At 48.2% G+C, this 93,169-nt stretch carries 79 protein-coding genes and 1 tRNA gene; 24 read left to right on the top strand and 56 right to left on the bottom strand.

All coding sequences use genetic code 11. The features are described from left to right. Positions 1 to 268 precede the first annotated feature (268 nt). Positions 269 to 1,660: an FAD-dependent oxidoreductase gene (locus BM101_RS09230; protein ID WP_256212211.1), complete on the bottom strand. Its 1,392-nt coding sequence runs from the start codon at positions 1,658 to 1,660 to the stop codon at positions 269 to 271. 156 nt (positions 1,661 to 1,816) lie between these two features. Between BM101_RS09230 and BM101_RS09225 the strand changes: the two genes are divergently transcribed. Next, complete coding sequence (locus BM101_RS09225) at positions 1,817 to 2,200, top strand: MmcQ/YjbR family DNA-binding protein (RefSeq protein ID WP_177194466.1); 384 nt, start codon at positions 1,817 to 1,819, stop codon at positions 2,198 to 2,200. Between the two features lie 58 nt (positions 2,201 to 2,258). Here the strand turns inward: BM101_RS09225 and BM101_RS09220 are convergent, their stop codons facing one another. Then, the gene (locus BM101_RS09220) at positions 2,259 to 2,978 is read right to left on the bottom strand and encodes a pseudouridine synthase (protein WP_087032570.1); all 720 of its coding nucleotides are present in this window, start codon (positions 2,976 to 2,978) and stop codon (positions 2,259 to 2,261) included. Between the two features lie 247 nt (positions 2,979 to 3,225). On the opposite strand from BM101_RS09220, the gene BM101_RS09215 reads away from it, so the two are divergent. Beyond that, positions 3,226 to 4,089: a glycerophosphodiester phosphodiesterase family protein gene (locus BM101_RS09215; RefSeq protein WP_177194465.1), complete on the top strand. Its 864-nt coding sequence runs from the start codon at positions 3,226 to 3,228 to the stop codon at positions 4,087 to 4,089. 159 nt (positions 4,090 to 4,248) lie between these two features. Here the strand turns inward: BM101_RS09215 and BM101_RS09210 are convergent, their stop codons facing one another. Both BM101_RS09210 and BM101_RS09205 read right to left on the bottom strand, forming a co-directional pair. Next, positions 4,249 to 4,599, bottom strand: coding sequence for a DUF1622 domain-containing protein (locus BM101_RS09210; RefSeq protein ID WP_087032567.1), 351 nt, complete (start codon positions 4,597 to 4,599; stop codon positions 4,249 to 4,251). Between the two features lie 273 nt (positions 4,600 to 4,872). Next, positions 4,873 to 5,259, bottom strand: a complete 387-nt coding sequence (locus tag BM101_RS09205; RefSeq protein ID WP_087032565.1) for an iron chaperone — start codon at positions 5,257 to 5,259, stop codon at positions 4,873 to 4,875. Positions 5,260 to 5,521: 262 nt separating this feature from the next. Between BM101_RS09205 and rlmN the strand changes: the two genes are divergently transcribed. After that, positions 5,522 to 6,577 (top strand): 23S rRNA (adenine(2503)-C(2))-methyltransferase RlmN, encoded by a 1,056-nt coding sequence (rlmN, locus tag BM101_RS09200; RefSeq protein WP_087032563.1) that lies wholly within the window; start codon positions 5,522 to 5,524, stop codon positions 6,575 to 6,577. A gap of 287 nt (positions 6,578 to 6,864) precedes the next feature. Beyond that, on the top strand, positions 6,865 to 7,722 hold the full coding sequence (locus BM101_RS09195) for a DegV family protein (protein WP_087032562.1): 858 nt from the start codon (positions 6,865 to 6,867) through the stop codon (positions 7,720 to 7,722). A 364-nt stretch (positions 7,723 to 8,086) separates the two neighbouring features. Here BM101_RS09195 and BM101_RS09190 read toward each other — a convergent pair whose 3' ends face one another. The 6 genes from BM101_RS09190 to BM101_RS09165 all read right to left on the bottom strand — a co-directional run bounded on the left by BM101_RS09190 (position 8,087) and on the right by BM101_RS09165 (position 17,642). After that, entirely contained in the window at positions 8,087 to 8,956 is an 870-nt protein-coding gene (locus BM101_RS09190; RefSeq protein ID WP_218149916.1) for a DUF6544 family protein, read from the bottom strand. A gap of 226 nt (positions 8,957 to 9,182) precedes the next feature. After that, entirely contained in the window at positions 9,183 to 11,573 is a 2,391-nt protein-coding gene (locus BM101_RS09185; protein WP_177194464.1) for an AAA family ATPase, read from the bottom strand. A 261-nt stretch (positions 11,574 to 11,834) separates the two neighbouring features. Continuing rightward, complete coding sequence (locus tag BM101_RS09180) at positions 11,835 to 13,256, bottom strand: PTS transporter subunit EIIC (protein ID WP_087032558.1); 1,422 nt, start codon at positions 13,254 to 13,256, stop codon at positions 11,835 to 11,837. After that, entirely contained in the window at positions 13,249 to 14,973 is a 1,725-nt protein-coding gene (locus tag BM101_RS09175; protein WP_245825692.1) for an alpha-glucosidase, read from the bottom strand. The genes BM101_RS09180 and BM101_RS09175 overlap by 8 nt, the downstream gene beginning before the upstream one ends. 54 nt (positions 14,974 to 15,027) lie before the next feature. Then, positions 15,028 to 16,026, bottom strand: coding sequence for a LacI family DNA-binding transcriptional regulator (locus tag BM101_RS09170; RefSeq protein ID WP_087032556.1), 999 nt, complete (start codon positions 16,024 to 16,026; stop codon positions 15,028 to 15,030). 533 nt (positions 16,027 to 16,559) lie between these two features. Next, positions 16,560 to 17,642: a hypothetical protein gene (locus BM101_RS09165; protein ID WP_143084449.1), complete on the bottom strand. Its 1,083-nt coding sequence runs from the start codon at positions 17,640 to 17,642 to the stop codon at positions 16,560 to 16,562. A 168-nt stretch (positions 17,643 to 17,810) separates the two neighbouring features. On the opposite strand from BM101_RS09165, the gene BM101_RS09160 reads away from it, so the two are divergent. Beyond that, complete coding sequence (locus tag BM101_RS09160; protein ID WP_087032553.1) at positions 17,811 to 18,431, top strand: hypothetical protein; 621 nt, start codon at positions 17,811 to 17,813, stop codon at positions 18,429 to 18,431. A 680-nt stretch (positions 18,432 to 19,111) separates the two neighbouring features. Here the strand turns inward: BM101_RS09160 and BM101_RS14255 are convergent. The 3 genes from BM101_RS14255 to BM101_RS09150 all read right to left on the bottom strand — a co-directional run bounded on the left by BM101_RS14255 (position 19,112) and on the right by BM101_RS09150 (position 20,432). After that, on the bottom strand, positions 19,112 to 19,261 hold the full coding sequence (locus tag BM101_RS14255) for a hypothetical protein (protein ID WP_179193087.1): 150 nt from the start codon (positions 19,259 to 19,261) through the stop codon (positions 19,112 to 19,114). Between the two features lie 98 nt (positions 19,262 to 19,359). Continuing rightward, on the bottom strand, positions 19,360 to 19,998 hold the full coding sequence (locus BM101_RS09155) for a nitroreductase family protein (protein ID WP_087032551.1): 639 nt from the start codon (positions 19,996 to 19,998) through the stop codon (positions 19,360 to 19,362). A gap of 20 nt (positions 19,999 to 20,018) precedes the next feature. Beyond that, a complete protein-coding gene (locus BM101_RS09150; RefSeq protein ID WP_087032549.1) occupies positions 20,019 to 20,432 on the bottom strand; it encodes a MarR family winged helix-turn-helix transcriptional regulator in 414 nt (137 codons plus the stop codon). 403 nt (positions 20,433 to 20,835) lie between these two features. Here BM101_RS09150 and BM101_RS09145 point away from each other — a divergent pair, with 403 nt between their 5' ends. The 5 genes from BM101_RS09145 (at position 20,836) to BM101_RS09125 (ending at position 25,469) form a co-directional block, all read left to right on the top strand. After that, a complete protein-coding gene (locus tag BM101_RS09145; RefSeq protein WP_087032547.1) occupies positions 20,836 to 21,714 on the top strand; it encodes a helix-turn-helix domain-containing protein in 879 nt (292 codons plus the stop codon). Between the two features lie 26 nt (positions 21,715 to 21,740). Further along, on the top strand, positions 21,741 to 22,685 hold the full coding sequence (locus BM101_RS09140; RefSeq protein WP_087033030.1) for an FAD:protein FMN transferase: 945 nt from the start codon (positions 21,741 to 21,743) through the stop codon (positions 22,683 to 22,685). 49 nt (positions 22,686 to 22,734) lie between these two features. Beyond that, positions 22,735 to 23,343 (top strand): NADPH-dependent FMN reductase, encoded by a 609-nt coding sequence (locus BM101_RS09135; protein ID WP_087032545.1) that lies wholly within the window; start codon positions 22,735 to 22,737, stop codon positions 23,341 to 23,343. 18 nt (positions 23,344 to 23,361) lie between these two features. Beyond that, complete coding sequence (locus BM101_RS09130) at positions 23,362 to 24,558, top strand: NAD(P)H-dependent oxidoreductase (protein ID WP_087032543.1); 1,197 nt, start codon at positions 23,362 to 23,364, stop codon at positions 24,556 to 24,558. A 341-nt stretch (positions 24,559 to 24,899) separates the two neighbouring features. After that, positions 24,900 to 25,469 (top strand): DUF6512 family protein, encoded by a 570-nt coding sequence (locus BM101_RS09125; RefSeq protein WP_087032541.1) that lies wholly within the window; start codon positions 24,900 to 24,902, stop codon positions 25,467 to 25,469. A 111-nt stretch (positions 25,470 to 25,580) separates the two neighbouring features. Here BM101_RS09125 and nadC read toward each other — a convergent pair whose 3' ends face one another. Genes nadC through nadA form a run of 3 tightly spaced genes read right to left on the bottom strand, consistent with a single transcriptional unit; the run spans position 25,581 to position 28,625 of the window. Continuing rightward, positions 25,581 to 26,435, bottom strand: coding sequence for a carboxylating nicotinate-nucleotide diphosphorylase (nadC, locus tag BM101_RS09120; RefSeq protein ID WP_087032540.1), 855 nt, complete (start codon positions 26,433 to 26,435; stop codon positions 25,581 to 25,583). Further along, entirely contained in the window at positions 26,401 to 27,711 is a 1,311-nt protein-coding gene (locus BM101_RS09115) for an L-aspartate oxidase (protein WP_087032538.1), read from the bottom strand. Before BM101_RS09115 ends, nadC begins: the two co-directional genes overlap by 35 nt. Then, a complete protein-coding gene (nadA, locus tag BM101_RS09110; protein WP_177194462.1) occupies positions 27,708 to 28,625 on the bottom strand; it encodes a quinolinate synthase NadA in 918 nt (305 codons plus the stop codon). The genes BM101_RS09115 and nadA overlap by 4 nt, the downstream gene beginning before the upstream one ends. A 356-nt stretch (positions 28,626 to 28,981) precedes the next feature. Here nadA and BM101_RS09105 point away from each other — a divergent pair, with 356 nt between their 5' ends. After that, the gene (locus tag BM101_RS09105) at positions 28,982 to 29,608 is read left to right on the top strand and encodes a carbonic anhydrase (protein WP_087032534.1); all 627 of its coding nucleotides are present in this window, start codon (positions 28,982 to 28,984) and stop codon (positions 29,606 to 29,608) included. 113 nt (positions 29,609 to 29,721) lie between these two features. Here BM101_RS09105 and budA read toward each other — a convergent pair whose 3' ends face one another. The 6 genes from budA to BM101_RS09075 form a co-directional block, all read right to left on the bottom strand. Continuing rightward, entirely contained in the window at positions 29,722 to 30,435 is a 714-nt protein-coding gene (budA, locus tag BM101_RS09100) for an acetolactate decarboxylase (protein ID WP_087032533.1), read from the bottom strand. A 75-nt stretch (positions 30,436 to 30,510) separates the two neighbouring features. Then, positions 30,511 to 31,764, bottom strand: a complete 1,254-nt coding sequence (locus BM101_RS09095; RefSeq protein WP_087032531.1) for a coproporphyrinogen-III oxidase family protein — start codon at positions 31,762 to 31,764, stop codon at positions 30,511 to 30,513. Positions 31,765 to 31,775: 11 nt separating this feature from the next. Beyond that, entirely contained in the window at positions 31,776 to 32,678 is a 903-nt protein-coding gene (locus BM101_RS09090) for a radical SAM protein (protein WP_087032530.1), read from the bottom strand. Between the two features lie 36 nt (positions 32,679 to 32,714). Beyond that, positions 32,715 to 32,975, bottom strand: a complete 261-nt coding sequence (locus tag BM101_RS09085; protein ID WP_218149915.1) for an SHOCT domain-containing protein — start codon at positions 32,973 to 32,975, stop codon at positions 32,715 to 32,717. 146 nt (positions 32,976 to 33,121) lie between these two features. Then, positions 33,122 to 33,556 (bottom strand): nitroreductase family protein, encoded by a 435-nt coding sequence (locus tag BM101_RS09080; RefSeq protein WP_087032528.1) that lies wholly within the window; start codon positions 33,554 to 33,556, stop codon positions 33,122 to 33,124. After that, a complete protein-coding gene (locus tag BM101_RS09075; RefSeq protein ID WP_087032526.1) occupies positions 33,553 to 33,903 on the bottom strand; it encodes a nitroreductase family protein in 351 nt (116 codons plus the stop codon). The genes BM101_RS09080 and BM101_RS09075 overlap by 4 nt, the downstream gene beginning before the upstream one ends. A 207-nt stretch (positions 33,904 to 34,110) precedes the next feature. Between BM101_RS09075 and BM101_RS09070 the strand changes: the two genes are divergently transcribed. After that, the gene (locus BM101_RS09070; RefSeq protein ID WP_087032525.1) at positions 34,111 to 34,857 is read left to right on the top strand and encodes a YwaF family protein; all 747 of its coding nucleotides are present in this window, start codon (positions 34,111 to 34,113) and stop codon (positions 34,855 to 34,857) included. Positions 34,858 to 34,932: 75 nt separating this feature from the next. On the opposite strand, the gene BM101_RS09065 is transcribed toward BM101_RS09070, so the two are convergent. From BM101_RS09065 to BM101_RS09035, 7 genes are all read right to left on the bottom strand, one after another. Then, entirely contained in the window at positions 34,933 to 35,409 is a 477-nt protein-coding gene (locus tag BM101_RS09065; protein WP_087032523.1) for an SRPBCC family protein, read from the bottom strand. Positions 35,410 to 35,602: 193 nt separating this feature from the next. Further along, a complete protein-coding gene (locus BM101_RS09060) occupies positions 35,603 to 37,984 on the bottom strand; it encodes a homocysteine S-methyltransferase family protein (protein ID WP_087032521.1) in 2,382 nt (793 codons plus the stop codon). Positions 37,985 to 38,002: 18 nt separating this feature from the next. Next, complete coding sequence (locus tag BM101_RS09055; protein WP_087032519.1) at positions 38,003 to 38,668, bottom strand: vitamin B12 dependent-methionine synthase activation domain-containing protein; 666 nt, start codon at positions 38,666 to 38,668, stop codon at positions 38,003 to 38,005. 1 nt (position 38,669) lies between these two features. Further along, positions 38,670 to 39,563, bottom strand: coding sequence for a methylenetetrahydrofolate reductase [NAD(P)H] (metF, locus tag BM101_RS09050; RefSeq protein ID WP_087032517.1), 894 nt, complete (start codon positions 39,561 to 39,563; stop codon positions 38,670 to 38,672). Positions 39,564 to 39,742: 179 nt separating this feature from the next. Further along, positions 39,743 to 40,696, bottom strand: coding sequence for a LysR family transcriptional regulator (locus tag BM101_RS09045; protein ID WP_256212206.1), 954 nt, complete (start codon positions 40,694 to 40,696; stop codon positions 39,743 to 39,745). 262 nt (positions 40,697 to 40,958) lie between these two features. Further along, positions 40,959 to 42,050, bottom strand: a complete 1,092-nt coding sequence (locus BM101_RS09040) for a winged helix DNA-binding domain-containing protein (RefSeq protein WP_087032515.1) — start codon at positions 42,048 to 42,050, stop codon at positions 40,959 to 40,961. A 143-nt stretch (positions 42,051 to 42,193) separates the two neighbouring features. Next, complete coding sequence (locus tag BM101_RS09035; RefSeq protein ID WP_087032513.1) at positions 42,194 to 43,075, bottom strand: VOC family protein; 882 nt, start codon at positions 43,073 to 43,075, stop codon at positions 42,194 to 42,196. Positions 43,076 to 43,534: 459 nt separating this feature from the next. Between BM101_RS09035 and uraA the strand changes: the two genes are divergently transcribed. From uraA to BM101_RS09010, 5 genes are all read left to right on the top strand, one after another. Beyond that, complete coding sequence (gene uraA / locus BM101_RS09030) at positions 43,535 to 44,821, top strand: uracil permease (protein WP_087032511.1); 1,287 nt, start codon at positions 43,535 to 43,537, stop codon at positions 44,819 to 44,821. 712 nt (positions 44,822 to 45,533) lie between these two features. After that, positions 45,534 to 46,565 (top strand): selenide, water dikinase SelD, encoded by a 1,032-nt coding sequence (gene selD, locus BM101_RS09025; RefSeq protein WP_087032509.1) that lies wholly within the window; start codon positions 45,534 to 45,536, stop codon positions 46,563 to 46,565. A gap of 25 nt (positions 46,566 to 46,590) precedes the next feature. Beyond that, positions 46,591 to 47,235 (top strand): sulfurtransferase-like selenium metabolism protein YedF, encoded by a 645-nt coding sequence (gene yedF / locus BM101_RS09020; RefSeq protein WP_087032506.1) that lies wholly within the window; start codon positions 46,591 to 46,593, stop codon positions 47,233 to 47,235. Further along, positions 47,232 to 47,504: a putative Se/S carrier-like protein gene (locus BM101_RS09015; protein ID WP_087032503.1), complete on the top strand. Its 273-nt coding sequence runs from the start codon at positions 47,232 to 47,234 to the stop codon at positions 47,502 to 47,504. The genes yedF and BM101_RS09015 overlap by 4 nt, the downstream gene beginning before the upstream one ends. A 6-nt stretch (positions 47,505 to 47,510) precedes the next feature. Beyond that, positions 47,511 to 48,650 (top strand): aminotransferase class V-fold PLP-dependent enzyme, encoded by a 1,140-nt coding sequence (locus tag BM101_RS09010; protein WP_087032501.1) that lies wholly within the window; start codon positions 47,511 to 47,513, stop codon positions 48,648 to 48,650. Between the two features lie 93 nt (positions 48,651 to 48,743). Here BM101_RS09010 and BM101_RS09005 read toward each other — a convergent pair whose 3' ends face one another. From BM101_RS09005 to BM101_RS08990, 4 genes are all read right to left on the bottom strand, one after another. Further along, positions 48,744 to 50,534 (bottom strand): ABC transporter ATP-binding protein, encoded by a 1,791-nt coding sequence (locus BM101_RS09005; RefSeq protein ID WP_087032499.1) that lies wholly within the window; start codon positions 50,532 to 50,534, stop codon positions 48,744 to 48,746. Continuing rightward, complete coding sequence (locus BM101_RS09000) at positions 50,534 to 52,288, bottom strand: ABC transporter ATP-binding protein (protein WP_087032497.1); 1,755 nt, start codon at positions 52,286 to 52,288, stop codon at positions 50,534 to 50,536. The genes BM101_RS09005 and BM101_RS09000 overlap by 1 nt, the downstream gene beginning before the upstream one ends. A gap of 469 nt (positions 52,289 to 52,757) precedes the next feature. Further along, a complete protein-coding gene (gene mnmH / locus BM101_RS08995; RefSeq protein ID WP_087032495.1) occupies positions 52,758 to 53,849 on the bottom strand; it encodes a tRNA 2-selenouridine(34) synthase MnmH in 1,092 nt (363 codons plus the stop codon). Between the two features lie 84 nt (positions 53,850 to 53,933). Next, on the bottom strand, positions 53,934 to 55,301 hold the full coding sequence (locus BM101_RS08990; RefSeq protein WP_087032493.1) for a deoxyribodipyrimidine photo-lyase: 1,368 nt from the start codon (positions 55,299 to 55,301) through the stop codon (positions 53,934 to 53,936). Between the two features lie 230 nt (positions 55,302 to 55,531). Between BM101_RS08990 and BM101_RS08985 the strand changes: the two genes are divergently transcribed. Further along, the gene (locus tag BM101_RS08985) at positions 55,532 to 55,807 is read left to right on the top strand and encodes a GNAT family N-acetyltransferase (RefSeq protein ID WP_087032492.1); all 276 of its coding nucleotides are present in this window, start codon (positions 55,532 to 55,534) and stop codon (positions 55,805 to 55,807) included. 429 nt (positions 55,808 to 56,236) lie between these two features. Here BM101_RS08985 and BM101_RS08975 read toward each other — a convergent pair whose 3' ends face one another. The 7 genes from BM101_RS08975 to BM101_RS08945 form a co-directional block, all read right to left on the bottom strand. Beyond that, on the bottom strand, positions 56,237 to 57,688 hold the full coding sequence (locus BM101_RS08975; protein WP_087032488.1) for a DEAD/DEAH box helicase: 1,452 nt from the start codon (positions 57,686 to 57,688) through the stop codon (positions 56,237 to 56,239). A 134-nt stretch (positions 57,689 to 57,822) separates the two neighbouring features. Next, on the bottom strand, positions 57,823 to 59,556 hold the full coding sequence (locus tag BM101_RS08970) for a L,D-transpeptidase family protein (protein WP_087032486.1): 1,734 nt from the start codon (positions 59,554 to 59,556) through the stop codon (positions 57,823 to 57,825). A 218-nt stretch (positions 59,557 to 59,774) separates the two neighbouring features. Continuing rightward, positions 59,775 to 61,964 (bottom strand): DNA helicase RecQ, encoded by a 2,190-nt coding sequence (recQ, locus tag BM101_RS08965; protein ID WP_087032484.1) that lies wholly within the window; start codon positions 61,962 to 61,964, stop codon positions 59,775 to 59,777. A gap of 307 nt (positions 61,965 to 62,271) precedes the next feature. Further along, positions 62,272 to 63,195, bottom strand: coding sequence for a cation diffusion facilitator family transporter (locus tag BM101_RS08960; protein WP_087032481.1), 924 nt, complete (start codon positions 63,193 to 63,195; stop codon positions 62,272 to 62,274). A 280-nt stretch (positions 63,196 to 63,475) separates the two neighbouring features. Then, complete coding sequence (locus tag BM101_RS08955; RefSeq protein ID WP_087032479.1) at positions 63,476 to 66,244, bottom strand: YfhO family protein; 2,769 nt, start codon at positions 66,242 to 66,244, stop codon at positions 63,476 to 63,478. Positions 66,245 to 66,250: 6 nt separating this feature from the next. Beyond that, complete coding sequence (locus BM101_RS08950; RefSeq protein WP_177194461.1) at positions 66,251 to 66,658, bottom strand: GtrA family protein; 408 nt, start codon at positions 66,656 to 66,658, stop codon at positions 66,251 to 66,253. A 15-nt stretch (positions 66,659 to 66,673) separates the two neighbouring features. Further along, the gene (locus tag BM101_RS08945; protein ID WP_087032476.1) at positions 66,674 to 67,660 is read right to left on the bottom strand and encodes a glycosyltransferase family 2 protein; all 987 of its coding nucleotides are present in this window, start codon (positions 67,658 to 67,660) and stop codon (positions 66,674 to 66,676) included. 339 nt (positions 67,661 to 67,999) lie between these two features. Between BM101_RS08945 and BM101_RS08940 the strand changes: the two genes are divergently transcribed. Continuing rightward, on the top strand, positions 68,000 to 68,992 hold the full coding sequence (locus tag BM101_RS08940) for a hypothetical protein (RefSeq protein WP_087032475.1): 993 nt from the start codon (positions 68,000 to 68,002) through the stop codon (positions 68,990 to 68,992). A 171-nt stretch (positions 68,993 to 69,163) separates the two neighbouring features. Here the strand turns inward: BM101_RS08940 and BM101_RS08935 are convergent, their stop codons facing one another. The 4 genes from BM101_RS08935 to BM101_RS08920 all read right to left on the bottom strand — a co-directional run bounded on the left by BM101_RS08935 (position 69,164) and on the right by BM101_RS08920 (position 77,004). Then, positions 69,164 to 69,625, bottom strand: coding sequence for a hypothetical protein (locus BM101_RS08935; RefSeq protein WP_245825688.1), 462 nt, complete (start codon positions 69,623 to 69,625; stop codon positions 69,164 to 69,166). A 112-nt stretch (positions 69,626 to 69,737) separates the two neighbouring features. After that, positions 69,738 to 72,596 (bottom strand): glycosyltransferase, encoded by a 2,859-nt coding sequence (locus BM101_RS08930; protein WP_177194460.1) that lies wholly within the window; start codon positions 72,594 to 72,596, stop codon positions 69,738 to 69,740. A 7-nt stretch (positions 72,597 to 72,603) separates the two neighbouring features. After that, positions 72,604 to 74,568, bottom strand: a complete 1,965-nt coding sequence (locus BM101_RS08925; protein ID WP_087032469.1) for an oxygen-binding di-iron domain-containing protein — start codon at positions 74,566 to 74,568, stop codon at positions 72,604 to 72,606. A 261-nt stretch (positions 74,569 to 74,829) separates the two neighbouring features. Beyond that, positions 74,830 to 77,004 carry a family 2 glycosyl transferase gene (locus BM101_RS08920; protein ID WP_218149913.1) on the bottom strand — a complete coding sequence of 725 codons (2,175 nt, stop codon included), beginning with the start codon at positions 77,002 to 77,004 and terminating at the stop codon, positions 74,830 to 74,832. Between the two features lie 347 nt (positions 77,005 to 77,351). Here BM101_RS08920 and BM101_RS08915 point away from each other — a divergent pair, with 347 nt between their 5' ends. Next, positions 77,352 to 78,278, top strand: coding sequence for a hypothetical protein (locus tag BM101_RS08915; RefSeq protein WP_087032467.1), 927 nt, complete (start codon positions 77,352 to 77,354; stop codon positions 78,276 to 78,278). Positions 78,279 to 78,396: 118 nt separating this feature from the next. On the opposite strand, the gene BM101_RS08910 is transcribed toward BM101_RS08915, so the two are convergent. Next, positions 78,397 to 78,921: a YehS family protein gene (locus BM101_RS08910; protein WP_087032465.1), complete on the bottom strand. Its 525-nt coding sequence runs from the start codon at positions 78,919 to 78,921 to the stop codon at positions 78,397 to 78,399. Positions 78,922 to 79,193: 272 nt separating this feature from the next. On the opposite strand from BM101_RS08910, the gene BM101_RS08905 reads away from it, so the two are divergent. Then, positions 79,194 to 79,265 (top strand) — tRNA-Val (locus tag BM101_RS08905). Positions 79,266 to 79,421: 156 nt separating this feature from the next. Here the strand turns inward: BM101_RS08905 and BM101_RS08900 are convergent. The 4 genes from BM101_RS08900 to BM101_RS08885 form a co-directional block, all read right to left on the bottom strand. Beyond that, positions 79,422 to 79,775, bottom strand: a complete 354-nt coding sequence (locus BM101_RS08900) for a cyclophilin-like fold protein (protein ID WP_087032463.1) — start codon at positions 79,773 to 79,775, stop codon at positions 79,422 to 79,424. Between the two features lie 60 nt (positions 79,776 to 79,835). Further along, positions 79,836 to 81,011, bottom strand: coding sequence for a MalY/PatB family protein (locus tag BM101_RS08895; protein ID WP_087032461.1), 1,176 nt, complete (start codon positions 81,009 to 81,011; stop codon positions 79,836 to 79,838). Further along, entirely contained in the window at positions 80,995 to 81,858 is an 864-nt protein-coding gene (locus BM101_RS08890; protein ID WP_087032459.1) for a DUF3737 family protein, read from the bottom strand. Before BM101_RS08890 ends, BM101_RS08895 begins: the two co-directional genes overlap by 17 nt. A gap of 90 nt (positions 81,859 to 81,948) precedes the next feature. Beyond that, positions 81,949 to 82,362 carry a MerR family transcriptional regulator gene (locus tag BM101_RS08885; protein ID WP_087032457.1) on the bottom strand — a complete coding sequence of 138 codons (414 nt, stop codon included), beginning with the start codon at positions 82,360 to 82,362 and terminating at the stop codon, positions 81,949 to 81,951. A 140-nt stretch (positions 82,363 to 82,502) separates the two neighbouring features. On the opposite strand from BM101_RS08885, the gene BM101_RS08880 reads away from it, so the two are divergent. Continuing rightward, on the top strand, positions 82,503 to 82,820 hold the full coding sequence (locus BM101_RS08880) for a carboxymuconolactone decarboxylase family protein (RefSeq protein ID WP_087032455.1): 318 nt from the start codon (positions 82,503 to 82,505) through the stop codon (positions 82,818 to 82,820). A gap of 19 nt (positions 82,821 to 82,839) precedes the next feature. Then, on the top strand, positions 82,840 to 83,253 hold the full coding sequence (locus BM101_RS08875; protein ID WP_087032453.1) for a cupin domain-containing protein: 414 nt from the start codon (positions 82,840 to 82,842) through the stop codon (positions 83,251 to 83,253). A 110-nt stretch (positions 83,254 to 83,363) separates the two neighbouring features. On the opposite strand, the gene BM101_RS08870 is transcribed toward BM101_RS08875, so the two are convergent. The 5 genes from BM101_RS08870 to BM101_RS08850 form a co-directional block, all read right to left on the bottom strand. After that, complete coding sequence (locus tag BM101_RS08870; protein ID WP_087032451.1) at positions 83,364 to 84,266, bottom strand: Gfo/Idh/MocA family protein; 903 nt, start codon at positions 84,264 to 84,266, stop codon at positions 83,364 to 83,366. A 52-nt stretch (positions 84,267 to 84,318) separates the two neighbouring features. Then, positions 84,319 to 84,762, bottom strand: coding sequence for a heme-binding protein (locus BM101_RS08865; RefSeq protein ID WP_087032449.1), 444 nt, complete (start codon positions 84,760 to 84,762; stop codon positions 84,319 to 84,321). Positions 84,763 to 84,926: 164 nt separating this feature from the next. Beyond that, entirely contained in the window at positions 84,927 to 85,904 is a 978-nt protein-coding gene (locus BM101_RS08860) for a Gfo/Idh/MocA family protein (RefSeq protein ID WP_087032447.1), read from the bottom strand. A 44-nt stretch (positions 85,905 to 85,948) separates the two neighbouring features. Continuing rightward, positions 85,949 to 87,271 (bottom strand): PTS sugar transporter subunit IIC, encoded by a 1,323-nt coding sequence (locus BM101_RS08855; RefSeq protein ID WP_087032445.1) that lies wholly within the window; start codon positions 87,269 to 87,271, stop codon positions 85,949 to 85,951. Positions 87,272 to 87,289: 18 nt separating this feature from the next. Next, positions 87,290 to 88,306 carry a Gfo/Idh/MocA family oxidoreductase gene (locus BM101_RS08850; protein WP_087032443.1) on the bottom strand — a complete coding sequence of 339 codons (1,017 nt, stop codon included), beginning with the start codon at positions 88,304 to 88,306 and terminating at the stop codon, positions 87,290 to 87,292. A gap of 290 nt (positions 88,307 to 88,596) precedes the next feature. Between BM101_RS08850 and BM101_RS08845 the strand changes: the two genes are divergently transcribed. Beyond that, positions 88,597 to 89,454: a MurR/RpiR family transcriptional regulator gene (locus BM101_RS08845; RefSeq protein ID WP_087032441.1), complete on the top strand. Its 858-nt coding sequence runs from the start codon at positions 88,597 to 88,599 to the stop codon at positions 89,452 to 89,454. 135 nt (positions 89,455 to 89,589) lie between these two features. Here the strand turns inward: BM101_RS08845 and metF (BM101_RS08840) are convergent, their stop codons facing one another. Further along, the gene (metF, locus tag BM101_RS08840; RefSeq protein WP_087032440.1) at positions 89,590 to 90,450 is read right to left on the bottom strand and encodes a methylenetetrahydrofolate reductase [NAD(P)H]; all 861 of its coding nucleotides are present in this window, start codon (positions 90,448 to 90,450) and stop codon (positions 89,590 to 89,592) included. A 16-nt stretch (positions 90,451 to 90,466) separates the two neighbouring features. Further along, positions 90,467 to 92,743 carry a 5-methyltetrahydropteroyltriglutamate--homocysteine S-methyltransferase gene (gene metE, locus BM101_RS08835; protein WP_087032438.1) on the bottom strand — a complete coding sequence of 759 codons (2,277 nt, stop codon included), beginning with the start codon at positions 92,741 to 92,743 and terminating at the stop codon, positions 90,467 to 90,469. Positions 92,744 to 93,169: the final 426 nt, after the last annotated feature.

Here is a 93,169-nt window from a genome sequence, read left to right as displayed (position 1 = left end):
CGCAATTGCTGAGAGACTTCCAAAAATAAAGGAATCAACGTGACCGTACCGGTCAGTTACTCAAACGTCACAGTGCGACGTTTGAGGTGCTTCTTTGAAGCTTCTTTAGATAGCGGAGATGACAAGAACCATGACAAGTCGAAAACAGTATGTCTTGGCTCGCCAGAGCCAAGAGGACCCTTCATCTTTCTTCCGAGAGGCAGGCTTGGACAGCTGGACATCATCAAAAAAAGGGCGGCGTGTTTGCCGTCCTTTTCCAAATACTCATTCACAGGCTCAACAAATCATTCAGCGCCTCCGACATGATCGGATGCGTATAGATTTGATCGCGCAGTTCCGTGTAGGGAATCTTCGCATTGATGGCAAGCGTCAACAGGTTGATCATCTCGTGGGATTCGTAGCAGAAGAGCGTCGCACCGACGATGGTTTGGTCCTCCGTATTGATCAACACCTTCAGGAAGCCTTCCGTCTCGCGTAGGACCTGGGCTTTCGGGACGGCTGCAGCCGGCATCTTCACGACCCGATACGGGATTCCCGACGCTGTCGCTTCTTTTTCATTCATCCCAGTCCTGGAAAAAGGCGGATCGATGAAGACGCTGTTCGGCACGGTGCGGCGGCTAGCCATCGTATAGCTGGATGGTTCTTCCAACAGCTGCGGCAACACGATGCGGTAATCATCCAAGGAAATATAAGTGAACTGCGGGCCGCCTTTCACATCCCCGACCGCCCAAATATTCGGCGCGGAAGTCCGAAGCTTTTCGTCGACCGCGACTTCTCCTCTTGCCCCCAAAGTGACGTTGGCCTTTTCCGCATCCAGATTGTCCGTGTTCGGTACCCGGCCTGTCGCAATCAAAATTTCATCAAACGTTTCTGTCCGCAATTCGCCTTTTTGTTCGATGGTTAACGCTACCCCGTCTGCGGTATCGGCAATCTTTTTGGCATTCGCTTCGAACGCAAAGACCACGCCGGCTTTTTCCAATACCAAACGGATCGCTTCGGCATCCTCAGCATCTTCGCGCGGCAAGAAACTATCATCATTCTGATAGATGGTGACTTGGGTTCCGAATTGCGTAAAATAGCCGGCGAATTCGAGGCCGATATAGCCCGCTCCGATGATGGCCAGCCGTTTCGGCAAGTTTTCCAGCTCCAGGATGCCATCGCTTATATGGACGTGTTTGCTCTCATGGACACCCGGTATATCCGGAATGAACGCCTTTGCCCCGGTGTTGATGATGAAGCGGTCGCCGGCTATGAAGATCTCTTCATTCAGAGACGTGATCTTTACCGTGTTCCCATCCACGAAGCTCGCTAGTCCGTCGAAAATGGTCACCGTCTCAAAGTTGGCAAGCTTCACATAGTTCTTTTCGCGCAGCATCGCTGTGAGTTTTTCTTTGTTCGCCATCGCTTTTTTGAACAGGGCGTTTCGCTTTTCATAAGGCTGTTCGGATTCCGTTTCAAGAATATGGCTCGCTATTTTTGCGCTGTGGACAAGTGACTTCGTCGGCAGACAGCCGACATTGATGCAGGTCCCCCCGTACATCTGATTCGACTTTTCAATCACAGCCACTTTCTTGCCGGCTTTCGCCAAATCATTCGCCAGCGTCTTCCCGGCTTTGCCGAATCCGATCACCACGACATCATACTTGTTAGTTTCCATCATTGTTGCCCCTTTTCGATTCTATATATCTGTCATTATAAGGAATACAAGTATATTTGTACAAATATCTGCCTACACTCGAAGCAAACTACCTATCCTTACCCATAGCGATGCGGTTGCCGTATAATGGATAAAAAAGGAACGAAAGGAGCGGATGATATGGAAAAAGTAAACAACTATGCGCTGCGCCGGCGGATGATCGCCCTTTGCCTGGAACACCCGCATGTCATTGAGGATTACCCTTTCGGCGACTCCAATTGGGCCGTCATGCGCCATGAAGACAACAGGAAATCCTTCGCCTTCATCTATGAGCATCAGGGCGAGCTTTGGCTGAATCTGAAGAACACCCCTGAGCGGAACGATTTCCTGCGGGAAAGCATGCCCGAAATCATCCCGGCCTACCACATGAACAAAACCCATTGGATCACGCTGCGCATGACATCCGAAAGCCTTTATCCGGTTGCGGAAAAGCTGATAGCTGAGAGCTTCCAACTGACCAAGCCGAAACCAAAGAGACGGGCAAAGAATCAGCCCCTACTGTAGGGACGCAAAAAGGGAAACGGTCGGCATCCTGCCGAGCGCTTCCCTTTTTAAATATATATTATTTGAAATAAGGCTTCAGCAGTTCCATCTCTTCCGGGCGCAAAGGACGGTAGCTGCCTGCGGGCAAGGTTGTATCCAGTTCGAGCGGCCCCATCGAGAGCCTCTTCAGGTAGGTCACTTTCTTGCCAACGGACAGGAACATCTTCTTCACTTGATGGAATTTCCCCTCGCTGATGTCCAGCAGGACCCGGCTCTCTGCTTCCCCTTGGCTCAGTATCGTCAGTTTGGCCGGTTTGCACCGCTCGCCGCCATGAAAAACGATGCCCTCAGCGAAGGCTTCCTGGTCGGCGCCGGTAACCCGTTCGTTGACGAGCGCCTCGTAACGCTTCATGACTTTCTTATGGGGAAGCAGCAGTTGATAGCCCAATTGCCCATTATCCGTGATGAGCAACAGTCCTTCCGTATCCTTATCCAATCGTCCGACGGGATAGAGGCCCTGCATCCGGTCCGCCGGGTCGATCAAATCGATGACCGTCCGATTAGCCGCATCGGAGACGGCGGTCACCACCCCCGCAGGCTTATGCAGCATATAGTATACATGGGATTGGACGCTCACCGTTTTGCCGGCGACGACCACCAGCTGCAGCTGGGGATCGACATTATAATTGTCCGTCAATACAACCTTGCCGTCGATGCGGACCTGTTTGCTCCTGATTAGCCGCTTCACATCTTTGCGAGAACCATAACCGGTCTCGGATAATAGTTTATCTAAACGCATGCTTGCTTCCCCCTCTTCGTAGACCATCCCGTCGTTTCTTACCAGTTCTGTGTATCCAACGATTTACATTGTACGTCGCTTGCCGATTGGTTGCAATAGTCGGCTGACATCGAGCGTTCAAAAAGCTTTACTGTCCTCCAATATAAAAAAACATAATTTTGTCACTGAATATCGCGGTCTAATCTGCTATGATGGAAATATATTTTGTTTACGCTTACTTTAGCGAACAAAGAAAGGGGTGGGGGCAGTGAAGGCAAAGCGGTTATTTGTTATTTTCATAGGATTACTGATCGTTTTTGGTCTGGGACACTCTTCCCAGCCTAAATCAGCTACTGCAGCTGTGATCCTCGATAAGGATTTCTTGGTGTTCGGGCATCGCGGCGCCAGCGGATACGCGCCCGAACACACCTTGCTTTCCTACCAGCTGGCAAAAGAGCTGGGTGCGGATTACCTGGAAATCGATCTGCAGCAAACCAAAGACGGGGAACTCGTCGCCCTGCACGATCCCGACGTCAACCGGACAACAGACGGAACAGGAAACGCAGCGGACTTCACCTTAGCGGAACTGCAGCAACTGGATGCAGGCTCCTGGTTCAACAAAAAATATCCCGCAAAAGCGAAGCCGGAGTATGCAGGCCTCACCATCCCTTCTTTGCGGCAAGTCTTTCAGACATTCGGCAATGAAGTCAATTATTGCCTTGAAATTAAAACCCCAGATGCGGGCATCGAAGGCAAGCTGCTGTCTTTGCTGGATGAATTTAATCTGTTAGAAGATCCTAAATCAGCTAACGTCATCATCCAATCCTTCAGCGCAGAGAGTCTGCAATCCGTCCACCGAGTACAACCTGATATCCCCTTGATAAAATTGATGGACTGGTATAGTCCCTTGGTCACTTCCGAAAAGGAACTGAAGGAGATCAAACAGTATGCGATGGGCATCGGTGTTTCGCAACTATGGTCAACGCCAGCATTCGAGAAAAAGGTCCGTTCTGCAGATTTGGCGCTCTATCCTTTTTCCGTCAATGATGCCGCAAGCCTCTTCAAAGTGGCGCACACCGGGACGCTCGGCGTGTATACAGATTACATAGACACCATCTCCGCCTACAAATAAGAATATTTTAGAGATGGCTATAAGCTATCACAAGAGCTTTTAACGGCGCTCAAGGATACAAAAAAAGACTCTCTCCCTCGTCAAAAAAACTGATGAGGAAGGGAGTCTTTCTCTAGCGTTTGCAGTCTGAAAAGCAAAGAACATGTCGGCTAGTTTCATTCAGCTTTTTGCTTTGTCCTTGCTGCCATCCGTCTCGCTGCTTTTGATCTCCCAATGGATGACGAACGTCAAAACCACACGCAACACAACGATGGCAGCCAGCACAATGAACTCGTCTATCGTTTGGATCACGACCGTCTTCAGTATTTCCGCGGCCAGCTTGAATTCCAGGCTGAAGGCTAGCGCCTTCGCCAATTCCAGTTTTGGGTTCGAATTATTCAAATCAAACCCATCCTTCGCGAACATATACAGGGCTTTGATGCAGCCGTAAACAATGATGATGACCCCCACACTCTCAATCAGGCTGGCCAAAATGGGGATGAGGATTGCCAACAGATGATGCAGATTCATGCGTTTGCCTCCATTCCGGCGGATGATTTTTTAGACAACGGGCTGGGACAAATTCCTAGCCCCTTTCGTATTTCCAAATAACTAATCGTAAATATGTTCTGAATCCCAAGTAAAAGTGCAGCATTTTCCTTGGTACATAAATTGCGAAAGACCTCAAACGTCGCACTGTGACGTTTGAGTGCCTAAGCTGACTACCTTTCGCGGACAAAAAGCGTCCGCTTCGTGGTAGTCCTCTTAGTACTCGATTTCTAAACGGGATTCATCTCACTCCCCTTATTTTTTTGATTTCTTCTGTTCCGCTGCCCGCGCAGATTCCTCCACCCGATAGCGAACCATTCTGCGGACCAGATCATAAGGAATAGGTTTATCCAACGGAAACTGGACGGCCCCTTTGGAAGTCTTGTAGGAGGACAATTCTTCCTTGAAGGCTTCAATGGCTCTCGGCGTAGGATAAAAGCCGAGATGATGCTTTTGCGCGGCGAAGTGTACCAAATTTCCGTTCAAATAGAAGGTCGGCATCTGATAACTGATTTTCTCGGTCGCTTCGGGTGCCTCTTCCCTTATCACACGCCGCATTTCTTGAAGAATTCCCTGGATATCTTCCGATTGCAGGCTTATGTATGCATCAATCGTTTCAACTTTGTCATTCGATCCGTCCATTTCCATTTCCCTTCTGGTCCCTGTTGGTGGTAGCCGATTATTCTTTTTTGACTATTTCTATGTTGCCTTCATTATAACATGCGGAACAGCAGTTGGATAAATACAAGCTTCCTTGATTTACTAGGCTCTTTTTGATGGATGCGATTGCCCGATACGGAAGCAATAATCCTGCCATTTCAAACCACTAACTTTTTGTTCCCTTTCACAAATTTTGTGTTATGATATGTGATGAGAAAATGAACGGAGAAGAAAGGAAAGTAAAATGAACACAGCATCTATATATGGCTTAACACTGGACGACCTGCAAGAATGGCTCTTGCTGCACGGTCAAAAAAAATTCCGAGCTCCACAGATTTGGGACTGGTTATATGTGAAAAGAGTTCAAGAGTTCGCTGACATGACGAACCTATCGAAGGAATTGATTGCTTCATTGGAGGCAAACTTTGTTCTTGAACCCCTGAACCAGGTGGTTGTCCAAGAATCCGCTGACGGCACTACCAAGTATCTCTTCCAATTGGCAGACAAGTTGATGATCGAAACCGTCTTGATGTATCACGAATATGGTTTGTCCGTCTGTGTTACGACACAGGTAGGCTGCGACATCGGCTGTACCTTCTGTGCCAGCGGTCTGAAACGGAAACAGCGCGACTTGACTGCGGGAGAAATCGTCGCTCAGGTCATGCAAGTGCAACACTACTTGGATGAAAAAGGCAAAGGCGAACGCGTGAGCCATGTCGTCGTGATGGGTATCGGAGAACCTTTCGACAATTACGATAACGTCATGAATTTTCTGCATATCATCAATAATGCGAAAGGGTTGGCAATCGGCGCCCGCCACATCACCGTCTCAACCAGCGGTCTTGCTCCGAAAATCAGAGAATTTGCGGACAACGGCCTACAAGTCAACTTGGCGCTCTCTTTGCATGCTCCCAACGATGAAATCCGCAGCCGGATGATGCGCATCAATCGCAAACATCCGCTTGAAGAAGTCATGGCAGCCATCGATGAATATCTGAAGAAAACGAACCGCCGGATTACTTTCGAATACATTATGATTTCCGGCGTCAATGACAGTCCTGAACAAGCCCGTGAATTGGTGGCCTTGTTGAAGGATAAACGGCATCTGTCCTATGTGAATTTGATCCCTTACAACCCGGTTGCGGAACACATCAAGTACGAACGCAGCACCCAAAAGGCGATGCAGGCGTTCTATGATATTCTGCAAAAAAACAAGATCAACTGTGTCATCCGCAAGGAACACGGCACCGATATCGATGCGGCCTGCGGACAATTGCGCAGCAAACATCTGGACAAATAATCTGCACAACAGCTTTCCATCATAATAAGGATAATAAGGGACCGCAAATCAGAAAAATGATTTGCGGTCCCTTATTTGATGCTTACAATCACTTTCCAGTAGCAAGTGCCTGACCCCCTTGGTGAAGGTCGGCGCAACTTCTCAAACCACGACAGTCGCATTATCAATAAAATTTCCGGCAACATCCTTTGGAAACGTTTTTAGCGGTGTGGTATAGTTTATAAAAGAGACCATACACACACGCCGAGGATGTCACTCCGGAAGGGCTGTGCTTTAGGAGGGATTTCATGAGAAAAATTATTCTGACGACCGAAAGTGGTGCGGATTTACCCATTGATTTCATCGAACGATACAATCTTGAAGTGGTACCCATGCATGTCGTCATGGATGGCAAGGACTATCTCGATGGTTCGTTGCCCATAACGGACATCTATGATTATTATGAACGCACAAAAAAAGTGCCATCCACAACATCCACAAATCCGAATGAGTATACGGAGCTTTTCACGAAAATAAGGGCCGCTCATCCCAACAGCATCATCGTGCATATCGGCTATACTTCGAAAGCCTCTTCTTCCTTCCAGAATGCGAATATCGCCGCGGCCGATTTTGAAGACATCCATCTCATCGATGCCCTGAACGTTTCGGGCGGATTGACCGCCGTCGTCATGTACGCCGCATTCCTATTGGAAAAAGAGCCGGATATCGCGCTGGATCGTTTCCTTGGTTTGGTGCAAAGCAGTGTACCCCGCGCGCGGTTTGCGTTCATCCCCGAAAATCTCGACTTTCTGCGGGCTGGCGGCCGGGTATCGAATGCAGCTTACATCGGCGCATCCTTGTTGAAAATAAAACCGCTCATCGAGTTGGTGGACGGCAAACTCGTTTCCACCAAAAAATATCGCGGAAAAATGAGGCGCGTTGCCGAAGATCTGATGCAGGATTTCCTGAAGCTTTACCCCATCGACAAGGAACAGCTTTATTTGATCTTTTCCATCGGGCTGGATGAGAGCATCAAGCTGCACATGGAAGAACTCGCGAAGGAAAATGGGTTCAAGAATGTGACCTGGGTGCAGACGGGCGGCGTCATATCCAGCCACGGCGGGCCCGGTGCCTTCGGGATTGCCGGGATGGAAACCACCGCCTGACGGGTAGCGCTGTTTGAATGAAACGCTGAAAAAGGACGGGCCGTTGCGAAATGTTTCATTCGTGAATACCTGCATTCCCTGTTTTCGTTTGCTGGTTCGGGGAACGCGGCGGGTTATTTGGCCCAGAGAATGTCGGGAAAACCTTCCGAAAAGATGACGGCGGTTTTTTCGTATTGCTCCATTCCAAGAATAACCTTCCCAGGTGCCTACGGATGGTTATTCTGTGAAAAATGCTGTATTTTAGCCCGCCGAACAGGTTTCGGCGGGTTATTCTGGCCCCCGATGCTCCTCCGCATCAAACGCATAATAAGAAATGGCTGCCTCATTATAGAGACAGCCATTTTTTTCTGCAGCAACCTCTCTGTCACAGTTCGTAATCGTACTCGATACAGACATCTTTGCCATCAAAGTAGATCAGGTCGCCTTCCGCATAATGCCAAACTGCTTTGAGGAGGGTCGGTCTCTTTATCCCACCGCGCTCTCTGTAGCCGCTGCAAAAGGCGGTCCATTCCACTTTTTGGGATGTGCCATCGATTTCCGTAGCTTCCCTGTCGGCGGTCGTGAAGGAAAGCATTTCGCCGTTCTCCTTGAAAGTGAAGATGCCGCTTGCCGAAATGCCTCCACTGGCTATGGTGGCTTTGGCATGCTTCGCATCGATGCTTTCCCAAGTGATGAAATCCTGCAAAATGACGCTCGGGATCATGAAGCATTCCGCCAAATAAGTCACCAGGCTGGAACGGTCCATGGCTTCCCCTCTCTGGTCGAAAAGGGTATAGACTTTTGCGACGACACCCTTCATGCTGCCGGCTCCATCCACAAAAGCATCAAAACCTTGAAATGGGATGCCGTACAGGGAGCTCTCAATCAGGGCAATGCGATCCGGCTGCGCGACAAAGTTGTATTGGGTATAGTCGATCATAAGTCCGGGCTTATTTTTCCCTATCTTAAACGGGACATCCTTGAAGGTCGCTTTCATATAGCTCATCTTTCTGGTGCCGATGAATCCGCAATAATCAAAGTATTTCTTTACCGGATCCGGCAAGCCGGCCAAGTCCGTTTCTGTAAAGCTATCACCGCTCGGGGCCGTAACGTCCACCAAATCCATAGCTGTTTTCTGGAAGTCCGCTTTGATTTTGGAATAGGGGGATTTGAAAAAAACAAGCGTCCCTGCGCTCGCAACCGCCAAAACGCCCAATACCGTTCTAATCCTATTGCTTCCGCTGTTCTTTTTCATTTTCGTTCGTTCTCCTTTTTATGTCCCGCTCGTTTTTCGTTGCACAAAAAATAGGTTCCTGCCGATGCCGGCTGATTCGGTTTATCTGTCACGCCGATTATACCACTCGAGACCGTTCTTACGGGAACGATTACATACTTCACAGGACAATAAAAAAACTGTTTTGAAGAATGATTTCCCAATCACCCTTCAAAACAGAAGTCACTTTATTTCCATTCAGCAAACCCTAGTACGCGACGATGTCTTCCGGCAGGATGGTGAACAGATCGTCGTCCTCGTTCACCGCGAGCCGGTTGCTTTGCTCTAGCTTGGTCTGTTCGAACAGGCTCCTTGCAGTGCGGGCGTTGCCGAATTGGCTGTCCCGCCTGTCGTAATACTGGCGGAAAAGCTGGTTCACCTTTTCCTTCGCCTCTTCCGTCAGGCTGAAGCCTTGTTTTTTTGCGGCCTCAAGGAATATTTCCGTCAATTCCTCGCTGTTGTAGTCCGGGAAATCGATTGTATAGGCGATCCGGCTGCGCAGGCCTGAGTTCATGCTCAGCATCTGCTCCATTTCGCCCGGATACCCGGCCATGATGACAACCAGCTTATCGCGGTTGTCTTCCATTTCCTTGATCAAGGTGCTGATGGCTTCATAGCCGAAGTCGCTCTCGGAGGAGGAAAACAGGGAGTAGGCTTCATCGATGAACAGCACCCCGCCGTATGCCTCCTTGATTTTTTCCAATGTCTTCGGACCGGTTTGGCCGACGTATTGCCCGACCAGATCATCTCGGGTCACTTCCACCATATGCCCGCGTTTCAGTATGCCGATGGACTTCAATATTTGGCTGATCAGCCGCGCAATCGTCGTTTTGCCGGTGCCGGGGTTCCCCGTGAACACCATATGCAAGGAGAGGTCGTTCATCTGATGCCCGAGTTCCTCGCGCCGCTTTTCGGCGCGGACATAATTCAGGATGGAGCTCACTTGCTTTTTAACGTCCTGCAGCCCGACCAGATGGTGCAGCTGCGCCATCAGATCGTCGATATCGTCCCCGAACAGCTGATCGGGGTTGATGCCGAAATCAAGTGGCTCCATGATCAGCAAGTCCTCCTTCGTGATGGGTTGGTCGCTCAAGCGGAAAGCCCGTTCCCGCATAGCGGTCTCCATGATGTTGCGGACCGCCCGCGCATTCGCGAAATGGGGCAACACTTTTTCTTGGTTGATTTTGATCATGAACGCCTTCTCGGCTTCCTCAGTCAGGGTGTAATAATTATCCTTCGCCTGGCCCTTCGCAATCTCCAGCAGCTCCAAGTCGGAGAAATCGTCGAAGTAGATCTGCATATTTATCCTGCTCGATAAACCGGGATTCGATTTCAACAGCTGCTTCATCCCGGTGTCGTAACCCGCGAGTATCACGATAAAGTCGTTGCGGTAGTCCTCCATCGCTTTTATCAAAATATCGATGGCCTCCGAGCCGTAATCCGTCGAATCGCTGTCCCCCGAAACAAGCGAGTAGGCTTCATCGATAAACAGGACTCCGCCCATCGCCGATTCGATGACGGCTTTTGTCTTCTGGGCGGTCTGACCGACGTAGCCCCCGACCAGATCGGAGCGATCCACTTCCACCAATTGTCCTGTTTCCAGGATGCCCAACGAATAGAAAATATTCCCGAGTATGCGCGCGACCGTCGTCTTGCCGGTGCCGGGATTGCCGTAGAAGGCAAAATGGTAGGAAGGCTGTTCGCTGTTTTCGATGGACAGCATATAGGCTCGTTTCTTGTCGTATTCGACCAGCTTCACGATCCGGTTGATGGCGTCCTTCACTCCGTCCAACCCGATCAGCTGCTTCAACTCGTTCAAGGACTCTTCCAACGTCACCTTCGGCTTTTTAGGCGCCGTGCCGACGGTTTCCAGATCAAACAAGGCATTGTGCGGGATTTTTCTGGCCTGCCTCCGTGACTGCATGCTCTCAATCAGCTTGCCCACTTTCTGTGTGCTGTTTGCGAGCGGCCTTGTCCGCAGCAAATCTTTGTAGATGTTGCGGCATTCGCCGAATTTATTGTGGATGTAATAGGCATAGACTTTGTCGTACGCGATATCATCATCGTAGCCGAATTTTTCCGAATCCTCGATGGATTGCAGGATCTTTTCCAGCGGTTCTTCCTGCTGGATGTATATCTTCGTTTTGAGGCGCTGCCCATCGAAGGAGCGCGGATTGTGTTTCAAGACCTGTTCCACTAATGCCAACGCCTTTGAAGGGCTGTTCTGATTGAACGCCATTTTCGCCAAAATGAGCGCGGCCTCCCAATTTTCCGGATTGATCGCAAAAGCCGCTGCGGCCTTCTCCCCCGCTTCGGCCGATCGGTTGTTCTCCAATAACAGCTTCGCCAAAAGCGTCAAGTAGTCATCGTCTTCTTCCTTCAGTTCCACCGCCCGCAAAATGTACGCCATCGCTTTTTCGAGGTTTCTGTTTTTATAATAGCTTAGTGCCAGTAAATAGTTCACTTGCGGGTGATCGGGATGGGATTTGATGGCCTCCATCAAAAGCGGCACACTGCTCAAGGACATGTTCCCCTTGATGGCGCTCTCTATCCCCTTCAGCCTCGCATCGATATTTTCAGGCTGGTTCTCATCTGACATAATACATTGTCCTCTCTTCCATCTGTCGCTATGATCTTTATCTTTTTTATCTTTTCTATCATTTCTATCCATTCAGACAGGCTGCCCCTATTTTAGCATAATGCTGCCATTCCCCGCCTTATTTTGCTTATCGTCCGTGTGTGCAATTTATGGAAACGGGCCCCGGAAAAACTATAATAGATGTAAATAAAGATGACGAAAAAGGAGCTGATACCAAAAATGCAGCCATCCACACGTGAAAGTGGATAGCTGCATTTAAAGTTACTGTTGCGTTTTGGCCGGCGCCATAACGGTTTCTTTTTTTATCACCAGCAAGTTCGTCAAAACAAATGCCAGGATGAATGTTGCGATGCCAATCACCACATACATCGTCAATTGATACGGGTCATAGATATACATCAACGGCGACAACAATACCGCCAATCCGTAACTGTTTGCCTGGATTCCCAACAGCGAAAGAGCCATGCCTCCCAGCGCGGAACTCGCCAACATCACTCCGATCGCCTTCATACCGGTGCGCATCACGACCCCGAACAACGCAGGTTCGCTGATGCCCAACATCTGGGTGACGGTAGCGGAAATGCCGGCCGTTTTGACCGCGGCGCTGTTGGTGCGCAACGCAATCGCCAGACATACTGCGGCGTTCGCAAAGCCGTACATCGCGCAAACCGTAATCAGCGGATTGAATCCGGTCGAAGCGATCAGAGAGGTTTCGATCATGATGAACATGTGGTGCATCCCGGTCATGACCGCTATCGGATAGAGGAAACCGATGATCAGGCCACCGATACCCAGCGGCAGGTGCAGGAACAGCTCGATCAGTTTGACAGCCTGCGCTTCAAATCCGTGCACCAAGGGACCGAGCACAAACAGCGCGATAAAAACGGAAACCAGGATGACCACAAAAGGCGTGAATATCAGGTCCATCGCGTTCGGCATCACCTTCCGCAGCTTCTTCTCCAAGTTGGCGCCGATGATCCCGGTAATCAAAGCCGTCAAAATGGATCCCTGATAACCGACCAACGGAATGACACCGAAAGCCATGATCGGTTCAGCAGTCCCGCCCGCTACCGCATAGGCATTCGGCAAGGCCGGCGAAACGAGCATCAATCCGATCAGGAAGCCGATGATAGGCAAGCCGCCGATCTTTTTGAACGCCGACCAGCAGATGAAGGCGGTCAGGAAACCGAAGGCGGTGTCCGTCAACACGGTCACACTCGCGCTCAGCCAAGCGGGGATGGCATCCGGCGTAAGGCCCATCGCGCCCAATACGGTCTCGTTGAACAGCACGCCCTTCAGACCCAGGAACAAGCCGGTTGCGCCAAGGATCGGGATGATCGGGACAAAGATATCCGCTATATTGCGCACTCCCCGTTGCAGAGCCGATGATTCATCCATCGCGATTTCATCCTTGGAAGCTTCTTTGTGGGAATACAGCGCTTGCATTTCGGCGTATACCTTATTGACGATGCCGGATCCGAGGATGATCTGATACTGGCCGGCGTTATAGAAGACGCCTTTGACTTCCTCCACTTCTTGCATCTGATCATCATCGATCGCTTTGCGGTCTTTCACCTGCAGGCGCAAACGCGTCGCGCAGTGGGTAGCGGAGACGATATTATCGTCCCCCACTATCGCTACTATTTTTTTGGCAATCTCTTGATAATTCGGCAAATTAGACATTTTCTTCATCCTTTCTGATTACAATGGCTTGGTATGGTTTCAATAGTGATTGCGTTCCGGATTGTTCAATGGTTTCATAATTGTTCAACAAAATCGCGCCGGAAACCTTCTCAACTGCGGTTTCCTTATTGCTCATGTTCACTAAAATCTGGATGACTTCATCCCCTATACGTCCGTAGCCGATCACATCATCCGGCGTCTCCAACGGTCTGAACGCCCCGTAAATCAGCGTGTCCTTAAATGGGGAATGATTCCTGATTTGGATCATCTCTTTATAGAAGCTGAAGATGGAGTCCGGATCATTTACTTGGTCCGCTGCGTTCACTTCTTCGTGATCGCCGACCAGCTTGAGCCAAGGTTCCGTTCCCTCATTGAAGCCCGCATTCTTTGTGGCATCCCATTGGAAAGGCGTGCGCCCATTATCGCGGGAGCGTTGGTTCACAAAGGCGAGCGACTCTTCCGCAGTGAAGCCTTCCAGCATCGCGCGCGGGTAGTTATCGAGGCTGGACACATCATTGAAGTCGGTAATCGTATCCCGTTTGAAATTCTTCATGCCGATTTCTTGCCCTTGATAGATGTAGGGCGTCCCCCGCAAAAAGAAGAAGAGGGTTCCTAAGGCTTTGGCGCCGATTTCGTTTTGGTAGGCCGCATCCCTGATGTATTTGGAAATGGACCGCGGCTGATCGTGGTTTTCCAGAAAATTCGCTCCCCAGCCGACTTTTTGGATGGCGTTCTGGCTTTCGAAAATCAGTTCCTTCAATTGCTTCGGCTTCCAATCGGTCTTGCGGAACCACTCGCTGCCGTTCTCAACATCGATATCCGCGTAATGGAAATCGAAGATCATGTTGAAATAGCCGCCTTCCCCGATGTATTTGTCATATTCATCATAAGTCACACCAGGCGCTTCTCCAACAGAGACGCATGGATATTTGTTGAATGTTTTCTGATTCAGTTCCGCCAAGAAATCAGCGATTCCCGGACGGTTCCTGCCTTTATGCTTGACGCTGGCCAATCCATCGGCTCCATCGGCCGGAACGTCGCCGTAATCCTGATCCTTTTTGATGAAGGTGATGGAGTCGATCCGGAAGCCGGCAATGCCTTTTTCCAGCCACCAGTTGATCATCGCGTAGATTTCCTCCCGCAAGGCTGAGTTTTCCCAGTTCAGATCCGGTTGCCGTTTGTCGAAAGTATGGAAGTAATACAGATTGTCTTCAGCCGGTACTTGTTCCCAGACGCTTCCTCCGAAAATGGAACGCCAATTGTTCGGCGGGTTCCCGTCCTTCCCTTCCTTGAAGATGTAATAATCACGGTATTTGCTTTCCGAATCGCGCAGGGCCTGCTTAAACCAGCCATGTTCATCGGAAGAATGGTTCACGACCAGATCCAGAATGATGCTGATGTTCCGCTTCTTGGCTTCCTCCAGCAATTCCTCAAAATCGGCCATCGAACCGAACTCGGGCTGAATCCCCTGATAATCGGAAATGTCGTAGCCGTTGTCGACCATCGGCGAGGTGAAGATCGGACAGATCCATAGCAGCGTGATCCCCAGTTCCTCCAGATAAGGCAATTTCTGCGTGACCCCTTTGATGTCCCCGCCGCCGTCATTATCGCTGTCATAGAAGCTTTTCGGATAGATCTGATAGACGACATCCTCTTTCCACCAATTCCTTTTTTCCATAAGTCCATTTGAATTCCTTTCCTTGATTCCATTTTCCATACGGATTCCTCCTCTTGTGGTATCGATACCACATTTGCTGTTTTGAAAATCTGCCTAAGCAGATTCTCTTTCGATCAATTCTAATTTCAATTCTGTCGTATCTATCTGATAGGTTGCCTCTTCGATTTGCGCTACCAGCACCTTGGTGGCTTCTCTCCCCAAAGCGTCGACCGGTTGCGCAATCGTGGTCAGCTTGACCGCCAGCATCGCCGTGAAAGGTTGGTTGTCAAAGCCCATGATAGCCAAATCCTCGGGAACTTTCTTCCCTACCTGCAGGAACTTCTGCAAAATACCGCTGGCCACTTCATCGCTGCCTGTGAAAATCGCATCGGGGCGATTGCTTTCCGGCAGGCTCAAAATTTTTTCCGCAATCTGATGGCCATCCGCGATAGTATGGACTTCCTTGAAGATCCAATCCTTCTTCATCGTAAGCTTGCTCTCCAATAACGCCTTCTCGAATCCCGCGGTCCGGGCATTCCCGTGGCCGCCCTTTGTTAGGCTGCCGCCCGTACAGTAGGCGATTTTTTTGTAGCCTTTCCCGATCAGGTAGTTTGTGGCTTCAAAAGTCGCCTGTTCCTGATCCGTATAGACTTGCGGAATCGTCGAACCCGGAATCCTTTCGTTGCAGAAGACGATGGGTCCGTATTGTTGATACGTTTCGATCACATCGGGATTCCCTTCGACCGAGCACATGATCAAACCTGTGATCACTTGCTGCTTCAGCATCTCCAACATCTTCAGTTCGGCCGCCGGATCGTCGTAGGTCTGCATGACCAACACATTGTAGCCCAACAACTTGCTGTTCTTTTCGATCGAATCCACCAGATAGGAGAAAAACGGATTCGTTATGCGCGAAACCAAGATTCCGATCATGGTGCCTTTTTTGGAGCGCAGTTGCGTCGCCACCATGCTGGGCGAATAATTCAATTCATCCATCGCGGCTTTGATGCGTTTCTTCTTATCATCCGAAATATAAGGATGGTCGTTCAGATACCGGGATACTGTCGAAACGGACAGCCCTGCCTTTTTCGCAACATCCTTGATTGTCGCCAAGCGAATCACTCCTTTCATGTTTGTGGTATCGATTTCATAAACAGAGTATAATGGAACCGATTCCGAAAGTCAACAGAGATTTTTGAATTTTTTTATTCCTATGCTGCGGAATCCATAAAAAGAGGAACGAATGCAATCAGCCGATGCCCCCGTTCCTCTTTCTTTCTGCAATTTTTCTTATATGTCGATCAGTATCATTAATACGAAAATCGAATTAAAGGTCAATCAAATGGTTGCCTCCGTAGCTCGTCTCCCACAATCGGGTTACGGGAGTATTTAATCTTGCAAAGCAGGGATGTCTTAATCCTGACCTGCAAATTTTCCAGTATATATTTAAAATATATGCCTCTTTGTATCATTTTTAAAGAGCTAAATTGAAAATACAATCTGAGGCATCTCATATTTTAGGATGTCTTTTAGATATCCGTAGGAATTGATAAAAATTAGTGTTTTAACTTTAGAAAGTCTATTAACAGTCTTTAGTAGATTGTCCGATAAATTTTATTGGGTGTTCATGTTAAGTTCAATTATTGTCATTTCAATGAAAATACATCTTCAATTAGCTTACCTGTGAATGCATCAAAAATTAAATCTTCATCTTCGAAAAAATATAATATCATTTTTGCCCAATCTAAGACACTTGTTTTCCCTTCAACTAGCCAAAATTTTTCGTGCCTATTTGCATGGGCACTTATTTGTTTATTTACTCTAACATTATACTTATCTTTATCATAAAAATTGAATGAACCATCAATATGATTGAACTCATTCTTAATAGGATTATAAATAGAGTGTAAATATTTTGTATTATACCATTGATCTTTATCGTGAATAGGAAATAGTTCTTCAACTTCAATCCAAAACTCTGAATCTTTTCTACGAGAAATTTTAAATTGTATTTTTTTCATTGTTTTAGGATTATAAACACATAAATTCTCATATTCTCCAGAACGGAAAGGAAAACTAATTTGAATATTATCTAAATTAATTACCTTCCCATTATGAAGTTCATGGAATAATTTAATTTCAGGTTTGTAATAGTCTTTTTCAACGCTAATTGTTTGATCTAACCTTATCGAAATGTTATTTCCTAGTATTTTCTCTAAAAAAATCTGTTGAATTAACATAGGTGGTTCGTGAGCATCTACTCTTCTTGTAAACAAAGGGTGATAATAAAAGAATTTATCATAATGAAAAATCCCTTGGTGATTAGGAGAACTTTCATCTCCCATCATAACAATTTTATATTTAGGATTTGCATTTTCCGGGATTTTTTCAAGAGGGACAGTAAATATATCTAGGGGATTTACGTTCTTTGTTATAAATTTAAGGACAATTAACTCCACAGATACTTCTGTTTCGCTTAACAAATATGCTAAGTACCCATCTTTACACTCAAAATACTCAATTATATCTTTTTTCATAATGTTTCTATTCTTGAAATGTGACGAAATTTCTTCTAATGCAGGAGAAATTTTTTCAATATATCCTTTATTCAAAAGTTTATCTTCTTGTATTTCAAAGTACCTATCTCCCATTGAACAAAAAAGATATCCAGCTTTTTTAACTGCAGTACTTTGGCTCAATTGCTTCATTAAAATATCTATTTTACTCACCCTTTAACTAATTGAGATACTTTCTAAATCTACTTTAATGGAATTAGTGATTCAAAGTCAATATATAACTGTACATCAATATAGTTATTTCGTAAGAGAGAAATAACTACTAGTTTTAACCACACTCATCTTCAATGAATGATATACTGATATTGTAGAGGTGATAAAATGGAAAATTTCTTAAATTGGCTATTAAATAACATATTGGGTTTAGCTTCAATTATTGTTACTATTGTTGGCCTGATACTGACAAATAGAAGCATTAAAATACGATTGAATCAAGACTTGCAAAAAATTACATTCGAAAAAAACAGAACACTAAAAGTTGATAATCTCATACCCATACTAAAGTCTATGCTTGATTATTTTTACTCTACCGACTTTGAAAGCACCCGGAAGTTCATTAACGAAAATGATATGAATATTATATTTGCTTTTAGTGATTTAGAAACCATCCAATTAATGACTCACTATTTTGACACGATAATTATTCAAGAACGCTGCAAACTCTACATTGAAGACAAAAATTCACCAGAGATATTGTTTGATAACTCTGATAAAGCCGAACATGTCAGAAACCATAGTAACAATAAAATAAAAGAATATCTTAGTTCTACTAATTTTGAAAACGAATTAGAATTATCGCAATATATTTTTGGATTGCAAGCAAAATTGATTAGTAAAATTAAATATGAAATAACTAGTCAGACTATTTCTCCTAGAGAAATAGTTAAACTAGGATATCCGATGTTCACAGAAGAAGAAATTGATCAATACTTTACTACTTAATCAAAACTAAAAAAAAATAAGTAATTATTAGGCATTATTGCTAGATGTAAAAATGTAAGAAAGGATAATAAGAGATTGCCAAGTTTAAATATTTTTTACATCATTTTGTAATATCCACCTGAATATTACAAATTAATAGAGCCACCTGTTCGAAAAAATGAGCCACTAAATGCAAGAAATAAAGCCTCTGAATGCGAGAGTGAAAACCATTCAACTACTTTAAACCATAGGTAAAAACCTTCTGTATAATGAATTGCATTCCTCCGGACATGACGCATTATATCAGGAGTTTTTTTATGATTCGATATCTTAAGATTCTGGAACTGCATTTCAATACTATTTCTCAGCGTAAAATCAGTACAAACGTTTGAAGCTTCCGAAATGCATTTTCAGATGTCGTCAAACGTGCTAAAATTCTTGGATTAGAACAGTTGACGAGCACCATGACTAATCAGTGACTTTAGGAGCTTCTCTTCCCAGAGAAACAAGCAATTGAGAAAGGCTATTCTTTATCTGCGATGGTCGGTACCGGTATTTCAGTCAGCAATCTGTTGCCTGTCACATTAAGCCAATTGACTATAGATGAGCACGCTGACGAAAACAGTATTTTGAACACCTTCCAGCAGTTCACAGGTGCTGTCTCCATAACCGTAGTGGCACTGATATTCACAGCAGCCCAATCAATGGGTAGCCATAGGCGGCTGAAATGGCGGATTGACCATTCTTGTTCTGGTTTCCATCTCTTTGATCCTCTTTACGGTGATGAGCCTCAGAAAAAAGCTGTAAACTCTCTTATTGCTTGCAGCTTCTTCATCCATTTTTATCTTCATATATGCAAAGAATCCTCCTGAGTGTTGAATAGTAGTTGGCGAACCAATTCTATTCCATTACCCAACGAGGATTTTTTTATGCACTGTTAACTTTATTCTTATTTGAATGCAGTAATTTTCTCTGGCGCAAATCGTACCGATTCGTATCCTTCTTCCATTGCTTTACCGATGGATAAAATCATGACTGGGACGTATCTTTCTTTATCCAAATCAACCGCCTCTGCCAATTGATCCGCTTCAAATCCACCAATAGGGTTCGTGTCATATCCATGGGCACGGGCCACAAGCATGAATTGCATCGCTGCCAAACTGGAATCGATTTTCACAACATCATTCATTTGCTCTTTTGAAAAGTTCTTGTAATAAGGAATAATGGCAGCCAATTGTTGATCCCGGACTTCCGCGGACATTTTCCCTTGTTCGACAGCTGCGCTATAGATTTCTTCCCCATACTCGTAGCATCTCATATCCCCGAATATAAGAATCATCGCTGACGAAGTATCATTTTGTCTTGTGTTGAAACGGATCAATGGTTTTAATTTGGATTTTGCTTCATCAGTCTCAACTACCACAAAACGCCAAGGCTGCATGTTTACCGATGAAGGTGTCGTTGTAGCTTCCTGGATCATTTCCAGCATTTCCTCTTGACTGATTTTAATATTTTCATCATACAGGCGGATAGATTTTCTTCCGAAGGCGATATCTGAAAAATCGTTGTTGATAAATTTTTTTGTCATAGTTTACATCCTCTTTCTTCTTATCTTTTCAAGTATAGTTTGTTCAATAAATAGGATAATTGTTGTGCTTCCTCATCGCTTAATGAGAGGGATAGGGAAGTTTTTCCTTGATCATGTTCTTTTCCGCAAGCTTCCAAATCTTGGATTGCCTTCTCTGATAATTGAACAAAGACCTCTCTATTGTTCTCTGCGTTCCGTTTCCGGATGACATAGCCCTTTTTTTCTAAAATTTTCAGATGGCGCGTGATTGCTGCGCTATCTATTTTTAGTTCTGTTTGTACCTGGTTTTGGGAGCAAATCCCTTTTTCTTTCAGGAACAGCAGCATCTCATACCGTGTCAAACTAAAACCTGTTTCTTTTTCGAATAATGTATTGATCTCCTGATTGGTTAGTTTGATCTGATACAGCAACCTGCTTATATCTCTCAAATCCATAAATTTCCACCCCGATTGTGCTCATTTATTTGATCAACCAACCATTGACTTGTCAACGATTGATTAGTCAATAGTAAAGCAGAACACACCTTTTTGTAAAGTAATCTGCTTGAAAAGCTATCCACTAACCCATTTATATTGTTTCAGCACAGCCGCAAGCTTCGGATTACGCCGATAGCCTTCTTCTTTATTATTTTCTGGGGTAACTGTTTCGGTGTTCGGAGCCTTTCTGCCGCCTTCACATGCCTTTTTCAAGAGGGTTTATATAAATTTTTATATATTCCCTTGACCGTAATATTCATCAGGAGTATAATCACTTATATAAGATATGTGAATTAACACACAAATAATCAGACTGACTCTTATTCGTCAGTATCCCACCAAATGCTTAGTGGAGGAAAAAATGAATATCGAACGATTTATTGAAGCCCGAAAAGCGCTGAACCTCTCGCAAGTGGATTTGGCGGAAGGCATCTGTACCCAAGCGACTTTGAGCCGCTTTGAAAACAACGGCCAAGTCCCGAATTTAAAGATTCTGATAAAACTGTGCAACCGGCTGAATCTGCCTTTGGGGGAACTGTTCCCTAAAGTCGGCGTCCAATACACAGAAACGACAGAAAAAATGAACAAAGCGGAATTCTTTTTGATCACCAGCGAATACGATCAAGCGGCCGACCTGCTGCAAAGTATCGCCGTGACCGAAATTGAAGAAACCAAGCTGGCCTTGCGCTTCCATTATCTGAACGGCTTCATCATGATTGCGCAACACGTTCCCGTGACGGATATCTTATTCACCTTCGATCAAATCCTGTTGGCGGATGATGCCAACGAAGCAGAAATATTTCGCCTGTTGGCCTACACCGGTATCGGCATGGTCTACAGCCGTGAGGAAAATCCGGAAAAAGCAGAATTTTATTTCAGTAAAGTACTCGAGAGAATCTATACTTATCCGATCAAGACGATGGAGGATGTCTGGCGCGTGCTGAATATCGTTTTTCAAAGCGGTACCTTCTATTCCCTCATCAATGAGATCGAAGTGAGCACCGCCTTGCTGTCTTATGCCCTCTCCATTTGCTCAGATAATCACGTTACTTACTATCTAGCCCGTGCCGCCATTCAATTGGCAAAGAATGCGATCATCCAAAAGAAACCCCAGCGGGAGGTATTGGAATTGATCTACGATGCCAGAGCCTATTCGAAGATCAACAAAAACACGATTGCGCTGAAAGAATTGGCGCATTTAGAAAATGAAATCCTGGCCGGGAATATTGCGTTGGAATGATAGTCAATCTTAAAGGCGGTGATGAGATGGAACAACAAAGAGCAACGATTCGCTTGATGGGCACAATCATCGATTTGGTAGTGGAACATGACTCTCCGGATCCGATTTTGGCAGAGGCTGCGCGGCGGCTGAAAAGATACGAGCAACGTTTCAGTGCCAATGATCCGCGATCGGAGCTGATGCAGATCAATCATTTGGCCGGAACGGCTCCCCTGGCCGTCCATCCTGAGCTATTCCACTTGATCAAAATGGGGAAATCCCATAGCGAGGCTGCCAACAGCCAGCTGAATATCGCAATCGGGCCGTTAGTCCAAACCTGGCGGATCGGCTTCAGCGATGCTAAAGTACCGACGGATAGGGAAATCCAGCAATTGCTTCCCATCACCGATCCAAAAAAGATACTTTTGTCCGAAAAAAATCATACAGTTTTCCTGCAAGAGAAAGGCATGGCAATTGATTTAGGGGCGTTGGCAAAAGGCTACATCGCCGATTTGTTGGTGACTTATTTTAAGGAGATCGGCGTATCTTCCGCACTCATCAATTTGGGCGGAAACGTTGTCGTCCTGGGACCGGCCAAAAATCATGCGGATCTTTATTGGCGCATCGGCATTCAAAATCCGCTTCTCCCCCGCAATCACTACAGCGCGGTACTGAAGATCCGGAATCAGTCGACAGTGACCTCGGGAGTGTATGAACGGCATCTAGAAGCGCAAGGAAAACAATATCACCATATCTTGGACCCAAAAATCGGCTATCCGATCGAAACCGATGTGGTCAGCTTAACCATCGTTTCGGATGCATCCATTACTGGGGAAATCTGGACGAGCCGCTTGTTCGGCCAATCCCCCGAAGCCATCCTCGCTGCCTTGGAACGTTCGGAAGAAATCGATGGTATCCTTATCACGAAAGATGGAAAAATCACATACTCCAGAGGCTTGGAGGGAAAAATACTGCTTCAAAACACAGCTTGATCACGTGTTTTTGTTCTTTAAAAAAACTATTTTGGAAGGAAGTTTTCACATGAATAAATTAATCGGCCTAGTCGGCACAAACTCCGACCACTCCACAAACCGCATGTTGCTGCAATTCATCCAAAAGCATTTTGCGGGCAAGGCGGAAATCGAAATCGTTGAAATCAAGGATCTGCCCATTTTCAACAAACCGGCGGATATGCAAGTACCCGCAGAAGTGAAAGCATTGGCGGATAAGATCGAGGCGGCAGACGGTGTCATCATCAGCACGCCCGAATACGACCATGCCGTCCCCGCTTCGCTTATGAGCGCCTTGAGCTGGTTGTCCTACGGCATATACCCGTTCGTCGATAAACCCGTCATGATCACCGGCGCTTCCTACGGCACGTTAGGTTCCTCAAGGGCGCAAGCGCATCTACGTCAAATTTTGGATGCGCCTGAGTTGAAGGCTCGCATCATGCCAAGTTCAGAGTTCCTGCTCAGCAATTCCCTGCAGGCATTCGATGAAGACAACAACTTGAAAAGCCAAGACCGAGTGAAAGAACTTGAAGGTCTGTTCGAGGATTTCTTGCTGTTCATCGACATCATGAAACAACTGACCCATACCCATGCGATGAATAAAAAAGCAGCTGAAAACTTTTCCTGGGAAAACAATTAAAGATCGGAGAAATGCATCATGAGATTAGTCGGTATTGTAGGATCCAATGCAGAAGTATCATATAATCGCCTATTATTGAAATACATCAAAAAACACTTCAGCCACTTATTTGATTTGGAAATACTGGAAATAAAGGACATCCCGCTGTTCAATCAAAGCGACGACCAGACGAACAGTGCAGCTATTCAAAAACTGAACCATAAGATTTTGCAGGCGGATGGCGTGATCATCGCCACTCCCGAGCATAACCATACGATTCCAGCAAGCTTGAAAAGTGTGCTGGAATGGCTATCTTTCAAAATCCACCCCTTAGAAAACAAACCGGTCATGATCGTCGGGGCTTCCTATTATGACCAAGGCTCTTCCCGCGCGCAGCTGCACCTCCGCCAGATTCTCGATGCACCTGGTGTCCATGCGGTCGTAATGCCGGGGAATGAATTTTTGCTGGGAAAAGTCAAAGAAGCTTTCGATGAGCAAGAAAACTTGAAGGAACAACGCACCATCGATTTTCTCGAGAGTTGTTTGGAAAAATTTGCCCAGTTCATCACTTTATTTTCCGCAATTGAGGGCCCCAAAAAACCGGTCCTTGAACCGGAAGATCTGTTCGCCACAGGAAAAATCGCGACCACCATTGAAGGCGTCGATAAAGAAGCCGATGATTGGCTCGAGCAAGCCGCCCAGCTTGTCGGTGCTGTGGAAGGCAATACATACGTCAAACTGGACCGCGGCTTGTTGACCGTGGATCAGCTGAATTACTTCCTGGCCTCGATGCCGATGGAATTGACGTATGCCGACAGCAACAACCAATTCTTGTATTACAACTACACGAAGCCGGCGGAAGAAATGCTCGCTGCGCGCGTGCCCGGCCAAGTCGGCAACCCGCTGTCCAAGTGCCATCCGGAAAGAGTGCATAAAGGGGTGGAATGGGTGCTTCAACAATTGCGTTCCGGCGCAATGGATGCATTCCGCGTCAACGTCCCGACTCACGGACCGGACAAGTATGTCGTGCATAATTATCAGGCATTGCATGACAAAGAAGGCAATTATGCTGGGGTCAACGAATACATCTTGGACTTCAAACCGATCATCGACTGGTACCTTGCCCAAACCGGCCAAAAGCTGTCAGGCGATGTCGATGCCGCTTCAAGCGCATCAGTCAAAGACCATCACAGCGATGATGTGGACGCGGCTTCAAGCGCATCCGTCAAACCCTAAGCTGTGCTATAACGAATCAGAAAGCGGAAAATACATCCGTCGTACCCTAATAAAAAACGGGGCTGTCTCTCAAAAGGAGCAGCCCCGTCTTCGTTTTTGTGTATTTTCGCCGGAAAATTTATTTCTTTAATTGATGTACTGATCAGAAATCAATCCAAATGGTCGAAACTGATACAAAGGATAATTTTTCGCCTGACTCAACTCATCCCTGACGTATGTTCCCCAGCAGTCATCCTGTAAGTCCTATCCATGAACGGTCCATGTATACAATTTCTGGAAATAGGCCCCCGGAAAAACTATAATATGTGTGAATGAAGATATCTAAAAAGGAGCTGCTCTTTATGATCCGTCCACAGAACCCCCTTGCCGATCGGTCCGCTGTCCGTTACCTGCTGTACGGCATTCCGTTCATCATCTTTTTTGGCACCTTGACGCATTTCATCTTCGCTTGGTCGGGCAACACCGTCTTCGTCGGCCTGTTTGTGCCGATCAACGAGAGCGTATGGGAGCACCTGAAGATGAGCTTTTGGCCGACGCTCGTGTGGTTCCTGCTGGTCTTTCTGTTCTTCCGGGAAAAAGGCGAGCTTGCCGCTGCCAGACTGCTGCTGGCCGCTGCCGCTGCGCTGTTCGTATGCCCTCTGATCATCGTCACTTTCTTCTACACAATGGAAGGCGCCTTTGGCATCGAGTCGCTGTTGGTGGACGGCATCCTCTTCTTTTTGGGGATCATCGTCGGACAGGTTTCCGCCGTCCATGTCTATCGCTATGCCGAACCCAACCGACTTTGGCTGTACGTGGCTGCCGGCTTCATCGTGCTTTTCATGGCCGCCCTGATTTCCTTCACGTTTTGGCAACCCCATCTGCCTCTGTTTTTAGATAAACCGACAGGGACATACGGTTTGGGCCGCTAGATCAAAAAAACAGCAATCATCCCGCTCTGAAGGGGAATGATTGCTGTTTTCCTATCGTTTTTCCTATATATTTGTTGAAATACTCGTCGATTTAGTCCGTTCTGTTTTCAACTACAACAGCCGGAGGTTTTTCAGGGATAGATCAAGGATCGGCGAAGAGTGGGTTAGGGCGCCACACGAGATAAAGTCCACCCCGACTGCAGCCAATTCCGCCAGCCGTTCTCCGGTCACATTGCCCGAGCATTCGGTTTGCGCCTTTCCGCCGATGAGCTGGATGGCCTGCTTCAGCATCTGCGTGTCCATATTGTCCAGCATGATGATGTCGGCGCCAGCTTCCAAGGCTTCCGTCACCCTTTCAAGCGTTTCGACCTCCACCTCGATCTTCCGGACGAAGGGGGCATACTCCTTGGCTGACGCAATCGCCTCTTTCACACCGCCGGCAGCATCGATGTGGTTGTCCTTGATCAGGATGCCGTCCGACAGGTTGAAGCGATGGTTGTGCCCGCCGCCCACTTTGACTGCGTATTTTTCGAACAGCCTCATGTTCGGGGTCGTTTTGCGGGAATCCAGAAGCTTCGTTTTCGTCCCGTCCAGTATCCCGGCTAGTCGGCGGGTGTGCGTCGTGATACCGCTCATGCGTTGCATGTAATTCAATGCCGTCCGTTCTCCGGAAAGGAGCACACGGACATCGGCCGAAACCGTCGCAAGCAAGTCGCCGTTCTTGACGGCATCGCCGTCCTTGAAAGTAGTCTCCATTTCCGCCGTGTCATCCAACAACTCGAAAACGCGACGGAATATATCCAATCCGGAGATGAAGCCGTCCTGTTTGCACAGCAATTGGACAGTCCCTCTTTGGTTTTTGCGGATGATGGCATTGGTCGTGATATCCTCGCCGGGGATATCCTCCCTCAGCGCCTGCATCAGCAGACCGTCAATATTCAGCTTCTGCGTTGCATAATCGTTCATTGTCAATGTTCCCTTCGATTTCGTTTATGACCAATCGTTTATACGTTTCCTGCAGTTGAACCAAGTCACTGTAATCGCTGAAATCGACTTCGGGCAAGCTCGTCCCTGAGGGCACAGCCTGATCCGTGATATGCTTGGCGGCCCGCTTAGCAAACACAAGGCTCTCAAGCAAGGAATTGCTCGCCAATCGATTGGCGCCGTGTACCCTGTTGCAGCTGGTTTCGCCGATGGCATACAGCCGTTCCATGGAGGTTGCGCTGTCCAGATCGACCTTGATGCCGCCCATGAGATAATGTTGGGCCGGCGTCACGGGTATGCATTCCTCCGTCACATCGAAGCCTTCCGCCAGGCAATGGCGGTAGATGTTGGGGAACCTTTTTTGTATGACTTCCTTGCCTAGGTGTTGCATCGAAAGCCATACAAAATCGCGTCTGTCAGCCTTCATCTGCCGCCGGATAGCCTCGGTCAGCACATCCCTCGGAAGCAGTTCATCCACGAAGCGCTCCATCCCCCGATTGTAGAGGACCGCGCCTTCGCCACGCACCGATTCGGATATGAGGAAACGCCGGCCGGGTTTGGTGGAATAGAGTGTCGTCGGATGAATCTGGACATAATCCAAGTTCTCCACGTCGATCTGATGCTTCAGGGCAATCGCGATGGCATCGCCGGTCAGATGCCGGAAATTGGTCGAATGCTCGTACAGTCCGCCCAATCCGCCGGTCGCCAAAACAACCGCATCCGCTTCCCATAAGTTGATTGCTCCGTCTTTATCGGCAGTCAGGATGCCCGTGCAGGCATCGCCGCTGCAGACCAGATCCACCATGGTCGTGTCCTCCTGGATGGAGATGTTATCCCTTTTCCGCGCTTCCGCCAGCAATTTGCCGGTGATTTCCTTTCCGGTCAAGTCTTCATGGTAAAGGATCCGGGGCACGGAATGGGCCCCTTCCATCGTATAGACAAGGCGTCCCTCTTCCCTCTCAAACGTTACTCCGCAAGCGATCAGATCGCGGATGATCTCCGGTGATTCGGAAATCATGGTGTGGACGGAATCCGCGTCATTCTCATAATGCCCTGCCTTCATTGTGTCGTCAAAAAAGCTGTCATAGTCATCTTCGTTTTTTAGGACGCAGATGCCGCCTTGCGCCAAGAAAGAGTCGCTTTGATCCGCGGCAGATTTTGTGATGAGTTTCACTTGTTTATCTTTGGGGAGATGCAGGGCACAGAACAATCCGGCTGCCCCTGTTCCCACAATGATGACATCGGCACGTTTTTTCATTTACATATCGCCTCTTCCTGCTGTGCAAGCTCCAACATCTTCGCGAGTGACTTCACGGCCTTTTGCCGCATGGCTTCATCCAATTCGACCGGATTGCTCAGGTTTTCCAAAGCATCGGCCACTTTCGCAAGCGTAACGCGTTTCATGCCGGGGCATACTTGCCCGTCCTTTGCAGGGTAGAATCGCTTGGCCGGGTTTCTCCGCTGCAATTCATAAAAGATGCCCAACTCGGTGCAGACGATGAATGCTTCCGCTTCACTGGCGGTCGCATAGTCGATCATCGCAGAAGTGCTTCCGGTGAAATCGGCGCTGTCCAGCACATCCATCGTGCATTCCGGATGGGCCAATACGATGGCATCCGGATATACTGCGCGGGCTTTTTCGACGTCCTCTTTTTTGATAGCTGCATGGATAGGACAGAAGCCTTTGTCGAAGATGAAATTCTTCTCGGGAAGGAACCCCGCGATATAGCTCCCCAGATTTTCATCCGGAATGAAGTAGATGTTTTTTTGCGGCAAAGCCTTGACGATCCGGAGAGCATTTGACGAAGTCACACACACATCCGCATATGTCTTTATCTCTGCGGTCGAATTGATGTAGCACACCACGGCCAAATCATCGTATTGTTCTCTTTTGGCCAGGATCTGCTTCACGGTGATCATGTGGGCCATCGGGCAATCGGCTTCCGCGTCAGGCATGATGACAGTCTTTTCCGGATTCAGAATTTTGGCGCTCTCGCCCATGAAGGCTACCCCACAGAATAAGATGGTCTTTTGCGTTACCTTGGTGGCCAGTTCACTCAGATAATATGAGTCCCCTACGTAATCAGCGATTGCCTGAACATCATCGTTCACATAATAGTGGGCTAGGACGACTGCATCTCTTTCTTTCTTCAATTGTTCAATTCTCTCCATTAAAGCTTCGATCTCCTTCTACCTCCCCATAACGTTCAAAAATAATTATTAGTAGGAGTATAGCACTCGCGTTGACAGATGACAAGACACCTTTTCGCTTTGAATGCGCATTCACAAAAATATTATTGTCGGCACGCAGCCTTTTTCCCTTTATGCTTTTCGGCTAACAGAAAATGCCTGGCATTCAGAATCTTTTCCATTGAATGCGTTGGCTATGCCATCCATTTGTTTGCGTTTTCAATCGCGGGCGCTATCCTTCCCGGATGCTCTCCAGAGTATAAAATAGTGGATTTAATGCTGCGCATGTACTATATTTAAGGAACTGTGACCTAATTATCTGGAAGAGGAGGCATACAATGCAAAAGCTGTTAGATGGAATCGTTAAGTTTAGACGGGAAGATTTTGAAGCTCACCAGGAACTTTTCAAGGGACTGAAGGAGGGGCAAAAACCCCACACACTCTTCATTGCCTGCTCGGATTCGCGTGTGGATCCGAATATGATCACCGGCACTTTGCCTGGGGAGCTATTCATCATCCGCAACATAGCCAATATAGCCCCACCTTATCGGGAAACCAAAGAATATGTGGCGACAACCTCCGCCATCGAATATGCGGTGCTTGCGTTGGGCGTCGAAAACATCATCATCTGCGGCCATTCGAACTGCGGTGGATGTGCGGCTTGCCTGAATCCTACGGAAGAATTGAATCACTTGCCGCATACGAAGAAATGGTTGGAGCTGATCCATCCGGTCAGGGATCGCGTCCTGAAGGAAATTCCTGCGAGTGAACCCGGCGCCCGGGCATGGATGATGGAACAGGGGAATGTTGTGGAACAATTGAAGCATTTGATGACTTTCCCTTACATCCGTGAAAAGGTAGCTGCAGGGAAAATGCAAGTGAGCGGCTGGCACTATATCATCGAAACCGGCGAAGTGTTCATCTATGACACTGAGACGAGCGAGTTCCACTTGGCAAATGGCTGACATGACCATCGTTTCTTTGCCCTAGCCTCCCTATTATAAAAACAAAAAGTTGCTGATTCTCAAGGTCCTTGACCTTGAAAACCAGCAACTTTCTTTATTTTTTGGGCTTTTCTCTATCCTTCTGCTTCTTCCATTTCAGCCGCCAGGTTATGGTAATGGATGTCTTTGTCCAGAAATTCATCATCATGGACAGCAAAGTGCTGGACGATGCTTTCGATGGTTTGGATCTCGCATTTTGCGCCATCAACGATGTAGTCCAAAATATGGCCCCCGAACGTACGATCATCGCTGATGAAATGGCAATGGAATCCGCCCTTTGCAACGCCGTCAAAAAGCTCCGGCGTAAAAATGCCGATGGCCGTGCCATCCAAATCGTATTTTTCGAATTCAGGCTGGACTCGGGTCGCTTCGATCAGACGGGGATAGGGTTTTTGTTGTTTCGGGACGGCGCGGGTATGGATATATTCAAAATGTCCCGTAATCTTGACGACCGAAAAAACATTTTTGCTGCGGACGCGTTTCACGATGTCGGAGCGAACTTTCTTCAATGTCATCGGTTGGTTGATCTGGTATTCACGATCCGGGTTGAAGAATGTGACCGCCGCATGTGGCGTCGTCTGTTCCGGGCTGACCGGCAGGATGGCACCGTCTTCGCGCGCTTGGTAGGCTACGCCATCCAGCAGAATCAATTCCCCTTCAAAATCGTCGAACGTGCCGATCCCCATGTCGCCATGTTTCAACAATTCCTCGAAAGTCAGTGTCCCTTCAAATACGCCCGCCATTAAATCGCCTAATGTTTGATGTTGATATAATACATTTTCAGTCATCTGCATCGCCCTTCCTGTGTTCATTCCACTCATTATACTATAATCAGGGGTTGCAATGACTGAAAAATCTGAAAATCACTTTAAAATGATCTGATCCGGAAACGCCTGTTTCCGCGATACGTTCCACATCTTATCGATATAGGCGGTCGTATAGGCCTGCTCGATGTCGTGGTAAAGATAGGCCGCTTTATCCGTTAGCTCATAGACATGCCCGTTTTTTCTGAGGTAGCCCAGCTTCGATGCGATGAAAAGTTCGCTGCCGAACATCCTGTCCAATGGCGTGCCGATTATTTTTGCGAATTTATCTTCGTTTATTTTCATGGAATAGGAGCCCCAGAACAGGTAATAGACCGCCCGCTGCCTTTTCGTGAAAGGGAGCGTCAAGGACGTCGGCAAGGAATCGGCCTCGATCCGGTTTATGTAGTCCTCTATCGAAAAGGTATTGATTTTGAAGATGTCCTTCAGCAGTGTCGTCGCCGAAACGCCGAACCCCAAAAAAGCGTCGCGCGTGACGGATGAATATTTCTCCGTATCCTTTTTTGCGAAGGTCCACACCGATGTCCGCTCGACATCGATTTCATGGCAGTACGCCGTGAGGTTTTCCAGCATCCGCCTCTTCACTTCCTCGCTCATCGGCTTGTATGCGTTGTCGGCGAAGGTGAAGTCGATGAAGGGATAGGTCGATACTTGCGTTGCCCCACTTGCGAAGGCCGTCCGGATGTCGTTCGCCAATATCTCATCCGTCTGTCCCGGGATGGCGAAGATCAAATCAACATCGATGACGGCGAAACCGTTCTCTTTTACAAGTTGGATCTTTTCGGCGAAATTGTCGCTCCTCCTGCCCAGTTTGCGGATGCAATCGTCGTTGAAGGATTGGATGCCGATGCTCACCATCGATACCCCGGCTGCCTTCAATTTATCCAGGTTCCGTTGGGTGATGTCGCTCGGATGGAGCTCCACGCCTATCCCGCCTGTCACGACAAAGTATTCCTTCAGCTTTGCGACGATATCCTTCAGATCATCCAGCATCATCGCCGGTGTCCCTCCGCCGAAATACAGGCTGGTCGCCTGTTTCTTCCCGGTCATCTGCTTGCAGACCAGATCGATTTCCTTCAACAGCGCTATTTTATAGGCATCCGCCTGCGGCCGGTTGTGGACGACCTTGCAGTAGGGACAAAAACTGCATAACGATCGGCAGAATGGGATGTGCACATACAACCCCAGATCATCCAGCGTTTCGAAGTCCAGGCTGTTCGAATAGTTGCCTTCAAATATAAAAGGCTTAGTGGAGCGGCTAAGAAAGACCCGCAGCAATGATGTCCGTAGCATTTTGACACCCCCTAAATATATTTCATGTAGGTCTTGAACATATCCAGCATCACCCTCGCATTCCCGCTGAAGAGGAGCGCAAATTCGGCGGCGAAAAAGAAGCCGCATTCTTCGCAAAGCCCTTCGATGTCGATGCAGCGGCCGCACACCCATTGCTGTCCATTTTCCATGACCACGCATTGGTTACAGGGGGTCGGGAAGGTGTTGTTCACGATATAAGGCAGGGCGCTTTTCAAGTTCAAGATCGGATACCCCTCATCGATCAGACGCGCAATCCGATCGGCGCAGTCCTGCTTCTCCTCCCTGCTCAGCTTCAACCGTTCTGTTCCGGGATAGGGCGTGTGGAAGTTGAAGGAAACGGCTTTGACATTTCCCGGCTGTTTAGCGACCTCACAGACCTCTTCCATCTCGCCTTTGTTGATCTGGTTGATTGCCATGTATAGGCAGACATTCTTTGCAGAGGCGCTCTGGATGTTTCCGATGATGGTATCGTAGGTATCGCCACGGATTTCGTTATGCTTTTCCCTTCCGCCGTCCAAGCTGACCATCACCAAGTCCGCTTCCGGCAAATCGACCCGGATGGTTCCGTTGGTGACGACGTTCACCAGCAAAAAGCCTAGTTGTTTTGCCTCTATCACCAAGTCCCGTAACGTGAGCCCATGATCTCGCCACAGGAACGGCTCCCCGCCATAAAAAAAGAGGATCCTTACCCCCTCCGCGTACATTTTCTGCATCTCTGCTTTTATCTGCGGATGCGGATAGAGGATGGAGGTGATATTGCTGACCGCACAATGCTTGCAAGCCAAATTGCACTTATCGGTGAGGATGATGGAGCCGACAAGCGGATCTTTTCTGTTGAATAGGATGGTCGTTATCCCAAAATAAGATAATGGTACCAATGAACGCAATTTCATAACGCACCTCTGATGTTGGCTCCTGTTGCCGGTTGACTACTCGAGATCGGCTTTCTTTTGCTTGAATTCCTCGGCATCGATTTCGCCCCTAGCATATCTTTCCCGGAGGATCGACATGGCGGTGTCCTCTTTTGCCCGCTGATGTTCCGTCCTTGCATAATACTTCTTGAAGATCCTCAGCACAATGATGATGACGATTGCCCAGAAAAGAAGGTACATAAACATGGATGCCAATCCCAGCCACCATGTATTCTCTTCCCGCAGCAATTGACTGACGGAATCATAAAATGGATGCATCCCGATCCCCCTCCTCTATGCAAGCGCCAGCGCACATTTGGAAACGCTAGCATTTGTTAACTCCATTATAGCACGCATCTTTTTCCGTACCCAACTGTTCCAGACCTATTTCTTGTTATGCTCTTTTTTTGCGCCGTTGCCCTGGTTCACTCGTTTTCGATCATGAATGTCGCGACATAGCGCCCCTTTGCCTTGGGATGATGACGGATTTTGGTCCATTTCCCCTTTAGCCCAGCTTGGCTGGCGCGGAGGAAAAAGTGGCTCATGGCAATTCCGACGTCTATGTAGTGCACGTTCATTCCGCCTTCCTTGCAAAAGAAATGGACCTGATTGCCCTCCCAGATCACCCTAGTCGGTTGGCTGTTCATCGAAGATGGGGACCAACGGACGCCCTCCAGGATTTTTATTTTCCCGCTGTCCTCTATTTTCCGGCCATCTTCCCCAAAAAACAATTCATTGAAGTCTTTCCGTTTCTTTTTCTTTGAAGACAGCAACAGATTCGCAACATTGAAGCCTTCCCCCGCTTCGCCTACTGTAACGATGGCGGGTATGTGCAAATCGCCGCTCCTGTCTTCCTTCATGGCTTTATGACGCCTTTCCTCGAAAAGGTTCCCCCCACCCAGCACGTCCCCAAACCCCTGTCCACCAACTGCAACACGATGCCTTCCAGCACATACCCGTAATCGACAAGCGCATCCGGTTCTTCGCCAGCCCAGCCGACGATAGCGCCAAATTCCCCGGTGATGAAGCCTAGGGTGTTGATGGCATCCCCGTTCCCACCCTGCCCGACCCATTCAAAGCTGCGGCGGGTTCCCATTGGACCTGGATACTCTTGGTCGAGCAGCGCTCGGATCCCTTCCAGCTGTTCGGCTGAAAGGGGCTGTTTGGCGTAAGTTCGTACTGATTTCCTCTTGTCGATGGCATCCATGTTTTTTCCTCCAGACTAAGTCTTGATATTTGATGGCTGTTCATTCTGACCCCATACAGAACGGTACTGCGCTGAAAAGAGGCTGCAATGTGTGAAAGTGGCGCCGGATGACGGCAAGCGGTAAAATGAGGCTAAAGAAACAAATCCCCCCAGCAGAGGTCTCTTTGATCCGCTTGATTTCCGCTATCCCGCAAAGGAGTCCTGACCATGGCTTACTTTTGGCTCTTCAAATCGGATTTACCGTCCGGAATGGGCGTAAAAACCTTTAGCCTGACTCACTTGAGTTTACTTGCCGTCTCAACCGCAACCATCTTGCTCGTCATCTACATCTACCGCAGACAAACGGATGCCGGAAAGCGAAAGATAAAATGGACGGCAACGGTTTTGATGCTTGCGGTCTACTTCTCCCGGTGGCTTTGGGTCACCGGCATGGGATACCCGGCCTATATTTTGAGGTTGCTGCCGTTGCATCTTTGCGGCTTTTCGGTCATCTTGGAAACTGCAGCCGTTGCATCAAATAAGCTCGTGCTGAAGGAATTTTCTTACAGCCTGAGTTTGCCCGGGGCAATCGCCGCAATGACCTATCCCAACTTGGGACCCTATCCGCTGCTCAGTTTCCGATTCTTCGAATTCGCAATGACGCACACGTTGTTGATTCTGATTCCGTTGCTTTTTGTATTCGGTGACGGGTTTCGTCCGAATGTCCGGCGACTGCCGCAATGCATCGCCCTCTTCCTAGTTTTCGCGGGATTTGTGTACTTCATTAATCCACTATTGGGAAGCAATTATCTGTTTCTGAATTATGCCGAAAAAGGAACAATATTGATTCTTTTCGAGAAGTGGTTCGGCTCCCCTGGCTATTTGATTCCAGTCATCCTCGTTTTCTTTTTCACTTGGTTCGTCCTTTACGCTCCTTGGGAACTGGCTCTCAGAAGACGTGGGAACAAAAAATAGGAAAAAAGGAAAATTCACTATGGATTTTCCTTTTTTGTGCATATTTGTTATTTCCCGTTGCCTTTTCTCTTACGGTTAGGCTTCACAACTTTTTTTGATCGTTTCCATCAGTTTTTCGGAGCTTTTTTCGCGCAATGCTTGATAGGATTCCTTGTCGAAACGGCCGCCGAACCTTTCAATCGGAACATTTTGAACTTCCTCGAAGGTAAATTCGGTCCCGTTCTCCTTTGCGACTCCAATATAACTTTGTCTGACATATGAATCTTCCGCTGGATCCATCGTATCCACACTGACTGCCGACTTCAATATGAATCCTTCGGGGGCCAGGTCCGACTGGGTGATGAGAATTTCCACCGGCCCGTGTTCCTCAGCCATGGCATAATCCGCCTTGAATACCGAACCCAGCCCGCCTTTTCCGCTGATCGGTTTGATGCCGGAGAGATTGTCATGGAACTGTGCCCAGTTTTCGGGGGTCCCTAAATAGCGACTTACTTTTTCAACCGGTGCATTGATGAAGATGCTTTTTTTGACGTGGCTCTTGATATAACCCATTTTTTTCTACCCCTTTTCAAAATCGGATGGTCCCATCCTTTTGCGGTTCCCTAACATCGCCGACAAAACAGCAACCGCTTCCATTTCTATTTTACAGTTTCTGCCCGTCTTTGTAAAATATACAAACAATAAGACTCACGCCTTCCGACCGTTTCGGGTTGGGGAGGCGTGAGTCTTCATAAAATGTATAATCTTATTTTTCCTGACGGAATACTTCTTCTGCCACCAGAACGCCCGCTCGGGCATCCTTGCTGTAATAGTCCGCGCCTATGGTCTTGGAATATTTTTCGGTGAGCACCGCTCCACCGACCATTACCTTCACCGGCAGATTCTCTCTCCTCAGCGCCGCGATGGTTTCCTCCATGGAAACGACAGTGGTCGTCATCAGGGCGGATAGGCCGACTAGTTTCACTTTTCTTTCCTTGACCGTTTCGACGATTTTTTCTATCGGAACATCCTTGCCCAAATCGATCACGTCATACCCGTAGCTCTCAAGGAGGACCTTGGCCAGATTCTTCCCTATGTCGTGGATGTCTCCCTTGACGGTCGCCATGACGATGGTTCCTTTCGGTTCCAGCTTCTTATGCCCTTCGGTGAGTTTCCCTCTCAGGATCTCAAAAGCCACACCCGCAGTCTCCGCACTCCGGATGAGCTGCGGCAGGAATATGTCCTTCTTCTCGTAGAGTTTTCCCACTTCATCCAGAGCGGGGACGATGTGGTTATCGATGACCGACAGCGGCTCCTCATTGATGAGAAGTTCCTTTGTCGCCTCCGCGATGCCATTCTTATCCCCTTCAAGCAAGATGTCCTTGAATGTGCGCGGACCGACTGCCTTCTTCGGTCCATCCGCCTTTGGTGCCGCATCGCTGTTGTATGCTATGTATTCCATTGCTCCTTCGTCATGTCCCGCCAAAACATTGAAGGCCTTCAGTGTGTCCACTATGCCGGCCGCTCCGGGATTGATGATGACGGTATCCAGGCCCGATGTAAGGGCCATGGCGAAATAGGTGCGGTTGATCAGCGCCCTGAACGGCAGCCCGAAGGACACGTTGCTCAGCCCTAAGGTGGTCAAGGACCTAGAATGTTCTTTGACCCATCTCATGGCTTTCAGCGTCTCCATGACGGCTTTCTGCTGGGCTGATGCGGTGAGGACCAAACAGTCTATCAGAAGTCTGCCTTCATCTATGCCGTAATCCTTCGCTCGTCCGATCAGCTTTCCGGCAACTTTTGCCCTGCCGGCCGCATCGTCAGGTATTCCTTGTTCATCCAAGCATAACGCCACCACAAAGGCGCCGTATTTCTTGACGATAGGATAGATGGCAGTCATGGATTCTTCTTCACCGTTGACCGAGTTCACGATGGCAACACCGCTATAGCGGCGAAGGGCCATCTCCAAAACATCCGGATTTGTCGAGTCGAACTGCAGTGGCGCTTCCACAAGGCCGCTCATGCCGTCGATAATTTCCTTCATATAGCCGGGTTCATCCACTCCTGGAAGGGATGTGTTCACATCTAGGACTTCCGCTCCATTCTGTACCTGTTCGAAGGCAACCCGTACGGCAGCCATTGGATTCCCTGCCATGAACTGTTCCTTCAGCTTCTTGTTCCCGGAAGGATTGATCCGTTCCCCGATCAGGGTTACCTTTCCATCAAGGCGGACCTTCTTTTGTGCGGAGCAGACATAGCTGCCCAATTCCTGTTGTTCCCGCTTCCGGAAGTATGTTGCAGCACCCTTCAGATCCTTGATGTATGCCGGCGTGGTGCCGCAGCATCCGCCGATGACGGAAACGCCCATCGCCGCAAAATCCTTCGCGCTTTCAAGAAAATCCTCCGAGGTGACGGAATAGCGCGCAATGCCGCCTTCCGTCACGGGAATGCCGGCATTTGCCTGCACCATCACGGGTGTGTTGGTTGCTTTCAAGATCCGCTCAATAATCGGCACTAGTTCCTTTGGCCCCAGCGAGCAGTTGACTCCGAGCACGTCGACTCCCAGGGCATCCAGGGAAATGGCCATGATTTCGGGTTCTGTCCCGGTCAATGTATTGCCGTCCTCGGAAAAGGTCATTGTCGCAAACACCGGCAGCCCGGAATGTTCCTTTGCCGCAAGGACCGCAGCCCGCATCTCCGACAGATCCGACATCGTCTCGATGAGGATGACGTCCGCGCCCGCAGCGGCACCTGCCTCCACCTGCTCGCGGAATAGGTCGTAGGCTTCCTCGAATGTGAGGAGGCCGATCGGTTTCATCATCTTGCCGATCGGTCCTATGTCCAAAGCCACTAACGTTTCCGTCCCTGCAGCGGCTTTTTTGGCAAGCGTTACAGCCGCCTCCACCACTTCCTTCACGGAGTAGCCTGTCTCGTACAGCTTATACGCATTGGCCCCGAAGGTGTTGCTGGTCAAAAGCTGGGCTCCCGCTTCGACATATTCCTTGTGTATCCGCGCGATGAGCTCCGGGTCCTCCAGGTTCAACGCTTCCGGATTCTGGCCTGGCTTCATGCCGTAGTTCTGGAGCATCGTCCCCATCGCTCCATCGAAGAGGATTAGGCCCTCTCCAATATTTTTCAATAGATCCATGTTTATCCCTAACCTTCCTTAGTTCCTCGCAGGGCAACCGTCGCTCAATTCGCACTCGTCACAGCTTTGGTTTCCGCATCTATGATTCTTGCCCTTGTATTCCTTGTTCTCCAGCACTCCCAGTATGGCAACAATGGATTTTCTCGGCGTCATGAGCATAGAATCCGTAAGATGAATCCCTATCCTCTTTTCGGCCTTCAGCAGCTCCAGTATCTCTTTATTCGTAGCCAGGGGAAGGTCCCCATATCCGGGTGCATATCGGAAGGTAAGCGTGCTGCCTTCGGGCAGTTTCGCCTCGATTTCCTTTTGGCAGAGGTCCGCATAGGCTTCGACGAGCACCGAAGCACAGGCATCTGCTATCATCCCCTGGGTGGTGGACATCATCTTTTCAAGCTCGATCAGCCTGTCTCCCTTGGCTCCCAAGGTACAGGCCATGATATAGACTTCTTTGCAGTTCTTGAGCGTCCTTTTTATGCTCTTCCCGTGGAGTTCCACTGCGGTGTCCGCCAGTATCACCGGGCCCGTTTCATCCTGTTCAAGGATATAGTTACCGTACGTCCAACCGGCCCTCACTGATTTTTCCAATGCATTCGCGATGGAAACCATGTCAGCCATGGTTTTTTCTTCGGGTACGTGGCTGCCGTAGCCCAAGTACTTTGCAACTTGCTTGAGGTCCGTCATCATCTTATTTCACCGCTTTGCATGCAGCCTGCCGCACGGAACAGATGCTCTCCATGATCCGTCTTGTCGGATCCGGTTTGTTCATCGTATAGATGTGGACGCCATCCACGCCATAAGACAGCAGATCGATGATCTGGTCGACAGCGTAGGCGATCCCGGCCTCCTGCAGTGATTGGGGATCGTGTTCGTATCTGTCCAGGATCCGCAAGAATTTAGGCGGCAGATTACAGCCGGATATCTTCTGGATGTGTTTCACCTGTTTGATGTTCAGAACCGGCAGTATGCCTGCTATGACAGGTTTATCCACCCCTACGAGTTCCATTTTTTCCCTGAACTGGTAGAAGAGCTCATTGTCGTAGAAGAGCTGGGTGATCAGGAAATCGGCGCCGTGATCGACCTTGCGCTTCAGGTTTTTCAGGTCATCCACCATGTTCTTCGATTCCACGTGTCCCTCAGGATAGCAGGCTGCCCCAATGGAGAAATCGCCGAAAGCTTTGATTTCGTCAATCAATTCGGAGGCATAGCGATACTGGGGATTCCAGTTTTTATCGTTCTGAAGGGCTTCCGGTATGTCTCCCCTTAAGGCGAGGATGTTCTCCAGGCCGCTTTCCTTTATGGACGCAAGCGTCTCCTGGATCCCTTCCTTTGATGAAGTGCAGCAGGTTAGATGGGCGATGGCTTCTATGCCGAAATCCTTCTTGATCCTTGAGGCTATGTCAACCGTATTCCCCTTGGTCGACCCGCCTGCACCATAGGTTACGGAAATGAAATCGGGATTCAGATCCTTCAGACTATCCATGGTCTCGAATACGGTCTCCAATGGATATGTACTCTTTGGCGGAAATATTTCGAAGGACACCGTTGGGTTCCCCTTTGCAAGCATATCCCTAATTTTCATATATAATGCACCCCTTGATTTCTTTTTCCTGTGTCATCCTTTGTCGGCACTTTCCAGTAGCTCTTTTATGTGAATGATTTCATTTGTATCAGTATGCCACGGAAAAAATATATAGGGTAACACTAAAATATTATATTCAGTTATAGGTATTGGCTATATCGCAACTATGGTCGCATATTCTATTGCAGCTTATAGGAACGGATGACCGCCTGCAGCTCTTCGATGTAGGCTTCCCCTTGGACGCTGAGTCGGGCTTTCTTATTGGCGATCCAGCCGATCACCATGCGCTCATCCACAGCCAATGGAACGGAAACGATGTCCGTGCCGTTCAGATCCGCATTGAGGACACCGGTGGAGATGGTATAGCCGTTCAGACCGATCACGAGGTTGAACAAAGTCGCACGGTCACTGACTAGGATGCTCTTTCTGTGGAATACGGTGCTGAGGATCTCTTCCGAGAAATAAAACGAATTATATTCGCCCTGCTCAAAGGAAAGATAAGGGTAGTCCTCCAGCTCCTTCAATGTCACCGTTTCATTGCCTGCCAAAGGATGTTTGACGCTCACAAAAACGTGCGGCGAGGCTTCAAAGAGCGGATGGAATTCAATATGGTTTTCCAGAAGGATTTTTTGGAGCGCTTTGCGGTTAAAGGAATCGAGATAGAGGATGCCGATTTCACTCTGCAGATTCTTGACGTCCTGGATGATTTCATGCGTGCGGGTTTCCCGCAAGGTGAATTTGTATTCATCGGCAGCGCTGCGTTTGATCATATTGACGAAAGCGGTGACTGCGAAGGCGTAATGCTGAGTGGAGATGGAGCACAGCTGCTTCGCCGGTTTTTTATCTAGGTAACGTTGTTCCAATAGCTCCGCCTGTTCGATGACCTGTTGGGCGTATTTCAGGAATTCCGTTCCTTCAGCGGTCAGCGTGATCCCTTTGGCCGTCCGAGTGAAGAGTTCCAGGCCGATTTCCGCCTCCAATTCCTTAATTGCGTTGGAAAGGCTCGGCTGCGAAATGAACAGCTTTTTGGCTGCCTCATTGATCGATTTGTACTGAGCGACTGCCATCATATAGCGTAGTTGTTTTAAAGTCATCTTTTTGCTGCCACCCACGTCACAAATATCTGTGTCCATTTTGTCCCACTTTTGTCGGGAGACAATTCGGTGCGGCATTTCCTCCTTTTTATTTTATGTAACGCCGTCCTTCTCCAGCCAGCTATTTCAGGGTGGGGAAGGAATTTTCTGTTTCTACTATAATATTATCCTTTTTTGTATCGCTTTATTCTGGCGCTGAAAAAATTTCTTTTCTGTAATCCATTCTATCGAACATTTACATTCATTCAAGCCTTTCTTTGCGGGAGCGGCTAATTTAGTTCAGACTCATCACCTTTTTCATTCAACGAAGGTTTTCTATTTTGACCGATGACATCGGCAAGCCGATGAAATGGCTGTAGCGCTCGGCTTCTTCCTCCATCCGTTTTGCTGCGCCTTTGAAAGGTTCGGCCAGCCGAATCGTCAAAGCGACAACCCCTCTATGGACTGCCGGTTTCCAGTTACCGATGACTTGTCCGTCGTGGAGCACCGGTCGGAACAGTCCGTTTGCTTCGGAAGCTATTTTGGCGTACCGTTCCGGCGGCAGCACGTCACTCCGGACTTTGTAGCCGATCAGGTATTCATCCAGATTGGGCAAAAAACGCAAATCCGTCGCGGCATTCCGTTTCGCATCCGGAGAATGGACGCACCGCCAAAATTCCCGGCCATCCCGTTCTTCCGCAAAAAGTTCCGGCCTTGCCGAATGGATGCCCGTTCTGGCCTCCGTCAGCGTCAAACCTGCCCACCAGGAAAAATCTGGGATGGTCGCCGGACCGTGACTCGTCACATATCGGACAGCCAATCGATGGAGGGCTTCCTCGCGCGCGAGCGGGGGGCCATCCTCGGCCCAATCATCCACCAGCAGAAAGGTTTGTTGGCTGTCTCGCATCGGCCCAATGAAGATCAAGCCGCTCTGTGCCGCGTACCAGAGAATATGATAAAACCGTTGATTCGCCGTATCAATGCCGGCTGACTCCAACACGCGGCGCATTTCCGAGCGTTTCAACGGCCCACGCGATCTCAGTTCCCGCTGGAATAGTTCCAGGCTTTTTTCCAGTTGCCCCTCATCCAAACCGAGTTGAAGCATACGCCCCTTTTTTTGCTTCAGCATCCTTGTTGCGGATACATCCAGCATCCACCTGAGGTCTTCTCTGGCGACAAAATGGATGGTATGCCGCATCGGCCACGTGCGGACAATTTGTTTTTCGGCGATCGCCTTTTCGATTTCAGCTTTTGTCGTTCCGGGCATGCGCGCCCCGATTGCCCAGAGAGCCTGCGCATAATCCTGCGCCTGGATGGCCCCCATCCACCTGACGGTTTCCGCGACGCTGTCACAGTGATTCCCGCTGAGCAGCTGATTCGCTGAGCGCTCGTGGCCGATGTCCCTCTTTTCCATCCCCTATCAACCTTTCTCTGCCTTGGCTGCAACAGCGGACCTCTCCACCCCAAAAAGAAACCCCATCCGATTGAAATGATAGGGTTTCGGCATCGCATTATTTGGAAAAGCAAGGAGCAACCGTAAAAATCCATGGGAAAATTCTATCCTGCATAGGCTTTTTTCAGGGCAGCGATATCGAACTTCTTCATCTTCAGGAAAGTTTCCGTGACGCGTTTCAGCTTCCCGGCATCTTCCGTTTGAAGCATGTCCGCCATGATGTCCGGAACGATCTGCCAGGAGACCCCGTACTTATCTTTGAGCCACCCGCATTGCTCGGCTTCGGGGACAAAGGACAGGTTTTCCCAGAAATAATCAATTTCGTCCTGCGTTTCGCAATTCACGATGAAAGAAATGGCTTCATTGAATGTAAATTCATGCTTATAGGCGCTATCCATCGCCGCAAATGTTTGTCCCTCAAGCTGGAACGCAGCATGACGGACTGTCCCCGGAGCATCGAGCTCTTCTTTTACGCCATAGTAGTCCATGCCCTCGACTTCCGCATCGTTGAAGACCGATATATAGAAATAAATGGCCTCTTCCGCTTTCCCTGCGTTTTTGCCGGTGAACATCAGCGTCGGCGTGATTTTTTGCGTAATCTCCCTGTCGGCGACGTACATGATTTGCCAGGACAGGCCGTACTTGTCTGTTGTCCAGCCGTATTTGGCGCTGAAAGGGTAGGCATCAAGGGGCATCAAAACACTGCCGCCTTCCGAGAGTTTTCCCCATAAAAAGCTGACTTCCTCTTCGGAATTGCAATCCACCCGCAGCGAGATGGCCGGCGTGAATGTGAAGAAAGGCCCGGCTGAAATCGCCATGAAGTCCTGGCCCGCCAGTTTCATGGTCACCGTCTCGGCGGTCCCTGAAGGTGTGTCATAGATTTTCGTAGTCTTTACTATTTCCGATTCGGGGAAAAGCGAGGTATAGAAAGTCGCGGCCTCCACAGCCTCTTTGTCGTACCAAAGGTGCGGAACAATCTTTTGCATAATAATTCCTCCTCATTATCTATCTTGCCTTTAAAAATTACAGGATTCGTTTCAAAAGCCGGGAACTGACCCTAACACCGTTCAGCCTTATTCATCCGGACAAGAAGAAGCCTCCACAGATGCCAACCCTTGCGCTTCTTATTTCTTGCCTTAATCGTACAACCGGTTCCCAGGATTGTAAAGAATGACGCCTATCGAACTTTGCATTTATTTAGCCTGTTCCAAAAGGTGAAGCCTTTTCATTTATTTCTTGTTCTGGAGCATTGAAAATTTGGTGATTTAAGTACTCATTATTGTTGTATTCCGTCCCGATTATTGCTAAAATAAGCAATGCAGAGTCCTTTAAAATAATCCCGAGAGATTAAAAAGGGTAACAAATCGAATATTTGATACCTTAGGTCCTTTTGCGAATATTAAAATTCAAGGGCTTTTTTTTGTGCCCATAGGAGGAATTTGGAGATGTCTTCAAAAAAAATTATTCAGGTTGACGAAAAAGTACCTGCAAACCTATTGATTCCACTAAGTTTGCAACATACTTTCGCTATGTTCGGCGCTTCTGTTCTCGTACCCATCATTTTCGGAATTGATCCGAGCATTGTTCTATTGATGAACGGGGTCGCGACGCTATTATTCATTTTTATCACGAAAGGGAAATCCCCTGCCTATCTTGGTTCGAGTTTCGCTTTCATAGGCCCCACCAGTATCATCATCGCCCACCAAGGCTTTGCCTATGCGCAAGGCGGTTTCGTTGTCCTTGGCATCATCGGTTGTATTTTAGCCCTTGTCGTTAAACGCGTCGGCACGAAATGGATTGATGTTGTGCTTCCGCCGGCAGCGATGGGTGCCGTGGTTGCCTTGATCGGGTTGGAGCTGGCGAGCCTTACCGTCAAAGGTGGTTCCATCGGCGCTAACTTGATGACCGATACTGCCACAGCGCAGGATTTCGCTGTCTTTTTCATCACTTTGGGCACAGCGGTTTTAGGTTCGGTCTTATTTAAAGGCTTTTTATCGACAATCCCTATTTTGATTGCAATCGTCGTTGGTTACCTATCGGCAATCGCATTCGGCATGGTTGATTTCACTCCCGTGATGCAGACAGCCCTGTTTACGATGCCTCATTTCCAATTGGCAAAATTTGATATGAATGCTATTTTGACCATGTTACCGGTTCTTTTGGTTCTGACTTCTGAACATATCGGTCACCAAGTCGTCACTTCCAACGTCATCGGCCGTGACTTGCTGAAAGATCCCGGCTTGCACCGTTCGTTGTTTGCGGATTACTTCGCATCCGCTTTGTCCGGTTTGATCGGCGGGGTTCCGACAACGACTTATGGCGAAAACATCGGCGTTATGGCCATCACCCGCGTATACAGCGTTCGCGTTATCGCCGGTGCCGCCATCTTCTCCATGTTCATGTCCTTCTTCGGGCCCTTGGCTGCTTTGATCTCCACGATCCCCGGTGATGTCATCGGCGGGGTTACGTTCCTGCTCTACGGCATGATCGGTACCAGTGGTTTGCGTCTGTTGGTCGAATCAAACGTGGATTACAGCAAATCCAAGAATTTGATTTTGACTTCCATCGTTTTTGTTACGGGTCTAAGCGGCATTGCCGTAAACTTTGCCGGCATCGAATTAAAAGGGATGGTCCTTGCGAGTGTCGTCGGCATCGTGTTGAGCTTATTATTCTACCTGTTCGACAAAGCCGGTCTGATGAACGAATCAGACCAAAACGTAGCTGATCTATAATCCAACAACAAGAGTCTGGAGCCAGTCAGAGTATTTCTGACGAGGCTCCAGACTCTTTCTTTTTTAGTATAGCGCTCATCGGTACCCTGTTCCCGAAAAAAATATCGATTCGATGATAGAACTGCGCTCCAATAGGTATATAATAAATAGTATCTATTTATCGGTCAACTACCCATGACTGAAGTCACGGGCTTGCCTCCGTCGTTGTGCGACGGGAGCGCTTGTTTCGCAAGCGCCCTTTAGGCTTATTCCTGTCTGGCAGTGCGGACGCATCCGGAGACGCTCCTGCCTTAATGTGACGGAATATCCGGGGTTGCCCCCGCAGGACGGTTGACTTCGCCCTTACCGCACCGGACATGCCGGAGCGGTACCGAATCGATGGCCGTTCGGATTCAGCGCCTTGGTGGTGCGGTCTCCAGCGAGTGCCTTGAGTGAGCGTTGCCCACATAACGGTTTTCTCCTGGAATTCAGGTTTGGGCGCTTACGGTTTTTCGATGTGCGGTGGTTGGAAAATCGCCGCGTTTCACCTCTTTTCCTCAGCACCATTATACCGCTTTTCAAGCGGGGCACCCAAACAGGAGTTCCCCAAAAGTAAAAGAAAGGAGTTCGGAGAAAAAGGAGGACCTTCGGCCCGGTGGGCCGAGCGTTTTCTCCTCCCACGACTGAAGTCACGGGTCTCCGAAAACTAAAAACATGAAATCGGAGGAAGAACATGGAGAAGGAATTAATGGAAGAATTATTTATATGCGGTGGCTGCAACGCCAAAATCGGTCCCGGCGTTTTAGGCGAGCTGCTGAGCCAGCTGCCTAAACAGGAACATCCCGACTTTTTGGTCGGCTTCGACTCTTCCGACGATGCAGCGGTCTTTCGGATAAACGATGATATGGCCATGATCCAGACGCTGGATTTCTTTCCCACTATGGTGGCTGACGCCACCCTCTTCGGGGAGATAGCGGCGACCAATGCGCTGAGCGATGTGTTTGCCATGGGCGGGGAAGTCTTGACCGCCATGAACATCGTTTGCTGGCCGGAAACGAAATCAACTGCCATCTTGGCCAAGATATTGGCAGGCGGGGCAAGGAAAGTGCAGGAAGCAGGCGGTGTCCTGGTGGGCGGCCATTCCATCCACGACCCCCAACCCAAATACGGGCTTTCGGTCCTGGGGAAAGTGCATCCCGACCGTATTTACCGCAATGACACCTGCGAAGAGGGCGATGTCCTGCTGCTGACGAAACCTTTGGGCACGGGCATCATCACCACCGCCTACAGCGCGGGCGAAATGGAACAGGATTCGTTTGATTTTGCGGCGAAATCCATGACCACCCTTAACCGCTACGCAGCGGAAATTCTGCGCGGCTATGAGGTCCACAGCTGCACCGATGTCACCGGTTTCGGTTTGTTGGGTCATCTTTCCGAGATGCTGTCCGATAAGTTTTCAGCGACGCTCTATGCCGACAGCATCCCTTGCCTTCCCGGAGCCTACGAGGGGGCCAAGGAGTTCCTCACGACAGCAGGCGGCCAGCGGAACCGGAACCATCTGGCGCAGGATGTGGCCTTCCGCATGGATGACTACGCCCTTGAAGAAATCCTTTTCGATCCGCAGACTTCCGGCGGACTGTTGGTGAGTGTCTCTGCCGATGCTGCAACGTCGCTTCTGGCAAAAGTCGCAGCTTTGGGTCTGCCTTGCGGGATCATCGGCGAAGTGACGGCAAAAGACGATATAAAAATCGCGGTTGAACTTTGATTTACATTAAGGAGGAGGAATTAAGATGAAAAAAATAGATGCAGTGGGACAAGCCTGCCCGATGCCCGTCATTTTGACCAAACGGGCGCTGAAAGAACATGCCGGCGAGGATATCCTTGTCAGCGTGGACAATGAAATCGCGACGCAAAATTTGGCCAAGATGGCGGAACAGTTGAAAATCGGCAGCCATATCGATAAAATCAACGACCAATTATATGAAGTGACCCTCACAGCCTCGGCCGGCGAGGGTATTGCTGCAACCGGATCGGGAGTCGAAAGCAAAGCGACTCCTTCCGAAGCAAAAGGAGCAGCCGCACAAGTTGCGGAACACGCAGAGAACGGCTATGTCGTCATTTTGAACAGCGCTAGCATCGGCAGCGGTGCCGATGAACTGGGGCAAACTTTGATGAAAAGCTTCATTTTCGCCTTGTCGGAACAGGAAGTTTTGCCCGAAAAAATCCTTTGCTACAATGCGGGCGCCCAGTTGACCGCTGAAGGTTCACCCGTTCTGGACGACCTGAAAGCGATGGCCGCTGAAGGTGTGGAGATCCTGACCTGCGGCATCTGCGTGGAATTTTATGGGCTCAAGGAGAAGTTTGCCGTCGGGGAGATCACCAATATGTACCGTATCGTTGAAATCGAGCGCACCTATAAAACGGTATCCCCATGATCGACCGCAGACACTACGGCATCATCGCCTTCCCCACTTCGCAGGCAGCTGCGGCGGCGGAAGCAAGCGTGCTTGCCGCCGGCTATGCGTGCCGCCTGATCCCCATGCCGGAACAGCTTTCGGCTGGATGCGGATTGGTGCTCCAGACCATTTTGGCAGAGCTATCCGAAATCCGAATGCTCCTTTCCGGGCAGAATGTATCCCTGGACGGCTGCTACGAAGTCCGCTTCGAAAACCGCAAAAAATTTGTGACAGAGTGGGAGGGATGAGATGATATGTATTATTTCGATAACAGCGCAACAACCTTGAAAAAACCGGATGCCGTCGCCCAAGCCGTCTTCCATGCCATCGCAGACGGGCAATTGGGCAACCCCGCCAGAGGCAGCCATACCGCCTCATTGAATGCCTTGCGGTTGACCGAATCGGTCCGTAGCAAAACAGCGGACTTATTCGGTGCGTCAACTGTCGCCTTCACAGCCAACGCCACCGCGGCACTGAACATGGTCCTCAAAAGCCTGCTGACGCCGGAAGACCATATCATCACGACCGTCACTGAGCACAATTCCGTCCTGCGCCCCCTTTATCAGTTGGAAGAGCAAGGGGCCGAACTTTCCTTCGTGTCCATCGACGAACAAGGAAAGCTTAGCTACCCGGAATTTGCCGCGCTACTGCAGACCAATACCCGGGCGGTCGTAGTTAACCATGCCTCCAACGTCACCGGCAACGCCGTAGATTTGGAACGGATCGGCGATTTCTGCAGCAAAAACGATCTGCTGTTCATCGTCGACGCTTCCCAGAGCGCCGGCATATTGGACATCGCTATGCGGCGGCAACACATCGATGTCCTTTGCTTCACCGGCCACAAAGGCCTGTACGGCCCCCAAGGAACCGGCGGCATCTGCCTCGGGGAGAAACCGTTGGCTTTCAGGCCTGTCTTCACGGGCGGCAGCGGATTCCATTCCTTCGATAAAAAAATGCCCCTGGATTTCCCGGCCATCTTTGAAGCGGGAACCCAGAACGTCCATGGCCTGGCCGGTCTCGATGCGGGCATCGCCCACGTCCAACACATCGGCATAGCGGAAATCGGCAGCCGTTTGGACCAGCTGACCCGCAGGTTCTACGGAAAAATCAAGGATATCCCGGGCATCACGCTGTACGGTTGCTTCGATGAGAAGCATCGCCGCGCCCCGGTCGTTTCCCTCAATCTGGCGGACTGGTCTTCCGGCGATCTCAGCGATGCCCTTTTCATGGACTTCGACATCGCGGTCCGTCCGGGAGCCCATTGTGCGCCCTTGATCCACACAGCTTTCGGAACGGAGCGTCAAGGGATGGTGCGCTTCAGCTTTTCAACGTTCAACACGCTGGCCGAAATGGATTATGGCGCGGATGCATTGCGTCAGCTTGCCTTTATATAAAAAGCACCTCCTTGAACGGGTACGTTTTATCGTAACCATTCAAGGAGGTGCTTTTCGTTTTATATGCGTCTTTTGAATATGTTTTTATATGACTTACAATTCACCCGTCTTTTCCTGGTACGTTTGCAATTGATACATGTCATAATAAATGCCTTTTTTCTCAACCAATTCATCGTGGTTGCCTCGCTCGACAATTTCCCCGTTGCTCAAAACCAAAATTTGATCCGCATCTTTAATAGTCGACAAACGGTGGGCGATAATTAAAGACGTTCGATCTTTCCGCATGTTGGCTAAAGCTTTTTGGATTTTCTCTTCCGTTTCGGTGTCGATATTGGCTGTCGCTTCGTCAAGGATCAGAATTTTTGGGGAGCGCAGGATCGTTCTCGCAAAGCTGATCAACTGCCTTTCCCCTGCGGATAAGCTTGCGCCTCGTTCCACTACCTTCGAAGCATAGCCATTCTCCATTTCCGAGATGAAATCATCGGCATAGACAAATGCAGCAGCCTGCTTGATATCCGCCTCTGTATAGGCAGCATTGTGCATGCGAATATTATCCGCGATATTTCCATAGAATAAAAAACTGTCCTGTAAAACGAGCCCCATCTTCGTCCGGATTTCTTCGATCGAGATATCCTTCAAGGAATAACCATCAATGGTGATGTCTCCTTCATGATATTCATAAAAACGCATCAGGACGTTGATAATGGAGCTTTTTCCCGATCCCGTTTGACCGACCAACGCCACCGTCTCCCCTGGCTTCACTTCAAAGCTGATGTTGCGCAACACGGGTTTCTTGCCATCGTAGGAGAAATTGAGATTTTTTACGGAAATATGCCCTTCCGTAATGCTCCCCTCGATTTCGGGATTAGCTTGCGGCGCAAGTTCTTCGCTTTTCATCAATTCCTGAACCCTGTTTCCAGAAACAATGCCATCCTGCAAGGAACTCAGGCTATTCATCATCTGGCTGATGGGCTGGAAGAAGGAACGGGAATATGCTGTAAAAGCATACACCAGGCCGATGTCAACTGTATTCTGGCTCCAATCTTGATAGCCAAAAATAAGCAGCACCGCTACGAGAGCGACCGATTCAATGACATTGATTGCTGGCGCCAGCAACAAGGCGTTCATGCTATACATGGAACGACGAGCGGCCACATATTCTTGGTTGATGTCGCTGAACTCATCCATCAAGCGCACTTCTTGGTGATATTTCTGGATGATGCTCATGCCGCTGATGGATTCACTCAAGTTGGCGTTCAGCTGACCGAGTATTTTTCGCATGTGGCCATAGACAAGCGTACTTTTCTTTCGATAGATTCCAGCCATCCAAACAATGAAAGGCGCGAATAAAAAGAAGACAAGCCCCATCCGCCAATTCAGGACGAACATGGCAATCGTAATCGCAATGACATTGAATAAGCCATTAGAAATATTCAAAAAGACCGTCCAAAATTCTTTAATGGTCTCCGTGTCATTGGTTACCCTCGAAACCACAGTGCCAGCAGGCGTCTGATCAAAGTAGCGCATACCCAGGGAAACGACCTTCTCATACATTTGCTCCCGGATGTTCCCCACGGTTCTTTCTGATGCCGTATTGAAGAGAAAATCCTTCACGTATGAAAATCCCGCTTTGAGGATGGTCAGTACCGCATAAAAGATGACCACACGAATCGTAAGCGCTAGTGTGGCTGTTCCATTCGCTAAATCATCATCAATGTACCGCTGAATAACAATAGGCAAATAGGCGGCAATGGCTGAAGCGAATGCCAGAGACACAAAGGAAACGACGAAAAGGAATCGATAAGGTTTGGCAAAACGGAACATACTCAGTAGAATGTTCCAGGATTCTTTATATGAAAAAGCAGTTTGTTTTTTTGTGTCCACTATACTGCCTCCCCGTCTAATTTTTTCTCCAGTTGTTGCTTTTGATACATATCCGCATACCACCCGTTCATTGCTATTAACTGTTGGTGAGTACCGCGTTCCACGATGTTGCCTTTTTCCATTACAATGATTTCATCCGCGTGCATGATGGAACTGATGCGATGGGCAGAAATGATCGTAGTTTTATGGCGCCGCTCTTGTTTTAAGGACTCTAAGATTGCTTCTTCTGTCTGAGCATCCACGGCCGATAAGGAATCATCCAAAATGAGGCATTCCGGTCCTACCGCTAGAGCGCGCGCAATCGCAATGCGCTGTTTTTGGCCACCGGATAAAGAAACGCCTCGTTCGCCAACTTCCGTATCGTACCCTTCCGGAAAGCTCAGGATGTCCTCATGAACGTTGGCCAACTTCGCATATTTTTCTACTTCTTCTTGGGACAACTGCGGATTTCCAAAGCGGATATTCTCGCGGATCGTGGTTGAAAACAGAAAATTCTCTTGCGGAACGATCGCCATTCCTTCTTTGAGCGACTGCAAAGCATACTCTTTTATATCGATATCCCCGTATGAAATCCTTCCCTCATACTGATCATAGTCACGCAGCAACAGTTTATACAACGTGCTCTTCCCCGATCCGGTCCTGCCCACAACACCCAGCATTTTCCCTTCCTCTAAGTGGAAAGAGACATCCGTTAAAGTTGGTTGCGCAGCACCCGGATAAGTGAAGGATTGGATATCAAAAGTGATATCGCCATTGAGTGCTTGATGATAGGGAGATTCCACCTCCACAATCGCAGGTGTATAGGCTAGTAAAGCTTCTACCCGATCGTAAGCCGCACTTCCGCGTTCCAGCGTGTTAATAAGTCCGCCCACTGCCAATAATGGCCACTGCATCATGCCGATATAACTAATGAAGGCCACTAAATCGCCAATCGAAATACGCCCAATTTGAACGTAATTCCCACCAACCAATAAGGCAATCACATAAGTGGCCCCCATAATGATTTCTATACTTGGGTTTAAAGCCGCTTTTAATTTGTATACCCGTTGATTTTCGGCTACAACCTTTTGCGTGTTCTTTTTAAAAGCGGACAAATCCTCTTTTTCTTCGCCAAGTGTCTTCAGCACCTTCATGCCCGTTACACTTTCCTGAACGTGGTCGTTCATGGATGAGAAAGATTTTAGGGCACCCCGATAGCGGGAATGGATCTGTTTTCCTAAATAGGTGGAAACAATGATCAGAATAGGAAGGGGTAAAATGGCGAAGAGCGTCAGTTTCCAATCGATGAAAAAGAACATGGAAAAGAGGGTTATTCCGCCCAGTGAGATGGCGTCCGTTAAAGTCAAAACACCATCCGCGGCAACAAAGCGAATGGCGGCCAAGTCATTGGTGGCATGGGCCATCAAATCGCCTGTACGATATTTCTGAAAGAATTCTGAATCCATTCGCGTGAAAAAAGAAAACAGACGATTACGCAGGATGGACTCAATCAAGGTCGAGTTTCCGAACAAAGCCATCCGCCATCCGTATCGTAAAGCGTACATTGCCAGGGAAGAAATAAGTATCAGGGCAGTCCAAAAAAGCAAGGTCTGCCAGGTTAACGTTCCCGCTATAAAGCCGTCAATAATCGTCCCGATGATTTTAGGGTTAAGGACCTGCAGGATGGCACAAATGATCAACGCTAAAACACCAAACGTGTAGCTTTTCCAGCGCAACTTGAAAAACCAGGTATATTTTTTGAAACTATTAATCATGATTTCGCTCTCTTCTTTTTTTTTTTTTGAATTTATCGATAGGGATGAGTCTTAAGTCAATGAGTAGGGTCTGTCTCTAATTGAGTCAACCCTTTTTTGCTATTCTCAGATTTCTAAGCCAGGTTATTCAGGAATGTTCCATTCGAGAATTCCTGCATTCTCTGTTTTCGGTCGCCACCGGATCGGGGATCGCGGCGGCGGGGTATTTGGCGCAGATCCTGTCGGAAAAACCTTCCGAAAAGTCGGCGACGGTTTTTTTGATTGCTCCATCGCGATAATAACCTTCCGTCGAACCTTCGGCGGATTATTCTGTGGAGAACACTGTATTTTAACCCGCCGGAAAGCTTTCGGCGGGTTATGCCGATCGGAACTACACAATCCTCCATACCCAACAAAACGCAAGAATGGGGCTATCTCGATATGAGACAGCTCCCTCTCACACCGCACCTAAAGGCGGTCTTCATCACACTCATACGGGAGGGTTCGATAGACCCATTTCCTGAGTTTGGTCCGTATCCGTTTCGTACTCTATATTTTTTGCCCATTCCAGAATGGCTTCGGCCGTTTTGGTAGGCGATTCGTTGTGGAAATCCGCAACATACTCTTTTTTGTTGTAATTGTAGCGGGGGTCATAATAGCTCAGCAACAGATCTTCGATTACGGCCTCGAAATCATTTTGGAGAATACTGGCCTTGTAGCCCTCCACACGCTCGGCGTTCACGTACTGTTTCAGCCCATCGAGCGCTTGATTGATTTCCTCTTTGTTTCCATGCACATAATCCTGTTTCAACAGTCCGATGCGGTAATCCAGTGAAGCCTCGATTTTGATGTTCCTGCCTCTTCGCATCGCATCCACAAGTGCAGGGGGCAACACCACTTTGCCGATCCGTTTGCTTTCGCCTTCCGTGAAGACGATCAAAGGTTGCTGCCAGTTTTTGGCCGTATCCACCAGGAGACTTTCGAACATTTTTTGGCTATTGGGCTCTTTCCGCTCCAGACCGACGCTTCCCAATAGGGAGCCGCGGTGGTTGGCGCAGCCTTCCAGATCAAGGATGTTCGCTCCGCGTTCTTTCAGCTCGTGCAGGATGGCGGTCTTGCCGCTGCCGGTATTGCCGTACAGGGTGACGAACCGGACCTTTTCGAACAGCATCGGTACCTGTTTATTGATATGATTCCGGTAGCCTTTATAGCCGCCTTCCAACCGGTAGACATCCATCCCCAGAGACTTCAGCAAGGAAAAGATTGAGTTGCTGCGGAATCCGCCGCGGCTGCAAAAAATGACTACCCGATCGTATGCCTTAACATACCCCTGGTAGCGTGCGAACATTTCCGGCAGGCGGGGCGCGATGGCGTTGATGCCATACATTTTCGCCTCGTCGATCCGTCCCGAAACATAGAGGGTGCCGACTTCTTTCCGATCTTCATCATCCAGCACCGGTATGTTCACGGCTCCCGGAATGGTCGCTTTTGCGTATTCCTTTGGACTGCGGACATCCACGAATAGGATGGACTTATCCGCCTTGTCCTTTTCTAGCTCTTCATAAGTAACGATTGGTCTCAACTATTTCACCACTTTCTATTTTAACAGTATAGACCGTCGGCGAAGAGATTGCCACCCGCGAACGGATTTTTGCGCACTAAGCAATCATCCAGACTGCCGTTGCAACGCTGCGACTTTTTCCAGATATTTGTCCATATCGAACTTCCGTTTCAGGCCTTTGTCGTTCATATAGCGCACCATGCCGAAGATGGCCCGCTCTCCCCAAGGTCGGTCATTCTTGCCGAAGCACCAGGCCACCCCGGCATAGCCGTTGGGATCCCTGCCGTCCAGATTGTATTTATTGTTCAGCTGGATGGCCCGATTGAAGGCTTCTTCAGGGGTATTGCTCCATTCCAAAATTTTCTTCCCCCAGTACATCCGCATATATCCGTTCATCTTGCCGGTCAGCACCATCTCCGTTTGAGCGGCATTCCAATAGTCGTCATGTGTCCTGGAACGTTCCAGTTCCCCGCATGTATAGAGGTAATCCCGCTGGTCGGTCAAATGCTTATCAAGCGTTTTTTTTGCCCAATCCGGCATGGCTTCATAGGAATCATACTTTTCGTTATAGAAGGCAAAGTTCATGGCCAACTCCCGCCTGACGATCAATTCCTCCAAAAATACTTTTTTGCCTTCACCTTCCTCGGAAAGCAACCTGTCGTATATGTACAGCGGCGAAATTTGCCCAAAATGAAGGTACGGGCTCAACCCGGAAGTGTATTCTTCGCCTGGTTGGTTCTTCAGTTCGCTGTATCGGGCCAGTTTATTTTCGATAAAATCCTCCAGCATTGCCTTCGCTTGGCTTGTCCCGCCTTGGTAGAACGGCACCCGTTTCACCGTTCTGTCGATGTCGAGACCGGCGTTGGCTTTGTCGATGTCTTCAACCGCGTACGCCTCGAACGGCAGTTCCAGCTGGATGGACGGGTGTTTCACTGTCCGCTCGCTGAGTGGCAGGATGAATCTCTCGAGCTGTTTGTTGAGCTTCAATCTGAGCGTGTAGGCGGAGTACTCTTCTTTCGGGGAAGCAGCCTCCACCGGCACGATAACGTTAGTCTCAACCTGAATGACCGGGCATGCGGCCTTTTGCGCTAAGAATTCCCGCCACTGCCTTTCAACCCTCAGATAGCCCCTGTCGACAACCATCAGGGCCGCAAAGGAAGCTATTTCCAGTGCGCCTTTTTCCGGGGAAATGTGCCTGATCAGCATGCCGATTCCCCTCTTCGCCAATGCCGCATTGACTTCCTTCAAGCCCTCCAGCATAAAATAATAGTGCCGTTCGTTGGCTTCGGGAAAGCTGTCCGTAATGCCGAAATAGACGAGCAGCGGCTTTTCCAGCGCGTTGGCTTGGCTGATCGCATACTCAAGAGCATGGTTGTCCTCCGCTCTTTGGGAGCTCTGCATCCAATAGACAACGTAGGGTGCCTGCACAACCCCCTTGTCATTCAAACGTTTTATTCTTTCCTCTAAAATCATATAACCGGTCTCCTCATCTGTGGTCATTTAGCATAACGTACCCAAAATCACTGTCTGCATTATAACATTGGTCCGTTTTCTGGCCTAAAGATTGGCACAGTATTTGTCCCGCTTCAAATTTTTTGATTAAATAAACGCATATCCTTATAATGAAAGAATAAAGTAAGGGTTCTCATTCCGTTCCCCAGTGGCACTCTGAAATACAGTAAGCATTAGAAAGGAACCTAGTTATGGATTTTGAAAAGGAAAGATCACGTTTCTACAAGAAAGATGAAAATGGCGTATTGATAGCGGAAATCGACTATACCTTAGATGATGAGGGATACATCTGCATCACCAGCACCTTTGTCGATGATGATTACCGCGGCCAAGGGATTGCAGGGCAGCTCGTTGATGCAGTGGTGGAAATGGCCAGGGAAGAAAACAGAAAAATTGATCCGCTGTGCCCTTATGCCAAATCCGTATTCAAAAAAAATCCAGAACGGTATTCGGACGTAAAGAAATAGGCAAGGAAACAATTGCATTCAAAATAGAAGAGGGCCGCAAATCAGTTTCCATGATTTGCAGCCCTCTTCTATAGCTAAGGAAAGTATAATTTTTTTTGAGTGTAAAAGCGCATCACCGAAGGTTTTTAACAGGTTCTTTAATTGTTTAACGCCATCATATGATGTCCAGCGGTCCAAGCCTGCCTCTCGGAAATCAGACAAATCTGACCCATTGCGCAGTATGCTCATTTGCATGGTACTCTTAGGAATTCATTCCTTAGAGTACCAGTATAAGGTGACCGAAGAGAAAGTTGCAGGGCCAGATTTCCTAAATTGTCATGACTCTTGCGATTTTAATCGCTTAGAGGCATGATACACTTGACCGAATAGGTCACAGTGTTTCCTAATTCGAGGCAGGGCGGGCTTGGACCGCTTTTCTTACTTTCTTGATCAGCTTTTTTTGGCTTTATGCACCTTTAAAGTTTTCCCCTTGATCGTGCGGGTCTTCATGGCATCGATGACCGTCTGGCCTTTGCCGTTCAGAATCTCGATATAGGTGACATTTTCCTGGATGGTGATGATGCCGATATCATCCGCATTGATGCCCGGGATATTGGTGATCGTACCGACAAAGTCGACGGCGCGCAGTTTTTTCTTTTTCCCGCCGTTGAAATACAGCTTCATGATCCCTTGGTTCAGTTCCTTGCCTTTCGCCTTCTTCAGACGCGGACGCTCCTGCAGCTTCTTCTCGAAGTCAGCCTTTTGGCGTTGCACCAAGCGTTGGCTCGGGAGGCTTCCTTCCGTGATGTCCTGTCCGGCATAGTTCTTCACTTCCTGCCACCAGCTGGTTTCGCTCGGCGTCACCAACGTCAAGGCTATCCCCGTTTTCCCGGCTCTGCCGGTACGTCCGGTGCGGTGGACGAAGCTTTCTTTTTCCACCGGCACATCGTAGTTGATGACATGCGTCACATTTTCGATGTCAATCCCGCGGGCCGCAACATCCGTCGCAACCAGATAGCGGAACTTGCCTTGTCTGAAATCGTCCATGACGCCGAAACGGTCTTCCTGTATCATACCACCGTGGATTTTGTCCACCGGCAGACCGTTTTTATTCAGGAAGGTATAGAGACTGTTCACTGCTTCCTGCGTGTTGCAGAAGATGATGCAGCTGTCCGGATTTTCGACGGTGATCAGATCCAGCAGTTTTTCCATTTTGCTGTCTTGGTCAACCCGGATGAACGTCTGGACGATCTTCGGTTTTGACGTTTCCGTCATTTCAATCTTCACGGAAAGCTTGTCCGGCTTCATGTAGAAGGTCGCCAGTCGTTCAATTTTGGACGGCATCGTCGCCGAGAAAAGGAGCGTTTGGCGTTCTTTCGGCAAGAAATCGATGATTGCTTCGACTTGTTCGATGAAGCCCATATTCAACATCTCATCCGCTTCGTCCAACACCAAATAGCGTATCTTGTCGACCTTCATTGTCCCTTCCTGCAGATGTTCCAAGACGCGGCCCGGCGTACCGACCACGATATGGCTTTTTTGCTTCAGTTCCGATTTTTGGATAGCAAATTTTGCTTTGCCGTAGACCGCCGTCGCTTTGATCCGCTTCAGACGTCCGATGTTCATGATGTCTTCCTTGACCTGGGTCGCCAATTCACGGGTCGGAACCAGGATCAACGCTTGGGGTCTGTTCTCTTCCCAATCGATGTCCGCGCAGAGGGGAATGCCGTAACTGGCCGTTTTCCCGCTTCCGGTCTGTGACTGCACGATGATATCTTTGCCGGCCAATACTGCTGGGATGACTTCTTCCTGTACCTTCGTCGGATGCAGATAGCGCAACCCTTCCAATGCCTTCAGTATCTCGTCCTGTATGCCAAAATCTTCAAATTTATTTCTGTTCATATATACCTCTTTCGATCCACTTATTTTCTACAGTATAACAGGATTTCCGGCCGTATGTATTTTTCCGGCGTTTCTTCAGCAAATTCTCACAATTTCCGGCCGCCGTTCCCATCTTTTGATTGCGACTTCATCCGCTAATACACAACGACCGGTGTCCCGATTGGGAATGTGTTATACAGCGTTTCGACGGCGTAATAGGGTGTATTGACGCAGCCGTGCGAGCCGAGGGTTTGATAGAGTTCGCCTCCGTATCCGCTCGTTTGCCAAGGGGAATCATGCAGTCCGTATGAATTCCCTAAAAATGGAATCCAGTATTGGACCGGCGATTTATAATCCTCCCCAATCAAAACGGACGGGGATTCCTTGGATGGTTGGATATAGAACAGCCCTCTTGGCGTAGGCATGGACGGCCTTCCCGTGATGACGGGGGCCTCGACAATTTCATCGTTGCCTATGTAAGCCCAAACCGTCTGATAGCTCAGGCTGACGATGATATAGCTGCTCCCCACATAATATTGCGTTCCATAGTCCGTTTTGAAATAGCCATCCCGTACGTTCCAATCGGGACCGCTTGGAACGGCCGGAAGTTCCGGAAGCGCTGGAGCTGCCGCCGTTTCTGGGCTTTCGGGCGTTTCGGCGACCTCGGGTTCCGCTGCCTTTTCCGGGATTTTTTTCATGAAAGGTGTGGCCAGACTTCCCGGTGCAGCCCCGCCTTTCGGCACCAATTGGATTTGCAAGCCATCCAGGGCATAGCCGTAATCTTCCGTTCCGGCAACTGCCCCGTTCATCGCCCAATCCAGCCAGCCGATGTTCTGCACGTATACTTGATAATAGACATCATATTGCGTTGCCATTTCATCGGTCAAGGCTATCTCGATGGCTTCCAGGCCTTTGCCCGTCCCCGGCATGCCGGCTTGTCCGCCATCCTTCACCCAATCCAGCCAACCGTAATCCTGGACATCGGTGCGGTAGGTAATGGAACCGGAGTAGGGCTGCGAGGACAATTGCACGGTGAGCCCTTCCAATTGCTTGGTTTGCCCGGCCGTACCGCTGAGTTCCGCATTGAATACCGGATTTTGCCACCCCTCATTATGGAGGTAGCTTGCATAGGAAAGGAGCGGTTCGGTCCGCTTAACGAACCGATTTTCGGTCGCCCCGGCAACGGTAGCGCCTTTTTTGACCAGCAATACTTCAACGGCCTCCAAGCGGTAGCCGAATCCTTCCGTCCCTGCCGTTTCGCCGTTCAGGGACCAGTCCAGCCACCCGAATCTTTGCGCATAGGCGCGATAGTAGACATCATATTGTAAAGCCATTTCCCCGGTCAATTTCATTTCGATGGCTTCCAGCCGTCCCCCCACGCCTTCCGTTCCGCTAAGGGTTCCATTCGAGACAAACGGCGACCATCCTGCACCTTGCGCAAGCGTGCGATAGGAAATCGAACCGGCATAAGGCAAGTTCTTCAATTGGATCCGAATGCTTTCCATTTGCAGCTCCTGCCCGATTATCCCACCGATTGCGCCATTGCTCACCTCATTTTGCCAGCCGCGATTTTGCATGTATGTTTGATAGGAAACAACGGGCGCTGCGGCAGATGCATCGTCCCAGCTTACCGGCTCCGTCCTTGAGATCAGCTTTTCGAACGTTTTGATCGTATGCCTTACCTGTCTTCCCGCTTCGATGACTGCAGCCTCTGATCCTGAAGGAACAGCCCGACTCCTATCCTGCAATATTTCCGTTACGTTTATGCCAAACGCACTGTCACTGACGATTGGATTAGTGCCCGTCCCTTCAGAAGCAATTGCCCTTTCGGGCGCTAAACAAGCGAGGCCAAACAGTCCTGCTATGATGATTTGACGTATCTTTTTCATAAGAAACACCCTCCGTTGTGTAACCCCAATCGGATGCGACAACAAATAAAAAGTAACCGCTCTCTTTCTTTCATTATATCAAATAGCCACTTGCAATAACAATTTTCCGAATCCCTTGTATCACCCAGGAAACGCAAAAAACCAAAACGATTCCCATTTCCAGGGAATCGTTTTGGTTTTTGCGTTATCTTCTTCCTTCCATCGCTGGTCAGGAACGTTCAGGATCTGTTTTGGGAAGCCAACGCCAACGAAATTTGGAAATAGGTGTACGTTTCCCCCAAAGCCTCTTTGATCGGCTTCAAATAATTACCCTCTTGTTCCTCGGCCACGCTTAAGATAGTGTCCACCTGTTCCTGCGTCACAAAATCGGATAGCCGAATGTCATGGCTTTTGTTTCTTGCCATGTAGACAAAATGATTTTCGATGGTCATCTTGGACATGCCGCGAAGAGCGACGATTTCATCGAGCGAACGGCCTTCCTGGTAAAGGCGGTAGGTTTCGTCGTAGGTGGCGCCTGTACTCTGCCTTTTCGCCCTTGCAGGTGCACTGTCCGTACCCTCTGAATCCTTCAGTTGCTCTTCCCGCTCCCGTTTTTTCTGTTGCAACTCTTTTTTTGCCTCGGGAAATTCCTGCAGATAGTCCGCGACGAGTTCCATAAAGGGCTTCCCGTAACGCTCCAGCTTCGTCTCGCCGACACCGGAAACTTGCAGAAATTCCTCCGCGGTCGTCGGGAAAAGCCTGCCCATATCATGCAACGCCACATCCGAAAAGACGATGTAGGAGGGAATCCCGTGTTCGCTTGCCAATTCCATGCGCAATTGGCGCAAGCGGTCGAACAAGCCGGTATCGTAGAGCCCTTTGCCGGTCTGCTTCGCCGCCCTGTCGCCCGTTTCCTCCAAAGCATAGGACATGGCCACCTTCCCGCCTTCCTTCAGGACGCTCAGCGCCTTCTGCGTGACCTGGACGAGCGGATACTGATCGCCGACGACCTGCAGATACTCATCCGCAATCAGGACGCCGATCATCTCCCGCAAGGCCTGGTCGCTGTATTTGCTCATCTGCCCATACGTCTTCAGCTTGTCCAAGCCGTAGTCCGTGATGCCTTTCTGCTTGCTTCCCTGCAGAACCGAGATGATTTTTTGGATGCCGTAGCGCCCGCGCATCCGTACGACGCAGGAAAGGATTTTTTGGGCCTCTTCCGTGATGTCCTTCTGTTCCGCTTTGTTCAGACAGTTCGAACAATGCTGGCAGTCCTGAGTGGCGATGACCTCGCCGAAATACTCCTGGATGTAGGCCCGCAGGCATTGGTTCGTATAGCAATAGTTGATCATTTTGTTCAACTTGTTCGTCGCTTCTCCGTCGTTTGTCTTACTGTTCAATAATTTATTGATGATGATATCCTGCACCGAGAACAGCAGGATGACGCGCGATTCTTCGCCGTCACGCCCCGCCCGCCCTGCTTCCTGGTAATAGCTTTCGATATTTTTGGGCATATTGTAATGGTATACGGTCCGGACATTGCTTTTGTCGATCCCCATCCCGAAAGCATTCGTGGCGACCATGACCGGCTTGCGGTCATGCAGGAAGGCTTCTTGATTCGCTTGCCGCTCTGCTTCCGGCAAGCCGGCGTGATAGAGCGTTGCGGCGAAGCCTTTCTGCGCCAATTTCTTATGGACGGACTCGACGTTTTTGCGCGTGGAGCAGTAGATGATGCTTGAGTCGTTCGGATTCAAGTCGCTCAGCAAAAAGCGCATTTTATCCGCCGGTTTTTCCACGATGAATTCCAGATTACTGCGGTCGAAGCCCGTCACGATTTGGAAAGGCTGTTGCAGTCTCAGTTGGAACAGAATGTCCTCCTGCACCTCTTTTGTCGCCGTCGCAGTGAAGGCCGCCACAACCGGCCGTTTCCCCAACAGGTCATAAAGCCGCGCCACGCCTTGATAGGATGGCCGGAAATCGCTCCCCCATTGCGAAATGCAGTGGGCTTCATCGACCACCAGCAAGGGCACGTTTACTTGCCTGACCGCCGACAGGAAATATTCGTTCTCAATGCGCTCCGGCGCGATGTACAGCATTTTGATATTGCCGTAGCGGATATCGTCCATCAGCTGCAAAAGTTCTTGCCGATCCAGGGAACTGTTCAAATAGGCCGCGGCGATCCCCATATCCCGCAAGCTGTCCACCTGATCCTTCATCAAAGAAAGGAGCGGAGAAACGACAATCGTCATCCCATCCAGCAGCAACGCCGGAAGCTGATAACAGAGCGATTTCCCGCCGCTTGTCGGCATGATCCCCAGTACATCCTTGCCGTTCAGTATTTGGGTGATCAATGCTTCCTGTCCTTCCCGGAAGCTGTCATAGCCGAAATATTTTTTCAATGTCTTATGTAATTGTTCCCGAACTTCCACTTGTACACATCCCTATTTTTTTCATCTGTCTCTCTTCACGCACCTGTTGTATAAGCAGTATCCGCGAAAAAGGCCCCCTCATCTCACACTGTTTTCGTTTGTTCCGATGAAAGATTGTCGCCTCCCATCATATCACAGATGGCCCTGCCATTGCATGGCGGCAACTGATTTCGGCTATTTTTTAATCTACGCGCTGATGGATGCCTGTTCTTCCCTATGCTCTCTCTTCATAATAAAAAAATACGATAAAAACCAAGAGGCAGGAAATCAACGTTACCGGATTTCTTATCTCTTGGTTATGCTCCTCCTATTCTTTATCGATTACCCTGCCCGCATCCCCGCAGCAGTTATATTCGAACTGGATCGTCAAGTGGGTCACACCGAAACGCCCTTTCAATACCTGTTCCAGCTCTTCATAGACGTCGGATAGTTCACTGACCAAAATATCATTTTGCAGATTTACGTGGGCTTCGAAGAAGAGCGTGTGCTCGTCCAAGGCCCAGATGTGGACGTGATGGATGTTCTTTATCGCCTCCATCTTTTCGAGTTCCTCCGCTATTTCATCGATGTCCACATTTTCCGGTGTTCCCTGCATCAGGATGTTTACCGACTCTTTCAATATTTCATAGCTTTCCTTGAGGATGTACAGTCCAATCATCACCGTCAATGCAGGATCAATCCAATAGGCCTTGAAGTAATAGATGACTACTCCGCCGACCATTACCCCGACCGAGGAGAGGGCATCGCTCAGGAAATGCAGGTATACCGCCCGCATGTTCAAGTCGCCTCCTGAACTCTTATGGAGCAGGTATACGCCCACTGCATTGAGGACAATCCCGATTGCGGCGATCACGATGACTATCAGTGCATTTATTTTCTCTGGCTGGATGAATTTAAAATAAGCTTCCCGGAAAAGGAAAAGGGACATGATGATCAGTAGGGTAGCATTGATGACTGCGGCTATGATGGTGGCTCGTCTGTAGCCGAAGGTGTTTTTCTTATCGTGTTTTTTTTCTGCCATCTTGACGGCAAACCAACTGATGACGATGGACAATACATCATTAAGATTGTGGAGTGCATCGGAAAGCAGCGATAAGCTGCCGGAAAACCAGCCGCCCAACACTTCGGCAATGGTCAGCACAATCTTCAGGACCATGGTGATGATCAAATTTTTTCCTTTTACGCTATTCAGACCCTCCGGATGGCTAGGTGCATGGGTATGTTCTGTCATCGTTCATCCCTCCTATTGCGCGCAGCAACCAATTATCTCTGCCTTCATCATACTCCAAATTTTATAAAATGGAAAAATCCATGGACCGCTTTTCCCAACAAAAAAAGAGGCTGGACAAAAGTCCTAGCCTCGTTCGCATTTCCTAACAATTCATCGTAAACGTGTTCTGAATTGCAGACACCACTCCCGTTTCGAAACGGGCTTTCGTCCACAAAAGAGGTGAACGAAAAGCCATTTTTTCCAACGTCCGGGTGTCTAAACGCAATTCATCGCACTCTGTTTAAACGTGTTCCTTCTCTTGCTGGGGTAAAGATGATTGTCTTTTCTTGTTCCAAAAGCGTTGATTGCAAAACAGCAGGAGAAGGCCGGAAATGGAGAGTACGGCCCCTATTTTCAGGAACGGCGTTTGGTAAGTCAGCGTAACTTCCGATTCCCCCGCAGACAGCGGAATGCCGATAAATCCGTAGTTCACCTTCACCGTTCCGACCGCTTTGCCATTGACTTCCGCTTTCCATCCGGGAGTATAAGGGATGGAGGTCGTGAGCACGCTCGGTTTAGCCTGCGTGATCGTTCCGCTTACTTTGGTATCCGCAAAAGTCTTGATAGCCAAGGCATTCGCCTGTTTTTCTGATACGCGGGCGGCGTACTGTCCATCAAACGGATACGCATAGATTTTAATGTCGTCTATTTTGTACGTGCCTGTAGCATTCAACTGCAGGCTTAGGGAACCCGACGACACTGTATCCCCTTGGCTCCCCATGTTGAACAGCATGTTATCGCGGTGGAAATAGGAACTGAAGTCCAATATATCGCTTTGGTCGACCTCTTTGGTCAGATCCGCAAAGGACACCAGTGCGGCAAAGCCGGTTGACGTCCAGCCGTAGTTGTCTTGGGAATTCGGTTCGAAATGCAAACCTTTCAAATGCACATACACCTCTGCGTTCGCTAATTCTTGCGGATCGTTCAGCAGCAACTCGATTGTGCCTCCACCATCTTTGACCGTGATCGTATCTCCGGAAATTTGCACTTTTTCCGGATCAGACGATGCCAATGAAAAAGCCGCAGTCTTGACATCCAGTTTCCCTTCAAATGGCGATAATGCCGCCGTATCCTTCTCTGTCGGTTCCAGCACGATCCCGTAGGACAGGAAGGCTTCTTTTTCCACCGGATTGTATTTTTCGAACTCTTCCGTTGAAAGGTACACCGATTCCGCATAGGCAAAGGGATAGGCCTGATCGCTCTGCGCAACGACAAACGCGCCTTTGCCATCGCCGGTCTGTTGAACCACTTTATAGCCGTCAGGCAGATATTTGGCATTCCCGGCTTCTGTCAAAATATACTTTACACCCAACAGGTTATTGATGATTCGGCGATCATCAAATCCGCACCGGACGGGTTGGATCAATTGAAATTGATTATTTTCCAGTTGCTTCGCGAAATCGGCAACCGCCCCGTTGGTAACGGAAAGATAGGAATTCATCCCCATCAGGTTCAGCAAAGCCATCTGATTTTTGAAGTTGTTATCTTTGGAGGTCACGCCTATCCGATAGATTCCCGGGTCTTTGATCAGCTGCTCTGCGCCGCCAAATGTCTCTTTATACCTTTCATCCACTGTGCCATAATCCAAAAGAGTCGCGGCCTCGTTTTTACCATTTTCCTGATAATAATCACGCGCATTGAAGATCAAATTTACCATTGCCAATACCACCAGCGCAATGGAAATGGTGGTCTTCGCATTGCTGCTTAAACAGCCGGATCGGTTTCGCCAGTATGCCCAGACCAGCAGCGCCCACATCAACCAAGCGAGGATAACCGGGGCGATATAGGCAAACCGAAACGGAACCACATTTCCAGCGGCAACCACGAGCGGAATCGAACTGAACACAACTGCCGAAAGCCCCATCGCCTTCAGTTCAGAACGTGTCAGGTTAAACCGTTCATTGAATAGTATCGCCGATCCAGCCGAAATAAAGAGCGGGATCGCGAAAGTCCAGCGGTTATAGGGTCCCGAAAAACCGTTCATCATGGAACCAAAAGCCGGCAGCAGCAGGATGACGGCAAATACCGACAGGTTCGCTGTGATGTAGCCGATTTTCTTGCGCCACAGAAACAGCAAGGGGGCCAACAGCACCGTACAGGCGGCGAAGCCAAAGACTGTCCATAAGAATCGTTCTGTGACCAAGAGGTTTGTAACCAAGCCCAGATAATATCCAAACGGATAAAACTTCAACCCGGCAGCGAATTCCCCCGGTTGTCTGGAAGAATGCAAAAATCCCCAGACAACGGGAGCCAAAAGGATACCGGCCATCAGCACCCCGATGGTATAGGAATAAAGGGCCCGCCAAACATACCCGAAGATGCTTTTCCATTCCTTGATGCCATTCAGATTGAAATAGCGGGTGATCGCAAAAATAAAGACCAACACCGTCAGCATGTAAAAGAAATAAAAATTGCTGAAGGCGCTGAAAAAAACGGCCAAAATAAAGGCGCTGTTCGATCCGCCCCGTAGAATCCGGTCCATCCCCAGACACAACAAGGGAAAACTGATCATCGGCAGGAGAAAGAACGGATGCCTGACCACATTCAAAACCACGTAAAAAGTGAATGTGTAGAGGATGCTTCCAAACAAGGCGCCTGGATTTTTTATCTTCACTTGCCGACAGAAGGCCAAGAAAGCCAAGCCGACCACGTACACACGAGCCAGTACTAACACATGATAAGCTAATTCCGTCATACCTTCCGGAAACAGCAGGCCGAGATAGACGAACGGATCCCCGATCACATAATAGCCGTAAGAGGCGATGACGTCAGACCCCAAGCCGATGTTCCAATCCCAAAAAGGGAATCCTTGCGTTGGATGGCTTAAAAATCCTCGCCACATGCTCAAGTAATCCTTAAAGACGAGATAATGCTGTGAAAAACCGTCGCCTTCCCAAATGAATGACTTCTGTTCCCTCACAAAGTACCCGTAGATGAGGGCCGTCATCACTAAAAATAGGCCGGTATAATAGACAGCTGTTTTCTTTGTCACATTTTTTTCTTCAAACATGCCTGATCATCCCCTCTGCTTAAAAATGAACCATTTGCTGAAGCCGTAGTTTAATACGACCACAATGAACTGTGTCGCTATCTTTGCCACGTTGGCATCAAAATGGATCCCGTCAACCAAAATCCACATGCTGAGCATGTCGAACACGGCCGAGAGCAAGCGGAAGGTGCAAAATCGGATGAACTCAAGGAAGCTTTCCTTGAACGTAGGTGTTTTCGTCTTAAAAACATATTTTTTATTCGTGAAAAAAGCAAAGAGGATGGAAACGACGATGGAGATCGCATTAGCGACCAAATAATTCATTCCCAGTATCGTATTGCACAGAAAGAACACAGCGATATTGACGGCTGTCGTAAGTCCGCCAAAAATCAAATAGCTGATGACCTCTTCAAATTTTTCATATAAATTTTTCAACCTCTCCATGCCGCCTTAATCACCTCTGCCATTTCGGATTTCCGACCTTTGTCCAGGCTCGTTTTCCACCTGATCCGACTCGGAATATTCCTGAATGAAATACAACGGACGCTCTTTTGTTTCGATAAAGACCCGCCCTAGGTATTCCCCGATGATCCCCAACGAAATAAGCTGGATGCCTCCCAGAAAAAAGATTCCGGCAAACAGTGAAGTATACCCGGCTACGTTTGAGCCAAAAATCAAAGTCTTTATCACTTCAATCGCCAAAACGATGAACCCGAAAAGAGAGATGATGATGCCGACGATCGACCAAACTTTTAAAGGCACGGTGCTGTAGGAAGTGATGCCGTCGATCGCAAGCTTCAGCAAACTGGAAAACTTCCATTTGGTTTCGCCGGCAACCCTTGGCTGGGCCACATAGGATATTTCTTTCTTCTTGAAGCCGATCCAACTGTACAACCCTTTCGTATAGCGTTCCCGTTCCCTCAGTTGCTTAAGGGCATTGATGCATTTTTTGTCCAACAGACGGTAATCGCCCACTTGAGGATAGACATCCTGTTGGGATACTTTTTGAAGCAAATGGTAATACTTCCGGGAAGTCCATTTCTTTAGCCAGCTCTCGCCTTCTCTTTCCTTCCTTACGGCATAGACATCATCATAGCCTTCTTCCCACCAATGGATCATCTCTTCAAAAAGTTCCGGTGGCTGTTGCAGATCTGCGTCGATGATGATGACCGCATCCCCTTGGGTATAGTCAAGGCCGGCAATCATGGCCGCCTCTTTGCCGAAATTACGCGACAGATCCACATATTGGACCCTATCATCTTTCTCTTTCAGCTGTTTAACGAGCTGGAGTGTCCGATCCCGGCTGCCGTCATTGACAAACAGGAACTCGAAGGTGTGTCGGTTCAAGTTTGCGCAGACTTCATTCAATCTTTCGTACATTTTCTCAATAACGGCCTCCTCATTGTAGGCAGGAACCAATATCGTAATTTTTCCCATTATTTTTCTCATCCATTCCTTGTGATATCAAATTTAAATCCAATTATACTACAAACAATCGATCCTCGTATCGAAAGTCAGCATATTCCAATAAGAATCATTTGCTTATTTGCAATGAGTTTGCCGGAATATCCGGCATCCATTCATTATGTAGTGCAATATTATGCTGTTTCCATTAAAAAACAGCAGTTCCTTCTAAAGTCGATTCTACCGTATTGATTTCGAAAAAGAAATATGCAAGAATACTTATAGAAAGTCGCAAACTAAACCAGCAAACGTTACCAACGTCGATTATATTAGCTTCAGATGGCCATCCGTCTGAATGCAGGAGGACATCACATGAAAAAAAGTTTCTTTTTAATTCTTTTAACCCTCAGCCTAACGTTCGGCATCGGCGCGCTTCCCAAGCAGGCCGCCAGCTCGTCACAGTTCCTGCCGATTCCGACACCCTATGATGACGGCACAAATTGGAACGGCAAAGCCCACCAAGCGACACACCCATCCATTGCCCAATTCGACGAGAAATGGCACGGCTATAAATATTGGATGGCATTCACGCCTTATCCATATGAAAACGATCAGACAGAGAACCCCTGCATCGTCGCCAGTAATGATGGGATTAATTGGCAAGTCCCTGCTGGCGCCAGCAACCCTTTGGTGCCGACACCAAAAAAAGGGCTGCATTCTTATAACTCAGATGGACACTTGTTCTATAACCCCTCCACATCAAGGTTGGAGCTGTGGTACCGTGAGTTTGTAAAAATTTCCAAAGATGCTTCCCAGGAAACGCTCTATCGCATCACCTCTTCGGATGGCAAAGACTGGACCGATCCGGAAGCGATGACAGTGTCGTCGGGCGACAAACTGCAATTGATTTCCCCTTCCATCATTTTTGAGGATGGCATCTACAAGATGTGGGTCATGCGCGACTGGTATGTCCTTTACAGCGAGAGCACGGACGGCAAGAATTGGGGCCCTTTCAACAAAATAACCGCAAATGGCGAGGCCGTTCATTCCTGGCATCCAGACGTCATGAAAGTCGATGGGGTTTACTATATGTTGAACCTCAATCGGAAAAATCGTGCGGATATAGGCGGCGAGCTTCGCTACAGCACATCCACTGACGGCATCCATTTCACTGCAGAAAAACACCTGTTGTCGAACACCGGCAACAAAGCAGACCTTGATGGATCCAGAATCTATCGTTCCAGTATGATCATCAAACCGGACGGCGTTCAACTGTATTATGGCCAGACTTCCTTCGACGATAAATGGACCATCGGCATCGCCGCGGGTCGCAGCTTGGAGGCTTTGGCGGAACAGCTGAAATGATTCCTCCAGCTTCCGGTGCATGCTCGGCGGATTTGAAACCCCTGATAGCAAAGGATACCAGCTATCCCGCTAAGCCTGAAGACAAAAAAATGCCCAACCCCGGAAAATGAGGGATTGGGCATTTTTTGATTGCCAAGAGAGTCAAGGAAAACAGATCCGTTTTTCCGGTGCTTATCCCTCGAAAAAGTTCTCATCCATCAAGTAGCCGATAGCCGCTTCTTTGGATTTGAAGACGCCTTCTATCGTACCATTCGGCAAGGATACAGACCACATCGGATTATCATACGTCAACCGCAGAACATCCCCGGTTTGGTCAAACCATAATTCCGAATAGCCTTCAACATAGCCATCCTCCGTTTTTTTCAAATAATCGATGGCTTTCTCAACCAATTCGCGGATTTCCGCTTCGTCGGCATCCAGAACGGAAAGATAGCCTTTAGCTGTTTCTTCCTTGGGCAGATAGCCTGCGTAGATAAAGGCATTTCCGTTCGGGTGCAAGAAACGGACGACGATGGTATGATCCACCGCGCTGGCCTTAAAATGATAGTTGAGGCGGTTCATCGATACGGGTACAGGCGTCAGTTCTTTATAGTCGTCAAAAATAGCTTTTTTTTCTTCAAAAGACAATGTCATGGTCATCACTCCTAGTATGTGCCCGACTAAATATTCAGGGCTCTGCTCATTCTACCACACATGAGCGGCTTCGTTTGTTACATATCGGTGAAAACTTGTGCCTTCCGTTCAGCTAAGCATTCGGGAAATCTGCAGTGCTGGTCTTGCCGGCGAATCCTTTTCTCTCCATCTTGCCCCAGCCCTTCGGTTTTTTCAAGGAATTGAGGTATCCCGTCACCCGCCATAAGCTGATCAACTGCCTTGCCCCGAAATTTTCCATAAAGGCATAGAGCACAAGTATTGCCAGCTCCTTGAAGCTGAAATAATCCGATTCCTTTTCCGCCAGATAAAGGGAAGAAACAGAAATCAGGATCCCCATCAGGATCGTGGATGCAAAAAGCAGCAGGGCGATTTCTTGGTTCAACAATCCCAATACAGCCGCCAACGCCACCATGATATAGCCTTGGATCTCCACAAGCGGCCCCATCATCTCGAAGATGAAGAAGTAAGGCATCGCGATCATCCCGACCCTCCCGTAGTCTGGGTTGCCGATAAGCTCGTGGTGGAAGGTCAAGATATCGATGAGCCCTCTGTGCCATCTGTCCCGTTGGCTTTTCAGCACCCTGAAACTTTCGGGCACCTCTGTCCAACAGTTGGCGTTGTAGACATATTTTATTTTGAATTTTTGGCTTTGTTCCAGCATATGGCGGTTCAACCGAACCACCAGTTCCATATCCTCGCCAACGGTATTCTTGTTGTATTTTCCGCTACTGGTGAGATAGCCGCCGATTTCGATGATGCGGTCCTTTTTGAACAACCCGAAGGCTCCGGAAATGATCAACAGGCAATTCAGCTGCGCCCAGCCGACCCGGCCAGCCATGAAGGCCCTGATGTACTCGATCGTCTGCAGTTTTGCCACATGATTGTCGGGTATATTGAGGCTTGTAAGCGTCCCGTTATCAACGGCGCAACCATTGATGGGGAAGATGTTTCCGCCCATTGCGGGACACTCCACTTCTTCATCAACCAACAGCGAAGTCAATTTGAGCAGCGCATCCGTCTCCAGCAGTGAATCGGAATCGATGCCGCAAAAATAGTCTTTTGAGGAGATGTTTATACCCGTATTCAGGGAATCCGCCTTGCCGCCGTTCTCTTTGTCCACAACCGTCAATTTGGGTCTGGATGCGTTCCGATAGATCCCCCTGATCGGCATCGCCTTCAGCTTCTCATCCACCCTCACATCCACTTTTTCAAGCTTGAAGTATTGGATCAGGGTTTCGAGGGTGCTGTCCTTTGAACCGTCGTTGACGATGATGAGTTCATAGTCGGGGTACCTCAGATTAAGGAGCGAATTGGCGCTTTCGATGATGGTCGCTTCCTCATTGAAGGCCGGTGCGATGATCGAAACCGAAGGCAGCATCTTCTTTCTGAATAAAAAAGGCAGCTTCTTCAGGTTCCAATATTTCGCTTGCTTCGTGACCCCGATAAAGGAACAAAACAGCAGGAACAGATAGACACCGTTCACCGCGGTAGTGTAGTAGATCAGGTAATAGTTGAAGTCGACCACATAAACCTTCAATTGTTCGAATAACGTCATCGTCATGAGCAGTTCCCGGTGACGAAGGGCATATACGGCCGGAAAGCTGAACAGCAATACAAAAACCAGGAAATAGAGATAGGCCACTACCCACTTGTTGTGCGTTTCTTCCTTCCTATTGTTTTTGGATACGTATCTGGTCAGATCGCATTTCTTCAGCAGCCAATCGTCCAAATAGATGCGGTATTCCTTTTTCACGGCTGGGCTCTCCTCAAACACTTCCTTGAGGATGGGGATGATTGCCGATTCAAGGTTGCTGTCCCTATTTTTATTCAGAAAACCGATGATGCTGCTGTTGTGTCCTCTCCGCATGATTTCCTTGAGGATGGCTCTGAATTCGCCCGCATTGTCCGCCGACACCTTCAGCATCATGTAGTCGATCCGCTTTGAAATCAGCTCAGCCAGGCTGCTCCTGACCCCATCATCTTCATATTTATGGAACTCTTCGGCCAGAATGCAGACTTGCGGTGGTTTTGCCGCGATGATTTTGGCTATAGCCGCATGTGCATGGCTTCCCATTTCTTCGTCCGCGAGCAGCGGGATCAACCGCAACAAATTGACAACGGATGGATTGGAACCCAATCCCTGGACGGCAATGCCCCGTATATAGGGATCCGCGTGATTCATAAACTCGGGCCGATCCGTTTCTAGAGCATAGATTTTCGTCAAGACAGTCGTGGCTTTATAGCGGATGCTCTCCTCTTCTTCCTGATCCCTTGTAAGCCCTCTCAAGTAATCTATCAGGTTGCTGACCGGGTAAATTTCTGCGAAACCGATGATCAGTTCTTTGTATTCTTTTCGGGCGCTGTCTTTTATTTCAGCGAAATGATCAAAGCAGTCTGTTCCGAACTCGTACAGCATTTCCCGCACTTTTTCGCGGTACCAATCCGGCGCATCCAGAATGGTCTTTGCAATGTTCGGTATCGATTCCGGATTTCCGATATCTACCAACGAACTGATGAGATACAGCCTTGCTGAATAATGTTTTTCCCGTCCAACGGCCTGTTCAAGGGCCTCCCGGGCAGCCTCCGTACCGATGATGCCTAAATAGACGCCGGCTTCGATTCTCCTGAATTTCAACTTGGACTTCAGCCGCTTCATGTAGTATGCATCCAATCCGCAAGATGCAACGATGGCACTGAATTGGCTTTCCATCTCCCCATCGGTGGCCACACTCTGTTTCAAAGCAGTGAAACGCTCGATGAACCGTCTACCGTCTTTTTTGGAAAGGGATGTATCGGCTCCAAAAAGGCCATTGATGATGAAGCGGTCCATTGCTGCGGTTTCTTCTTTTTCCAGATCATGCCTTCTCTTTCTGAAGAAAGTCAATGCAACCAGCATACCCGTCACAGCAATGATCCCGAAGATGAGGATAATGATCAAATGTGCTTCCATTTTCAAATCAGATACCGCCTTTCAATCTGTTTTTTGCGATACCGATGAGTTCCGTGAACATGTATGGTTTTTTGAAATAATGGGTCACATTCACCAGGAGCGCCCTCTCCATCGTTGGCTTATCCTTCTTATGAGAAATCAGAATGAACGGAATTTTTTCCCGTTCGGAATAGAAGGACAGATTCTCCTTCAACAACAAGCCGTCCATCTTGGGAAGCATCAGCTCGGAAATGATCAAATCAATCTTTTCCGTATCGGTTATCGCGAGTGCCGCGACGCCGTCGTTTGCGGTGTACACCTTGATGCCATCCTTCTCAAACGCACTCTTCATGAGCTCCAGGTTCATGTCATCCGTATCCACAAGCAGTACCGTTTTGACGAGACTCCCGTCCATTTCCGCAGATGATGCACCGCATACCGTATTCCCATTTATTTTGGCTATCCTCAAACGGTTGAACGCACTATTATGGAGGAATTCGGAAATGCATTCCGGTGTCCTCACCTGCTCGCCAAGCTCTTTAAAGAGAACCAGGCCAATGGATAAGGTGATTTTTTCTCTGAAGATATCCGATTGCGCAACCATTGTTCTGATTTGTTCCGCCAGGGATTGGGCTTCATTCCCATTTGTCTCCGGAATGAAGTAGGCGAACAACGAATCCTCTATTTTGAATAGCCGATGCATTTTTCCTTTTTCCCGTTTCAATAGATAAGCAAGATTTTTCATGGTTTCATCTCTATACTTGGTTCCATAATGCAATCGGATGTCCGCCAAGTTATCTATATCGATCAGAAACAGGGCACCCTCGGGAAAATCGTTGCCCGCCGTCTTCATGAAATCCTGAAAGAACAGTTCATTGAATAGACCGGTGTTGGGGCAACGGATGAACTTGTCCTGGATTTTTTCGATGCTATTCACCAGGTTCTGATTGAACGCCTCCAGCTTCCGGTACTTGTCGTTGATTTCTTTAATTTTCCTGTCCCTCTTCAACAGTTTGGAATGCAGGAGATCCGGTATCGGAATATCGTCCTCCTTTTCTATGGTCTGCACCAAGGGTTCCAGTATTTGCAAGACGCGGATCCCTTGTTCACTGAACAATACTTCAAACAATCTATTCCAAGACTCTCGCCCGGTTGCATCAAAATCCCGGACCAGCCCCGTCTGTTCATCCAACAGGACGCCTTCTCTTTTCAGTACCGCCGCTACCTTTTCCGGTTCATAGATGGTATAAAGCCGCTTTATCACCCGGTTGCAGGCGTTCAAATAGCTGCCTGATGCCGAGAGTCTTTGCTCGCTGTGGTTGCTAGTATCACAATCCCGCATTTTTTTGATGTACGTCTTTACATCCTGGTCGATCACTTCCCCGTTTTGAGGGGCAATTCTTGCGATATCCAAACGCAGCAGCTTCTCAATTACCGACCCCACCATCGCGCCAGTGTGCGGGTATTGTGCAAGAGTACCTGCTTCCGCAGGTAACCCGCTCCGGCTGTTTATGGTTGGCCCAAACAGATTACTCGAGAAGAGTGTCTTCGATCCGCTGTCGTATGTCAGCATGGCCCCGGCAACGTGCACCGAGGGCAGCGTCAGAAACAGAAGTTCCCGCCCCGATGACAACGTCAGTTTGAAACCTTCCTCATTTACGCTATAAATAGGCGATGTGACCCCATAAAATTGCAAAGAATCGGCCGTTATCCCAAGGGTTACCACAGTCGCCTGCAAGCCTCTTTGCTCAAACAGAGGAAGACTGGCGCAACAATCCGGCCCCTGGTGATGCACGATTACGTACTTGATCTTTTCCAAAGGTATGATGCTTACCAGCTCAGAGAAAACCCTTTCAAAACCCAACGCTGATCCGGGATCGATCAGAATCCCTTCCCCACTATCTATCATCAGATACGTATTGTACTGGCTTTCGACATCCCCTAGTCTATATACGTCATCTGTAATTCCCATGCTACTCAATTGATTTTCCATAAGTTTATACCTCGATATATTTCTCTATTAATTTTATGCTATTTTATTTACTCAATAAACAGAATTATAACATAGCGTTGCCTAAAAAAGTCACTTTAAATAGTGATAACTTTTCGAATGTTAATTCCAAAAATATATATGCTGTTTTTCACGCAACGACCTTCCAATTTCCCCTTATGGCACGCTACAAAAAAAAGAGAAGGCCAAAATCCGACAAACGGAATACTGGCCTTCTCATTTCATTTGTATTTGTATATCGATTTACTGCAGCTTTTCGAAGAGATTCTGCAGGATATAATAGGACGGCTTCAGCCTTTCATGATAGGTCGGCAGATCCCATGAATCCCACGAATAGGCATTCATGGCGATTTCGGAATGTGCTGTTTCTCCGCTTTTTACGACGCCCATGCCGAAATACATCTTATCGGTCTGTTCGGCTGTGACGCCATTATTTTTGTAGAGATCCCCCATGATCGATTTTGTTGAAGGATCCATGACATTCAAAAGCTGCCATGGGATCCTGATTTCGATATTCCCGTCCTTCACAGAAAAATCTGTCAGCGAATTATACGCATCGTGTTCAGGATTGGCATCGCCATAGCTCAATTTGCCGGTCTCGTACTTTGAAAAAGGCACGGTTGTTTGATCTTCAGGCAGATAGATCTCCCTCGAAAGGCAATGATAAATCGGATTGAAGATACCCGCTCCTGCGACTGTATAATCCGCATTTTTTTCGATCATTTTCAACTTTTCGGCATACAGATAATAGAAGGAGTCATAATAGGCATCCACCAGTATCCGGGCATCATCTTTGCTGTTGATCTTGATCAGAAAGTCCGCCGGCCGCTTAAACTGCAGACCATTGCTGGCATCAACCGCATTTCCTTGTCCGCCCAATGAATCAACCGGGATATACAAAGTATCTTCCCCGAATGTGAAATCCGTTGTCTTAGCGAGCACATAGACATATTTCTCATCCGACTTCACATACAAGGAGCCATCTTTCGTTTTGGAAATCGGTTCGTCCTCTGCCCAATCCGAAATATCGCCGTCAACATAGCAGATGCTCTCTTTCTCGCCTGGGTCAAAAGCCATCAGCCCGAATTCCTGCTCGTTCGTCTGCGGATTTGACCAGTAAGCGCGTCTGTTGGCTAAATCGAAGTCCATCGTGTTCCAGGTCCGTTTAAACCACTCATCTTGCCAAGTAAAGACCAGTCCGCCGCAATAGCCTTCCGCATAGATATCCCCAAGGAGATCGGCCACAATCTCCCCCTGTTCCGTCTCGTCATGTTGGCCTTGATTATAGCCGGAGTATAGACTTTCGTGGGCTTTTCCCCTCGATGCGGGAACCCCAAATTCGGCAACAAGGACCGGTATGGTGTGTTGCTTCATCAGATCCCGCAAATAGGCACGATAGGTGTTGACTTTACCTTCCTCATCCACAAAGGTGACATAATCCTTCTGATAGCTCAGGAAATCAGGATAGTACGGATAAATGTGGTAGGAGGCAAACAGTCCCGGCAAAAATTTTTTCTGTGCCTTGATATGTTCCGTATTAACGACCGCCCTATCCTCCTTCTCATAGGGCTCGCTCGGATGCTTCAGCATATCGGTCGTTACCCAGTTCGCGTAGCCCAATGCCCGCGTTGTCTGGTATTTGTTGGCTTCGTACGTCAGAACCGCATCGCCCACCTCGCACAGAAATGTCTCAAACGGTGATGCATTCTCTGTATAGGTGTATTCTCCTGAATAGCTCGTTCGGTCAGGGTTGTTCGCATTTGTCGTATCCACAAAATCCGGATCCCATTCAATCCCTAAAATCCAACCGATGACATATTGCGAAATGTCCTTCGTGTACTCGCCGCTCGCAAAGCCGGCTTTTTTAGGAAGAACGGCATTCCCGTGGAAAATATCCACCAAGTCCTTGGCATCATTGATGAAGTCGTTTTTAATTTTTCCGTCTTCCGCATAGGCATCCTGCAGTTCGGCGATATCTGCTTCGTTGATCCACACACCCTGCATAAGATAGAGCGGCTTTGCGGCCTCCTTGTTATATTCATACAAGGCATCATAAAAAGCAGGTTCCAAGGTTGTGTATACCCGGATCACCTCGGCATTCATTTCGCTGATGTACCGGAACCAACGCAAATATTCCTCCTTCGTGATGGCGAGTTCCCCGGGAAAATAGCCCGGCTTTGCGGCACCGATATTGACGCCTTTCAGGAACGTCTTTTCCCATTTTTCATCCTTGTAGACATAAAAATCTTTGCCTTCCGTTTTCGACACAAAGGATAACCCGGCTTCTTTATAGACGGCAGCCTCTTTTGCCGCTGCCGCACCGTTCTGAATCAAAAAGTAGGCAAGGGCTACCGATGCGATCAACAAAATGCCCAGTGTTGCGACAAGCTGTTTCCTTCTGTTCATTTTTTTTTTCATCTTATTTCCCCTCGAAACAAAAAGGCCTTGAACAATATGTTCTAAACTTTTTGATTCATTTTAATAATACGATAGTTATCTTATCATTATTAAAATGAATTTCAATACACGTAATTCGAAATAACCAATTATTTTCCCATTGGATAAATAATTGGCTTCTCAAAATATTTTAAGGTTTCCCAAATGAGCTGTTTAAATGACAGGACATGCTGCCCACAGAAAGATAGGCTTCGAAAAAACTGGGCGGACCGAAGAAAAATTTTCTATAAAAAAGCTATATTGTCTCTATTTTGATTTCGCTAACAATGGTATAATAAATAAAAAAATATGAATATGAGGTATGACGCATGAAGCCAATGAAATCAATGAAACTTATCCTGATCATTCTGTTCATCGCACTTCTCTTTACGCCAACAAGTATTGCACAGGCCGCATCCAACAAAAATAGCAGCGCCGCTACAAGTACAAGTCCTCAAGGGTATTCTACTTGGCTTTGGGATACGAACGAAATCACTTACAATTCGGATAACATCCTCACATTCTTGGTAAATAACCATGTCACCACCGTTTATTTGCAGGTCAATTACAATCTGGACTATTCCTATTACCAGGATTTCATCAGCAGAGCATCCGCCAACAACATTGCTGTTCATGCCTTGGACGGATCTCCGGATTGGGTTATGGAAAATGGTGGCGTGTATCAGGACGCCTTCTTCGCTTGGGTTGCGGATTATCAGGCCAACTCTGCCGTCGCGGCCCAGTTCAAGGGAATCCATCTTGATGTAGAGCCCTATCACTATAGCACCGGATACAACACTGATCCAAATGCCGTATTGAACCGCTATCAGGATTTCTTGTTGAATGCGAAAAATGCCGCCAGCAACTTGTCCTTGAATTTGGGTATCGATATTCCCTTCTGGTTTAACGAAGTCTCTTACAGCACAGGATACGGAACAGGAAATCTTGCCGCATGGATCTTCAATAACATCAAGACTGTGACCATCATGGCATACAGGGATACCGCCGCCGGAGCCAACGGCATCAATCAACTCGCTGCAGCGGAAATGACTTTGGCTAAGCAATACAATGCCAGTGCAACCATTGCTGTGGAAACGGAAAACGTTGGTGATCCGACTTATGTAACCTTCTTCGAAGAAGGCAGCACCTACATGTACAATGAATTAAACCTCGTCAGACAATACTTCAGTAAAAACCGCGCATTCAGCGGCATCGGCATCCATCATCTGGACAGCTGGATGAGCATGAATCCGTAAGCTGTCAGCCGATTTCGTCCAATCGTTACTAGGCTGAAGAAAACAAAAACAGAAGGAGAGCCAGCAGTCATTTCCATGATTGCTGGCTCTCCTTCTTCGTTCTGAAGCTATTTAATTATCAGCCCCGGTAGCGCATCGCCAAACCCTTCAGGAAGTTCCTCGCATAGCGATCCCCGCATTGTTTGTAATTCCGTTGCCCTTCTTTCCGCAAAACGGCACTCAACTCGCTTTTTGAGATCGTGACACCGGCCGATTCCAGAATTCCAAGCATGTCCTCGCTTGTAAGCGAGAGAGCGATCTTCACTTTTTTCAGTAGGATGTTATTGACGTTCCCCTCGTTCAGAACCATTGCCGGCTTTGTTTCCGCTTCGCCTGGCTTAGGTTCCGGTTTTCCTCGTTGGGAAGTGATGAGCCCGTTCAGGAAGGATTCCAGTTTGTGATTATCGCAGACAAGCCGATCCACATTGTCCGAGAACTCCTCGTCATCCTTTTCCGTTGCGCCGCTCTTCTTCGGGTTCAACAGCATTTTTTGGACTTCTTCCTTCGTCGTTTCGACCCCGCCGAGGCGGAAGACTTCGACCATATCCGCATCCTTGATGTCCAGCGCATAGCGCAGACGGATTAATATATCATTATTATCCATAGCAACCTCCAAAACTTTCCTATTTGCTTATCCTTTTCCAGTATAACCGTTTCATGCCTGGATTGCATGCTTTATCGGAGATTCCGCGGACAAGGAACATCAGCCCTTGTGCGCACCCTCTTTGCTTGTGCCTTATGGCTGTTCCTCGTTGCATAAGAGACCGGTTCTGATCTATTTTCCGCTCCTTTTATTGATTTTTTTCTATTCCCTCTTCACTTGTCCGAAATTTGTGCTATAATAAAATATACGCACATGACGTGTTACATTTCCCCGGTTCCTTAGCTCAGCGGGAGAGCACTACCTTGACATGGTAGGGGTCGCTGGTTCAATCCCAGTAGGGACCATCATAACTTACAAAGAGGCACAATCGAAGGTTCACTTCGATTGTGCCTCTTTTTTTGCATGCTTTTCTTGATAGGGTGCCTCAGGAACTTCCCTGTCCGTTTCTGATCAATTTCTTTTCAAGCAATCATCGATTTCATTCATAATTTGATATGTTTCTATTCAGAAATCTCAAATGTCGCCTCGAAGCGATTGCCGTATAAAGACAGCATTTTGCTTCCTTCATCTATTTTCCCTAGTGCTACTAATCCATGGGCAAACCTTGCATCCCCATAGAATAAAGCTATATTTCCCCATGGTGCATAGTAGGCGATGTCCCCTTTCTTCGCATCGGTGCCGGCCGGCGAATCGCTCCTATCAAGCCTTGAAGGTAAATCGCTGATTTTCTCAGAGCCCGCGTAGTCCTCCAAAGTTAACGTGATGGGCATCATAGCCGCAAAATCTTTGGCGGCTTTTGTGTTGTTCAAGGTAATCGAATAGACGTCAGACTTTATTCTCATGTCTGCTTTCATATATGTTCATCCCTTTCTTCTTCGTTTTGTGGGGACTGGATACTGTCCGATGCATCCATGTCATCGGGCTCCCTCTTTTTTGTACAACGCAACCCCTTTGACGAATCTCTGGATGCCGTCATCCAGGAGCGCTTTGGGACAAGCATAATTCCAGCGGACAAAACGGGCTCCGTTTCCGCCGAAAATATCCCCTTCAGATAAGTACAGCCCGGTCTTCTCTCTGATGAACGCACATAATTTTTTTGTGTCGCTTGTGATTGCTGTACAATCGATCCAGGCTAAATAAGTCGCCTCTGCCTGCACGACACTGACTTCCGGCACAAACCGCTCCAATATTTCCGTCAATGCTTTTCTGTTTCGCTCCAAATAGCCGCGTAGTTCCTCCAGCCATTCTTCCCCCTCGTTAAAAGCCGCTTCAGCCGCTTGGATCGCAAAAGTATTCGGTTCTGCGACCTCGTCCGTGTTGATCCCCCTGTCCACAAGCTTTCTGATTTCCGGGTTCGGGATGACGATAGCCGCTGTTTGCAGCCCGGCGATATTGAACGCTTTTGTCGGCGCAAGGCAAGTGATCGTTTGGTCAGCTATTTCCTCGGAAATGGATGCAAATGGCGTATAGGTGTGGCCACTATGCGTCAAATCACAATGGATTTCGTCGCTTACTATCAGAACGTTATGCTTGATGCACAAATCGGCTATCCGCTCCAGCGCTTGCCGGTCCCACACTTTTCCGATCGGATTATGAGGATTGCAAAAAATGAACAGCGAGGTTGTACTGCGAGCCATTTTTTCTTCCAAGTCTTCGTAGTCGATGGCATAAGCGCCCTCTTCATAACGCAATTCACTTGCCAATACGTTCCTTTGGTTGTTTAAGATGGAGTTATAAAAAATGTTATATACAGGCGATAAGACGACAACATTGTCGCCTATCTCCGTCATTTTGCGCACAATTGAAGAAATGGCCGGAACGACACCCGTGCAATAGAGTATCCATTCCTTTTTCATCGTAAACTGGTGCCGCGTTTGCCACCACCGGATGATGCTCTCCTGAAAACTCTCAGGGACGGTATTGTAGCCGAAAGTGCCTTGTTTTAGCCGCTCCTCAATGGTCCTTACGATAGCAGGTGCCGTCTGAAAATCCATGTCCGCTACCCACATCGGCAATTCATCCGCTTTGACATCCCACTTGTAAGAGTTTGTGTTCCTTCTGTCGATGATCTGGTCAAAATCGAATGGCATATTCCGGTTCCTCCGCTAGATGAAATTTCGTTTTATCGGCAGCGATTTCGGGATCATCCAAAATCCATTCGCCTACACCTGCAGCCGTTATCGTGCCGCTGATCGGATTTTTGATGCTGTCTATGGTTGTGGTTGCTTGAACGTCGACCGTCGAGTATTCAAACGCCAAGTCCGTATTGATGATCGTGCAATTTTCCATCTTCAAATCTTCCATGTAACACATGCCTTGATTGCTCTCGATGATACAGTCGATGAAGGTGATATTTTTGGAATTCCAGCCCAGATATTCGCCGATGATCGTCGAATCCCTTACGACCACGTTCTCGCAGTTCCAGAAAGCATCCTTTGAGATCAATTTAGCATTTTTGACTTCTATATTCTTCGCACCATCAAAAGCATAATTGCCCGATAGGGAAAAATCTTCGATGCTGATGTTTTCACTGTTCATGGCAAAATAGTCGCCCGCTGCGTTTACCTGTTTCAGCGTTATATTTTTGCAGTTCCAGAAAGTTTCTTGCGCATTGGGTAATTCCACACGTTCCAAAGAAATATCGCTGGCTCTTCTGAATGTCTTCGGCGCTTGGATCATACTGTCCGTGATCGTTATATCATGGGTATACCAAATGCCGGAGCGCGCCGTGTCCACCAACGTGATGTTGTTTGCCGTAATGTTCCTCGAATACCACAACGGATATTTCCAACGAAAGATAGCGTTGTCGAGCAAGATGTCGCTGCTTTCCTTTAAGGGAGACTCCCCATCCGCAAAAACGGAATTGCTGATCTTTAGATCTCTCGCTTTGAATAAGGCACGTTCGCCCGTGAATAAACCTTGATTGATCTGTTTCATATTTGTTACCCCTTTCTTATGCATTCTCAGCATACAACTTAACGTTAAGGTTAAGTCAAGGGGGAAAAATAAGCCTGCCAATCAGCAAGCTTATTCTTCGCTACTATTCTTTTCTTGGTCCGATTTGAAGGCGAAGGCATATTTCTTCCCTTTTAGGCGATTTTCATAGAAATTGATTTTCCTTTCAAGCACATCAAGGTTCTGGATCAATGCCTGGATATTCTCTTGCAAAAGCTGATGCCTCTTCTCCAGCAGATCCATCCGCGCCTGCATCGTCGCATCCCCTTCCGCACGCCACGCGGTGTATTGTTTCAGTTCCGCCATCGACATGCCCGTGCCTTTCAGATGCAAAAGGAATGTTGTCCATCCGATGTCATCGTCTGTATAGACGCGCAAGTTATTTTCATCACGGTCCGGCTTCAGCAGACCTTCATTCTCATAGTAGCGAAGCGTAGACGTCGGGATGCCGATTATTTTCGAAAATTCTCCAATTGAATAGGGCATGAAATCCCACCTCCATTTTATACAGCTACTATAGCACAGGTTCTTTTAGATGAAGCACAAAAAATTTCAGACCTCTGCCTTGACTTAAAGTACACTTCAAGTCGTATGATGTAATCATAATAGAAAAGGAGGATGATTATATGGCAAAAGTAACAGCGGGCAGAGATGCCTTAGGGGATTTTGCACCCAAATTCGCCGAGCTAAATGATGATGTCTTGTTTGGAGAAGTGTGGTCACGGGAAAAAGAATTTTCTCCACGCGATCGTTCCATCGTCACCGTTACGGCATTGATCACAGGCGGAAACTTCGAGCAGCTCCCGTTCCATTTGAACAAGGCGAAGGAAAACGGCGTGACCAAGGAGGAAGTTGCCGAAATCATCACCCAGCTTGCCTTCTATGTCGGATGGCCAAAAGCATGGTCGGCCTTCAACATCGCCAAAGAAATATACAAAGATTAAATTACAGGAGGAAGAATTTATGTCCAAAAACGAAGAAGTAAAAAATGGCGTCATTTTCCCGGTTGGGGAAAAGAATACAGCTTACGCACAATACTTTGTCGGTCAAAGCTATCTGAAATCACTGGTGGCTGATCCCGAAGTGAACGTTGGGGTTGGTAACGTAACCTTCGAAACCGGCTGCCGCAACAACTGGCATATCCATCGTAACGGCTATCAAATCCTATTGGTCACAGGCGGAGAAGGTTGGTATCAGGAAGACGGCAAGCCTGCCCAACATTTGGAACCGGGCGATGTCATCGTTACGCATGATGGTGTAAAACATTGGCACGGTGCCGCCAAAGACAGTTGGTTTGAGCATGTCGCGATTACTGCCGGCACGCCCGAATGGCTGGAACCCGTTTCGGATGAGTTGTATGATAACCTTCAGCAATAGAGAAAACGACGATATGCCCGCTGTAATTTCCATTCTACAGCGAGCATTTTTATTTTTTTTTAGTTATTAAGAGAGCAGATCACCCTTCTATATTTACAGCGGAAAAATTATCAATATCCGTTGTCATGCAGGATTTTCTCGCAGAGGGAATGGCTCAGATAAGTAGAATCGGTAGAGACGGGATTTTCCTTCTGCGCGACTCCCTCGATAAAATCACGGATCAGCGGTTCGAAGCCGCGTTTGCGCAACGTCCCTTCCCAGTCGCCAAAACCGGCAAGCTGGGTCGCATCCTGTTTCTGGATGGTCATGTCGGCCAAATCCACGACCCGCACAATACCATCCGGGCTCTGGACCTCCATCACTTCCTGATTGGCGCCCGCTTCATAGTTCATCGAAACAAAACAGCTGGTCGTATTCGTTTCCAGCTGCATCCAGATCCGCTTCAGATTGCCGTCCTTTTCGATGATCTTCGATTGCACCGAGAGGATCTCTTCATCCAGTAAATACAGCGCGGCATCTGCGATGTGCAGGAACAAATCATAAACAGCATGACGGACTGGCTCAGCCAAGTTGATCCGGTCCTTCCGGATGAAGATCATATTTTTGTCGGGTATCCCCTTCAATTGACTGATCATCGGCGCAAAGCGGCGATTGAATCCCGTTGTCAGCATCAAATCCTTCGCGTCCGCCAGTTCGATCAGCTGTCTCACTTCGTTCAGGTCGTCGCTGATTGGTTTGTCTACATAGACCGAGATTCCCCGTTCCAACAAATTACGGATTACTTTCCCGTGGGCGGCCGTCGCCACATGCACAAAAGCAGCCTCGATGCCGCTGTCCATCCACTCATCAACATCTGTATACAGCTGTTCGAAACCGTATTTCTTTCCGACTATTTCCAGCCTTTCCCTGTTCCGGGAGCAGAGATGCCACTCCACAGCATCCCGCATTTCTGCCATGACAGGCAAATACGCTTTCTGCGCAATGTTCCCGATTCCGATGACGCCAACTTTCATATTCCATTTGCCCCCGTTCTTTATCTTTTACAGAGAATGCTTGCGGCTTCCATCAGGCACTTGCCAACACTTCTTCTATCGATTCGACGATCAATGTGTGATCATCGAGATGCTCCAACCCGGAAACGCAAATAGCACCTGTGACTTGACCATTCTCGATGATCGGGAATCCGCCTCCGCAGATGGCATATGCTTCATCGCTCTCCCACTCTTTATATTCCGGCACTTCATCCGAAGATAGAAAAACATACAGCGAACTGTGGCCGCTCTCCAACACCGTCTTTTCTTTTCGGTTCAGCCAAGGGCTCTCTTTTCTTCCGTCCATCAAATAATGCAGAATCAACAGATCATTGTGCACAATTCTTATGCCTACCGTCTTCACGTATCTTTTTTTCACTTTCTCAACGATACTTTGCGCAATTTCCAATCCTAGCGCATGTGTAAATTTTTCAAATTGCAGCTCTGTTTCTAGATTCAATACATTGGCTTTATCCATTATCACACTACCCTTCCATCCGTAACCAGAAAATCAACCGGTCAACGATCTTATTTTAGCGTTGCAAAAACTGTAGAACCTTGTTTATAAAAATGAGAGAACCTGCATTTGATCGCTGTTCGCCAGCGTGCAGGTCCTCCTTTTTTATACTCAAGTCAATGAAATCAGCCTAACGTTATCCCGGCTCCTGCCAGCGCTTCTTCGGCGATTTCCATCACGACTTGGCTTTGCTCCAGCATTTCCTTGGCTTTCGCAAAATCCTTTTCGGCAATCATCCGCGCAAATTCACAGAATTCCTCGTACATCCGGTGCGGATGGACCTTCTTGTCCACTGCTTGGCTCTCCTGCCCATTCATGTTCACCTCAAAGGAATTGCAGATATTGGCTGGCCCATTCAACACGACAGAACCTTTGTCGCCCTGGATGATCGAACGGATCGGCGCCGCCGAATCCTTCGCGCCGATGCAGACGACTTTGCAGATTGGGTACTCCAGCAACAGGATACCGGATGTATCAATCCCTCTCTCGACGTTTGCCAGATACTTAACCGAGTCAGGTTTCCCAAGGATGCCGACGACAAAATGGATATTGTAGATATTGATGTCCATCAAGGCTCCGCCGCCCGCTTTCGGACTGAAGGCAGGCAATACTTCACCGTTCTTGAAGGCGTCATACCTAGATGAGTACTGGGAGTAGTTGCACTCGATGATCTTCAGGTCCCCCAGCTGAGGGATCTGCTCTTTGATTGCCAGATAATTGGATAGGTAGCGCGTCGTGATCGCTTCGATCAAAATCAGCTTGTTGCTTGCGGCAATTTCCTTCAGTTCAATCAATTCAGCGGACTTGATCGTGAACGGTTTTTCGCAGATCACGTTTTTCCCGTTCAATAAGGCTTGTTTCGTGAAAGCATAATGGAGATGATTGGGCAGGCCGACATAGATAGTATCGTTGGCCGGATCTTTCAAAACCTCTTCGTAGTCCGTGAATACTTTTCCGATGCCGTATGTATTTTTCAGGTCTTCCATTTTCGGCCGCTCTGCTTCGATGCCGAATATGGCGACTAATTCCGTATCAGGCAAATCTTTCGCCATCGTCAGAAAATCCATGACGATTTGTCCCGATCCTAGTATTGCAAGCTTCATATAAATGACCCCTTTTTTCGATTCTTTGCATTTTTATTTATTTTTTATGCTTCAACAGCATCCATCTGCAGTTGCTGTACTTCTTCGTTTTCCAGTTCCTCTTTGACAGCCAGATTATCCGCTACTTTAAAGAACGGGAAGTAGATTGCTGCGGAAAGGGCGATCTGCACGATATTCAGCGCTGCCCCTCTCCAACCGGAAACCAAGAACCCTGAGATGACCGGCGGCGTGGTCCATGGGATATTCACCCCGTTTGTATACGGTACGAGCCCCGTACTCATGGCAACATAAGCAACGATACATAAGACGAGCGGCGTCAAAAGGAACGGCACGATCATGATCGGGTTCAAAACAATCGGCATCCCAAAAATGATCGACTCATTGATCGTAAAGATTTCCGGACCGATCGATAATTTGCCCAAAGCCTTGAATTGCTTCGATTTGGCTGCGAATAGGAGCAACAGGCAGAGACCGAATGTGGCACCCGAGCCGCCGACTTTGACGAAATTGCTGTAGAATTGATAGTTCACGATATGCGGGATAGCCTGTCCTGCAGCAACCGCTGTAGCATTTTCGGCAGTCAAGGTCAACCAGACCGGCTGCATCACGCTGCCGACAATATTCGCTCCATGCAGTCCGAATGACCAAAGAACGCCTTCAATAATGAGTACCACGATGGTCGCCGGCAAGGTGCTGCCGAGTGCCGTCAATGGCGTTTGCAGATTGTTGAAGATGAACGTCTGTACGTCGCCATAGCTGGTCTGCTCAAAGCCGATGCGTACTAAATTGAAGATAACGATGACCAGCGCAACCGGAATCAAGGATGAGAAGGACTTCGATACGTTTTGCGGAACCGAATCGGGCATTTTGATTTTCCAACCCATTTTTTCGGTAAAGCGTATGATTTCCACCGAAATGATTGCGATCAGGATGCCGACAAATAATCCGGCAGCGCCCAGGTTCCCCAACGGAATCCCGATTCCCAGTGTGTCATCCGCGAAAGGGTGCATTGGTGTGACGACGAAAAAGGATGCCAACGCCGCAAAGATGCCGGCCATTCTGTCCAACCCGTACGATTGCGCCAATTCATTACCGATTCCGACCACAACGTAAACGGTCATCATGGCCATGGAAATGTTGTTGGGGATCGTAAACATCCGTTGCCAATCGGATCCGAACGTATTCAACATGAATTCGGTATAAGCATTGATCGGCAAGTAGGCTAACAAGATAAAGAAGGAACCGATGATCAAGAGCGGCATCGCTGCCATGAAGCTGTTCTTCACAGCGGTCAAATAGCGGTTTTGTTCCAGTTTCACTGCTATCGGAGTCAATTTGTCTTCTAGAATCTGCAATAATTTATCCATTTTTCATACCTCCTGAAATTATTCCTGTATTGTATTGATGCCTTCTTCTAAAATTTCAATTTGGCGGATGGTCTCTTCATCTTTGACGATTTTTTCTTTCCCATTGACGATTGCCTCATAGACGCCGGCATAGATTCTTCCGTAGTCTCCCACTTCGGAAATGACTTTCTCTTCGTGGTAGCGGCCCGCATCATCCATATAAGTGAGGACACCGTAATGTTCCGGCAAATCAATCCCGAAATCGGCGTTTGTAGGCATATGGAATACTTTCAAGTGTTCTTCTTGGCGATCTTTGGTCTGTTTGACGAACGAGCCATTTTTCCCTGTGACAATAAAGCTTGGACGATCCTTTATACGGAAATAGCTGGATTTGATGGAAATTTTCTTCGAATCGTAGAAGAGGTCCAAATCGAAATAGTCATTCATACGCCCTTTGCCTAAAAGTTGTCTGACATCATACCTGATGCTGTTCGGATTGCCGAAATAAGACAAGGCTTGGTCGATGGTATGGCAGCCATGCCCGTAAAGATAGCTATTCACCTTCGAAAAACTCGTAATGGACTCCGGAATTTCCGGTCTGAAATAGTCATAGTGCATTTCGACTTCCAGGATATCCCCCAAAACACCGCTCTCGATAACTTTTTGAACCGTCAAAAAGTCTGAATCAAATCTGCGGTTTTGATAGCATTGGATAAAGAGATTCTTTTCTTTCGCCAAGGCGAACAGTTCTCTGGCTTCTGCGGAAGTGTTCGTGAACGGTTTCTCAACTAAAGCATTTTTCCCCTTTTCCAGGGCCATTTTGCCATACTCATAGTGGAAGGCCGATGGCGTGCACACCACAACCAATTGGATTTCATCATCGTTCCAAATGTCATCAATGTTCTCTGTGTAAAGAACACCAGGCACTTTTTCCCAAGCATTGTCTTGTACCGGAGAGAAAATCGTTTTGATGCAGATATTTTTATTTTTCAGTGAAAAGGGCATGTGATAACGGTGGGCACTTTTTCCACCGCCGATATAAGCGATTGTTAACATAAATTCATTCCTCCATTTCTCTTTCATGGCCTCATTATAGTGAAAGCATTCCAAATAGAAAACGCTTTTACGCCAGATAGGACCTCCTTTTCAGTACAAATCCACTTTGCATGTAAAGTACTGAACATTATGTTCAGACCCACTTGCCCATCCTGCCATCTCCTATGATGTTTCCTGCTTTCCCACCTGACAGTTGCCTTTTCCGAGGATATTGCTTATATTGAGGGAAACACCGTTCCGATGGGCAGGACGGATCAGTACTGGATGCGTTTTATAATGGAGGGAAAAAGATGACTTTGCTGAAAAAATTACAAGCGAAACAAAGTTTTACGGATACGGAAGAAAGGATTGCCGATTACATTTTAGCTAACTTGGATGATGTCCCCGATATGGTTATTCAACAACTTGCAGAAAATACGTTCACTTCCCATTCAGCGATCATCCGGCTCAGCCAGAAACTGGGTTTTTCAGGCTACCGGAGCTTCAAGGTGGCGCTGATCCATGAAATCCAAAGAAACAAACACACCCCCACAAATGTCGATCCCAACTTCCCTTTCCTGCCGATGGACAGTTCGATGACCATCGCCAAGAAAATGGCGGATCTGACGATCGAAACGATCAGAAAGACATTGGTGAAGCTGGACAAGGAAAAGCTGAACAAAGCGGTAGAGCTTTTCGAAAAAGCAGATCAGATTTATCTTTTCGGGACGGGAGATTCCCAAATCCGGGCCCGTAGCTATCAGAATAAATTCATCAAGATCAATAAACATTTGATCATTGCCGACGAATACGGAGAAGCTGCCTGGAATGCCCTGAGCATGGGCAAAACGGATTGCGCGATGTTCATCAGCTACGGGGGCAATTCAGCCGCCCACAAGAAAATCATGAAATATTTGAACGCAACGAAAATACCTTGCATCTTGCTGACGGGCAATCCGGAACCGATTTCGAGCCAATTATGCGATGTTGTGATTGAGGTGCCTTATGATGAGTTCGACTTCTTCAAAGTCGGCACCTTTTCTTCGCAAATATCTTTTGAATATATCCTGGACACGCTGTTTTCCATCATCTACGCCCGCGAGTATACAAAAAATCTCAACAGCCTCAAGCGAAAAGAAGAAATTTCAAAGAAATGGGAATTATTGTAATTCTCTGTCGCAGGAACTTTCCCATTCTCCAAGGAAAAGCCATATCCTGATGTGATGAAGCAGTCACTCGCGAATAAAAATGAAAAACACCGAATTCCCCAAGTAAGGGAAATCGGTGTTTTTGGCGTGCTCTTATCAAATCAGATTTTTGATGCCGTCGCAGATTCTTTTTGCGACGATCGGATTGTTCATCGTATAGATATGGATGCCATCCACATCATGCGCCAGCAGATCGACAATCTGATTGATTGCGTAAGCCATGCCTGCATCGAAAAGCGCTTCTTTATTGTTCTCGTATTTTTGCATTATTCTGGAAAATTTTTCCGGCAAAGATGCACCGCAAAGCGTCACCATCTTGTCGATCTGCGCTTTATTGATGACCGGCATGATGCCCGCCTCGACCGGCACATGCATGCCGGCGATTTGTATATGCTCTTGGAACGTATAGAATACGTTATTGTCGAAAAAAAGCTGGGAGATCAGATGTTGTACCCCGCTGTCCACTTTTCCCTTCAGGTAACTGATATCTTGAACCTTGTTCTTCGACTCCGTGTGGCATTCCGGATAACACGCGCCGCTGATAGAAAAATCCCCGTATTGTTTGATGAATTTCACCAAATCACTGGCATACCGGAAATCCTTTTTCGCTTCCACTGCCGGGTTTGTATCCCCGCGCAAGGCAAGGATGCTGTCGATATCGGCGTCCTTCAGTTCTTCCAGCATTTCGCACATTTCAAACTTTGAATAATTCAGACAGGTCAAATGCACGAGCGGATCGATACCGTATTGCTGCTTGATCCTTTTTGCCAACGCCACGGTCTGATTATTCGTATGGCTTCCGCCTGCACCAAAAGTGACGCTGATGAAATCAGGGTCCAGTTCGCTCAGGATCGCCAGCGTCTCATCGATGTTCTGGATCGCTTTATCCCGCTTCGGCGGATAGATTTCAAAGGAAAGCACCGGTTTTTTCTTTTGGAATTTGGATTCTATTTTCATCAGCTATCACCTCTTTTCAGACCGAAATTGCGTCCTTGATTATTTGTGCCGCCGCCACCAGATTGGCCAGACTTTCTTTCGTTTCTTTGATGCCTCTGGTTTTCAGTCCGCAGTCCGGATTGATCCATAAGTTTTCCTCGTCTATCTTCGTCAGCGCGTTCTTCAATACCGCCACCATCTCTTCGGCACTCGGCACGCGCGGCGAATGGATGTCGTAAACGCCCGGTCCGACCTCCGTTTCGAATTGGTTCGCCTTCAAGGCATCGATGATCGTCAGTTTGGAACGGGAGGCTTCGAATGAAATGACGTCCGCATCCATGTTGTCGATATCCTTTACGATCTCTTCGAATTCGCTGTAGCACATATGCGTGTGCACCTGCGTCTCCGGCCGCACCCCGCTGTGGCAGAGGCGGAATGCCGGAATGGCCCAATCAAGGTACTCGCTCGCCCACTCTTCCCTGCGGATCGGCAACTTCTCTTTCAGAGCCGCTTCATCGATCTGGATGATTTTGATGCCCGCTTCCTCCAAATCCAGCACCTCTTCGCGGATCGCCAGACCGATCTGGAAAGCCATCTCCCTCAGTGAAATATCCTCACGCGGAAACGACCAATTCAAGATCGTCACCGGACCCGTGAGCATTCCCTTGACCGGTTTGTCGGAAAGACTCTGCGCGTATTCCGAATAGAACACGGTGATCGGGTTTTCGCGTCGGATATCACCGAAGATGATCGGTGGCTTGACGCATCTTGTTCCATAGGACTGCACCCAGGCTTTTTCGGTAAATACGTAGCCCGCCAGGTTTTCGCCGAAGAATTCCACCATGTCGTTGCGCTCGGATTCACCGTGGACCAGCACGTCCAGCCCCAGTTCTTCCTGCAGATCGATGCACTCTTTTATGAAGCCTTTGATGTTTTCATCGTATTCGGCTCTGCTGATGTCGCCTTTTCGGTATTTGCTGCGGTTTTGCTTGACCTCTTTCGTTTGCGGGAAGGAGCCGATTGTCGTTGTCGGCAACAGGCCCAGTCGCAGTCTTTCTTTTTGGATCGCTCTCCGCTCTTTTCTTGGAACGTCCCTGACAAAATCACTTTTGGCCAAGCTTGCCACGGCCGCTTGCACTTGCTTGTCTTCGTATACCCTATCCGCTGAAAAGACTTGCTGATTCACAAGATAGTTTTCCTGCTCTTCATACCCGGAAGTGCCGATCAGTTCCGTCAGTTCCTTGATTTCCTGCAGTCGTTCCTTCGCGAAAGCGAAATATTGGGATACTTCCTCCGGCAGGCTGGTTTCATTTTCCAACGTGTAGGGAACATGCAGCAGCGAACAGGAAGTGCTGATGACGATGTCGTTGCTGTAATTTCCCAGCCCTTTAACCAACTCGATGACCTTCTTGTAGTCGCTCTTCCAGATGTTCTTTCCGTTCAGAACGCCGGCAAACAGCGTTTTATCAGCCGGAAAGCCATATGTTTCCAAAAGTTCCACGGTTTGCTTGCCTTCGAGAAAGTCAAGCCCGATGCCATCGAAGTCGAGGCCGATCACTTCTTCGTAGCTATCCCTGATATCCCCGAAGTATGTCTGCAGCAATACTTTTACGTTGCCTTTGTGCGCCAACACCTTTTCGTACAGGGAAGCAAACAATGCGACATCTTCTTCGGACAGATCGGTGACCAAGATTGGTTCGTCAAACTGCACCCACGCCACACCTTGTTCATTGAACCGATCGAGAATTGCGATGTAGGCATTTGCCACTTGGTCGGTAAAGTCGTCTATTGTTTTTGAGCCTTTGTATTTGGCCAGTTTTAGGAAGGTGAATCCGCCGATGATGACGGGCTTCGTCAGCACGTCGATTTCTTTGGCTTCTTCATACTCGGCAAAAGGCTTGTCGCCCGCCAATTTGATTTCGGTATCGTCGAACAGTTCAGGAACCAAATAATGGTAATTGGTGTTGAACCATTTCTTCATCGCCAACGCTTTGACGTCGCCTGCTTCGCCCTGGTAACCCCGCGCAGCCGCAAAATAGGTGTCCCGCTCGTTCAGCCCCAGCTGTTTGTAGCCGTTGGGCAGAGCATTCAACAAGACAGTCACATCCAACAAGTTGTCGTAATAAGAAAAATCATTCGAAGGGATATGGGTGATACCGGCCGATTGCTGCAGATTCCAGTGCTCTTTCCTTAAATCCTTTGCGACTTTCTCAAGCGCCTCTGTCGAAATTTCTTTTCTGAAATATTTTTCGGATGCGAATTTCAACTCGCGCCCTTTGCCTACTCTTGGAAAACCGATTAGTGAACTGTTCATTTTGATTCCTCCATTTCATTTTTTTGGTTCCTACTATTTCAAGTTCCTTCCCTACTCATCAGGGAACACTGCGAACATGATGTCTTACCATTGTCCCGATATTTGCTGATCAGCTTCTATCAGAAGGTTGCTCCAGTATGCCACGGAAACAGGATATAGGATAACACTTAATAAATATAATCAATTATAGGTTATCCCTATACTAAAGGAGGGAGGATTGCTGTAGGCTAGTCGGAGGTGAGCGGGGTGCGCTCCGCCTTGCTCCGGCGAAGCCTCCGTTCACAAAAAAAAATGCATGGATGTTTACGAAAACATCCATGTACAATTTTATCTTCAATCCGACAGAAGACTCCCGCCTCAAGGAATGATAGGGGCATAGCCCAATGAGTAGGCGGGAGATGAATGTCGGTAGGCGTCAGCCTATTT

Source organism: Trichococcus palustris (genome assembly GCF_900114465.1).
GTDB classification, from domain to species: Bacteria; Bacillota; Bacilli; order Lactobacillales; family Aerococcaceae; genus Trichococcus; species Trichococcus palustris.
The sequence above is the reverse complement of the archived record's forward strand: the minus strand, read 5'-3'. Positions and strand labels throughout refer to the sequence as shown.

Excerpts from the sequence above, each read along its gene's own strand:
- BM101_RS09230 (WP_256212211.1), bottom strand. The coding sequence starts at position 1,660 with ATGATGGAAACTAACAAGTATGATGTCGTGGTGATCGGATTCGGCAAA.
- BM101_RS09225 (WP_177194466.1), top strand. The coding sequence starts at position 1,817 with ATGGAAAAAGTAAACAACTATGCGCTGCGCCGGCGGATGATCGCCCTT.
- BM101_RS09220 (WP_087032570.1), bottom strand. The coding sequence starts at position 2,978 with ATGCGTTTAGATAAACTATTATCCGAGACCGGTTATGGTTCTCGCAAA.
- BM101_RS09210 (WP_087032567.1), bottom strand. The coding sequence starts at position 4,599 with ATGAATCTGCATCATCTGTTGGCAATCCTCATCCCCATTTTGGCCAGC.
- BM101_RS09205 (WP_087032565.1), bottom strand. The coding sequence starts at position 5,259 with ATGGACGGATCGAATGACAAAGTTGAAACGATTGATGCATACATAAGC.
- rlmN (WP_087032563.1), top strand. The coding sequence starts at position 5,522 with ATGAACACAGCATCTATATATGGCTTAACACTGGACGACCTGCAAGAA.
- BM101_RS09195 (WP_087032562.1), top strand. The coding sequence starts at position 6,865 with ATGAGAAAAATTATTCTGACGACCGAAAGTGGTGCGGATTTACCCATT.
- BM101_RS09190 (WP_218149916.1), bottom strand. The coding sequence starts at position 8,956 with ATGAAAAAGAACAGCGGAAGCAATAGGATTAGAACGGTATTGGGCGTT.
- BM101_RS09185 (WP_177194464.1), bottom strand. The coding sequence starts at position 11,573 with ATGTCAGATGAGAACCAGCCTGAAAATATCGATGCGAGGCTGAAGGGG.
- BM101_RS09180 (WP_087032558.1), bottom strand. The coding sequence starts at position 13,256 with ATGTCTAATTTGCCGAATTATCAAGAGATTGCCAAAAAAATAGTAGCG.
- BM101_RS09175 (WP_245825692.1), bottom strand. The coding sequence starts at position 14,973 with ATGGAAAATGGAATCAAGGAAAGGAATTCAAATGGACTTATGGAAAAA.
- BM101_RS09160 (WP_087032553.1), top strand. The coding sequence starts at position 17,811 with ATGGAAAATTTCTTAAATTGGCTATTAAATAACATATTGGGTTTAGCT.
- BM101_RS14255 (WP_179193087.1), bottom strand. The coding sequence starts at position 19,261 with ATGAAGATAAAAATGGATGAAGAAGCTGCAAGCAATAAGAGAGTTTAC.
- BM101_RS09155 (WP_087032551.1), bottom strand. The coding sequence starts at position 19,998 with ATGACAAAAAAATTTATCAACAACGATTTTTCAGATATCGCCTTCGGA.
- BM101_RS09150 (WP_087032549.1), bottom strand. The coding sequence starts at position 20,432 with ATGGATTTGAGAGATATAAGCAGGTTGCTGTATCAGATCAAACTAACC.
- BM101_RS09145 (WP_087032547.1), top strand. The coding sequence starts at position 20,836 with ATGAATATCGAACGATTTATTGAAGCCCGAAAAGCGCTGAACCTCTCG.
- BM101_RS09140 (WP_087033030.1), top strand. The coding sequence starts at position 21,741 with ATGGAACAACAAAGAGCAACGATTCGCTTGATGGGCACAATCATCGAT.
- BM101_RS09135 (WP_087032545.1), top strand. The coding sequence starts at position 22,735 with ATGAATAAATTAATCGGCCTAGTCGGCACAAACTCCGACCACTCCACA.
- BM101_RS09130 (WP_087032543.1), top strand. The coding sequence starts at position 23,362 with ATGAGATTAGTCGGTATTGTAGGATCCAATGCAGAAGTATCATATAAT.
- BM101_RS09125 (WP_087032541.1), top strand. The coding sequence starts at position 24,900 with ATGATCCGTCCACAGAACCCCCTTGCCGATCGGTCCGCTGTCCGTTAC.
- nadC (WP_087032540.1), bottom strand. The coding sequence starts at position 26,435 with ATGAACGATTATGCAACGCAGAAGCTGAATATTGACGGTCTGCTGATG.
- BM101_RS09115 (WP_087032538.1), bottom strand. The coding sequence starts at position 27,711 with ATGAAAAAACGTGCCGATGTCATCATTGTGGGAACAGGGGCAGCCGGA.
- nadA (WP_177194462.1), bottom strand. The coding sequence starts at position 28,625 with ATGGAGAGAATTGAACAATTGAAGAAAGAAAGAGATGCAGTCGTCCTA.
- BM101_RS09105 (WP_087032534.1), top strand. The coding sequence starts at position 28,982 with ATGCAAAAGCTGTTAGATGGAATCGTTAAGTTTAGACGGGAAGATTTT.
- budA (WP_087032533.1), bottom strand. The coding sequence starts at position 30,435 with ATGACTGAAAATGTATTATATCAACATCAAACATTAGGCGATTTAATG.
- BM101_RS09095 (WP_087032531.1), bottom strand. The coding sequence starts at position 31,764 with ATGCTACGGACATCATTGCTGCGGGTCTTTCTTAGCCGCTCCACTAAG.
- BM101_RS09090 (WP_087032530.1), bottom strand. The coding sequence starts at position 32,678 with ATGAAATTGCGTTCATTGGTACCATTATCTTATTTTGGGATAACGACC.
- BM101_RS09085 (WP_218149915.1), bottom strand. The coding sequence starts at position 32,975 with ATGCATCCATTTTATGATTCCGTCAGTCAATTGCTGCGGGAAGAGAAT.
- BM101_RS09080 (WP_087032528.1), bottom strand. The coding sequence starts at position 33,556 with ATGAAGGAAGACAGGAGCGGCGATTTGCACATACCCGCCATCGTTACA.
- BM101_RS09075 (WP_087032526.1), bottom strand. The coding sequence starts at position 33,903 with ATGGATGCCATCGACAAGAGGAAATCAGTACGAACTTACGCCAAACAG.
- BM101_RS09070 (WP_087032525.1), top strand. The coding sequence starts at position 34,111 with ATGGCTTACTTTTGGCTCTTCAAATCGGATTTACCGTCCGGAATGGGC.
- BM101_RS09065 (WP_087032523.1), bottom strand. The coding sequence starts at position 35,409 with ATGGGTTATATCAAGAGCCACGTCAAAAAAAGCATCTTCATCAATGCA.
- BM101_RS09060 (WP_087032521.1), bottom strand. The coding sequence starts at position 37,984 with ATGGATCTATTGAAAAATATTGGAGAGGGCCTAATCCTCTTCGATGGA.
- BM101_RS09055 (WP_087032519.1), bottom strand. The coding sequence starts at position 38,668 with ATGATGACGGACCTCAAGCAAGTTGCAAAGTACTTGGGCTACGGCAGC.
- metF (WP_087032517.1), bottom strand. The coding sequence starts at position 39,563 with ATGAAAATTAGGGATATGCTTGCAAAGGGGAACCCAACGGTGTCCTTC.
- BM101_RS09045 (WP_256212206.1), bottom strand. The coding sequence starts at position 40,696 with ATGGACACAGATATTTGTGACGTGGGTGGCAGCAAAAAGATGACTTTA.
- BM101_RS09040 (WP_087032515.1), bottom strand. The coding sequence starts at position 42,050 with ATGGAAAAGAGGGACATCGGCCACGAGCGCTCAGCGAATCAGCTGCTC.
- BM101_RS09035 (WP_087032513.1), bottom strand. The coding sequence starts at position 43,075 with ATGCAAAAGATTGTTCCGCACCTTTGGTACGACAAAGAGGCTGTGGAG.
- uraA (WP_087032511.1), top strand. The coding sequence starts at position 43,535 with ATGTCTTCAAAAAAAATTATTCAGGTTGACGAAAAAGTACCTGCAAAC.
- selD (WP_087032509.1), top strand. The coding sequence starts at position 45,534 with ATGGAGAAGGAATTAATGGAAGAATTATTTATATGCGGTGGCTGCAAC.
- yedF (WP_087032506.1), top strand. The coding sequence starts at position 46,591 with ATGAAAAAAATAGATGCAGTGGGACAAGCCTGCCCGATGCCCGTCATT.
- BM101_RS09015 (WP_087032503.1), top strand. The coding sequence starts at position 47,232 with ATGATCGACCGCAGACACTACGGCATCATCGCCTTCCCCACTTCGCAG.
- BM101_RS09010 (WP_087032501.1), top strand. The coding sequence starts at position 47,511 with ATGTATTATTTCGATAACAGCGCAACAACCTTGAAAAAACCGGATGCC.
- BM101_RS09000 (WP_087032497.1), bottom strand. The coding sequence starts at position 52,288 with ATGATTAATAGTTTCAAAAAATATACCTGGTTTTTCAAGTTGCGCTGG.
- BM101_RS08990 (WP_087032493.1), bottom strand. The coding sequence starts at position 55,301 with ATGATTTTAGAGGAAAGAATAAAACGTTTGAATGACAAGGGGGTTGTG.
- BM101_RS08985 (WP_087032492.1), top strand. The coding sequence starts at position 55,532 with ATGGATTTTGAAAAGGAAAGATCACGTTTCTACAAGAAAGATGAAAAT.
- BM101_RS08975 (WP_087032488.1), bottom strand. The coding sequence starts at position 57,688 with ATGAACAGAAATAAATTTGAAGATTTTGGCATACAGGACGAGATACTG.
- BM101_RS08970 (WP_087032486.1), bottom strand. The coding sequence starts at position 59,556 with ATGAAAAAGATACGTCAAATCATCATAGCAGGACTGTTTGGCCTCGCT.
- BM101_RS08960 (WP_087032481.1), bottom strand. The coding sequence starts at position 63,195 with ATGACAGAACATACCCATGCACCTAGCCATCCGGAGGGTCTGAATAGC.
- BM101_RS08955 (WP_087032479.1), bottom strand. The coding sequence starts at position 66,244 with ATGTTTGAAGAAAAAAATGTGACAAAGAAAACAGCTGTCTATTATACC.
- BM101_RS08945 (WP_087032476.1), bottom strand. The coding sequence starts at position 67,660 with ATGGGAAAAATTACGATATTGGTTCCTGCCTACAATGAGGAGGCCGTT.
- BM101_RS08940 (WP_087032475.1), top strand. The coding sequence starts at position 68,000 with ATGAAAAAAAGTTTCTTTTTAATTCTTTTAACCCTCAGCCTAACGTTC.
- BM101_RS08935 (WP_245825688.1), bottom strand. The coding sequence starts at position 69,625 with ATGACATTGTCTTTTGAAGAAAAAAAAGCTATTTTTGACGACTATAAA.
- BM101_RS08930 (WP_177194460.1), bottom strand. The coding sequence starts at position 72,596 with ATGGAAGCACATTTGATCATTATCCTCATCTTCGGGATCATTGCTGTG.
- BM101_RS08925 (WP_087032469.1), bottom strand. The coding sequence starts at position 74,568 with ATGGAAAATCAATTGAGTAGCATGGGAATTACAGATGACGTATATAGA.
- BM101_RS08920 (WP_218149913.1), bottom strand. The coding sequence starts at position 77,004 with ATGAAAAAAAAAATGAACAGAAGGAAACAGCTTGTCGCAACACTGGGC.
- BM101_RS08915 (WP_087032467.1), top strand. The coding sequence starts at position 77,352 with ATGAAGCCAATGAAATCAATGAAACTTATCCTGATCATTCTGTTCATC.
- BM101_RS08910 (WP_087032465.1), bottom strand. The coding sequence starts at position 78,921 with ATGGATAATAATGATATATTAATCCGTCTGCGCTATGCGCTGGACATC.
- BM101_RS08900 (WP_087032463.1), bottom strand. The coding sequence starts at position 79,775 with ATGAAAGCAGACATGAGAATAAAGTCTGACGTCTATTCGATTACCTTG.
- BM101_RS08895 (WP_087032461.1), bottom strand. The coding sequence starts at position 81,011 with ATGCCATTCGATTTTGACCAGATCATCGACAGAAGGAACACAAACTCT.
- BM101_RS08890 (WP_087032459.1), bottom strand. The coding sequence starts at position 81,858 with ATGAAACAGATCAATCAAGGTTTATTCACGGGCGAACGTGCCTTATTC.
- BM101_RS08885 (WP_087032457.1), bottom strand. The coding sequence starts at position 82,362 with ATGCCCTATTCAATTGGAGAATTTTCGAAAATAATCGGCATCCCGACG.
- BM101_RS08880 (WP_087032455.1), top strand. The coding sequence starts at position 82,503 with ATGGCAAAAGTAACAGCGGGCAGAGATGCCTTAGGGGATTTTGCACCC.
- BM101_RS08875 (WP_087032453.1), top strand. The coding sequence starts at position 82,840 with ATGTCCAAAAACGAAGAAGTAAAAAATGGCGTCATTTTCCCGGTTGGG.
- BM101_RS08870 (WP_087032451.1), bottom strand. The coding sequence starts at position 84,266 with ATGAAAGTTGGCGTCATCGGAATCGGGAACATTGCGCAGAAAGCGTAT.
- BM101_RS08865 (WP_087032449.1), bottom strand. The coding sequence starts at position 84,762 with ATGGATAAAGCCAATGTATTGAATCTAGAAACAGAGCTGCAATTTGAA.
- BM101_RS08860 (WP_087032447.1), bottom strand. The coding sequence starts at position 85,904 with ATGAAGCTTGCAATACTAGGATCGGGACAAATCGTCATGGATTTTCTG.
- BM101_RS08855 (WP_087032445.1), bottom strand. The coding sequence starts at position 87,271 with ATGGATAAATTATTGCAGATTCTAGAAGACAAATTGACTCCGATAGCA.
- BM101_RS08850 (WP_087032443.1), bottom strand. The coding sequence starts at position 88,306 with ATGTTAACAATCGCTTATATCGGCGGTGGAAAAAGTGCCCACCGTTAT.
- BM101_RS08845 (WP_087032441.1), top strand. The coding sequence starts at position 88,597 with ATGACTTTGCTGAAAAAATTACAAGCGAAACAAAGTTTTACGGATACG.
- metF (WP_087032440.1), bottom strand. The coding sequence starts at position 90,450 with ATGAAAATAGAATCCAAATTCCAAAAGAAAAAACCGGTGCTTTCCTTT.
- metE (WP_087032438.1), bottom strand. The coding sequence starts at position 92,743 with ATGAACAGTTCACTAATCGGTTTTCCAAGAGTAGGCAAAGGGCGCGAG.